The organism is Streptomyces cyaneochromogenes (genome assembly GCF_003963535.1).
Classification (GTDB): Bacteria; Actinomycetota; Actinomycetes; order Streptomycetales; family Streptomycetaceae; genus Streptomyces; species Streptomyces shaanxiensis.
On sequence record NZ_CP034539.1, the window covers coordinates 7,809,200 to 7,924,542 of the forward strand.

83 protein-coding genes, 1 tRNA gene and 5 pseudogenes (2 of these 89 running past the window's edge) are annotated in these 115,343 nt (G+C 70.2%); 43 read left to right on the forward strand and 46 right to left on the reverse strand.

The window, feature by feature from the left end:
• The 5 genes from EJ357_RS35450 to EJ357_RS35470 form a co-directional block, all read right to left on the reverse strand.
• On the reverse strand, positions 1-467 hold the 5' portion of the coding sequence (locus EJ357_RS35450; RefSeq protein WP_126395761.1) for a competence protein CoiA family protein. 1,753 nt of this gene lie to the left of the window's left edge; 467 of the gene's 2,220 nt are visible here — the first part of the coding sequence; the start codon lies at positions 465-467; its stop codon lies beyond the left edge, outside the window.
• A gap of 32 nt (positions 468-499) precedes the next feature.
• Positions 500-1,603 carry a PASTA domain-containing protein gene (locus EJ357_RS35455; protein WP_126395762.1) on the reverse strand — a complete coding sequence of 368 codons (1,104 nt, stop codon included), beginning with the start codon at positions 1,601-1,603 and terminating at the stop codon, positions 500-502.
• 78 nt (positions 1,604-1,681) lie between these two features.
• Positions 1,682-5,806: an Eco57I restriction-modification methylase domain-containing protein gene (locus EJ357_RS35460; RefSeq protein WP_126395763.1), complete on the reverse strand. Its 4,125-nt coding sequence runs from the start codon at positions 5,804-5,806 to the stop codon at positions 1,682-1,684.
• Positions 5,806-8,763 (reverse strand): DEAD/DEAH box helicase, encoded by a 2,958-nt coding sequence (locus EJ357_RS35465; RefSeq protein WP_126395764.1) that lies wholly within the window; start codon positions 8,761-8,763, stop codon positions 5,806-5,808. The genes EJ357_RS35460 and EJ357_RS35465 overlap by 1 nt, the downstream gene beginning before the upstream one ends.
• A 58-nt stretch (positions 8,764-8,821) precedes the next feature.
• The gene (locus EJ357_RS35470; RefSeq protein WP_175647633.1) at positions 8,822-15,172 is read right to left on the reverse strand and encodes a protein kinase domain-containing protein; all 6,351 of its coding nucleotides are present in this window, start codon (positions 15,170-15,172) and stop codon (positions 8,822-8,824) included.
• 207 nt (positions 15,173-15,379) lie between these two features.
• On the opposite strand from EJ357_RS35470, the gene EJ357_RS35475 reads away from it, so the two are divergent.
• A complete protein-coding gene (locus EJ357_RS35475) occupies positions 15,380-18,430 on the forward strand; it encodes an AAA domain-containing protein (RefSeq protein ID WP_188142312.1) in 3,051 nt (1,016 codons plus the stop codon).
• Between the two features lie 154 nt (positions 18,431-18,584).
• Entirely contained in the window at positions 18,585-19,625 is a 1,041-nt protein-coding gene (locus EJ357_RS35480) for a beta family protein (protein ID WP_126395766.1), read from the forward strand.
• A gap of 161 nt (positions 19,626-19,786) precedes the next feature.
• Here the strand turns inward: EJ357_RS35480 and EJ357_RS35485 are convergent, their stop codons facing one another.
• The 5 genes from EJ357_RS35485 to argG all read right to left on the reverse strand — a co-directional run bounded on the left by EJ357_RS35485 (position 19,787) and on the right by argG (position 23,771).
• Positions 19,787-21,316, reverse strand: coding sequence for a helix-turn-helix domain-containing protein (locus EJ357_RS35485; protein WP_126395767.1), 1,530 nt, complete (start codon positions 21,314-21,316; stop codon positions 19,787-19,789).
• A gap of 74 nt (positions 21,317-21,390) precedes the next feature.
• Positions 21,391-21,588, reverse strand: a complete 198-nt coding sequence (locus EJ357_RS35490) for a DUF4236 domain-containing protein (protein ID WP_126395768.1) — start codon at positions 21,586-21,588, stop codon at positions 21,391-21,393.
• A gap of 122 nt (positions 21,589-21,710) precedes the next feature.
• Positions 21,711-21,953, reverse strand: coding sequence for a DUF6985 domain-containing protein (locus EJ357_RS50805; protein WP_407698532.1), 243 nt, complete (start codon positions 21,951-21,953; stop codon positions 21,711-21,713).
• Positions 21,934-22,131, reverse strand: a complete 198-nt coding sequence (locus EJ357_RS35495) for a hypothetical protein (RefSeq protein WP_126395769.1) — start codon at positions 22,129-22,131, stop codon at positions 21,934-21,936. The genes EJ357_RS50805 and EJ357_RS35495 overlap by 20 nt, the downstream gene beginning before the upstream one ends.
• A gap of 185 nt (positions 22,132-22,316) precedes the next feature.
• A complete protein-coding gene (argG, locus tag EJ357_RS35500; protein ID WP_126395770.1) occupies positions 22,317-23,771 on the reverse strand; it encodes an argininosuccinate synthase in 1,455 nt (484 codons plus the stop codon).
• A gap of 248 nt (positions 23,772-24,019) precedes the next feature.
• On the opposite strand from argG, the gene acnA reads away from it, so the two are divergent.
• A complete protein-coding gene (gene acnA, locus EJ357_RS35505; RefSeq protein WP_126395771.1) occupies positions 24,020-26,737 on the forward strand; it encodes an aconitate hydratase AcnA in 2,718 nt (905 codons plus the stop codon).
• Between the two features lie 44 nt (positions 26,738-26,781).
• Here acnA and EJ357_RS35510 read toward each other — a convergent pair whose 3' ends face one another.
• The gene (locus EJ357_RS35510) at positions 26,782-28,077 is read right to left on the reverse strand and encodes an RNA-guided endonuclease InsQ/TnpB family protein (protein ID WP_126395772.1); all 1,296 of its coding nucleotides are present in this window, start codon (positions 28,075-28,077) and stop codon (positions 26,782-26,784) included.
• Positions 28,078-28,233: 156 nt separating this feature from the next.
• Here EJ357_RS35510 and EJ357_RS35515 point away from each other — a divergent pair, with 156 nt between their 5' ends.
• The 5 genes and pseudogenes from EJ357_RS35515 (at position 28,234) to EJ357_RS35535 (ending at position 32,674) form a co-directional block, all read left to right on the forward strand.
• Positions 28,234-28,599 carry a response regulator gene (locus tag EJ357_RS35515; protein ID WP_126395773.1) on the forward strand — a complete coding sequence of 122 codons (366 nt, stop codon included), beginning with the start codon at positions 28,234-28,236 and terminating at the stop codon, positions 28,597-28,599.
• A gap of 95 nt (positions 28,600-28,694) precedes the next feature.
• Positions 28,695-29,021, forward strand: a pseudogene (locus EJ357_RS50810) (sensor histidine kinase); the annotation flags it as partial.
• Positions 29,022-29,327: 306 nt separating this feature from the next.
• Positions 29,328-30,425, forward strand: a complete 1,098-nt coding sequence (locus EJ357_RS35525; protein WP_126395774.1) for a lytic polysaccharide monooxygenase auxiliary activity family 9 protein — start codon at positions 29,328-29,330, stop codon at positions 30,423-30,425.
• A gap of 135 nt (positions 30,426-30,560) precedes the next feature.
• Positions 30,561-31,826, forward strand: a complete 1,266-nt coding sequence (locus EJ357_RS35530) for a glycosyltransferase family 4 protein (RefSeq protein WP_126395775.1) — start codon at positions 30,561-30,563, stop codon at positions 31,824-31,826.
• A complete protein-coding gene (locus EJ357_RS35535) occupies positions 31,823-32,674 on the forward strand; it encodes a transferase (RefSeq protein ID WP_126395776.1) in 852 nt (283 codons plus the stop codon). The genes EJ357_RS35530 and EJ357_RS35535 overlap by 4 nt, the downstream gene beginning before the upstream one ends.
• A 284-nt stretch (positions 32,675-32,958) precedes the next feature.
• Here the strand turns inward: EJ357_RS35535 and EJ357_RS35540 are convergent, their stop codons facing one another.
• A complete protein-coding gene (locus tag EJ357_RS35540; RefSeq protein WP_126395777.1) occupies positions 32,959-33,963 on the reverse strand; it encodes an acetylxylan esterase in 1,005 nt (334 codons plus the stop codon).
• Between the two features lie 186 nt (positions 33,964-34,149).
• Between EJ357_RS35540 and EJ357_RS35545 the strand changes: the two genes are divergently transcribed.
• The 5 genes from EJ357_RS35545 to EJ357_RS35565 all read left to right on the forward strand — a co-directional run bounded on the left by EJ357_RS35545 (position 34,150) and on the right by EJ357_RS35565 (position 40,427).
• Complete coding sequence (locus EJ357_RS35545; protein ID WP_126395778.1) at positions 34,150-35,142, forward strand: ABC transporter permease; 993 nt, start codon at positions 34,150-34,152, stop codon at positions 35,140-35,142.
• Entirely contained in the window at positions 35,136-36,008 is an 873-nt protein-coding gene (locus EJ357_RS35550) for a carbohydrate ABC transporter permease (protein ID WP_126395779.1), read from the forward strand. The genes EJ357_RS35545 and EJ357_RS35550 overlap by 7 nt, the downstream gene beginning before the upstream one ends.
• Before the next feature lie 65 nt (positions 36,009-36,073).
• Positions 36,074-37,729: an ABC transporter substrate-binding protein gene (locus EJ357_RS35555; RefSeq protein WP_126395780.1), complete on the forward strand. Its 1,656-nt coding sequence runs from the start codon at positions 36,074-36,076 to the stop codon at positions 37,727-37,729.
• The gene (locus EJ357_RS35560) at positions 37,726-38,412 is read left to right on the forward strand and encodes a hypothetical protein (protein WP_126395781.1); all 687 of its coding nucleotides are present in this window, start codon (positions 37,726-37,728) and stop codon (positions 38,410-38,412) included. Before EJ357_RS35555 ends, EJ357_RS35560 begins: the two co-directional genes overlap by 4 nt.
• Positions 38,409-40,427: a beta-galactosidase gene (locus EJ357_RS35565; RefSeq protein ID WP_126395782.1), complete on the forward strand. Its 2,019-nt coding sequence runs from the start codon at positions 38,409-38,411 to the stop codon at positions 40,425-40,427. The genes EJ357_RS35560 and EJ357_RS35565 overlap by 4 nt, the downstream gene beginning before the upstream one ends.
• 10 nt (positions 40,428-40,437) lie before the next feature.
• On the opposite strand, the gene EJ357_RS35570 is transcribed toward EJ357_RS35565, so the two are convergent.
• On the reverse strand, positions 40,438-42,435 hold the full coding sequence (locus tag EJ357_RS35570; RefSeq protein WP_126395783.1) for an alpha-glucuronidase: 1,998 nt from the start codon (positions 42,433-42,435) through the stop codon (positions 40,438-40,440).
• Positions 42,436-42,455: 20 nt separating this feature from the next.
• The gene (locus EJ357_RS35575; protein WP_175647634.1) at positions 42,456-46,259 is read right to left on the reverse strand and encodes a GH92 family glycosyl hydrolase; all 3,804 of its coding nucleotides are present in this window, start codon (positions 46,257-46,259) and stop codon (positions 42,456-42,458) included.
• A gap of 354 nt (positions 46,260-46,613) precedes the next feature.
• Between EJ357_RS35575 and ngcE the strand changes: the two genes are divergently transcribed.
• Both ngcE and EJ357_RS35585 read left to right on the forward strand, forming a co-directional pair.
• On the forward strand, positions 46,614-48,077 hold the full coding sequence (ngcE, locus tag EJ357_RS35580) for an N-acetylglucosamine/diacetylchitobiose ABC transporter substrate-binding protein (protein WP_126395784.1): 1,464 nt from the start codon (positions 46,614-46,616) through the stop codon (positions 48,075-48,077).
• 58 nt (positions 48,078-48,135) lie between these two features.
• On the forward strand, positions 48,136-49,062 hold the full coding sequence (locus tag EJ357_RS35585) for a carbohydrate ABC transporter permease (RefSeq protein WP_126395785.1): 927 nt from the start codon (positions 48,136-48,138) through the stop codon (positions 49,060-49,062).
• Between the two features lie 37 nt (positions 49,063-49,099).
• On the opposite strand, the gene EJ357_RS35590 is transcribed toward EJ357_RS35585, so the two are convergent.
• A complete protein-coding gene (locus tag EJ357_RS35590) occupies positions 49,100-50,293 on the reverse strand; it encodes an RNA-guided endonuclease InsQ/TnpB family protein (RefSeq protein WP_126395786.1) in 1,194 nt (397 codons plus the stop codon).
• A 92-nt stretch (positions 50,294-50,385) separates the two neighbouring features.
• On the opposite strand from EJ357_RS35590, the gene EJ357_RS35595 reads away from it, so the two are divergent.
• From EJ357_RS35595 to EJ357_RS35630, 8 genes are all read left to right on the forward strand, one after another.
• The gene (locus EJ357_RS35595) at positions 50,386-51,309 is read left to right on the forward strand and encodes a carbohydrate ABC transporter permease (RefSeq protein ID WP_126395787.1); all 924 of its coding nucleotides are present in this window, start codon (positions 50,386-50,388) and stop codon (positions 51,307-51,309) included.
• A gap of 212 nt (positions 51,310-51,521) precedes the next feature.
• Positions 51,522-52,721 (forward strand): ROK family transcriptional regulator, encoded by a 1,200-nt coding sequence (locus tag EJ357_RS35600; protein WP_126395788.1) that lies wholly within the window; start codon positions 51,522-51,524, stop codon positions 52,719-52,721.
• 133 nt (positions 52,722-52,854) lie between these two features.
• On the forward strand, positions 52,855-53,955 hold the full coding sequence (locus EJ357_RS35605; RefSeq protein WP_175647866.1) for a sugar ABC transporter substrate-binding protein: 1,101 nt from the start codon (positions 52,855-52,857) through the stop codon (positions 53,953-53,955).
• 183 nt (positions 53,956-54,138) lie between these two features.
• Positions 54,139-54,930 (forward strand): ATP-binding cassette domain-containing protein, encoded by a 792-nt coding sequence (locus tag EJ357_RS35610; protein ID WP_175647635.1) that lies wholly within the window; start codon positions 54,139-54,141, stop codon positions 54,928-54,930.
• The gene (locus tag EJ357_RS35615) at positions 54,927-56,219 is read left to right on the forward strand and encodes a sugar ABC transporter permease (RefSeq protein WP_126395791.1); all 1,293 of its coding nucleotides are present in this window, start codon (positions 54,927-54,929) and stop codon (positions 56,217-56,219) included. The genes EJ357_RS35610 and EJ357_RS35615 overlap by 4 nt, the downstream gene beginning before the upstream one ends.
• Before the next feature lie 237 nt (positions 56,220-56,456).
• On the forward strand, positions 56,457-58,385 hold the full coding sequence (gene dxs / locus EJ357_RS35620; protein ID WP_126395792.1) for a 1-deoxy-D-xylulose-5-phosphate synthase: 1,929 nt from the start codon (positions 56,457-56,459) through the stop codon (positions 58,383-58,385).
• A gap of 205 nt (positions 58,386-58,590) precedes the next feature.
• Positions 58,591-60,114 carry an amino acid permease gene (locus tag EJ357_RS35625; RefSeq protein ID WP_126395793.1) on the forward strand — a complete coding sequence of 508 codons (1,524 nt, stop codon included), beginning with the start codon at positions 58,591-58,593 and terminating at the stop codon, positions 60,112-60,114.
• A 146-nt stretch (positions 60,115-60,260) separates the two neighbouring features.
• On the forward strand, positions 60,261-60,446 hold the full coding sequence (locus tag EJ357_RS35630) for a hypothetical protein (protein ID WP_175647636.1): 186 nt from the start codon (positions 60,261-60,263) through the stop codon (positions 60,444-60,446).
• A gap of 72 nt (positions 60,447-60,518) precedes the next feature.
• Here the strand turns inward: EJ357_RS35630 and EJ357_RS35635 are convergent, their stop codons facing one another.
• Together EJ357_RS35635 and EJ357_RS35640 are read right to left on the reverse strand one after the other, a co-directional pair.
• Entirely contained in the window at positions 60,519-60,890 is a 372-nt protein-coding gene (locus EJ357_RS35635; protein ID WP_126395794.1) for a PIN domain-containing protein, read from the reverse strand.
• Between the two features lie 90 nt (positions 60,891-60,980).
• Positions 60,981-61,871, reverse strand: a complete 891-nt coding sequence (locus tag EJ357_RS35640; RefSeq protein ID WP_126395795.1) for an NAD(P)-dependent oxidoreductase — start codon at positions 61,869-61,871, stop codon at positions 60,981-60,983.
• 98 nt (positions 61,872-61,969) lie between these two features.
• On the opposite strand from EJ357_RS35640, the gene EJ357_RS35645 reads away from it, so the two are divergent.
• Complete coding sequence (locus tag EJ357_RS35645; RefSeq protein ID WP_126395796.1) at positions 61,970-62,986, forward strand: hypothetical protein; 1,017 nt, start codon at positions 61,970-61,972, stop codon at positions 62,984-62,986.
• A 51-nt stretch (positions 62,987-63,037) separates the two neighbouring features.
• Positions 63,038-63,430, forward strand: a complete 393-nt coding sequence (locus tag EJ357_RS35650; RefSeq protein ID WP_126395797.1) for a hypothetical protein — start codon at positions 63,038-63,040, stop codon at positions 63,428-63,430.
• A 60-nt stretch (positions 63,431-63,490) separates the two neighbouring features.
• Here the strand turns inward: EJ357_RS35650 and EJ357_RS35655 are convergent, their stop codons facing one another.
• From EJ357_RS35655 to EJ357_RS49670, 3 genes and pseudogenes are all read right to left on the reverse strand, one after another.
• On the reverse strand, positions 63,491-65,617 hold the full coding sequence (locus EJ357_RS35655; RefSeq protein WP_126395798.1) for a 3-hydroxyacyl-CoA dehydrogenase NAD-binding domain-containing protein: 2,127 nt from the start codon (positions 65,615-65,617) through the stop codon (positions 63,491-63,493).
• A complete protein-coding gene (locus tag EJ357_RS35660) occupies positions 65,614-66,840 on the reverse strand; it encodes a thiolase family protein (RefSeq protein ID WP_126395799.1) in 1,227 nt (408 codons plus the stop codon). The genes EJ357_RS35655 and EJ357_RS35660 overlap by 4 nt, the downstream gene beginning before the upstream one ends.
• A gap of 186 nt (positions 66,841-67,026) precedes the next feature.
• Positions 67,027-67,209: pseudogene (locus EJ357_RS49670) on the reverse strand (LacI family transcriptional regulator); the annotation flags it as partial.
• Here EJ357_RS49670 and EJ357_RS35670 point away from each other — a divergent pair.
• Positions 67,198-67,425: pseudogene (locus EJ357_RS35670) on the forward strand (carbohydrate ABC transporter permease); the annotation flags it as partial. The pseudogenes EJ357_RS49670 and EJ357_RS35670 sit on opposite strands and share 12 nt — an antisense overlap.
• A gap of 13 nt (positions 67,426-67,438) precedes the next feature.
• Here EJ357_RS35670 and EJ357_RS35675 read toward each other — a convergent pair.
• The 3 genes from EJ357_RS35675 to EJ357_RS35685 all read right to left on the reverse strand — a co-directional run bounded on the left by EJ357_RS35675 (position 67,439) and on the right by EJ357_RS35685 (position 70,502).
• Positions 67,439-68,728: a ribonuclease D gene (locus tag EJ357_RS35675; RefSeq protein WP_126395800.1), complete on the reverse strand. Its 1,290-nt coding sequence runs from the start codon at positions 68,726-68,728 to the stop codon at positions 67,439-67,441.
• Positions 68,729-68,951: 223 nt separating this feature from the next.
• Positions 68,952-69,614, reverse strand: coding sequence for a response regulator transcription factor (locus tag EJ357_RS35680; protein WP_126395801.1), 663 nt, complete (start codon positions 69,612-69,614; stop codon positions 68,952-68,954).
• 210 nt (positions 69,615-69,824) lie between these two features.
• Complete coding sequence (locus tag EJ357_RS35685) at positions 69,825-70,502, reverse strand: DUF3000 domain-containing protein (RefSeq protein ID WP_126395802.1); 678 nt, start codon at positions 70,500-70,502, stop codon at positions 69,825-69,827.
• A 104-nt stretch (positions 70,503-70,606) separates the two neighbouring features.
• On the opposite strand from EJ357_RS35685, the gene hemE reads away from it, so the two are divergent.
• Entirely contained in the window at positions 70,607-71,662 is a 1,056-nt protein-coding gene (hemE, locus tag EJ357_RS35690) for a uroporphyrinogen decarboxylase (RefSeq protein ID WP_126395803.1), read from the forward strand.
• Between the two features lie 15 nt (positions 71,663-71,677).
• Here the strand turns inward: hemE and EJ357_RS35695 are convergent, their stop codons facing one another.
• Complete coding sequence (locus tag EJ357_RS35695) at positions 71,678-72,502, reverse strand: rhomboid family intramembrane serine protease (RefSeq protein WP_126395804.1); 825 nt, start codon at positions 72,500-72,502, stop codon at positions 71,678-71,680.
• A 125-nt stretch (positions 72,503-72,627) separates the two neighbouring features.
• On the opposite strand from EJ357_RS35695, the gene EJ357_RS35700 reads away from it, so the two are divergent.
• Positions 72,628-72,960 (forward strand): hypothetical protein, encoded by a 333-nt coding sequence (locus tag EJ357_RS35700; RefSeq protein WP_175647637.1) that lies wholly within the window; start codon positions 72,628-72,630, stop codon positions 72,958-72,960.
• Between the two features lie 92 nt (positions 72,961-73,052).
• Here EJ357_RS35700 and EJ357_RS35705 read toward each other — a convergent pair whose 3' ends face one another.
• Positions 73,053-74,465: an FAD-dependent oxidoreductase gene (locus EJ357_RS35705; protein WP_126395805.1), complete on the reverse strand. Its 1,413-nt coding sequence runs from the start codon at positions 74,463-74,465 to the stop codon at positions 73,053-73,055.
• Between the two features lie 27 nt (positions 74,466-74,492).
• A complete protein-coding gene (locus EJ357_RS35710; protein WP_126395806.1) occupies positions 74,493-75,494 on the reverse strand; it encodes a DUF4349 domain-containing protein in 1,002 nt (333 codons plus the stop codon).
• Between the two features lie 186 nt (positions 75,495-75,680).
• Between EJ357_RS35710 and hemG the strand changes: the two genes are divergently transcribed.
• Together hemG and hemQ are read left to right on the forward strand one after the other, a co-directional pair.
• A complete protein-coding gene (gene hemG, locus EJ357_RS35715) occupies positions 75,681-77,162 on the forward strand; it encodes a protoporphyrinogen oxidase (protein WP_126395807.1) in 1,482 nt (493 codons plus the stop codon).
• 5 nt (positions 77,163-77,167) lie between these two features.
• Complete coding sequence (hemQ, locus tag EJ357_RS35720) at positions 77,168-77,899, forward strand: hydrogen peroxide-dependent heme synthase (RefSeq protein WP_126395808.1); 732 nt, start codon at positions 77,168-77,170, stop codon at positions 77,897-77,899.
• Here the strand turns inward: hemQ and EJ357_RS35725 are convergent, their stop codons facing one another.
• From EJ357_RS35725 to EJ357_RS35745, 5 genes are all read right to left on the reverse strand, one after another.
• Positions 77,900-79,570, reverse strand: a complete 1,671-nt coding sequence (locus tag EJ357_RS35725; protein ID WP_126395809.1) for an alpha/beta hydrolase — start codon at positions 79,568-79,570, stop codon at positions 77,900-77,902.
• A 126-nt stretch (positions 79,571-79,696) separates the two neighbouring features.
• Positions 79,697-80,512, reverse strand: a complete 816-nt coding sequence (locus EJ357_RS35730) for a TIGR04222 domain-containing membrane protein (protein ID WP_126395810.1) — start codon at positions 80,510-80,512, stop codon at positions 79,697-79,699.
• A 95-nt stretch (positions 80,513-80,607) separates the two neighbouring features.
• Positions 80,608-81,396: a DUF4142 domain-containing protein gene (locus EJ357_RS35735; RefSeq protein ID WP_126395811.1), complete on the reverse strand. Its 789-nt coding sequence runs from the start codon at positions 81,394-81,396 to the stop codon at positions 80,608-80,610.
• Between the two features lie 284 nt (positions 81,397-81,680).
• Positions 81,681-83,060, reverse strand: coding sequence for a DUF692 domain-containing protein (locus EJ357_RS35740; RefSeq protein WP_126395812.1), 1,380 nt, complete (start codon positions 83,058-83,060; stop codon positions 81,681-81,683).
• Positions 83,061-83,723: 663 nt separating this feature from the next.
• Positions 83,724-84,479 (reverse strand): peptidyl-tRNA hydrolase, encoded by a 756-nt coding sequence (locus EJ357_RS35745; protein ID WP_175647638.1) that lies wholly within the window; start codon positions 84,477-84,479, stop codon positions 83,724-83,726.
• 44 nt (positions 84,480-84,523) lie between these two features.
• Here EJ357_RS35745 and EJ357_RS35750 point away from each other — a divergent pair, with 44 nt between their 5' ends.
• A complete protein-coding gene (locus EJ357_RS35750) occupies positions 84,524-85,447 on the forward strand; it encodes an ABC transporter ATP-binding protein (protein WP_126395814.1) in 924 nt (307 codons plus the stop codon).
• Positions 85,448-85,452: 5 nt separating this feature from the next.
• Positions 85,453-86,124, forward strand: coding sequence for an ABC transporter (locus EJ357_RS35755; RefSeq protein WP_126400456.1), 672 nt, complete (start codon positions 85,453-85,455; stop codon positions 86,122-86,124).
• An 8-nt stretch (positions 86,125-86,132) separates the two neighbouring features.
• Here the strand turns inward: EJ357_RS35755 and EJ357_RS49675 are convergent.
• The 9 genes and pseudogenes from EJ357_RS49675 to zapE form a co-directional block, all read right to left on the reverse strand.
• Positions 86,133-86,343: pseudogene (locus EJ357_RS49675) on the reverse strand (hypothetical protein).
• A gap of 18 nt (positions 86,344-86,361) precedes the next feature.
• The gene (locus EJ357_RS35765) at positions 86,362-87,225 is read right to left on the reverse strand and encodes a polysaccharide deacetylase family protein (protein ID WP_126395815.1); all 864 of its coding nucleotides are present in this window, start codon (positions 87,223-87,225) and stop codon (positions 86,362-86,364) included.
• A gap of 88 nt (positions 87,226-87,313) precedes the next feature.
• Positions 87,314-88,798: a serine/threonine-protein kinase gene (locus tag EJ357_RS35770; protein ID WP_126395816.1), complete on the reverse strand. Its 1,485-nt coding sequence runs from the start codon at positions 88,796-88,798 to the stop codon at positions 87,314-87,316.
• 73 nt (positions 88,799-88,871) lie between these two features.
• Positions 88,872-90,263 (reverse strand): PhoX family protein, encoded by a 1,392-nt coding sequence (locus EJ357_RS35775; RefSeq protein WP_126395817.1) that lies wholly within the window; start codon positions 90,261-90,263, stop codon positions 88,872-88,874.
• Between the two features lie 90 nt (positions 90,264-90,353).
• A complete protein-coding gene (locus tag EJ357_RS35780; RefSeq protein ID WP_228472718.1) occupies positions 90,354-91,307 on the reverse strand; it encodes a slipin family protein in 954 nt (317 codons plus the stop codon).
• A gap of 121 nt (positions 91,308-91,428) precedes the next feature.
• Positions 91,429-92,886, reverse strand: a complete 1,458-nt coding sequence (locus EJ357_RS35785; protein WP_126395818.1) for a SulP family inorganic anion transporter — start codon at positions 92,884-92,886, stop codon at positions 91,429-91,431.
• Positions 92,887-92,891: 5 nt separating this feature from the next.
• Positions 92,892-93,470: a carbonic anhydrase gene (locus EJ357_RS35790; RefSeq protein ID WP_126395819.1), complete on the reverse strand. Its 579-nt coding sequence runs from the start codon at positions 93,468-93,470 to the stop codon at positions 92,892-92,894.
• A gap of 81 nt (positions 93,471-93,551) precedes the next feature.
• The gene (locus EJ357_RS35795; protein WP_126395820.1) at positions 93,552-93,956 is read right to left on the reverse strand and encodes a hypothetical protein; all 405 of its coding nucleotides are present in this window, start codon (positions 93,954-93,956) and stop codon (positions 93,552-93,554) included.
• A 193-nt stretch (positions 93,957-94,149) separates the two neighbouring features.
• Positions 94,150-95,262 (reverse strand): cell division protein ZapE, encoded by a 1,113-nt coding sequence (zapE, locus tag EJ357_RS35800; protein ID WP_126395821.1) that lies wholly within the window; start codon positions 95,260-95,262, stop codon positions 94,150-94,152.
• 712 nt (positions 95,263-95,974) lie between these two features.
• On the opposite strand from zapE, the gene EJ357_RS35810 reads away from it, so the two are divergent.
• From EJ357_RS35810 to msrB, 4 genes are all read left to right on the forward strand, one after another.
• Positions 95,975-96,712 (forward strand): pyrimidine reductase family protein, encoded by a 738-nt coding sequence (locus EJ357_RS35810; RefSeq protein WP_228473222.1) that lies wholly within the window; start codon positions 95,975-95,977, stop codon positions 96,710-96,712.
• 145 nt (positions 96,713-96,857) lie between these two features.
• A complete protein-coding gene (locus EJ357_RS35815) occupies positions 96,858-97,331 on the forward strand; it encodes an indole-3-glycerol phosphate synthase (protein ID WP_175647639.1) in 474 nt (157 codons plus the stop codon).
• 107 nt (positions 97,332-97,438) lie between these two features.
• A complete protein-coding gene (gene murC / locus EJ357_RS35820) occupies positions 97,439-98,827 on the forward strand; it encodes a UDP-N-acetylmuramate--L-alanine ligase (RefSeq protein ID WP_126395822.1) in 1,389 nt (462 codons plus the stop codon).
• A 13-nt stretch (positions 98,828-98,840) separates the two neighbouring features.
• Entirely contained in the window at positions 98,841-99,248 is a 408-nt protein-coding gene (gene msrB / locus EJ357_RS35825; protein ID WP_126395823.1) for a peptide-methionine (R)-S-oxide reductase MsrB, read from the forward strand.
• A gap of 280 nt (positions 99,249-99,528) precedes the next feature.
• Here msrB and EJ357_RS35830 read toward each other — a convergent pair whose 3' ends face one another.
• Together EJ357_RS35830 and EJ357_RS35835 are read right to left on the reverse strand one after the other, a co-directional pair.
• On the reverse strand, positions 99,529-100,101 hold the full coding sequence (locus tag EJ357_RS35830) for a hypothetical protein (protein ID WP_126395824.1): 573 nt from the start codon (positions 100,099-100,101) through the stop codon (positions 99,529-99,531).
• Positions 100,102-100,170: 69 nt separating this feature from the next.
• The gene (locus EJ357_RS35835; RefSeq protein ID WP_126395825.1) at positions 100,171-102,069 is read right to left on the reverse strand and encodes a trypsin-like peptidase domain-containing protein; all 1,899 of its coding nucleotides are present in this window, start codon (positions 102,067-102,069) and stop codon (positions 100,171-100,173) included.
• A gap of 650 nt (positions 102,070-102,719) precedes the next feature.
• Here EJ357_RS35835 and EJ357_RS35840 point away from each other — a divergent pair.
• From EJ357_RS35840 to EJ357_RS35855, 4 genes and pseudogenes are all read left to right on the forward strand, one after another.
• A pseudogene (locus EJ357_RS35840) lies at positions 102,720-102,929 on the forward strand (peptide-methionine (R)-S-oxide reductase); the annotation flags it as partial.
• Between the two features lie 147 nt (positions 102,930-103,076).
• The gene (locus EJ357_RS35845) at positions 103,077-103,685 is read left to right on the forward strand and encodes a M12 family metallo-peptidase (RefSeq protein WP_126395826.1); all 609 of its coding nucleotides are present in this window, start codon (positions 103,077-103,079) and stop codon (positions 103,683-103,685) included.
• Positions 103,686-103,721: 36 nt separating this feature from the next.
• The gene (locus tag EJ357_RS35850; RefSeq protein WP_126395827.1) at positions 103,722-104,735 is read left to right on the forward strand and encodes a HEAT repeat domain-containing protein; all 1,014 of its coding nucleotides are present in this window, start codon (positions 103,722-103,724) and stop codon (positions 104,733-104,735) included.
• A gap of 198 nt (positions 104,736-104,933) precedes the next feature.
• Entirely contained in the window at positions 104,934-105,683 is a 750-nt protein-coding gene (locus EJ357_RS35855; RefSeq protein ID WP_126395828.1) for a PP2C family protein-serine/threonine phosphatase, read from the forward strand.
• A gap of 52 nt (positions 105,684-105,735) precedes the next feature.
• Here EJ357_RS35855 and EJ357_RS35860 read toward each other — a convergent pair whose 3' ends face one another.
• The 3 genes from EJ357_RS35860 to EJ357_RS35870 all read right to left on the reverse strand — a co-directional run bounded on the left by EJ357_RS35860 (position 105,736) and on the right by EJ357_RS35870 (position 109,364).
• Positions 105,736-106,773 carry a lysylphosphatidylglycerol synthase transmembrane domain-containing protein gene (locus EJ357_RS35860; RefSeq protein ID WP_126395829.1) on the reverse strand — a complete coding sequence of 346 codons (1,038 nt, stop codon included), beginning with the start codon at positions 106,771-106,773 and terminating at the stop codon, positions 105,736-105,738.
• Positions 106,774-106,961: 188 nt separating this feature from the next.
• On the reverse strand, positions 106,962-109,289 hold the full coding sequence (locus EJ357_RS35865) for a hypothetical protein (RefSeq protein WP_126395830.1): 2,328 nt from the start codon (positions 109,287-109,289) through the stop codon (positions 106,962-106,964).
• 3 nt (positions 109,290-109,292) lie between these two features.
• Positions 109,293-109,364: transfer RNA gene (locus tag EJ357_RS35870), tRNA-Ser, on the reverse strand.
• 434 nt (positions 109,365-109,798) lie between these two features.
• On the opposite strand from EJ357_RS35870, the gene EJ357_RS35880 reads away from it, so the two are divergent.
• A complete protein-coding gene (locus EJ357_RS35880) occupies positions 109,799-111,298 on the forward strand; it encodes a glycoside hydrolase family 3 N-terminal domain-containing protein (RefSeq protein ID WP_126395831.1) in 1,500 nt (499 codons plus the stop codon).
• 30 nt (positions 111,299-111,328) lie between these two features.
• Here the strand turns inward: EJ357_RS35880 and EJ357_RS35885 are convergent, their stop codons facing one another.
• Positions 111,329-112,651: a glycoside hydrolase 5 family protein gene (locus EJ357_RS35885; protein WP_126395832.1), complete on the reverse strand. Its 1,323-nt coding sequence runs from the start codon at positions 112,649-112,651 to the stop codon at positions 111,329-111,331.
• Positions 112,652-112,659: 8 nt separating this feature from the next.
• Here EJ357_RS35885 and EJ357_RS35890 point away from each other — a divergent pair, with 8 nt between their 5' ends.
• Both EJ357_RS35890 and EJ357_RS35895 read left to right on the forward strand, forming a co-directional pair.
• A complete protein-coding gene (locus EJ357_RS35890) occupies positions 112,660-113,682 on the forward strand; it encodes an N-acetylglucosamine kinase (RefSeq protein WP_126395833.1) in 1,023 nt (340 codons plus the stop codon).
• Positions 113,683-113,771: 89 nt separating this feature from the next.
• Positions 113,772-115,343, forward strand: partial view of a glycoside hydrolase family 3 N-terminal domain-containing protein gene (locus EJ357_RS35895; protein WP_126395834.1) — the 5' portion only. It continues 708 nt past the right edge of the window; only the first 1,572 of its 2,280 coding nucleotides appear in the window; its start codon is at positions 113,772-113,774; the stop codon falls past the right edge of the window.

Below are 115,343 nucleotides of genomic sequence, written 5' to 3' on the forward strand. Positions count from 1 at the left end.
AGCTCCGCGTCGGCCGCTTCCCACTCCCGCTTCGACCGCCGAGCGAGCTGGACGCGTACGAGCCGGCGTCCAGCCTCGTACGACACGTCGACGGCATCGCGGACCTGGTGCCCCTTGGGCTGGTAGACGGGCTGCACCGCCCGCTGCCCCTGCTGCTTCAGCCAGTCGGCGACAGCCCGCCCGATGTAGAGGTGATCGGCGCTGTCCTCACCGACCTCCGTGCGGTGGCAGTGCACGGGCGGCCGGTGCGCGAAGTGGCACTTCTTGTCCGTGTACCGCTTCGGGGACAGTTTCTTGCCGCAGCCGCCGAGCAGGACGCCGCAGTAGAAGTCGTCGCGCGTCCGACCTCGCATGAACCGGTCGAAGTCGTCATGGTCGTACGGCAGGAACACCGGCCGGTCCGACCCGGCCCGGCCGACGACTGCCGTCTGGACCTTACGTGTGTCTTCTTCCTCTGCGAACGGCAACGGGGCTCCTGGTGACGGGTAATGGCGGGCCGTCAGGCGCTGTGCCAGCGGTTACGGCCGTCGGAGCCGGGGCCGCAGACCATGGGGGTTCCGGCTGCCGTGACGCCGGTCGCTCCGGCCGGGGAGCAGAACGAGCCGGGGTGGACCGTGCCGACGCTGGTGCCGCCGCCGGAGGAGGACGAGGAGCCACCGCCGGTCGAACCGCCGCCTCCGGTGGTGCTGTTGTCGTCCTCGTTGTTGTAGTCGGGGTCGTTGGCGGGGATCTTGTAGGTTGTGTCCTTCGCCGACGGGCAGTGCTGGACGAGGTCGGCGTCGGTCCACCGGCCCAGGTCCAGGCGAACCCTGGTGACGGACTCGACCTCGGTTCCCTCGTCCGGGGACTGGAAGCACACCCGCCACTCGTCGCCGTCCTCCGCAGCCTCCTCGGCGGTCGGAGTGTCGACGTCGAGGTAGACGTCGTCGAGCGTGACACGGTCGAGGCCGATACCGGCCTTCTTCAGATCCTTTACGGCCTTGTTGTAGGTGGCGCCGACGACATCCGGCATCTTCGGCCACGGCAGCGGGCCGCCGTCCTTCGCAGGGCACGGCTCGGCGCTCTTGACGGCCGCGAAGTCGATGGTCTTCGCGGCCGTGTCCGCCTTCTGGAAGCACACGGTCCATCCGGACCGCAGGATGATCGCGCGATCCTCGTCGGCCGCGTCATGGTGGCCGGCGGTGTAGCCGGCGGACCTAGCCTGCTTCTCGGCCTCGTCCAGTCGCTTTCCGACGTAGTCAGCGGCCTTGGCGGGCTTCGATTTGGACGCGGTCGGGGATGCGGAGACGGCTTCGGCACTTGCCCCGCCCCCGCCTGCCGACTTGGCGTCGGACTTGCCCGTCCCGCTGTCGTCGAGCTGCCCACCCAGGCCCGCGCCCACCGTAAGGAGCACCAACGCTCCGAACGTCGCTCCGAGCCTGGCGAACCAGCGCCACGGCGGCAGCATCCATACGGCCACCATGGCGGCGATCATCACGAGGAAGCCCACCGCGAAGCTGAACGCGCCCAGCAGGGCCACCAGGGCGAGGACGCCGAGCGCGGCCGGTGTCGTCCTCCACCAGGGACGGGACGGGGCTGGGGCTGGCGTGTTGTACGGGTTCATGCGGCGTATAACTCCTCAAGTGCGGCCCCAGGCACGGTGGGTGGGCCCGCACCGGCCTTCGATCGGACAGGGTCGGGGTCAGGCGGGGTGCCTGGGGCCGTGGCCCGGGGGCGGGGTGAGGGTGGAGCGGTAGGTGCCGGACTCGCCCTCGGTGAGCGGGTTCTCCAGGGTGAGGCCGGCGGCGGCCATGCGGTCGTACTCGGCGAGGATCAGGTTCTTGGTGCGGTACTCGCCGTGCGCTTTGATGTCGTTGTCGCGGACGACATTGAAGGTGTCCAGGATGTACGCCGTGTCGTCGCGGGTGATGCCGTAGAGGTGGAAGAAGAGGGCGTCCAGTTCGGCGCGGATGACGGCTCGGCGGGAGGGGTCCCAGCGGAAGGGGGTACCGGTGTCGTCGAGGTCGCGGGCGAATGGGCTCATGTCGTGTGACGTGTAGGTGAGCTCTAGAATTCGAGGGGTCAAGGAGCTCGCGTGAAGAGCGATGACCTCCGGGGCTATGAAGGGCAGTTGCTCGAACTGAAAGAAGTTCAGGTTGGTGCCGCCGAGTTTCTGCCGCAGAACGTAGTCGAGTGCCATCGATACGCTGTTTCCATAGAACAGGGGGGATTGCTCGAAGTTCCGAGGAATCAGAATGTTTCCGGAATCTCCGAGACCCGCACGGGGGAAGGCGTAGGTAATTACGGTGCGTTCGTCTGATGCGCGGCAAATCTTGCGAAATCCAATCGTCCAACCCCGGTTCCACCCCTTGGAAATCAGGCGGCTGTGGACGCCAGACTCCATGATGGGCTTGCCATTCCTATCGACTTCGCCGGTCGGAACATCCTGTTCCGGCACCCAGTAGCGAGGTAGTGGGACGGCGGAGGCGTCTTGGTGTTGCTCCACACTGAAACGGGGCAGAGTGCGTTCGTTGAGTTGCTTCTCAGTGGCGTTCTCGTATGTGGAGAAGCGATGGTCGTAGTGGTGCATCATCTTCGACTCGTACAGCGGGAGCAGACGTTCCTTGCCGCGGACGAGAACGTTGCCGTCTAGGGTCCATCCTGCTTTGAGGAGGTCGTCGAATGTCTCGCCGTTCTGGGCGGCGGGGCGGAACAGGTGGGAGTCGTTCGACATGTGGAACATGGTCATGAACGAGATATCCCAGGGGTTCCCGCCCACTTCATTCGTCTCGTTGATCAGGACCGGTACTCGACGGTAAATGCCGAGCGTGATGTCTGCATCCCGACGGGACGAGAAGATGGGGCACGTCCCTGTGTTCGGGTTGACGCGGAGGATGTCGCGCGATGTCAGGGTGTACGCGCGGTCGGCGATCTGTGCAACCTGGCGGACCTTGGCAACCATGGAGATGGGGGCGTCAGGGGCGCCCTGGCTGCGCATGGTGAGGAGGACGAAGCGCACGTAGTCCTTGACTGCGGCGAAGAGCTTTTCTTCGTTTCCGAACTCGAACAAGCTGGCCAAGCACCCGCGCTCGACCAAGTCCTTGAAGAAGAACTGTGTCGTCGCATCCGTAGCGATTCCCGTCGGAACGATCACGCCCGTCCGGCCGCGCGGCCCTGTCAGCATGCGGTCTGATTCCGTGAACACGGCGTACGTGTTGATGTCACCGCGCCCCGTCAGCGGGAAACGGATGCTGGTGCGCAGGAAGTGACTCTCGCCTTCTGAGCGGCGCTTCGCAGCCTCGAACTCGGCGTACAGGCGCGCGCCGTCAGGGTCGTCACGCAGTTCGGCAATGAGCCTCTTCCGGGCCGCAGCGTTCTTGGCCTCAGCAATACGCGGATCCCGCTGAGCAAAGAACTCCTGCTCCTGAAGCTTCACCCGCTCCCACGGCGGATTCCCCACCACCGCATCGAATCCCCCAGCCCAGCCCGTACCCGGCTGAACCCCAATCCCCGACTCCGGGACGGAGAAGACCTCCGGAAACTCCAAGTGCCAGTGAAAGAAGCTGTACTGATCCCGCAGCCGCAGAATCTCCTCATGCGTGCCATCCGGCACCACAGACTGATCACGCCCAAGCAGCGCCCGAAACACCTGATCCGTCGGCGCCTCCGGCGCACCCTCATGCTTGGGCCACACAAACGCGGCACACCACGCATCGGCGGCATGCAGGTCCTGCACATACGCGGCCGACTCCACGTACGCCTGATACGCCGACTCCTGCGCCCGCACCTGCTTCAACGAGTTGGCCGGGGCAGCAGTGATCCGGGCCAGCTCTGCGGCGTAACGCTCGTTGCCAGGCAGCGTGTCCGTGTCAAACAGAAGCTCGTCCTGCCCACCCCGCTGGGCCTTGTTCCGCTTGACGAGCCCGGCCGCGTACTTCCGGTCGTCCCCCTCGATCGGCTTGAAGGCGTCATCCGGAACACCGTCCGCCAGCAGCTTCGGCGTCGCGCCGATCAAGCCGTTGCCGTGCTTCACGTGGGCGTCCAGGAACCCGAGCGGCTTACCCGGCTCCATGGCCTCGATCCACAGCGAGACCTTGGCCAACTCCACAGCCATCGGGTTGAGGTCGACACCGTAAATACACCGCGCGACAACCTCGTGCAACGCATGCCGCATCGCATCAACTGTCGGCTCAGGGTTGCGCTCCCGCACCGACGCCACCCGCTTGGCGATGCGACGGGCCGAAGCAACCAGGAAGTGCCCGGACCCACAAGCCGGGTCGCACACCGTAAGCGACAGCAACTCATCGACGATGTCGTCGGCCGGGTCGGGACGACCGGCCTCAACCGCCCGCTGCTCGCCACGCTTCACGGCGTCGTCTATGACCGGGTCGAGCGTCGTATCCAGCAGGCACTCGATCAGCGACGACGGCGTGTAGTAACTCCCCGTCGTCTTACGGCTGTTGCCCGCCACCTCGATCAACTCGAACGAGCGGTCCGTCGCCGAGTGCTTCGGCTCCAGCTCCAGCAGGGACTCGTACACCGAGCCCAGCTCCTCGGCGTCCAGGTGCCGGTAGTCGACCGCCCGCCAGCGCCGCGCGCCCGGGTCACGGACCTGCGCCAGGTGCCGTACGGCAGCAAGCAGCGACTCGTTGGACAGCTTCAACCCGTCCAGTGGCGCGTCGGCCTCCGTGTGCGAGAACAGACCACCGAGACCGGGCAGCCCAAGCTCTGGACGGCCACCCTCCGTCCCCAAAGCATCTAGAACGATCCGCAGAGCCTCGTACTGATCACCATGCGCCGTGCCCTGACGCCGCCGAGCCCGCTCACGCAACCGCGCCGAGGAGAAGTACCGCTCATACGCCTCTCGCTGCCGCTCGCCGGCCTCCGGGTCGAGCAGCGCATCGCGGTCCTCGGCGACGAAGACGAACAGCAGACGGTAGACGAGCCGCAGCAGAGCATCCCGCAGCGCCTTCGGATCGACGTCCTCCCGCAACCGGACATTCTCCGGATGCCGAAGGAACCCGGTCCCGAGCACCGTCAGCGCGTTCTGCACCCCCAGCCGCAGCTGATCCAACGCCCGCGCCCCCGAAGTGACGGCCTCCGCACGCCACTTCTCCAGCCAGCACCCCGCAGGCGCCGCCCCCTCCGCCACCGTGAACCGCGACGCGTGCAGCAAGCTGTACAGCAGCACGAACTCGCTGAACAGCTCACCGTCGAACAGGGCCTCCAGGTCGAACTCGACGTAGGCAGCCGTAGAGAAGGACGACGAGTCACGCAGCAGACGCAGGCGGCGGCCGTTGGTCAGGACCGCCCAGAGGTGGGCCTCAGTCCGGTTGAGGCAGTCCTGGAGCATGGACTGGGCCGGGACCTGGCCGGGCGCCGGGCGCTTGTCCAGCTCCTGGTTCCAGGGGATCAGGTGCACCAGCGCCGGGCCGTGGCGGTGGGAGACCGGGAACCGCTTCTCCGGGTCCGAGTCGGCCGGGATGCCCGCCGCCCCGACCTCCGTCAACGCGCCGAAGTCCAGCTTGCGGAAGAGCTGGGCGAGCCAGTCCGTCCCCGCCCGGCCGGTCGGGTCGGCGGCGGGCGCCCCCGTCTTCGGGTCCGAGGGCAGGGCCGTGCGCAGGTCGCGCCAGAGCGGTTTGAGGTACTCCCAGGCGCGCTCGGCCTCGTCGCGCACGGGCACCGAGGCGGGCAGGCCGTAGTCGGCGGACTTGGTACCCGGCAGGTTCCGCGCCTCGGCGATGCGCAGCAGCATGTCGGCGGGGAGCAGGCCGCCGACCGTGGTGACGGCGGTGAAGGCCAGGGCGGTGCGGGTGGCGGCGGACATCAGGCTTCGGCTCCCGACGAGATAGAAACGGGCTGCTGCGGCAGGTAGACGTACACGCCCAGGACGTCGGCCGGCTCCTGCGGGAGGACCTTCAGGCCGCGGACGATCTCCTCGTTGGCCTTGCGCACCCGGCGGTGCGAGGCGTCGAGTTCGGCGGCCAGGCGCGTGCCGTACTCGGTGAGGTGCGCGGACAGGTCCGACAGGCCGTCGAGGGCACGGGTGATCTGGTTGCGGGCGAGCTGCTCGTGGGTGTTGGCGGCGGCACGGGCCGTGAGGAGCGCGGTGGCCGCGTCGTCGTCCAGCCAGCGGGCGCGCGACGGCATTCCCTCGTACGCAAGCAGCCGGGCGTCCTCCGCGACCAGCTGCCGCTCGCCGGTACGGGACGGCAGGGTGAGGTGGAAGCGGTAGCGGACCAGGAGGAGCGTGGTGCGGATCGTCACCGCGTCCGTGGTCACCACACCGCAGCGGCGGGCCGGGCGGGGGCCCGGTGTGTTCGCGTCGAGCGCCGAGTCCAGGACGTACGAGGCGATGGCGCCGATCGCCGGGTCGGTGCGGACCAGTGCCGCCTCGCCGCGGGCGATCGCCGGTGTCGTACGGAACGGGATCTCCCGGTCCTCCTCGATCAGCCGTCCGCCGAGGGTGGCGGCGAGCGCGTCACGCAGGCCGGCCGGGGCGCCGCCGGCCTGAGCGGTGAAGTCGCCGGTGCCGTCGCGCGGTTCGCGGACCAGCGCGTCCAAGTCGCGCAGCGCCTCGAGGGCGAAATCGCGCACCTCGTCGGCGCCGCCGAGCGCGGCCCGTACGGCGGTGACCTCGCGGGCCACCTCCTCCGGGTGGATGGCACGTTGGGCGTACTTGGAGCGGGAGGTCTTCTCCCGCTCGGCGGCCGAGCTCCACTCGCGCTCGATACGGTCGAACGATTCCTGGTGGCCGTCCATTTCGAACAGGCTCTCCTGGCTGCCCTGCCGTCCGTGCAGCAGCAGCCACTCCACGACGGCGTCGGTGACACCGGAGGCGGTCTCGTCGGGGACGGAGACGGAGATGCCCAGGTCCTTCTTGATCTGCCGGTGCTTCTTGAACAGCACCTCCAGGACCTTGCCGTCGATGCCGTTGTCCTCGCCGTACATGGTGATGACACGGACCTGGTCGCGCTTCTGGCCGTAGCGGTCGACGCGGCCCTCCCGCTGGTCGTGGCGGGTCGGGTTCCAGGCGAGGTCGTAGTGGACCACGGCGTCGAAGTAGTGCTGGAGGTTGACGCCCTCGGAGAGACAGTCCGTGGCGATCAGCACGCGGCGGACGGCCGGGTCGCCGGCCTCCGAGCCCGATGCGTCGGACTCGGCGGCGAGCTGCTCGATGCGCTCCAGACGCTGCTGCGGGGAGAGGGTGCCGGTCACCGCGGCGATCTTCGTCTTCTTGCCGAGCTTGCCCTCCAGCTGTGTGGCGAGGTACTCGGCGGTGGGGATGTAGCGGCAGAAGACGATCGGGTGGTAGCCGTCGGCGATCAGGCCCTTCAGATGCCGGGTGAGTGCCTTCAGCTTCGCGTCCTCGGCCGGTCCCATCAACTGCGCTGCCCGCTGGGAGAGTTCGAGCAGCCGGGCACCCGCCTCCTCCGACTCGGCGGCGCCCGGCGCGACGTCCATGCCCTCCAGCCGGTCGTTCTCGGCGGAGTCGGCCGCCACCGGGGCGCCCAGCGCGTCCGCCTCCTGCGCGGTGCGGGCGGTGGCGGACTCGGAACGTGTCTTCAGGGTCTGTGCGGCGGCCGCCGGGGAGGACACCATCGAGCGCAGCAGAGCGATCACCGACCACCAGGCGATCCGGGCCTCCCGCTTGCCCTGCTCCCCGGCCGCCGTCACGCGGTCCCGTGCGTAGGCGATGGCGTCGTCGAGCAGCGCCCGGTAGGCGGGCGTCAGCTTGTACGGCTCGTCCTTGGTCCAGCGGTCGGACGGGAAGGCGGTCCGCTCGGCCAGGGAGTCGTCGGCGAGACCGTCCTCCTTGGTGAGGTAGTCGCGGACGTCGGCACGCTTGCGGGCCACAAAGTGCTCGGCGAGCTTCGCGCGCCCCGCGGGGGACTCCAGGTCCAGCGTGGCGAGTTCGGGACGCACGAGGCCGAGCAGGTTGCGGAACGCGGACTCCTTGCCGGAGTGCGGCGTCGCGGTCAGCAGGAGCAGGTGCCGGTCTTCCTTGGCGGAGATCCTGCGCAGCAGCTCGTACCGGAGCTGGTTGGCGGCGGACGACGTGCCGCCCTGCGCGCTGTCGTCGGCCGCCACGCAGGCATGGGCCTCGTCGACGATCACCAGGTCGGGGCAGTTCCGTACGAAGTCCTCGCGGTGGCGGGTCGACTTGATGAAGTCCGTCGAGATGATCGTGCAGGGGTGCTTGTCGAACAGGGACTGGCCCAGCTCCAAGCCGCGCTCCAGGCGTGTCACCGTGGAGGCCAGGACCAGTTCGGCGTCGATGGAGAACTTTTCCCGCAGCTCGCCCTGCCACTGCTCGGCCAGCGCAGGGGAGCAGAGCACCGCCAGCCGGGTCGCCTCGCCCTGCGCCAGCAGCTCCTTGGCGATCAGGCCCGCCTCGACCGTCTTGCCGATGCCCACGTCGTCCGAGATCAGCAGCCGTACCGTGCGCTGCCGTAGCGCCATCAGCAGCGGGACCAGCTGGTAGGCCCTGGGCTCCACCGCGATCGACGCCAGCGAGCGGAACGGGCCCGCACCCGAGCGGAACCCGATGCGCAGCGCCGTACGCAGCAGACCGGCGGCCCGCTGGTCGCCCAGATCGGCAGGGCTCGGCGCCGCGAACTCGGCCGGCCGCACCTCCTCGAAGGTGGGGAACACGGCCGCGATGTCGTCCTCGCTCCCGCCCAGGGGGCGCAGCACCAGCATGTCGGGGGCGCTCTCGGGCAGCACCACCCATTCCCGGCCACGGGCGGCGACCAGCGAGCCGGCTGTGTACGTGAGGCTCATGAGATGTCTCAGTTCCTAGAGGTCGAGAGGAGGTCGAGAGGGGGGCGGGGCGGAGCGGTCAACGGAGGTGGAAGTAGGCGGCATTGCGGTCCGCGATGGCGTCCCAGTCAGTGTCCGCCGCGAACCGCAGGACGTCCCAGCCGGCGTCCTCCAGCCGGTACCCGGCCTCGACGTCACGGGTGGAGTCGGCCGGGTGGCCGGGGACGTCGACGAACACGGCGAGGTTGGCGCCGTCGAGGCGGAAAACGAGGTCGGGGCAGGCCCCGGCCTCCGGGACGAGGACTTCCACCTCGTCCGGCAGCCGATAGCCCTTCGCCCTCAGCCAGCCGAGCAGATCACCCTGAGCGACCAGGTCCGCGAGGTCAGCCTCCACCGGGGTCGGCGAGGCCGCCGGGGCCAGCCTGCGGAAGCGCTCGCTGCGGGACTCGCCGCGGTCCTCCCGCTCGGTACGGGAGTTGGCCAGCCGCAGCAGCAGCGGCTGGGCGGCGTGCCGGCTCAGCTGGCGGTGGTGTGTCTGGTTGGCGTACGTCAGCAGACAGGCGTAGCAGCCGCGGGCGCACTTCTCGCCGTCCGCGGGTCCGCCCTCGTCCTCGCCGGTCTCCGGGTCGAAGTGGCAGATGTCCAGGGCGGTTTCGGCGGCCTTGGCGAGAGCGTCCTTGTCGTGCTGGATCCGGCGCAGCACACCGGCACCGCCCTCGGCTGCCTCCGTGAACAGCATGCGTCGGCGCGGGCCGTCGTCCGGCGGCAGCAGCTCCGCAGTCAGTTCGGAGTCCTCCAGCTCGAACGCCGCCTCGATGCCCCGCTCCAGCGCGTACAGGAACGACAGCGCAACCGGCTCGGGCAGCGGCTCCTCCAGAGTGACCACGAGGATGTTGCGGCGGTCCTCCACGAAGGGCAGGACGCGCTTCTTGCGGCGCTTCTCGTTTCCGTCCTCGTCGACCACCGGCATGCCGGTGCCCTCGATGGCGTCCGCGGCGGCCCGGTCGTTGAGCCAGCGGCCGTCGCCCAGGTCCAGCCAGTAGCCGTCCGGCTCGCCCTCCTTGTCGCGGACGCGGCCGAGGTTGGTGATGCGCACGGTCGCCGAGTCGCCGTAGTCCAGGTCGAGAACGGGCGCCCCGCCGGCGTCGGCGACGTGCGAGGTCAGGCGTCCCTTGCGGGCGCCGTGGTCCTGGAACGCGTACGACGTCTCCAGGCGGAAACCGGCCCGGCGGCGCTCCTCCTCGTCGGAGGAGATCCGCTCGCGCGGTGTGGTGTACACGGTGTGCAGGTGGAGCAGGCCCGTGCGCTTGCCGCGCAACTCCTCCCCGCACATGGTGCACTTGTCGGAGCCTGGCTTGACGGCGTAGTGGTAGCCGCAGCCGTCGCAGCGCCTGGCCTCCGCCGTCGCCAGCTCGCCCGACGCGTCCGGCGGCAGCTGCACGCGGGTGACCTGGTAGCGGGCGCCCTCGTGGTAGATGAGCGCGCCGGGGCCGAACTCGCGGATCGCGAGGAACCGGGGACGCTGCAGATAGTCGCCGTCGGCGTTGCGACGGTTGCCGGAGCGCGGGATGTACGCGGCCAGCGGCAGCCGCGGGAAGCTGTAGCCCGGCAGGAACCCCTCGGAGGCCAGATAGCGGTACGGGTTGAAGTCGCTCATCACGGACTTGCTGTCGGTGGAGCGGTTCAGCAGCAGGTTCGTCTGTGTCTCGGCCTCCCGGCGGCGGGAGCGCGCCCGGCTCTGCTCGCCCGGGGAGAGAGTGTGGTCGACGACCCGCTTGTTCTGCTCGTACTGATCGATGACCGCCGCCCGAAAGAGCTGGCGCCACCGGTCGAAAGCGGCGTCGAACTCCTGCGGAGCCCGCTCGATCCGGTCCTCGATCCACTCGTCGTACCACCACGTGGTCGCCTCGAAGTCCGCGATCAGCGGGGCGAGGACGGTACGGGCGGTGTCGGCCGCGCGTCTGCGGGCGTCCTCGTCGAGGGACCGGTTGAGGATCTCGGAACGCAGCGGCAGCGGCATCTGCGGATCGGGGCGGTCGTCGCCGTCCGGGTCGTAGGCGACGTCGACGACCTCCGGGATCGCGGTGCCGAGCTTCATCTCGGTCTCGGCCAGCCAGATGCCCTGGAGATGAGAGCGGACCAGGTCCTCGTTGGCCAGGTCCAGCCGCGGCGGGGCCACCTGGCCCGACACCATGTCCTGGGAGCGGCGGAAGTAGTACTGGTCGTGGCTGTTGCCCGTCGCGCAGTACGTGGTCACCAGCGCGGGCTGACCGGAACGGCCCGCCCGGCCCGAGCGCTGTGCGTAGTTCGCCGGGGTCGGCGGCACATTGCGCATCATCACGGCGTTGAGCGAGGAGATGTCCACGCCCAGTTCCATCGTCGGCGAGCAGTACAGCAGAGGCAGTCTGGCCTCCCGGAACTGCTCCTCGCGCTCCAGCCGGTCCTCCGGAAGCACCTGAGCGGTGTGCTCCCGCGCGAACAGACCGGCCAGCTCGGCGGCCGCCGTCCGGTACAGGTCCCGGAAGAACGGGTTGACGCGCGGGCCCTCCCCGCTGCTGTAGGTGCGCGCGAGCGGGTCGACCGCGCCGCGTTCACCGTTCCCGGCGCGCCAGATCAGGTGCGCGGCGGACACCCGGTAGCCGGTGCGCTTCTGCGCCGCACGGCGACGGTAGGCCGGACCGGAGGACTCGGGGGTCGCGTCCACCTCGCGCACCAGGTCGGCGTCGCGCAACACCTTCAGCAGGTCTTCGATGACGGACTGAACGTCGTCCAGGCTCACGGACGCCTCACGCAGCTCCGGCATGTTGCGCCGCAGGTACTTGCCGAACTTGCCGCGGGCCGACAGGAACAGCGCGGAGCGCTCCATACCCGGTCGTGAGCCATACGGATAGGCGGTTCCGACGACCGGCCGGTCGCTCTCGCTCAGCACCCACGCCCCGGTCAGCCGCTCCTCGCTCGCCCGCTGAAGGGTGTCGAAGTCGTCGCGGAAGTACTGCACGTCGATGGCGAGAGCCCGACGCATGAAGTCGAGCAGCGTACGGGCGACCTCCTCGCGCAGCGCCGGATCGGCGTCGCGCAGCACGGCGTGCGCGGACTGCCAGCGCTCGTCGTTGGCGGCGAGCCAGTCCAGATCCTCGTAGTCGATCCGCAGCAGTCCCGTCTGCTCCAGGTTCGGCATCGTGATGCGCCAGCCGCGCTCCAGGTCGCGGTAGAGGCGGTATCCGACGACGTCGCGGAAGGTCTTCACCGCCCGGCGCTCCATGGCAGGGGTCAGGTCCGCGCCGTCCGTGTACTCGCGGGGCGTCAGGCCCATTACCTCGGTGACGGCCTCGGCGAGGTCGTCGTGGTTCAGCCCTTCCTCACCGGCACGCACAGCTGCCTGGTAGAGGGCGCCACGCAACTGGGTCACCTGAGCGAAGTCGTTGAAGTGCCCGGCCTGGAGCGAGGCGTCCTGCCGGTTGTCGACGAACGTCAGGAGCTTGCGCGCCTCTTTGCTCAGGCTCTCCTCCGGTACAGCCCGCAGCGACTTCACGATCGACGCGGAGATCAGCGAGGTCGCCGAGGACCGTCCCTCCTGGTCCAGGGTGGCCAGCTTGGCGAAGTCCCGGCCGCGGGTCTGCTCGTAGGAGACCTGGCAGTGCACGCAGAACAGGAACGGCGCCGGGACGAACGCCGCCACCAGCCCTTCGCCCGCTTCGTTTCCGTGGGCGTCCACGACGACACGCTTGGGCAGACGCGGCTTGTAGGACTTCTTGACGACCGTCACGCCCTGCGCGTCCGGCTCCAGCCACGACTCCGGCAACCGTCTGTCGTCCACTGCCTTCTGCGGATCTGCCGGCCACTCGTAGTCCTGCCCGGGCATGCCCAGGTACAGGTAGCCCTCGCCCGCGCGGCCACCGGAGGCGGAGGTGTCCCGGCGCGGCTCGTAGCGGAACGCGCCGCCGTCCTCGGTGCGCCAGACCGTCAGGTATTCCTGGCCGCACTCACGGCAGAACGCCAGCGGGAACAGCGGCTTGCCGTCGCTGTCCGGCTGCTCCAGCTGGTAGGTGCGCGTCAGCGGCCGGGTGAGCGGATCCTCGAGCGTCGTGTAGACGGTGTCGCCCTTGGAGAGGAACTGGTGCAGCCGGAACGCGAACAGCGGCCGCTCCGTCACCGGGTGCTTTGCCTGCGCGCCCGCCTCCAGGGTCGTACGGATCGCCTCGCGCACGCTCTCCTCGGGCACCCCGGACTCTTCAGCCAGCTCGGCCGCCGCCTCCTCGACGGTGCCCGGAGGGCAGCGGCGCAACCGCCCCGTACCCTTTTCGTCCTCCAGGCCGAACCGGGACTCCACCCAGCGGGCCAGCGGATCCTTCGTCAACGCCTCGTACGAGCGGGGCGCCGCCGGCACCCGCAGCCGCTCGGCGGGCAGGGACTCGGGGGCCTCCCCGGTCGCCCGGACCAGGGTCTCCCCGATGACCCGCTTCGGCAGCACCGTCGTACCGAACAACCGGCCGGCGACCCTGGCCACCTCACGCTGCTGGTCCTCCCAGGAGCCTTCAGTGGACATGGTCGCCGAGGTGCCGATGCACTGCAGCGTCGTGGACGCGCGGCAGGCCTCACGCACCCGGCGGATCAGGAACGCCACGTCCGCGCCCTGCCGGCCCCGGTAGGTGTGCAGCTCGTCGAAGACGAGGAACTGGAGCCCCTCGGCCATGCGGATCAGGCTGGACCGGTCGTCCGGCCGGGTCAGCATCAGCTCCAGCATCACGTAGTTGGTCAGCAGAATGTCCGGAGGGTTCTTCCGCAGCTGCCGGCGGTCCTCGTCGGACTCCTGGCCGGTGTAGCGGGCGAACGTGACCGGCTCGCGCCCCTTCCCGAAACCGTGGCGCAGGTACTTCTCCAGCTCCCCCAGCTGCGAGTTGGCCAGCGCGTTCATCGGGTAGACGACGATCGCGCGCACCCGGCCGCCGGCGCCCGGCCCCGCCGCCTGACGCTCCTTCAGTACGTGGTCCACGATCGGGACGATGTACGACAGGGACTTGCCGGAACCGGTGCCGGTCGTGAGCACATAGGAGTCGCCTGCCTGCGCGGCCTCGATCGCCTGCCGCTGGTGGAGGTGGAACGTCAGCGGCCGGCCGTCCGGACGCTGCGAGGTCTCCTTCTTGTCGGCCTGGAAGATCTCCGCGCACTTCGGGTGCAGCACTCCGTCTCGTACGAGGTCGGTGACCTGCCCGCCGTCGGCGAAGAACGGGTTCAGCGACAGCCACGGGTCGGGCCACTGCGACTTCGCCGCCAGGTCTTCCTCGACGAAGTTGTCGATCCGGGCGTCCCGGATCACCGTCGCGCTCTTGGTGAAGTTCTTGTACTCGCTGATCAGGTCGGCATGGATGCCGAAGACGTCCATCGCCTCGGGAAGGCGCGGCTCCCTGCGCGGCACGGGTGCGGGGGCGGCCGGGGCAGGCTCGGGGAGCAGGGCACGCAGTCGTGCCACCGGGTCCATCACCTGCCAGTGCGGAGCCAGCAGGGCGGCCGTGTCGTCCGGTGCGAGCGCGAGCGGGACCAGCGTCTCACGGACCAGGGCGGCGTTCTCGGGCCGCAGGTCGGCATCCTTCTCCAGAAGCCGGTCCACCAGCCGGACCAGTTCGGCGGGCAGGTCCGGGCGCACCAGAGTGAGCCGCGGTGGCTTCTCGTGCTGGTGCTGTTCGGAGAGTTCGTACGGGGTTCTGGCGGAGAACGGCGGCCGCCCTATCAGCAGCTCGTACAGGATGCAGCCGAGCGCGTAGAGGTCGGCCGACGCGGAGACCCGTTCGGCGCGGAACTGTTCGGGGGCCATGTAGCGAGCCGTGCCGACGCTGACGCCTGTGCTGGTCAGACGGGTCTGGTCGGGATCGTCGACAACCGAACCCATGCCGAAGTCGAGGACCTTTACGGTGCCGTCGCGGGTCAGCATCGCATTGGCCGGCTTCAGATCACGGTGGACGACCCCGGCGGTGTGTGCGGCGGCGAGACCGGCGGCGAGCTGTGCCCCGATGGCGGCGACCCAGGAGACCGGCAGCTGAGGCTCCTCGTCGATGAGGTCCGCGAGCGGATGGCCGTCCAGCAACTCCATGGCCAGGTAGGGCAGGCCGCTGCCGCCCGGCGCCCGGTCCACGCCGCCGTCGATCAGCAGGGTGAGGTTCGGGTGGCCCTGGGAGAGCATGCGCATGATCCGCACTTCGCGGCGGAAGCGGTCGATCTCCTTGCCGGACCCCGAGGCATCGACGGCGACTCCGGTCCGGCTGCGCAACACGGTCTTGACGGCGACTTCCCGGTGCGGGGAGTCCGCGGCCGCCTGAAGGTCCTCGGCCCGGTGCACCTCGCCCATGTTCCCGCGGCCCAGGATCCCCACGATCCGGAACCGTCCGTCGACCGTCTCCAGGCGCACTTGCCCTCCCCGTCTCACCCGTCGCATACAAGGTGGGTACATTCCGTAGGGAGCGTATACCTTCACCTGTTGCGAGCATCACATCATCCTGTTGACGTTGTCAACGCGTCGTTCATGCGGGCCTTGGCTTGAAAGCCTCGCTCCTTTGTTCCCCGTGCTTACAGTCATCTTTTTCAGTGCAGGTCTCGAGGGAGGCCGGGGCTGGCCAGGGCTGTGGCGTGACAGGGGGCGGGGTTGAACAAGCCAGCAGGATTGCCGTATCCGGTCAAGGAACTGCTGACGGCCGCGCGATTGGAAGTCGCCGCGGAACTGCGCAGCGACGGCAAGGACGGCAGCAAGGTCTCGCTCTCGGCGGGGCGCCGGGTGTCCAGTGTCGACGGCAGTCACGAGTACCTGTTCGACTGCAAGAGATGGCTGGACGAACTCGACGGCAAGGCGGTGCTTGTGCGCGCGTCGAGATCGACGGGTGCGTGGACACCGGCGGAGGTGTCGCGCATGCCCGAGGGCAAGGTGCGCGTCGTGACAGAGGCGGACCTCGGACCAACCCCCTCCCATGCGCAGATCAGGGAAGACGACGCGGCTCCCTGGCGCGTTCTCGTAGAACGGCTGGAGACGGTGGGGCAGCCGAATCACCCGGTCCGGGCGGAACGCGCGGCCTGGACTCTGGGACAGGGGGACCCCCGGCCGGGGAGACGTGCAGGAGCCACCGCCCAATGGGTCGCGAACTGGGCGTCTCTCCAGCTCAACCCTCGTCAGCGCCAGGCGGTGGAACAAGCCCTCGACGGTGACGTGCTGTTCCTGTGGGGCCCGCCGGGGACGGGGAAGACCGATGTTGTCGGGCACATCGTCGAAGGGTGCTACCGCCAGGGGCACTCGGTGCTCTTCCTGGCTCCCACCAACGTCGCCGTGGACCAGGCTCTGGAACGCATATGTGAGCTGCTCTCGCAAGAGGAGGGGTTCGACGACGGGCTCGTGCAGCGCGCGGGGGCCATCGCCGGCGTCTCGCTGAGGGACAAGTACGGAGACCAAATTGACGCCGAACGGATCGCGGCGCGACTGAGCGCCCACCTCGATGAGTCCCTCACACACCTCGCCGCGGCCTTGCGGCATTCCCGAGCGGGCATCGCCGTCCACGACAGGGTGGATGGCCTTCGTACGGACCTCGCCGCTGCTCGGCGTGCTCAGACCGATGCGGGCATCAGACGGACGGGCCACGCTCAAGCCCAGAACACCGCTCGATCCGTGATCGCCGCCCAAGAGGAAGTGATCAGGAAGACAGGAGCCCCGACCGGCATCTTCGCCGGCCGTAAGCAGGCCCAGCTCGACAAGGCGCAGGCCGCTCTCCACCAGGCCCGCATCGACGTCCAGCAGGCGTCGACGGGGCTGGCGGCAGCGGACCGTGACCTGCGCCGGGCTGCGGGCGAGGCCGAGAGGCTGGACAAAGCGCTCACAGCCGAACAGCCGAAGCTCTCCGTGCTGCCCGCCCGCTCGACCCTGCTGTCCCAGGCCGAGCACATCCAGCAGCAGATCGGCGAACTGGAGGAACAGCGCCGGAAGATCAAGGAGACCGTGCGCTCGAAATGCCGGGTCCTCGGTGCGACGGTGACCATGGCCGTGCAGGTGCGCAAACTTCTCGACCGAGTGGACGTGGTCGTCGTCGACGAGGCCGGGATGGTCAATCTGCCGTCCGCCTGGTACGCCGCCGGACTGGCAGGGAAGCGGATCGTGTTCGCAGGGGACTTCCGTCAGCTGCCAGCGGTGACAAAAGGGGACAGCGACCGCAAGGCAACGGAGGCCGAGCAGGAGCACACTCGTCAGTGGACGGCCCGGGACGTGTTCTCCAGTGCGGGCCTGGTGAGCGTGGGCGGATCGGTGATGCCGGATGCCCGGCTCGTCGCACTCGACACCCAGTACCGCATGCGGAGCGCGATCTGCGACCTCGTCAACACCGTCGCGTACCCGGACGCACCACTGAGGACCGGCCGCGACGACGATTCGCGGATTCCGTTCAACGGACTGGTCGACGCGCCACTGATCCTCGTCGACACCTCGCACCGGCGCATCCGTGGTCGCGATCACCAGACCAACACCGTTCATGAGGCCGCCGTCCACGAACTCGTCCGCGGACTTCAGTACGAGGGCGTGCTGCCCGGCCGCAAGTGGGATGACGTGCCGGTTGGTGAGAGGGCAACCGGCCGTCTGGCCGTGATCGCCCCGTACAAAAAGCAGGTCCAGGCGCTCAAGGGCAGCCTCGGCTACCGTTTCGGGGAACAGTTCGAGGGCCTGGTCGACACCGTGCACCGCTTCCAGGGCAGCCAGCGCCCCATCGTCATCGTCGACACGACGGCAGGGGCCGGCAGTCAGCCCGGCTACTTCTTCCAGGGCACCGGACTGTCCTCGAACACCTGCCGGTTGCTCAACGTCGCGCTCAGCCGGGCCCAGGACCACCTCATCGTCATCGCGGACGTCGAGCATCTACGGCAGCACCTGTCCGCGACCAGCGAAGCACGACGGATGCTCGACCATCTCGAAGCGCACGCCCAGTGCATATCCGTCGACCAGCTCATCCCCGTCCGTGAGGCCGCACAACTCGCCTCGCTCTCCGAGGACGAACTCGCCCGGCCGGCCTTCTTTCCGGCCGACGAGGTGCCTCGCGCCGTGAGCTGGGACATTGACCGGGCCGCGCGCAGCATCGAGGTCTACTGTCCCTTCCTCGATCCACGACCCGTACGCACATGGGCTACGCAACTGGCCAAGCGAGTGGCGGACGGTGTCAGCGTGACCGTCCGCACCAGGCCGCCCGAGGAGCAGTCCTCGGACGCTGCTGTGGAGCGCGTCCGCGGACTCGTCCAGGAACTGCGGGCGGCCGGATGCCAGGTGGAGTTCCGTGAACGCATGCATGAGAAGGTGCTCATTCTCGATGCCGCTGTGCTCTGGCACGGTTCGCTCAACCTGCTGGCGAACTCGGGCCCGACGGATCTGATGATGCGCCTCACGGACCCCGCCGCATGCAAACGCGTAGGGCGCGTGATCGAGCGGGCACGCAAGGAGCGAGCCGCGTGGAATCCAAGGGCCTCTCGTCCGTCGGACGGCCCGACCGCGACGCGGGGTGGAAGTCGGCTCTACCTGAATGTTCCTTATGCCGAGAAGGACGAGGCGAAGCGTTTGCTCGGTGCGCGGTGGGACAGTGCGCGCCGCCAGTGGTATGTGGATGCGGACCACGTCAGCCGCGAGCAGGCGTCGAGATGGTTGCCGAACCGTCTTGACGGAGACGGCGATTCCTGAGGGCACGCCCCTTCTGCCGAGCCGGGCGAGATGCACGTAATGCAGGTGTGCAGGCAGGCGTTGGCTGATTGGCGCCCTTTTCGGGCCTCGTCGATGGTTTCACCCTGAAGGAACGTGAAGGAAGCCGTGCACGGGCAGCGCTGAGGGGGACGCCATGTCCGTACCGCTCTACGTTCCCGTGCTGCCGACTCGGCCACATGCTGTGTCCGCCTACCGCGCGTTGACGCCGGACATACAGCGCCGGATCGCTCCGTTGTGGACGCTGCCACCTCGTCCCGGTTTCCTGCCGGCCCCGCTGGCCCAACGGATCCGGAAGGAGTCCGGTGACGTCACCACTGCCCATCGTCATGGGGTCGGCTGGCTGGACGCGCCGTTTGCCGACGACATCGAAGCCGACGTCCTGTCCGACGCTCTCTCTCCTGGGTGGTGGGATCACCGCAATCTGTGGCCCGTCACCGGGCCGGGGCGCCCGGCCGCACAGCAATCGCTGGCCCTTGCCGTGGCACGACGACGCGAGGACGGGCTGGGATTGCGGGTGAGGCTTCCTGGGGCGTGGAACGACAGCACGACTTCGGAAGTCATTGACCTGCTGGAACGACTTCCGCCGAGGTACCCCGTCGACCTGCTCCTCGACCTCGGCACTGTCCTGCCCGACCGCCCAGATGCGGCAAAGGAGGGCTTGCGCGCCCTGGATGCCCTCGTCCCGCTCACCTCATGGCGCACGGTCACCGCTATGGCCGGTGGCTTCCCAGATCCGCCGTCCGACTTCCGTGAAGGTGTCCCGTACGAGGCGCCCCGCTCGGACTGGGAGACCTGGGAAGAGATTCAGCACAGCGAACGTAGCTACCTTTCCCGACTGATTTACGGCGACTACGGCATTCATCCCGCCACATATGTGGCACAGGTTCCACCCTCCCGCAACGGGGGTCCGCCGTGGGGTGTCCTTCGGTACACGACCGCCCGTTCCTACCACCTGTCCAAAGTGCCGCACGGTATTAAGTACGACGACACCAACCGGGAGGCCGCCGGATCTCTCACCCGCCTCGCGGACTTCCGGGGTCCCGGGGCGGGCGCAGGGGAGAGGTGGCTGCGAGACCGGACCCAGGGCATGACCAGCACGGGCAACCACACCGTCTGGAATCGGGTGGGGAACGTTCAGCACCTGACCTTTGTAGCTCGAAGTCTCGCAGGGTGATAGCGGATTGCTCCCGATGCGACGGCTACCCATCGCGGCCAACCGGGAGCACTCCCCATGAGGCCGCAAGTCCCTGAGAAGTCCCAGAGGCGCTGCCGCATCCACCCCGACCTGTGTTTGTACTGGTCGAAATGGGTGCAGCGGCGTTATCCGGAGCTGCGTCAGATGTCCCGGAAGATCTCGATCTGCGCCCCGATCGAGTTCAGGCGCTCCGCGAGGTCCTCGTACCCCCGGTTGATGACATACACGTTCCGCAGCACGGACGTGCCCTCCGCCGCCATCATCGCCAGCAGCACGACCACGGCGGGCCGCAGCGCGGGCGGGCACATCATCTCGGCGGCGCGCCAGCGGGTCGGGCCCTCGACCAGGACGCGGTGCGGGTCGAGCAACTGCAGGCGGCCGCCGAGGCGGTTGAGGTCGGTGAGGTAGATCGCGCGGTTGTCGTAGACCCAGTCGTGGATGAGGGTCTTGCCCGACGCGACGGCCGCGATGGCCGCGAAGAACGGGACGTTGTCGATGTTCAGACCCGGGAACGGCATCGGGTGGATCTTGTCGATCGGCGCCTCCAGCTTGGAGGGCCGGACCGTCAGGTCCACCAGGCGCGTACGGCCGTTGTCGGCGAAGTACTCCGGCGTACGGTCGTGGTCGAGGCCCATCTCCTCCAGGACCGCGAGCTCGATCTCCAGGAACTCGATGGGGACGCGACGCACCGTCAGTTCCGACTCCGTCACCACCGCCGCGGCCAGCAGGCTCATCGCCTCGACCGGGTCCTCCGACGGCGAGTAGTCCACGTCGGCGTCGATGTCCGGCACGCCGTGCACGGTGAGCGTGGTGGTGCCGATGCCCTCGACCCGGACGCCGAGCGCCTCCAGGAAGAAGCACAGGTCCTGGACCATGTAGTTGGAGGAGGCGTTGCGGATGACCGTGACGCCCTCGTACCGCGCGGCGGCCAGCAGCGCGTTCTCGGTCACCGTGTCGCCGCGCTCGGTCAGCACGATCGGACGGTCGGGGCGGACGGCCCGGTCGACCGTGGCGTGGTACTGCCCCTCGGTCGCCGCCACGTCCAGACCGAACCGGCGCAGCGCGATCATGTGCGGCTCGATGGTCCGGGTGCCGAGGTCGCAGCCGCCGGCGTACGGCAGCTTGAAGAGGTCCATACGGTGCAGCAGCGGGCCGAGGAACATGATGATGGACCGGGTCCGTACGGCCGCCTCGGCGTCGATCGCCGCCATGTTCAGCTCGGCCGGCGGCACGATCTCCAGGTCGACACCGTCGTTGATCCAACGGGTGCGCACGCCGATGGAGTTGAGCACCTCCAGGAGACGGTAGACCTCCTCGATGCGGGCGACGCGACGCAGCACCGTGCGGCCCCTGTTGAGCAGCGAGGCGCACAGCAGGGCCACGCAGGCGTTCTTGCTGGTCTTGACGTCGATGGAACCGGACAGCCGACGTCCGCCGACGACCCTCAGATGCATCGGCCCGGCGTACCCCAGGGACACGATCTCGCTGTCCAGGGCTTCACCGATTCGGGCGATCATCTCAAGGCTGATGTTCTGGTTGCCGCGCTCGATGCGATTGACGGCGCTCTGGGAGGTGCCGAGCGCCTCGGCGAGCTGCGTCTGTGTCCAGCCCCGGTGTTGCCGGGCGTCACGGATGAGCTTGCCGATGCGTACGAGGTAGTCGTCTGCCATGGGGTTGAGGTTATCTCAGATATGAGATGACACATCCCTGGGGGGTGCCATTCGGGTGACAGGGTGACAGACCGTCAACGTCGCCTGGCGGCGCGGCTGCGACGCCACCCGAAAGGTCCGGGCAAATCCACTGATGTCGTACGACGTCCGGTACTGCTGTGGGTATGTCGCGGGCCGTGCCCGCCGCCCGTCGTGATGGACCAGGAGTGCCGGTTGATGTTCAGCCGCACTCCCGGAAGGATCCGGAAACTCTTGCGGAATGTGAGGGGCATGGACGCCTCCCTCCGAGGCCGGCGTACTTTGTTCCTGTGGGGTCGTTGTACCTGTTCCTGTGGGGTCGTTGTACCTGTTCCTGTCGCTAATTCCTCTCTCTGTTCCTGTACGTATCCCTCGGTTACCCCGACTTGGCGAACTGATGGCAGAACTTAACCGACTCCTCGAAGGTGACCGATGTCACCGGTTCGGCCGAGCCGAGCGGTACGGCGGCGCCTCCCGAATCGACGACGCGGGTGCCGTACATGAGCACGCCCAGGCCGTGCTCCTCGTCCGACGGGCAGTCGAACTCGACGCCGACGTAGGGGATGCCGTCCCTGGTGATCGGGTGGCCGAAGAACCGCTCAGTGGGCGCGTACCGCAGGCCGCAGGGCGTGGAGGAGGGCGGGCGGGTTGTCGACGGCCCAGGTGGGGTGGCCTTCGCGGCCCTCGGGGGCGTAGCGCAGGGGGACGGCTGTCCGGCCGGCGGCCGGGATTCCCGGTGGCAGCGGCACCCGCGTCGTCCACGCGAAGTCGTCCCAGAAGAAGTCGGTCCGTCTCATGGTGCGGGGCACTCCGGCGTGATGGTCGGGGATCGGGATGTCTTGCCTCTCCATCCCCTTGTGGAGTGCCGGCAGTCACCCGACCGGGAGGAGTCTCACTGTGCGCGTCAGGGACGACGTACGAAGGCCGGCTCGGCACCCAGGGTGCCGAGCCGGCCTTTCCGTAGTCCAGGACCTCGTGGGCGTCAGTCCGTGCCGGACTCCATCGCGGCGCGGTCCAGCAGCGCGTCCTCCTCGGAGACCTCGCCCCGGGAGGCGATGGCCTCGGCGCCGCCCTCCGGCAGCTCCGGCATGGTGCCGATGAGGCCGGTCGCGGCGGCCTGGGAGGCGCCGACGGTGGGGCTGCCGGTGCCGATCAGGCCGAGGCCGACGTACTGCTCCAGCTTGGCGCGCGAGTCGGCGATGTCCAGGTTGCGCATGGTGAGCTGGCCGATCCGGTCGACCGGGCCGAAGGCCGAGTCCTCGGTGCGCTCCATGGAGAGCTTGTCCGGGTGGTAGCTGAACGCCGAGCCCTTGGTGTCGAGGATCGAGTAGTCCTCGCCGCGGCGCAGGCGCAGGGTGACCTCACCCGTGACCGCCGCGCCGACCCAGCGCTGCAGCGACTCGCGGATCATCAGCGCCTGCGGGTCCAGCCAGCGGCCCTCGTACATCAGGCGGCCGAGACGCCGGCCCTCGTTGTGGTACTGGGCGAGGGTGTCCTCGTTGTGGATCGCGTTCACGAGGCGCTCGTACGCCGCGTGCAGCAGGGCCATGCCGGGCGCCTCGTAGATGCCGCGGCTCTTGGCCTCGATGATCCGGTTCTCGATCTGGTCCGACATGCCGAGGCCGTGTCGGCCGCCGATGGCGTTGGCCTCCATCACCAGGTCGACGGGGGAGGCGAACTCCTTGCCGTTGATGGTGACAGGGCGGCCCTGCTCGAAGCCGATCGTCACGTCCTCGGCGGCGATCTCGATGGACGGGTCCCAGAACCGCACGCCCATGATCGGCTCGACGGTCTCGATCCCGGTGTCCAGGTGCTCCAGGGTCTTGGCCTCGTGGGTGGCGCCCCAGATGTTGGCGTCGGTGGAGTAGGCCTTCTCCGTGGCGTCCCGGTAGGGCAGGCCGTGGGCGACCAGCCACTCCGACATCTCCTTGCGGCCGCCGAGCTCGGTCACGAAGTTCGCGTCCAGCCAGGGCTTGTAGATCCGCAGGTGGGGGTTGGCGAGCAGGCCGTAGCGGTAGAACCGCTCGATGTCGTTGCCCTTGTACGTCGAGCCGTCGCCCCAGATCTGGACGTTGTCCTCGAGCATCGCCCGCACCAGCAGCGTGCCGGTGACGGCGCGGCCCAGCGGCGTGGTGTTGAAGTACGCCCGCCCGCCGGAACGGATGTGGAACGCGCCGCACGTCAGCGCGGCCAGACCCTCCTCGACCAGGGCGGCGCGGCAGTCGACCAGGCGCGCGATCTCGGCGCCGTAGGTCTTGGCGCGGCCGGGCACCGATGCGATGTCGGGCTCGTCGTACTGGCCGATGTCGGCGGTGTAGGTGCACGGGACGGCGCCCTTGTCGCGCATCCAGGCGACCGCGACGGAGGTGTCGAGACCGCCCGAGAAGGCGATGCCGACGCGCTCGCCGGTGGGCAGGGAGGTGAGGACCTTGGACATAGGAAGAGTATGCATCAAGACGCATGGTCATGCAAAGGGGGCATGTCGAAGCCCCGGGACATGACCATCCCGGCCCCATGTACTAGAGTTATCTCGACATCGAGATATCTGCCGAGGCGTACCGCAGCCGCACGCCGTCGCCAGTCTGGCAGTAAGGCATGCCTAACTTAGCCTTACCTTAGCGGATCGGCCAAGACGGCGTGGCGGCAGGATGCGGTGGTAAGCGCACAGAAATGAAGGAGACTGTCGTGTCGGCGAACAGCTTCGACGCCCGCAGCACGCTGCAGGTGGGCGACGAGTCGTACGAGATCTTCCGGCTGGACAAGGTCGAGGGCGCCGCGCGCCTTCCCTACAGCCTGAAGGTGCTGCTGGAGAACCTCCTCCGCACCGAGGACGGCGCGAACATCACCGCCGACCACATCCGCGCCCTCGGCAGCTGGGACTCCCAGGCCCAGCCGTCGCAGGAGATCCAGTTCACGCCGGCCCGCGTGATCATGCAGGACTTCACCGGCGTTCCCTGTGTCGTGGACCTCGCCACCATGCGTGAGGCCGTCAAGGCGCTCGGCGGCGACCCGGCGAAGGTCAACCCGCTCTCCCCGGCCGAGATGGTCATCGACCACTCCGTCATCGCCGACAAGTTCGGCACGAACGACGCCTTCAAGCAGAACGTCGACCTGGAGTACGGCCGCAACAAGGAGCGCTACCAGTTCCTGCGCTGGGGCCAGACCGCCTTCGACGACTTCAAGGTCGTCCCGCCCGGCACCGGCATCGTCCACCAGGTGAACATCGAGCACCTGGCGCGCACGGTCATGGTCCGTAACGGCCAGGCGTACCCCGACACCCTCGTCGGCACCGACTCGCACACCACCATGGTCAACGGCCTCGGCGTCCTCGGCTGGGGCGTCGGCGGCATCGAGGCCGAGGCCGCGATGCTCGGCCAGCCGGTCTCCATGCTCATCCCGCGTGTCGTCGGCTTCAAGCTGACCGGTGAGCTGCCCACCGGCACCACCGCCACCGACCTAGTGCTCACCATCACCGAGATGCTGCGCAAGCACGGCGTCGTCGGCAAGTTCGTCGAGTTCTACGGCGAGGGCGTCGCCGCCACCTCCCTGGCGAACCGCGCCACCATCGGCAACATGTCGCCGGAGTTCGGCTCCACCGCCGCGATCTTCCCGATCGACGGCGAGACCCTGAACTACCTCAAGCTCACCGGCCGCTCCGAGCAGCAGGTCGCGCTCGTCGAGGCGTACGCCAAGGAGCAGGGCCTCTGGCTGGACCCGAAGGCCGAGCCGGACTTCTCCGAGAAGCTGGAGCTGGACCTGTCGACGGTCGTCCCGTCGATCGCCGGCCCGAAGCGTCCGCAGGACCGTATCGTCCTCGCCAACGCCGCCCAGCAGTTCGCCCAGGACGTCCGCAACTACGTCGACGACGTCGACGAGGCGGGCAAGGAGTCCTTCCCGGCCTCCGACGCCCCGGCCGTCTCGCCCAACGGCGCCCCGTCCAACCCGGTCACCGTGACCGCCCCCGACGGCTCGACGTACGAGATCGACCACGGCGCGGTGACGGTCGCGGCCATCACCTCCTGCACCAACACCTCCAACCCGTACGTCATGGTCGCCGCCGCGCTCGTCGCGAAGAAGGCCGTGGAGAAGGGCCTGACCCGCAAGCCGTGGGTCAAGACCACCCTCGCCCCGGGTTCGAAGGTCGTCACCGACTACTTCGACAAGGCCGGTCTGACGCCGTACCTGGACAAGGTCGGCTTCAACCTCGTCGGCTACGGCTGCACCACCTGCATCGGCAACTCCGGCCCGCTGCCGGAGGAGGTCTCCAAGGCCGTCAACGACCACGACCTCGCGGTCACCTCGGTCCTCTCCGGCAACCGGAACTTCGAGGGCCGTATCAACCCCGACGTCAAGATGAACTACCTGGCCTCCCCGCCGCTGGTCGTCGCGTACGCCATCGCGGGCTCCATGAAGGTGGACATCACCAAGGACGCGCTCGGTGTCGACCAGGACGGCAACGCCGTCTACCTGAAGGACATCTGGCCCTCCGAGGCCGAGGTGAACGACGTCGTCGCCAACGCCATCGGCGAGGACATGTTCTCCAAGTCCTACCAGGACGTCTTCGCGGGCGACGCCCAGTGGCAGGCCCTCTCCATCCCCACCGGCGACACCTTCGAGTGGGACGCGGAGTCGACGTACGTCCGCAAGCCCCCGTACTTCGAGGGCATGACGATGGAGATCACGCCGGTCTCCGACATCTCCGGTGCCCGCGTCCTGGCCAAGCTCGGCGACTCGGTCACCACCGACCACATCTCGCCCGCCGGTGCCATCAAGGCCGACACCCCGGCCGGCCAGTACCTCACGGAGCACGGCGTCGAGCGCCGCGACTTCAACTCCTACGGCTCGCGCCGTGGTAACCACGAGGTCATGATCCGCGGCACGTTCGCCAACATCCGCCTGCGCAACCAGATCGCGCCGGGCACCGAGGGCGGCTACACCCGCGACTTCACCCAGGCCGACGCCCCGGTGAGCTTCATCTACGACGCCTCGCAGAACTACCAGGCCGCCGGCATCCCGCTGGTCATCCTGGGCGGCAAGGAGTACGGCTCCGGCTCGTCCCGTGACTGGGCGGCCAAGGGCACGGCCCTGCTCGGCGTCAAGGCCGTCATCACCGAGTCGTACGAGCGCATCCACCGCTCGAACCTCATCGGCATGGGCGTCCTGCCGCTGCAGTTCCCGGCCGGCCAGTCGGCCGACTCGCTCGGCCTGACCGGCGAGGAGACCTTCTCCATCACCGGCATCACCGAGCTCAACGAGGGCACCACCCCGAGCACGGTGAAGGTCACCACCGACACCGGTGTCGAGTTCGACGCGGTCGTCCGCATCGACACCCCCGGTGAGGCCGACTACTACCGCAACGGCGGCATCATGCAGTACGTGCTGCGCAGCCTGATCCGCAATTGATGTGCCCCTTGGCGTGAACGCCTAAGGATTCCGGCCGTCGCCCGTCATCGGGCGGCGGCCGGTGCTGCACGCAACCGAGCGCCAGTTGCCTGGCCCCTTGCCTCCGAGCGGAGACTGCGCGTGCCTTTGATATCCGTGTCGCCCATCCGGCGTGCACGGGCCTCGATTTCGATCGAGGCGACGCGATCTGCGTGCTCAGTGTGTCCGCAGTGAACACAAGAGAATTCTCGTCCACAACGGAGACGGTTCCTGGGATCGCGCTTGTTGCAAGAAGGGCATGTCTGGGACGTTCCCTGCGGGGGGACTGGCCGTAGATCGCTCCCGTACAGGGCACACTTGTACGCCAGTTGGCGACGGCGTTCGCCGGGAGCGTTATCCAAGATGCCTCTGTTGAGCCCCGCTTTTTGATTCCTGTTCTTTTTCCCTCCTGCGGCCTGAGACCGGCTGGCCGACGCCGCCATGTTCCTCACGCGCAAGTCTTCGATTCCGACGAATCCGTGGCTCTTGGACAGGTCGGTGGTCAACTTGTGGGTGAAGTCCAGTCTTCTTCTTGCTTGCCTCGCCCGGAGCGCTCCGATCGCGGCAATGGTGCGCATCAATCGATTTGACCGCGCACCGCCGTTGCGCTTCTCGGCATATGCGAGTTGGCGCTCCTTCCGTTGTTCCAGAGCTGTGAGGCGTCTCTCCTCACCAGGCGTCAGCGTGGGGCGCATGAACCGCCCCGCTGGCTCAGTGGACACCCATGCCGAGACGGAGACACCGAAGTCGACCCCGCAGCCGGGGCCTTCGTTGGGGGCAGTCGGCTTGGCGCCGGAGTGCACGCCAAGAGAGACATGCCATCCAAGTCCGTCGCGGGCGATCGTCGCGTTGCGAATGGTTCCGCCCAGCGCCCGGGAGAGCCGGATCCTCAGCCAACCCAGGACCGGGAAGCGGACCTCCGCCCAATGCCTGTTGAGCTTGCGAAACCGCACGGCCTGACCGGTGAAGGGAATACCGATCCGATCGCCACGACGCTTGAAAACAGGAGGGCCCGCCGGATGATCAGGATTGGCCATGTTGGCGAACGCTCGGTCGAGGCGGCGCAGGATCTGTTGCCCGGACTGGGCCGGGAGGTCACGGATCCAATTGACGGAGGGGTCGGGGTCGTTACGGATCTCGGTCAACAGGACGCATTGCTCTGTGGACCACACCCAACTCCCGTCATGCTTGCGGCCGACCATCAGACGGTGGTCCAGCGCGAGATTCCACAGCGCGCGGGCGTCGTGGTCCCAGTCGATCAGCATCTGTTCCTGATCTGCGCGCGGGTAGGCGCGGTACTTCCGTCCGGTGTCGGCCCTCATGGTCCCCCCCCGGTCGCCAAACGGGCTAACGCCAAGGTGGCGAATGGGTTACGGGATGTGTGCGATTCTCGATCGTTTGTCTGTGACTCTCGAACTCGTCGGCTGTGCACATGCGGTACACAGGGTTCCCTCAGCCGACAGGGACACGATCGGGACATGACTGGCACCGCTGGGTTCCGAAACGGCCGCGTCCGTGTGTTCATCGTCGATGACGAGCCCGCGCTCACCGACGTGCTCTCTGTGGCCGTCGAAGAGGCGGGCTGGCGCGCCTATCCGGCGATGGACGGCCAGAGCGCGCTGAAGGTCGCCCGCGGCTGCGCGCTGCACGTCGTCGTGCTCGACGGGATGCTGCCCGACCTGGACGGCCACCAGGCGCTGCGCCGCCTGCGGCAGGAGAACCCGAAGCTGCCCGTCCTCACCTCCTGGCCAACGCGCGGGTGCACACACCGGCGGGCACGACTGTCGTGGCCACGGTGGAGGCGGGGAACGGATCGGGTGGGAAGGGGAACCGTTCCGGTGTGACGGGGAACCGTTCCGGTGTGACGGGGAACCGCTCCGGTGTGACGGGGAACCGCTCCGGTGTGACGGGGAACCGTTCCGGTGTGGCGGGGGACCGCTCCGGCGTCGTGATCCGCATCCGCGACGACGGCCCGGGCATCCCGCCCGCCTTCCTCCCCACCGTCTTCGAACGCTTCACCCGCGCCGACACCTCCCGCGCCCGCAGCGGCCCGCACGACGGGGGATCCGGTCTGGGCCTCGCCATCGTGGCGGCGATCGTCTCCGCGCACGGCGGCCGCATCGACGTCGAGAGCGAGCCCGGTCGCACGGAGTTCACGATCGAACTGCCGCCCGTGGACGCCGAACCGCCGCCGCTGGACACCCTGTCGGGCCCGTCCGCTCCGGCACCGGCGCGATCCCCGCGGACGCTCGCCGTTAACCGCTGACGGGCGGCGGCCCGTCCCGCAGGCCTGTGGCGCCTCGTGCGTCAGCCGTTTACATCCGCGCCACTCGGCGCTACTTTCCGAACCAAGGGAAGGTGGGAGCGCTCCCATACGGTGGACCGGAACCCGCCTGTGCGCCGCTCCCACCTCACCCGGCCGCACCGCGTCCGCGTCCGCGCCGGCGCATCCGCACGGCTGTACCTGTGCGGCGGCACCCGCACGGCTGCGCCAGCGAAGCGGCACCCGCACCGCCGCACCCGTACACACGCATCCGCACAGCCCGTACCTGAAGGAACGGACCCTCCTGTCATGATCCTGACAAACACAACGGACGCGGGCGCCCGCCCGCCGCGCCGATCAACCCTCCCGACCCGAGCCAGAGCCCTCTTCCTCGTCCTGGTCTCCCTCCTCGCGACCATCCCCGCCGTGGCCCTCGTCATGAGCACCGGCGGCGAGGCCGAGGCTCACGGCACCCCCATGAAGCCCGGCAGCCGTACCTTCCTGTGCTGGCAGGACGGTCTGACCGACACCGGTGAGATCAAGCCGGTCAACCCCGCCTGTAAGGCGGCCCAACAGATCAGTGGCACAACGCCGTTCTACAACTGGTTCTCGGTGCTCCGCTCCGACGGCGCGGGCCGCACCCGCGGCTTCGTGCCCGACGGCGAGCTGTGCAGCGGCGGCAACACCAACTTCACCGGCTTCAACGTGCCGCGCGACGACTGGCCGCTCACCCATCTCACCTCGGGTGCGACGGTCGACTTCTCCTACAACGCCTGGGCCGCGCACCCGGGTTGGTTCTACGTGTACATCACCAAGGACGGCTTCGACCCGAAGCAGACCCTCACCTGGGACGACATGGAGGAGCGGCCCTTCCTCTCGGTCGACCATCCGCCGCTCAACGGCTCCCCGGGCACGGTCGAGGCCAACTACTCCTGGACCGGAAAGCTTCCTGACAACAAGTCGGGCCGCCACATCGTCTACATGGTCTGGCAGCGCTCCGACAGTCAGGAAACCTTCTACTCCTGCTCCGACATCGTCTTCGACGGCGGAAACGGCGAGGTGACCGGCATCAAGGAGCCCGGCAACCCGACCGACCCGGTGCCCGGCGAGTGCTCCGCCGCCCGCCGCACGACCGGCACCTGGTCCGGCGGCCACCAGTCCGAGGTGACCGTCACCAACACCGGCGACGTCCCGATGCTCGGCTGGATGGTCGACTGGACGCTGCCCGCCGGCCAGAAGGTGGAGAGCCTCTGGAGCGGCAACGCGACCTACAACGGCCAGGCCGTGATGGTCCACAACGCCGACTGGAACGGCTCCCTCGATCCGGGGGAGAGCACGACGTTCGGCTACGTCGTCTCCGGCTCCGGCGGCGACAGCACGGCGACCCTGCCCTGCCGGGTGGGCTGAACCGCGGTCCGCGGCGGACCCGGTGGGCGTCGGACGTCGCCCGCCGGGTCCGCAGTCTGTCGACAGAGTGATTGACAGGAGAACGAACTGGTAACGGCAGGCAACTGTAAGGGGGTTCGCCGTGGTCTAGCCCATATGAAGATCAGTTTCTTGCTGCACAACGCCTACGGGATCGGAGGCACGATCACCACCACGTTCAACCTGGCCCAGGCGCTGGCCGAGCGGCACGAGGTGGAGATCGTCTCCGTGCTGCGGCACCGGGAGCGCCCCAACTTCACCCTGGACCCGAAGGTTTCCTTAACGCCACTGGTGGACCTGCGCCACGAGAAGGAACATCCCCTGCATCTGAGACCGGCAAGAGTGTTTCCGGTCGCAGAGTACCGCCACCACCAGTACAGCGAGCTGACCGACCAGCGGATCGGCGAATGCCTGGCCGCGATCGACGCCGACGTCGTCATCGGCACCCGGCCGGGGCTCAACGTGCACCTGGCACTGCAGGCACCGGAGCACGTCGTCCGCATCGGGCAGGAGCACCTCACCCTCGGCAACCATCCGCCCCGGCTGCGCACCGTGCTGCGCCGGGCCTACCGCCGGCTCGACGTGCTCACCGCGGTCACGGAGGCGGACGCCGCCGCGTACCGGCGCAGGATGCGGCTGCCCGGGGTCCGGGTCGAGGCACTCCCGAACAGCGTCCCCGATCCGGTGCTGCCCGCCGCGGACGGCACCGCCAGGATCGTGGTCGCGGCGGGACGACTGGTCCCGGTGAAGCGGTACGACCTGCTCATCGAGGCGTTCGCCCTGGTCGCCGCCGAACACCCTGACTGGCAGCTGCGCATCTATGGCAAGGGGGAGGAGCAGGACCGCCTGCGGCAGCTCATCCACCGCCTCGGCCTGTACGAGAACGTCTTCCTCATGGGTGCCGCCGCCCCCATGGAGGCGGAGTGGGTCAAGGGCTCGATCGGCGCGGCCGCGTCGAACTTCGAGCCGTTCGGCATGACCATCGTCGAGGCGATGCGCTGCGGCCTGCCGGTCGTGAGCACCGACTGCCCGTACGGACCCGGCGAGATCATCGAGGACGGGGTCGACGGCCGGCTGGTGCCCGTCGGGGACCGCGACGCGCTCGGCGCCGCACTGCTGGACCTCGTCCGCGACGACGAGCGACGCCGGCGGATGGGCCGCACGGCCATGGCGAACGCGCGACGGTTCGCCCCCGTCCCGGTCGTGGAACATGCCGAACGCCTGATGGACGAGGCGATGTCGGCCCGCCGGACCGGGCGACGGACCGCGCCGGAACGCGGCCGAATACGCAACGCCCTGGTGAGCCAGGGCTTCGCCGCACGCGACACCGCGCACGCCGCGGCCGCCCGCGCGCTGCGCACGGTTCGGAGGGGACAGCGATGACGACGGAGCCCGGCGCGACGCGTGACGCGCACCTGCGTGCCGACTGCACGATCGACGCGGACGGCCGGATCGCCTTCACCTTCCGGTCGCCGGCGGCCGCTCCCGGCTCCCGGCCGCCCCAGTTGCTGCTGCGGCCGCGCCCCAAGAAGGGGCAGCCCGAGAAGGTCCCGCACGCCCTCGACCTGGAGCCCCTGGACGACGGCCGCCTGTGCGCCGTCCTGGAGCCGAGGCCCGCCCTCGCCGAGGGCCGGTGGGACGTGTACCTCCTTGCCGAACCCGGAGCGGCACGGCAGCGCGTCCGCCCCGGGCTGCGTGACCTGCGCGCCCTCGTCGACGGACAGGCCCGTGACTGGCCGTCGCCGGTCGCCGTACGGGTGCCGTACACCACCAAGGACGGCTACCTCGCGGTGCGGGCCTGGCTGCGCACCGCCCATGCGGAGGTCGAGGGCATCGAGGTCACGGACCGGACGATGACGGTCAGGGCCAGACTGCACGGCACCACGCTCGCCGACGGGGCCGCCGTACGACTGCGCCTGCGGGGCGGGGACGGCGTCGTACGGACCCTGGAACCGAGGGTCGCGAGTGACGGCCGGGCGTTCTCCTTCACCGTGGACTATGGGGAGTTGGCCGTCGGACAGGGGAAGGGAAGTCGTGTCTGGGACCTCTCCGTCCAGTCCCGACTCGACGCCACAGCCTCTCCCGTCCGACTCGGCCGGCTGTTCGACGACGTGGCGGATCGCAAGGAGATCTTCGTCCATCCGGCGGCCCAGATCGGCGCTGTCGCCGTACGTCCCTACTACACCGTCGACAACGACCTCTCCGTGGAGGTGACCGCCGCGACGGCGTGATGTGTGTCCTCGAGCGGACCCGGTGGGCGTTGAGCCGTCGTCCACCGGGTCCGCGAGCCGGACGGACCCGAGGGGGAGAGAGGACCGTCCGGTTGGGGAGTGGCTTGTGTCTGCGCGAAGCCGTGAGGTGCGACAACGTTGTCGTGCAGTCTCCACACGACTCTACCGCCTCAACGGAGAACACAGTCAAGCCAGTTGGGTATCCGGCCGCTCCGGTCCCGCCTGGGGAGCGTCCGAGGCGCCGCCGTCCTTCCGTGAGGGCGAGCGGCTCGGTGCACCCGGGGTCACACCGGCCGCGGGCTGAAGTCCAACACGTCGCACAGCCAGTCCAGTTGACGACGGACGTGCACGGCGTCGCCGCCCTCGTGGCCGTTGAACGGATAGGCGTGGATCTCCTTGCGGGGAGCGGCGCCCGACAGTTCCGCATAGCGGTTGGCGGCGCCGTACGCCCCGCTCGGCGGGCACACCGTGTCGCGCAGGCCGACCCCGAAGTGGGCCGGTGCGTGGGCGCGCCGGGCGAAGGCGATCCCCTCCAGGTAGGAGAGGGTGTCGTACGCGGCCCGCTCGGCGCCCCGGTGCACGGCGAGGTACGCGGCGATCTCGCCGTACGGCCCCGCGTCGGTGAGGTCGAGTGCGCGCCGGATGCCGCACAGGAACGGGGCGGTGGCGAGGAGTGCGGCGAGGTCCGGGACGAGACCGGCGACCGCGAGGGCGAGCCCGCCGCCCTGGCTGTTGCCGACGGCCGCGATGCGGGCGGCGTCCACCCCGGGCAGAGCCCGCACGGCCGTGACGGCTCGTACCGCGTCCGTGATCAGGCGGCGGTAGTGGTGGTCGTGGGGCGACAGCAGCCCGCGCACCGCCGGGCCCGGGCCGCCCGGTGCCGTGGCGTGCGGGTCCGGGGTGGCACCTCCGCTGCCGTACTGGTCGCCCTGGCCCCTGTTGTCCATCAGCAGATGCGCGTACCCGGCGTTGACCCAGGTCAGCCGCTCGTGGGGGAGACCTCGGCCACGGCCGTAACCGGCGTACTCGACCACGGCCGGCAGCGGATCGCGCACCCCGGCCGGTCTGCTGAACCAGGCCCGCACCGGGTCGCCGGCGAACCCGCGGAAAGTCACGTCCCAGGTCTCGGTCAGCCGTAGCCCGGTGCGCACAGGGTGCGCAGACACCAACACCTCCGGCTGGGCCGCCTCCTTGAGGGTGTCGTGCCAGAACTCGTCGAAGTCGGCGGGCTCCTGGGGGTCCGGACGGTAGCGCTCCAGCTCCGCCAAAGGCAGGTCGAACGCGGGCACCAGCGGCCTCCGATTGTTGCGCTTGAAAATCTGAATGTTTCGACGTCCCGGTCTTCTCCGTGTGCCAGGCTCCTCAACTCCCCTTCCCTGTCAGTCCCATTGACAGCCATTACACCCGCCCCTAACCTCGCCGCAAAGTTGCCGGTACGAATCCGAAACTTTCGGTGCCACCGGGAGGCCCACCGTATGAGCACCTCCACCACGTCGGCTCCACCGCCCGGCACACAGGAGCCGCCGCCGACGAAGAACCCACCCCGGCGGGGCCGGCCGCCGACGCGCACCGGCTGGCGGCGGGCGCTGCGCCGGGACTGGCGGTTGTACTCACTGGCGCTGCTGCCGCTGCTTTTCTTCCTGGTCTTCCGCTACCTGCCGATGATCGGCAACGTGATCGCCTTCCGGCGCTTCGAGCCGGGCGGGTCGATGTTCGGCGAGGACTGGGTGGGGCTGCGTTATGTCGAGATGTTCCTCAGCGACCCCACCTTCTGGCAGGTGTTCCGCAACACCCTGTGGCTCGGCGGACTGACGCTCGTCTTCTGCTTCCCGATCCCGATCGTGCTCGCCCTGCTGCTCAACGAGGTGCGACGCCGTGCGCTGAAACGATTCGTACAGTCGGTTTCGTATCTGCCGCACTTCCTGTCGATCGTGATCGTCGCGGGCATCACGATGCAGATGCTCGCCACCGACGGCCCGATCAACCACGTACTGGGCTGGCTCGGCCACGACCCGATCCGCTTCATCCAGGAACCCGAGTGGTTCCGCACCGTCTACGTCGGCTCGGAGATCTGGCAGACCGCCGGCTGGGGCACGATCCTCTACCTCGCCGCGCTCACCACCATCGACGAGGACCTGTACGAGGCCGCCCGCATCGACGGCGCGGGCCGCTGGCGGCAGATCTGGCACGTCACCCTGCCCGGCATCCGGCCCACCATGATCACGCTGCTGATCCTCAACGTCGGCACGTTCCTCGCCGTCGGCTTCGAGAAGGTCCTTCTGCTGTACAACCCGCTGACCTACCAGACCTCCGACGTGATCTCCACGTACGTCTACCGGACCGGTGTGGAGTCCAACAGCTTCAGCTACGCCGCCGCCATCGGCCTGTTCGAGGCGATCATCGGCCTGGTCCTGATCACGTCCGCCAACCAGCTCTCGCGCCGCACAGTGGGGACCAGCCTGTGGTGAAGCCGAGTCGTTCCCACCGTGTCTTCCAGGGCGTCAACGGGGTGATCCTCACCCTTGTCGTGGCCGTGACCCTGTACCCCTTCCTCAACATCGTCGCCCGGTCCTTCAGCGGGGAGCGTCAGATCCGCGCCGGTGAGGTGACCCTGTGGCCCAAGGGGTTCAACCTCACCACGTACAAGATCGTGTTCCAGGACTCCATGTTCTGGCGCAACTACGGCAACACCGTGCTCTACACGGTCGTGGCGACCGCCGTCGCCATGGTGCTGACGACCTGTTACGCCTACGTCCTGTCGAAGAAGCACCTCAAGGGCCGCACCGCACTCGTCGGCATCGCCGTGTTCACCATGTTCTTCACCGGCGGTCTGATCCCCAACTACGTCCTGATCACCAGCCTCGGTCTGAAGAACAGCGTGTGGGCGATCGCCCTGCCCAACGCGATCAGCGTGTTCAACCTGCTGGTGATGAAGGCCTTCTTCGAGAGCCTGCCGACCGAGCTGGAGGAGGCCGCGCAGATCGACGGGCTGAGTACGTACGGCATCCTGCTGCGGATCGTGCTGCCGCTGTCCAAGGCGGTCGTCGCCACGATGGTGCTCTTCTACTCGGTGTCGTTCTGGAACTCCTGGTTCAGCGCGTTCCTCTACATGGACCAGACCGACCTCATGCCGGTCACCGTCTATCTGCGCAACCTCATCCAGGGCGCCACCGCAGGCTCCAACGCCGGTGCCGGCGCGGAGCAGCTCAGCCAGGTCGGGGCGAACATCCAGGCGGTCACCATCGTGCTCACCGCGCTGCCGATCCTCTGCGTGTACCCGTTCGTCCAGCGCTACTTCGTCTCGGGCGTGATGCTCGGCGCGGTCAAGGGCTGACCGGCGGGGCGCCGACGGGGAGCCGGCGGGGAGCGTCAACCCACTTACGGAACAAAGGAGTATCCGTGAAGAACGCAGGACAACTGTCGCGGCGCCAGATCCTCGCCGCCGCCGGTTTCATCGGCCTCGCCACCCTCACCGGCTGCGGCAGCGGCGACGACGGCGGGGACTCCAAGGACCTGTCGAAGAAGCAGAACGGCGCGATGAAGGAGTACCGCACCGGACAGCAGTTCAAGGCCGCGAAGCCCCTCTCCTTCTCGCTGCTGCACAACAACAACCCCGTCTACCCGACGAAGAGCGGCTGGCTGTTCTGGCAGGAGGTCACCAAGCGCACCGGCATCACGCTCAAGCCCGTCGACGTCCCGCTGGCGGACTACGAGAAGAAGCGCAGCGTCCTCATCGGCGCGGGCGACGCCCCCTTCCTGATCCCCAAGACCTACCACCCCTCCGAGGTCGCCTTCGTGTCGTCCGGCGCGATCCTCGCCGTCAGTGACTACGTGCACCTGATGCCCAACTTCCAGGACAAGGTGAGGAGATGGAAGCTCGAGCCCGAGCTCGACTCCATACGCCAGTCCGACGGCAAGTACTACCTGCTGCCCGGCCTGCACGAGAAGGCCAAGTCCGGCTACTCACTGTCCTTGCGCACGGACGTCCTCGACAAGCACGGACTGGCCCTGCCCACCAGCTGGGACGAGGTGTACGACGTCCTCAAGGCACTCAAGGCCGAGTACCCGGACACATACCCCTGGACCGACCGCTGGAGCACCAACACCCCCTTCCCGTGCGGCGCGCTGTTCAGCTACCTCGGCCAGGCGTACGGGGTCAAGGCGGGGTGGACGTACGACAACATCTCCTTCGACTCCAAGGCGCAGAAGTTCGTCTTCACCGCCACGCAGGACGGCTACCGGCAGATGATCGAGTACCTGCGCAAGCTCGTCGCCGAGAAGCTCCTCGACCCGGAGAGCTTCACCCAGCAGGACGACCAGGCGGTGCAGAAGCTGCTGGCCGAGAAGTCCTATGTGATCAGTGCCAACCCGCAGGAGCTGGTGCAGAACTACCGCTACAACCTGCGGAAGCAGATCAAGGGCGCGAAGATCGAGATGGTGCCGGTGCCGCTCGGCCCGGCGGGCCCGGTGGTGCTCGGCGGGGCCCGGCTGGAGAACGGCATCATGATCTCCAGCAAGGCCCTCAAGAGCGACACCTTCGTCGCGATGATGCAGTTCGTGGACTGGCTCTGGTACTCCGACGAGGGCCAGAAGTTCTGCAAGTGGGGCGTCCCGGGCGTCACCTACACCGAGTCCGGCGACACCTACGAGCTCAAGCCCGGCATCTCCCTGATGGGCTCCGACCCGGACGCCCCGAAGGACCTCCAGAAGGACTACGGCTTCTTCAACGGCGTCTTCACCTACGGCGGCAGCTGGGCCCTGGTCTCCTCCAACTTCAGCCCGGACGAGAAGAAGTTCCAGGACGCCATGACCCAGCGCGAACAGCTCCCGATCGACCCGGCGCACCCGCTGCAGTCCATGGAGCAGGAACAGGCGACGCTCTGGGACACCCCGCTCAAGGACCACGCCATCCAGAACACCCTCAAGTTCGTCCTCGGCAAGCGCCCGCTGTCCGAATGGGACGACTACGTCGCCGAGTCGAAGGCCAAGAACATGGACCAACTCGTGGACCTGCACAACAAGGCGAAGGAACGCTTCGAGAAGGAGAACGGGTGAGCGGCGGCGTCCGTACGGCCGACTTCGGCGCCGGAGTCCTCTCCCGCGCCGCCGCCCTGATCCACACCCTGGTCACCGTCGAGGCCCTGCTGCTCCTGGCCGCCGCACCCGGACTCGCCGGCCTGCTCCTCCTCGGCCCCGACCCGGCCAACCTGCCCCTGGCCGCCGTATGCCTGCTGCCGCTGGGCCCCGCCCTGTCCGCCGCCGTCTACGCCCTGCACCACCGCACCGGTGACCTCACCGATCTGCACCCGGCCCGCGCCTACGTCCGAGGCTGGCGGCTCAACGCCCTCCCGGCGCTGCGGCTCTGGACACCACTGCTCGCCTGGCTGACCGTCATCGCCTTCACCCTGACCCACTTCTCGGCCACCGGTCTGCCCGGCTGGTGGGCGGTGCTGCTCGGCGTGATCGGCACCGGCTCCCTGCTGTGGGGCGCGCACGCGCTGGTCCTCACCTCGCTGTTCGCCTTCCGCGGCCGCGACACCGCCCGCCTCGCCGCGTACTTCCTCTTCCGGCACGGCCGCGCCACCCTCGGCGCCGCCTCCCTGCTCCTGCTGACGGCCGCGTCGACCGCCCTGCTGACCGAGGCCCTGCCCGCCCTGCTGGCGGCCCCACTGCTGCTCTCCCTGCTGCACAGCAGCCGCCCGGTGATCGCCGAGACCCAGGAGGACTTCACCGCATGACCGCGCCGCGCACCCCGAGGATCCCGTACGGCGGCGACTACAACCCCGAACAGTGGCCGCAGCAGGTCTGGGACGACGACCACCGCCTGTTCACCCAGGCCCGCATCGACACCCTCACCGTCGGCGTCTTCACCTGGTCCCTCACCCAACCCGCCCCGGACACCTACGACTTCACGCACCTCGACCGCATCCTCGACCGAGCCGCCGCCGAGAACCGCCGGGTCTGCCTGGCCACGGGCACCGCGGCCCTCCCGCCCTGGCTCGCGAAGCAGTACCCGGAAGTCAACCGCACCGACTTCGAGGGCCGCCGCCACCGCTACGGCCGGCGCCACAGCTTCTGCCCCAGCTCACCGGCGTACCGCGAGCACGCCACCGCGATCGCCGCCCGCCTCGCCGAACGCTACGCGGACCACCCGGCGCTGCTCGCCTGGCACATCAACAACGAGTACGGCGGGGCCTGTTACTGCGACCTGTGTGCCGCCGCCTTCCGGGAACGGCTCCGGGCCACGTACGGCACCCTCGATGCCCTCAACGACGCCTGGTGGACGACCTTCTGGTCCCACCGCTACACCGACTGGGACCAGATCGAGCCCCCCAACGCCCTCACCGAACACTGGCGCGGCCCCGACCACACCGCCTTCCAGGGCATCACCCTCGACTACTTCCGCTTCACCACCGACGCCCTCCTCGGCTGCTTCCTCGCCGAGAAGGAGGTGATCCGCGCCCAGGACCCGGACACGCCGGTCACCACCAACTTCATGGGCATGTTTCGCCCCCTCGACTACCACCGCTGGGCGCCCCACCTCGACTTCGCATCCTGGGACAGCTACCCGCCCCTCGACGCCCCGCCCACCTGGCCGGCCCTCGCCCACGACCTGATGCGCGGCCTCAAGGACGGCGCCCCGTTCTGGCTGATGGAGCAGACCCCGTCCACGACGGCCTGCCGTGACGTCAATCCGCTGCGCCGCCCGGGCGAGCTCCGCCTGGCCACCTTCCAGGCCATCGCCCACGGCGCAGACGCGGCCCTCTACTTCCAGATGCGCGCATCCCGCGGAGCCTGCGAGAAGTACCACGGCGCGGTCATCGGTCACGCGGGCCGGGACGACACGCGCGTGTTCCGTGAAGTGGCGGAACTGGGACGGGAGTTGGAGGCTCTTGGCGACGCGACCCTCGGTGCGCGCACCCCGGCCCGCACCGCCCTTCTCTTCGACTGGGACAGCTGGTGGGCCCTGGAGATCTCCGACGGTCCCTCTCGACTGGTCAAGTACCAGGAGGTGGTCCACGCCTACTACCGGGCCGCCCGCGAGGCGGGCGCGGACGTGGACGTCGTCCCGGTCACCGCCGACCTCACCACGTACGACGTGGTGCTGGCCCCCGTCCTGCACATGGTCAAGGGCGACCTCGCCGGCCGATTGGAGGCCGTCGCCGCGCGTGGCGGGACGGTCCTGACGACGTTCCTCTCGGGCCGCGTCGACGAACACGACCGAGCCTTTCTCACCGATGTTCCCGGCCCGTTCGGTCCGCTCATGGGGGTCCGCGTCGACGAGTGGGACTCCCGGCCGACGGACGTCGTGCGACCGGTCCGGCTGGGGGAGCTGACCTGCGAGGCACGCCTGGTCTTCGAGATCGTGCTGCCGCGCGGCGCCGAGGCGGTCGGCACGTACGGCGCCGACTTCTACGCCGGCACCCCGGCCGTGACCCGGCACGCCTGCGGACAGGGCGAGGGGTGGTACGTCGCCACCGCCCTCGACCAGCCCGGCGTCCACTGGGTGGTCCGCCGGATCCTGGCTCGCCACGACCTGCTCGGCCCGTACGCCGACCACCCCGAGCTGGAGACCGCGACCCGGGTTTCCCCGGACGGGACCAGCCTCCTCTTCCTCCTCAACCACACCCCTGAACCCGCCCACCTGACCGCGCACACCACCGCCACCGACCTGCTCACCGGCAAACGGGTCGAGGAGGGCGAACCCCTGACCCTCGACCCGCTCGGCACGGCGATCCTGCGGACGCGGTAGCCACAGCCCTTCAGTGGATGCGCCGCCCATGTGCGTCGGCCACACCCGACTTGCGCAAGAAGTAGCTGTTGATCTGATCGCGCCACTCGCGGGCGCTGCGGAGCTGCTCCTCGAACCGCTCCGCCACCCGCGCGTGGCGCGCCGGGTCCATGAGCCCGGCCAGCGAAGCCCACACCTCCCGGGCCTCCTCCACCTCTTGCACGCCTTCGAAGTGTGTGTCGTATATGTGCTGGATCACCGTCTTCCCACTTTGAAGCGTGTGCCCGTAGGACACGTGGTGGAAGAACAGCAGCAGCTCGTCCGGGCAGGTGTCCGGCGACTCGTACACCTCGGCCCACACCTTGGCGTACTGACCCGCATACCCGGTGCCGGTCGTCACGCTGCGGTCGACGCCGATGCCGTCGCGGTCGGCGAAGTGGTAGGTGCCCCAGGGGCTGTACTCGTAGCCGTCGACGCTCGGGCCGTAGTGGTGGCCGGGCTGCACCATCCAGCCCACCCCGAGCGGGGCGGTGTACTTCTCGTACGTCCGCCACGAGCCGTCCAGCACGGTCCGCAGCCCCGCGTGCAGGCGTGTGTCGGCGGGGCCGGGCGCGAAGGTGAGCCCGATCCACTCGTCGAGGATCCGGCCGGGATCCGCGTGCGGCTGCCAGGCCAGCCGCCCGAAGGTGTACAGGTTCGCCTGGGCCAGCGGGTGCCCGGTCCAGAACGGGTCGTCGCCGACGTTGGACACGGCGACGAGACCGCCGCGCGCCAGCTCCCCGACGGACGCACCGTCCGCCCCGCCGTGCGGCCGGAACCGCAGCACCTCGCTCCACATCGGCCCCAGCCAGCACACGTGCCGCTGCTGCCCGGTGTACTCCTGCGTGGCCTGCGTCTCCACCGCGAGCCGGGTGCCGGGCATCGCGCCGATCAGCGGCGAGACCGGCTCGCGCACCTGGAAGTCCATCGGCCCGTGCTTGACCTGGAGGACGGCGTTGTCGGCGAACTCCCCGTCCAACGGCGTGAAATGGTCGTACGCCGCCCGCGCCCGGTCCGTCGTCCGGTCCCGCCAGTCCTGGCGGTGGTCGTAGACGAACGCCCGCCAGTGCACCGTGCCGCCGTACGGCTCCAGCGCCGCGGCCAGCATGTTCGCGCCGTCCGCGTGGCTGCGGCCGTACGCGAACGGCCCCGGCCGGCCCTCGGAGTCGGCCTTCACCACGTACCCGCCGAAGTCGGGAATCGCCGCGTACGCCCGCGCGCTCGCCTCGGCCCACCACCCCCGCACGGCCTCGTCCAGCGGATCCGCGGTCGGCAGCCCACCGAGCACCATCGGGGCGGCGAAGGTGACCGACAGATGCGTGCGGATGCCGTACGGCCGCAACGCGCCCGCGATCTCGGCGACTTCACGGATCCGGTCCGTGAGGAGATGGGCCTCGGCCTCGTGCACGTTGACGTTGTTCACCGCCACGGCATTGATCCCGCAGGCCGCCAGCAGCCTGCCGTACGCCCGCACCCGCCCCAGCAGTTCCCCGCGCGCCCTGCCGTCCTGCCAGAACAGCGACCCGCCGGCGTACCCGCGCTCCACCTGGCCCATGACCGGGTGCACGGCCACGTTGTCCCAGTGGTCGAGCATGCGCACCGCCGACTCGGGCCGGTGCTCCTCACGTCCGTACGAGCCCTGGAACGCCGTGTCCCCGAGCCGGACGACGTGGAAGAGGCCGTACAGCAGCCCGGACCCGCCGGACGCGGTGACGGTCGCAGGGCCGTCACCGCGCTCGAAGGTGAACGCCTCACCGCCGCCGCCGTCTTCGGCGCCGGTCAGCTCCAGTACCAGGTCGTACCGTTCGTACGGTGCGCAGGACACGAGAGTCCCGTCGCGCGAGACGCTTCCCCCGAACCGTACGCAGGCCTCCGCCACTTCCGCGTGCACCGTGTCCACCAGCGGACCCGAGCCACGGATCAGCGTCCGCCGGGTGCCGATCGGCCGGAACGCCTCGTCCGGCAGCCAGGCCGGATCGACACCCTGCATGAGACCCCCAACGCGTCCGCTCAGGCGAGCAGTTCGACTTCCGACACCACCGCCTCGCCGTCGAGCACCAGGCGGTACTCCCCGTACGTACCCGGTGACCCCACCGTGAACGCCCGTGTCTGGCGGTCCCACGCGAAGGACTGCCCCGAGCGCTGGTCGAGGGTCTGCCACGTGGTCCCGTCGTCCGATCCCTGGAGCGTCCAGCCGGTCGGCGCCTTCGTCCGGTCCGACGGTGACGTCAGGGTGTACTGCACGGCCTCGGCGTCCTCGGACACCGGCAGCTCCACCGAGGTGACGCTCGCCTGGGTGGCCGAGGTGTTGTCGAAGAGCGCGCCCTCACCCTTCAGGACGTCCGCCCTCGGCACCGGCACCTCGTCGTCCTTGGTGATCGACACGGGCGCCGCGTTCTTGCCGGTGCCCCACGACGAGGGCCGCGGCCCCATGTCGAACTCCAGGACGCCACCCTTCGCGATCAGCGAGTGGGGCAGCGAAGTCGACCTCCACGGCACGCCGTTGACCTTCACGCCCTGTACGTACACGTTGCGCGCGCTGTTCCTCGGCGCCTTGACGACCAGCTCCCGGCCGTTCTCCAGATGGACCGTCGCCTTGGTGAACAAGGGCGACCCGATCGCGTACTCGCCGCTGCCCATCACCAGCGGATAGAAGCCCAGCGCCGAGAACAGGAACCAGGCCGACTGCTCGCCGTTGTCCTCGTCGCCGTGGTAGCCCTGCCCGATCTCGCTGCCGACGTAGAGCCGCGACAGCACCTCACGGACGTTCTTCTGTGTCTTCCAGGGCTGCCCGGCGGCGTTGTACATGTAGTTCGCGTGGTGGGCGACCTGGTTGGAGTGGCCGTACATGCCCATCCGGACGTCCCGCGCCTCCGTCATCTCGTGGATGACCCCGCCGTAGGAGCCGACGAAGTCGGGCGAGGCCGTCTCCGGGGTGGCGAAGTACTCGTCGAGCTTGTCGGCGAGGCCGCCGCGGCCGCCGTAGAGGTTGGCCAGGCCCCGGCTGTCCTGCGGGGCGGTGAAGGCGTAGCCCCAGCCGTTGGTCTCCGTGTAGTCGTAGCCCCACACGCGCGGGTCGTACTTCGAGGACTCGACGCGCCAGTCGCCCTTCGCGTCACGGCCCTGGAAGAAGCCGGCCTTCCCGTCGAAGAGGTGCACATAGTCCTGGGCGCGGTTCAGGAAGTACTCCGCCTCCTCCTTGTACCGCTTGTCGCCGGTCTTCTTGTACAGCGCCTGGCCCATCCGCGCGATGCCGTAGTCGTTGAGATAGCCCTCCAGCGCCCACGACAGGCCCTCGTGCGTCTCGGTGCTCGTGTAGCCGAGGAAGGGCGAGGTCTCCATGCCCTTGCGGCCCACGCCGGACGACGGGGGCACGACCGTCGCGTTCTTCACGGCCGCGTCGTAGGCCGACTTCGCGTCGAAGTCGACGCCCTTGACGTAGGCGTCCGCGAAGGCGACGTCGGACGAGGTGCCGGTCATGAGGTCCGCGTAGCCGGGGGAGGACCAGCGGGAGGTCCAGCCGCCGTCCTTGTACTGCTGCACGAACCCGTCGACCATCTCGCCCGCCTGGCCCGGCGTGAGGAGCGAGTACGCCGGCCAGGTGGTCCGGTACGTGTCCCAGAAGCCGTTGTTGACGTACACCTTGCCGTCGACGATCTTCGCGCCGGTGTGCGTCGGGGTGTCGGGGTTCGGCATCGGGGAGAACGGCGAGGCGTACTGGTACTTCGAACCGACCTTCTCGAAACCGGAGTTGGGGTACAGGTACAGCCGGTACAGGCTGGAGTACAGCGTGGTCAGCTGGTCCGGCGTCGCGCCCTCCACCTCGACCTTGCCGAGCAGGCGGTCCCACTGGCGCTGGGCGCGCGACTTCACGGTGTCGAAGGAGGTGCCGTCGGGGATCTCCTGGCGCAGGTTGTCCTTCGCCTGGTCGATGCTGATGAGGGAGGTGGCGAGACGGAGGGTGACGGTCCGGTCGTCGCCGGCGTCGAAGCGCAGGTGCCCCTTCACCCCACTGGAGGATCCCTCGGTCACCGGCTTGTCGAACGTGCCGTACACGAACAACCGGGTCGCACCCGTCGACAGCCCGGACTTCACGTCCGAGTAGCCGGTGACGATCCCGTTCTCCTTGTCGAGCGTGAGCCCCGCCTGGTCCGTCACGTTGTCGAAGAGGACGCTCGCGTCGTCACCCGGGTAGGTGAAGCGCAGCACCGCCGCGTGGTCGGTGGGCGCCATCTCCGCCTTGAGGCCGTTCTCGAACCGCACCCCGTAGTAGTACGGCCGTGCCGTCTCGTTCTCGTGCCGGAAGGCCAGCTCGCGCGCCTCACGTCCGGTGTCCGGGGTGCCGGCGGCGGCCGACGGCATCACCTGGAAGGTCTGCCGGTCACCCATCCAGGGGCTCGGCTCATGACTGGCGCTGAACGCCTGGATCGTCGGCAGGTTGTCGTCGTTGTTCGATCGGGCGTAGTCGTACAGCCAGCTCAGCGACCCCGCGTTCGTCACCGGCGTCCAGAAGTTGAAGCCGTGCGGCACGGCGGTCGCCGGGAAGTTGTTGCCGCGCGAGAAGCCGCCGCTGGAGAGGGTGCCGCGGGTGGTGAGCGCGTAGTCCGACTTGTGGGCCTTCGGCTTCTCGGGGGCGACCGTCCGCAGCGCGATGTCGTCCAGCCAGCCCCGGAACTTCGCCGGGCCCCTGGGGGAGTCGTAGGCCACGAGTATCCGGTCGACGGTCCTGCCGGCCGCGACCGACCCGATCCGCGAGGCGACGTTGTTCCACTGGTTGACGTACAGCACCTTGGCGGCGCCCTGCCCGCGCGGGGAGAGCGGGAAGCCGTGCTGGTCGGTGGCGCCGAGGTCGCTCAGATAGGTGCCGTCGGTGAAGGCGAGGTCGACGGAGACGTTCGTGGCGTCGTAGTCGAGGTCGCCGTCGGCCATCGACGGGAAGACGCGGTAGGACAGGCGGGTGTCGCGGCCGACGGCCACGTTCACGTCGTACACCTTGTTGTACGAGTACGCCTTCCCGTCCGCCGTGTGCCGGCCGGCGTAGCGCAGGGCCCGCTTTCCGGTGAAACCGGCGCCCGCCTTGGCGGTCGGGGAGCCGCTCGGGCCGCGGTCGACCAGGGAGAGCATGTCCTGCGGGACCGGGCCCTCGCTGCCGCCGGTGGAGAACTGGACGTCGGCGAGCTGCAGGATGCCGGAGGCGCCGTTGTTCTTGGCGACCTCCAGCCGGAAGTGCCGGTATTCGGCCGGTTCCGCGATGTCGTACGTCTTTGTCTGGAACCGTTCGGCGAACGTCTCACCGGAGCGGGTGTCGACGGTCTTCCAGTCCTTGCCGTCCGTGGACGCCTTCAGGGTCCAGTCCCGCGGGTCGCGCTCGGCGTAGTCATTGGCCGAAGTGAGCGCGTATTTCGCGATTCTCGCTGGTTTGTCCAGATCGAATTCCACCCATCCGGTGGCTTCGAAAACCAGCCACTTACTGCTCGGCTCCCCGTCGACGAGGTTCTCCTTCACCTCCCCGCCACCGGTGTTCTCGCCGTTCGCCCGCACGTCCGTCACATGGTCGGTCACATTGCCCGGGATGCCGCTGCTGTAGCCGCCGTCGACGCCCGAGGACCGCTTGGTGCCGTCCGGCGCGGTGTCGACGGTGCTGAGCCAGTCGGGTGCCGGGTCGCCGGCCTCGAACGAGGAGGCGAACTCCCGGTCGGCCGCCGAGGGCGCCTCCGGCAGGGCGACGGCCACCCCCTGCGAGCCCACGGTCAAAGCGAAGGCGGCCGCCGACACGACCGCCGTACCCCATCTGTGCCGAGCTCTCTGCTGCATAAGCCGGTACCCTCCCTGCGCACGGGACAACGTTGTCAACTTCGCTGCGCAAGGATCAGTTGTGGCTCAAGTGCCAAGTATTGTCAAGGGTGTTGGCTGTGGCATTCGGGGCTTATGCTGCGGATTTTTCGGGCAAGCGGCGCACAGGCCACTCATATTTCCGGGAGGTCTCAACTCGGAAAAGACCACCGGCCAACCTTGCATTCGATCTTGCTCCGCTGGCGGGAAGTGGACTATACCTGTCGGCACTTCACATGATTGCGCACTTCCTGCACGACCCCAGCTTGACCCGATCGCGGTGCCGGGGAGGATCCGGTTCACCGCCTGAGTCCTGGAGAAGGCGAGGACTTGAGCATGGGATCCACTTCTGCCCAGAATCCCGAGAACAACGGCTCCGCGGGTGTCGGACGCCGCGATCTGATCAAGCGGTCCGCCGCGCTCGGCCTGATCTCCGTACCGACGATGAGTTTCCTGTCCGCGTGTGCCAGTGGCGGGGGCGGCGGCAACGGTGACAAAGCCAAGGAGGGCACGAAGACCGCGAAGAACCCGCTCGGCGTCAATGACACCGCGCAGATGGAGTTCGTGCTCTTCGACGGCGGTTTCGGCAAGGAGTACGCCGAGGACGCCGTGAAGATCTACGAGCAGAACTTCCCCAAGGTGAGCGTGAAGTTCTCCGCCACCCAGAAGATCCAGTCCACGCTCCAGCCCCGCTTCAACCAGGGCACCCCGCCCGACCTCATCGACAACTCCGGTGCCGAACAGATGGACATGGGCGTCCTCGTCGGCAAGGACCAGCTCACGGACCTCACGCCGCTGCTGGACGCCCCGTCGTACGACGACCCGAACAAGAAGGTCCGCGACACGCTGCGCCCCGGCATCGTGGAGATGGGCCAGTTCGACGGCGACCCGGTCTGGATCATGTACTACGCCTACACGGTGTACGGCGTCTGGTACTCGCAGAAGGCCCTGGACTCGCTCGACGCCACGTATCCCGAGACCTGGGACGAGATGCTCGCGGTCTGCGAGAAGGCCAAGAAGAAGGGCATGGCGGGCTGGACGTACGCGGGCAAGTACCCGTACTACCTCCCCTTCTCGCTCTACCCGATGATCGGCAAGGTCGGCGGCGTGGAGGTCCTCGACGCCATCGACAACCTGGAGCCGAACGCCTGGAAGCACCCGGCGGTCAAGGCGTGCTTCGAGGCGTACTACGAGCTCTACAAGAAGGGCTACGTCCTCAAGGGCACCCCAGGTCTGGACCACATCCAGTCGCAGACCGCGTGGGCCGAGGGCAAGGCGCTGTTCATCCCGAACGGCTCCTGGGTGGAGAACGAGTCGGCGAAGGTCATCCCGGCGGACTTCGGCCTGGCCGTCTCCGCGCCGACCGGTATCGACAGCTCCGACAAGCTGCCCTTCGGCACGATCTGGGCCTCCGGCGGTGAGCCGTTCATCGTCCCGGCCAAGGCGAGGAACGCCGCCGGCGGTATGGAGCAGCTGCGCGTCATGCTGAGCGAGGCGAGCTCCAAGAACTTCACCAGCAAGGTCAAGTCGCTGACCGCCTACAACGGCGGCACGGACGGCATCACCCTGACCCCGGGTCTGAAGTCCGGTGTCGCGGCGCTGGACAAGGCCGGCCAGAACGTGGTGAACCCGCGGCTGCAGGACTGGTACGTGCAGCTGCAGAAGGAGAAGATCGGTGTGTCCGGTCTCGGCGAGATGATGGCCGGGCGCCTCACCCCGGCCGAGGCCATCAAGAAGATCCAGGGCTTCGCCGACGAGGCCGCCAAGGACACGTCGATCAAGCACTACAAGCACCAGTAGATCCGGTGAGGATCCGTCACCAGCGGCTGCACGCGCGCGCAGATCGGGGTCGATAGCAATGCAGCACGGCAAGTACCGGTTCATCGTGGGGTTCCTCGCGGTGCCCCTGGGGCTGTACGCGCTCTTCGTCGTCTGGCCGTTCATCCAGTCCATCTACTACTCGTTCACGGACTGGACCGGTCTGAGCCCCGAATTCAAGATGGTCGGCTTCGACAACTACGAGCGGATGCTCGACGACGACATCTTCTGGAAGTCGTTGCAGCACAGTCTGTTCTTCGCGTTGTTGCTGCCGCTGGTGACGCTGAGTTTCGCGCTTTTCCTCGCTTTCATGATCAATGTGGGTGGACGGCGCAGAAAAGGCGGCCCGGCGATCACCGGAGTCCGCGGCTCGTCGTTCTACAAGATCGTCTATTTCTTCCCGCAGGTGCTGTCGATCGCCATCGTCGCGCTGCTGTTCGCCTTCGCGTACAACCCGGACAGCGGCGCGATCAACTCGATCCTGCGCGGGATCGGCCTCGACAGCGTCCAGCCGCTCTGGCTGGGCGACCCGAATCTCGCGCTGTGGGCCGTGATGGGCGTGATCGTCTGGTCCACGGTCGGCTTCTTCGTGGTCCTGTTCTCCGCCGGTATGGCGTCCATCCCGGCGGATCTGTACGAGGCCGCGCTGCTCGACGGAGCCGGCCGCGCCAGCACCTTCTTCCGGATCACCCTGCCGCTGCTGTGGGACACCGTGCAGTCCGGCTGGGTCTACATGGGCATCCTCGCCCTCGGCGCCGAGTCGTTCGCGGTCGTGCACATCATGACGACCGGACCCGGTGGCCCGGACTACTCGACCACGGTCATGGTCCTGTACGTGTACCAGAAAGCGTTCCGTGACGGGCAGGCCGCCTACGCCACCACGATCGGTGTGGCCCTGCTCATCGTCACGCTGGCCTTCGCCGCGGTCGTGATGCGGCTGGGACGGCGCGAGCGGCTGGAGTTCTGACAGTTGACTTCCTCCCCCTCGTGAACGAGGGGGATCCCTACGGCTCGCGCCGTGGGGATTCCTGCTTCGTCGCCGACTGCCCGCCCGGAGTTCTCCGTTGAGGTCTTACACCAGCTCCACAGGCTGTAACGGCCAGCCCGGCCGCCAGCAGATTCTTCGCCGCGTTCACGTCCCGGTCATGGGTCGTGCCGCAGCCGCATGTCCAGGTGCGGACATGCAGCGGCATCCTGTCCTGCAAGGTGCCGCAGGTCGAGCACAGCTTGGAGGAGGGGAACCACCGGTCGACCGCGATCAATTCGCGGCCGTACCAGGCGGCCTTGTACTCCAGCATGCCGCGGAACTCGCTCCACGCGGCATCGCTGATGGCGCGGGCGAGCTTCCGATTCTTGACCATGTTGCGCACGGTCAGTTCCTCGATCACGAGCGTTTGGTTTTCACGCACGAGTTTCGAGGTGAGCTTGTGCAGGTGGTCACGCCTGCGATCAGCGATGCGGGCGTAGACCTTGGCGACCTTGCGCCGGGCCTTGGCCCGGTTCGCCGAACCCTTCTGCTTGCGGGCAAGGTTGCGCTGGGCCACGGCGAGCCGGGCACGGTCCTTTCGTTCGCACCTCGGGTTGGCGATCTTCTCCCCGGTAGAGAGAGTCAGCAGGTGGTCCAGGCCCACATCGATACCGATCGCGCCATCAGCGGCGGCCAGCGGCCTCACGCCCGGGTCCTCGCACAGCATCGATACGAACCAGCGTCCGGCGGCGTCCTGCGACACGGTCACCGTGGACGGCTTCGCCCCCTCGGGCAGGGGTCGGGACCACACGATATCCAGCGGTTCGGACATCTTTGCCAGCGTCAGCTTCCCGTCACGGAAACGGAACCCGCTGGTGGTGTACTCGGCGGACTTCCGGGACTTCTTCCGGGACTTGAAGCGCGGGTACTTGGCCCGTTTGCCGAAGAAGTTGGTGAACGCCACCTGGAGGTGGCGCAGCGTCTGCTGGAGCGGGACCGAGGACACCTCGTTGAGGAATGCCAGTTCCCTGGTCTTCTTCCACGCTGTCAGCATGGCCGAGGTCTGGTTGTAGTTGACCCGTTCCTGCCGCGCCCACGCCTCCGTACGGGCGGCGAGGGCAAGGTTGTAGACCTTCCGCACACAGCCGAACGTGCGCGACAGCTCGGCAGTCTGCGCATCGGTCGGATAGAAGCGGTACTTGAACGCCCGCTTCACGCACGTCGTGGCCACACTCACAAACTAGCGGGGCTACAGGTAAAGATCAAACCGGGGCAGAGCACTCCGATCCGCCCTGAAGGGTGCAGTATCCATGGAGGAACCCGATGAAGACGACCGAGGCCACCGCTCCCGTACCGGCCGAGTCCGGTATGCCCGTCACCAAGATCGACGTACCGGCCAAAAAGGCGGCCAAGGAGAAGAAAGAGGGCACCGTCCTCAACGTCTTCTCGCACGGGGTTCTCGTCATCTGGGCGTTCATGGTCGTCATGCCGCTGCTCTGGGCGGTGATGACGTCCTTCAAGGACGACAGGTCCATCTTCAGCTCGCCCTGGTCGCTGCCGGACGAACTGCACTTCTCGAACTGGTCGCGGGCGTGGACCCAGGCCAACATGAGCGACTACTTCCTCAACACCATCCTGGTGGTGGGGGGTTCGCTGATCGGCACCCTGGTGCTCGGCTCGATGGCGGCGTACGTCCTCGCCCGGTTCGACTTCCCGGGCAACCGCTTCATCTACTTCCTCTTCATCGGCGGCATGAGCTTCCCGATCATGCTCGCCCTGGTCCCGCTGTTCTACGTCGTGAACAACATGGGCCTGCTGAACACCATCCACGGCCTGATCCTGGTCTACATCGCGTACTCGCTGCCGTTCACGGTGTTCTTCCTGACGGCGTTCTTCCGCACACTGCCGACCTCGGTGGCCGAGGCGGCCTTCGTCGACGGCGCCTCCCACTCCCGCACGTTCTTCCAGATCATGCTGCCGATGGCCAAACCGGGTCTGATCAGCGTCGGCATCTTCAACTTCCTGGGGCAGTGGAACCAGTACATGCTGCCGACGGTGCTCAACACCGACCCGGACAAACGGGTCCTCACCCAGGGCCTGGTGCAGCTCGCGGTCAGCCAGGGGTACAAGGGCGACTGGTCCGGCCTCTTCGCCGGTCTGGTGATGGCGATGCTGCCGGTGCTGGCCGCCTACATCGTCTTCCAGCGCCAGGTGGTGGCGGGGCTGACGGCGGGGGCGCTGAAATAGAACTCAGGCGCCGGCCGAGCCGGAGGTAGCGCTCCGAAACCGCGCGTACGCACGCCGTTCCCGGTCCCGGGAACGGCGTGTACACGTATGTGCACGTACCCGGATCCGGTTCAACCTCTTGACGGGAGGCAACCCGAACGGCTCAGCTTAGAGTTCACTAGTTGGACACTGACGGGGCCTCATCGAAGCGGTCCCGCGCGCAGGAGGTCGTCGTGGAGACTCCGGGGTCGCAGTCGTCGCTGCACCGAGCCAATCTGGAGCGGGTCGTGCGGGCCGTACGGCTGGCCGGATCTCTCACCCAGGCGGAGATCGCGAGGACGACGGGTCTGTCCGCGGCGACGGTCTCCAATATCGTCCGTGAGCTCAAGGACGGCGGAACGGTCGAGGTCACGCCCACCTCGGCGGGTGGCCGCCGGGCCCGCAGCGTCTCGCTGAGCGGCGACGCGGGCATCGTCATAGGGGTCGACTTCGGCCACACCCATTTGCGCGTCGCGGTCGGGAACCTCGCCCACCAGGTGCTGGCCGAGGAGTCCGAGCCGCTGGACGTCGACGCCTCCTCGACGCAAGGGTTCGACCGGGCCGAAGAGCTGGTCAACCGGCTGATCGCGGCGACCGGCGTCGACCGCTCCAAGATCGCCGGGGTCGGCCTCGGCGTGCCCGGCCCGATCGACGTGGAGTCCGGCACCCTCGGCTCGACCGCCATCCTGCCCGGCTGGACCGGCACCAAGCCCGCCGAGGAGCTGCGCGGCCGGCTCGGGGTGCCCGTGCACGTGGACAACGACGCCAACCTGGGCGCCCTGGGCGAGCTGGTCTGGGGCAGCGGGCGGGGCGTGCGGGACCTGGCGTACATCAAGGTCGCCAGCGGTGTCGGCGCCGGTCTGGTGATCAGTGGAAAGATCTACCGGGGGCCGGGCGGCACAGCGGGAGAAATCGGTCATATTACCCTTGATGAATCCGGCCCGGTCTGCCGCTGCGGAAACCGGGGCTGCCTGGAGACCTTCGCGGCCGCGCGCTATGTGCTCCCGCTCCTCCAGTCCAGTCACGGCACCGATCTGACCATGGAGGGCGTCGTACGGCTGGCCAGGGACGGAGATCCGGGCTGCCGTCGGGTGATCGCCGACGTCGGCCGCCACATCGGCAGTGGAGTCGCCAATCTCTGCAATCTCCTGAACCCGAGCCGCGTGGTCCTGGGCGGTGATCTCGCCGAGGCCGGTGAGCTGGTGCTCGGGCCGATCCGGGAGTCCGTCGGCCGCTACGCCATTCCCAGTGCGGCGCGCCAACTGTCCGTTCTTCCCGGGGCACTTGGCGGTCGCGCCGAGGTGCTCGGAGCGCTCGCGCTGGCGCTCAGCGAGATGGGTGATTCAACCCTTTTGGACGGCACCCTCCACGCGGCTGCGCCTGCCTTCACTTAGAGAACGGATGGCACCGTTGCCAACCCGTTAAGGATTTACTTCTTGACGTCGCACGTGTGGCCGAGTTGACTTCCAGCCACCTCGGCCGCAATGTCGCGGCCTCGTCAGGGAGGTTTCTGAAGTGAACACGCGTATGCGTCGCGCCGCCGTTGCCATTGCCGCTGGTGCGATGGCCGTCTCGCTGGCTGCCTGTGGCAGCGCCGAGGAAGCCGGTGGCGACAACGACTCCACCGCCTCCGCCGCCAAGGGCGACAACATCAAGGTCGGTCTCCTGCTCCCGGAGAACCAGACCGCGCGTTACGAGAAGTTCGACCGGCCCCTGATCGAGGAGAAGATCAAGGAGCTGACGAACGGCAAGGCCACCGTCGACTACAACAACGCCAAGCAGGACGCCAACCTGCAGGCGCAGCAGGTCGACACCATGATCACCAACAAGGTCGACGTGCTCATCCTGGACGCCGTCGACGCCAAGGCGATCAAGAACTCCGTCCAGAAGGCCGTCGACGCCGGCATCAAGGTCGTCGCCTACGACCGCCTGGCCGAGGGCCCGATCAGCGCCTACACCTCGTTCGACAACGTGGCTGTCGGCAAGACCCAGGGCGAGGCCCTGCTGAAGGCCCTGGGCGACAAGGCCAAGGACGGCCAGATCGTCATGATGAACGGCTCCGTCACCGACCCGAACGCCGCCCAGTTCAAGGAGGGCGCGCACTCCGCCCTCGACGGCAAGGTGAACGTCGGCAAGGAGTACGACACCAAGGAGTGGAAGCCGGAGAACGCCAACTCCAACATGGAGGCGGCGATCTCGGCGATCGGCAAGGACAAGATCATCGGCGTCTACTCCGCCAACGACGGCATGGCGGGCGGCATCATCACCGCCCTGAAGGCGGCCGGCCTCAGCGACATCCCGGTCACCGGCCAGGACGCCGAACTCGCCGCGGTGCAGCGGATCATCACCGGCGAGCAGTACATGAGCGTCTACAAGCCGTACGCCCCCGAGGCCTCCGCCGCCGCGGAGATGGCCGTCGCGCTCGCCCAGGGCAAGTCGCTCGACTCCATCGCCAAGGACAAGGTCTCCAGCGGCAGCGCCAACGACGTTCCGTCGGTCCTCGTCCCGGTCACCTCGCTGACCAAGGACAACGTCAACGACACCGTCATCAAGGACGGCGTCTACACGGCCGCCGAGATCTGCACCGGCAAGTACAAGGCCGCCTGCGACAAGCTCGGCATCAAGTAAGCGGCATCAGGTCCCTTTCCAGGTGCGGGAATTCGTCCTTGAATTCCCGCACGGGGCATGACTGCTCCAGACTCCTCCGGCGCCCCGCGCATACGTCAGCCCCGCAAGCTCGGCGCGGGGCGCCGGACGGAACCCCCCAACTCTCTCTGTACAACCCTTCCGCCGGGTCAGGCGGCGAAGGAGATGGTTCACGTGTCCGCTACGCCCGTGCTGGCGTTGCGCGGGGTCTCCAAGCGGTTCGGTGCCGTTCAGGCGCTCACCGACGTAGAGCTTGAGGTCCACGCCGGTGAAGTGGTCGCCCTGGTGGGCGACAACGGCGCCGGAAAGTCCACGCTGGTCAAGACGATCGCCGGCGTGCACCCCATCGATGAGGGCGCCATCGAGTGGGACGGCAAGGCCGTCTCGATCAACCGGCCGCACGACGCCCAGGCCCTGGGCATCGCGACGGTCTACCAGGACCTCGCGCTGTGCGACAACATCGACGTCGTCGGCAACCTCTTCCTGGGCCGCGAGCTGAAGAAGCGCGGTGTCCTCGACGAGGTCGAGATGGAGCGCCGCTCGCGCGAGCTGCTCCAGACGCTGTCGATCCGCATCCCCAGCGTGCGTATCCCGATCGCCTCGCTCTCCGGCGGTCAGCGCCAGACCGTGGCCATCGCCCGTTCCATGCTCGGCGAGCCCAAGCTGGTCATCCTCGACGAGCCCACCGCCGCCCTCGGCGTCGAGCAGACCGCACAGGTCCTCGACCTGGTCGAGCGGCTGCGTGAGCGTGGCCACGCCGTGATCCTCATCAGCCACAACATGGCCGACGTGAAGGCCGTCGCGGACAAGGTCGCCGTGCTGCGCCTCGGCCGCAACAACGGCGTCTTCGAGGTCAAGACGACCTCGCAGGAGGAGATCATCTCCGCCATCACCGGCGCCACCGAAAACGCCGTGACCCGCCGTGCGGCGCGCACGAACGGGGAGGTTTCCAAGTGAGCATCGACAAGACCTCCACGACGCCGGACGAGCACGAGGTCCTCAACACCGAGGCCGCCGCGGCCGCGGTGACCGCCGTCGACCCCCGCCTGCTGGTGCAGGAGCAGGGCCTGGCCGGCTACCTCACCGAGTTCCGGCGCAAGCTGAAGGCCGGTGAGCTGGGCTCCCTGCCGGTCATCCTCGGCCTGGTCGCCATCTGCGTCATCTTCCAGAGCCTGAACTCCGCCTTCCTGTCCGCGCAGAACATCAGCGACATCACCGTCACGATGGTCGGCACGGGCATGATCTCCGTCGGCATCGTCTTCGTGCTGCTGCTCGGCGAGATCGACCTGTCCGTCGGCTCGGTCAGCGGCGCCTCCAGCGCCATCGCGGCCGTCCTCGCGGTGAACCAGGGCTGGCCCGAGTGGGCGGCCGTGCTCATCGCCGTCGGCGCGGGTGCCGTCATCGGCGCGGCGCACGGCTTCTTCTTCGCGGTGCTGGGCGCTCCCGCGTTCGCCGTCACGCTGGCCGGTCTGCTGTTCTGGCTCGGCTTCATGCTCCAGACGCTGGGCGAGAACGGCACGATCAACCTCGACAGCGACGGTCTGATCGGCAAGCTCACGACGTACTTCTTCACGGACGTGGCGGCCGCGTACGGCCTGGCGGCCGTGGTGACCGCGGTGTTCTTCATCACCTCGTTCCTGGGCAACCGCCGCCGCGAGGCCGCGGGCATCCCGTTCCGCCCGCTGAGCGACACCATCCTGCGGACGGCGCTGCTGGGCATCGTCTCCTTCGCCGCGGCGATCATGTACAACCAGTACAAGGGCCTGCCGCTGGCCACGGTGATCTTCCTCGTGTTCCTGGTCGCCACGGACTTCGTGCTGCGGCGCACCTCGTACGGCCGCAAGATCTTCGCGCTCGGTGGCAGCGTCGAGGCGTCCCGCCGTGCGGGCATCAACGTGACCGCGGTGCGGATCTCCGTGTTCGCCATCTCCGGTGGCTTCGCGGCGATCGGCGGTCTGTTCCTGGCCTCGAAGATCGCGTCCGCCAACCAGAGCGCCGGTACCGGTGACCTGCTGATGAACGCCATCGCGGCGGCCGTCATCGGTGGTACGTCGCTGTTCGGTGGGCGTGGGCGTACGTGGAACGCGCTGCTCGGTGTGCTGGTGATCGTGTCGATCCAGTACGGGCTGCAGCTGGAGTCCATCGCCGAGCCGGTGAAGTACATGATCACCGCAGGTGTGCTGTTGACCACGGTTGTGATCGACTCGATCACCCGTAAGACACAGAAGACCGCGGGGCGCGCGTAGCGCGCAGCGGGAACCCCGTAGCGCCGTAGGGGCGTGGGTGAGCTGGCGGGTACCGGTCCGTGTGGGCTGGTCGCGCAGTTCCCCGCGCCCCTTCTCGGCGTTGTAGTACCGGGTGTCACTGGGTAGAGCCGATTGCGTGATGTACGACGGGTGGGCCGGGAACCTTCCGCCGAGCCGGAACATTAGACTCGACGAGCCCGGCAACAGCTCGAACAGCTCTACTGCAAGGAGGCACGGGTGCCGCTGCTGACCCGCATCACGGGACCGCGCGATCTGGACCGGCTCAGCCCGGAGCAGCTGGACCAGCTGGCGGAGGAGATCCGGACCTTCCTGGTCGACGCGGTTTCCAAGACCGGCGGCCACCTCGGCCCCAACCTCGGTGTGGTGGAGCTGACCATCGCCCTGCACCGGGTCTTCGACTCACCGAAGGACAAGGTGCTCTGGGACACGGGCCACCAGTCCTACGTCCACAAGCTCCTCACCGGCCGCCAGGACTTCAGCAAGCTGAAGATGAAGGGCGGCCTGTCCGGCTATCCCTCGCAGGCCGAGTCCGAGCACGACGTCATCGAGAACTCGCACGCCTCGACCGTCCTCGGCTGGGCCGACGGCCTCGCCAAAGCCAACCAGCTGCGCAAACGCGACGACCACGTCGTGGCCGTCATCGGCGACGGCGCGCTGACCGGAGGTATGGCCTGGGAGGCGCTGAACAACATCGCCGAGGCCAAGGACCGCCCGCTCGTCATCGTCGTCAACGACAACGAGCGGTCGTACGCGCCGACCATCGGCGGTCTCGCCAACCACCTCGCCACGCTGCGGACGACCGACGGGTACGAGCGCTTCCTCGCCCGGACCAAGGACATCCTCGACCGCACGCCCGTCGTCGGCAGGCCGCTCTACGAGACCCTGCACGGCGCCAAGAAGGGCCTCAAGGACTTCATCGCGCCGCAGGGCATGTTCGAGGACCTCGGCCTGAAGTACGTCGGGCCGATCGACGGACACGACATCGAGGCGCTGGAGTCGGCGCTGGCCCGGGCCAAGCGGTTCGGCGGGCCGGTCATCGTGCACTGCCTCACCGAGAAGGGCCGCGGCTACCAGCCCGCCCTCCAGGACGAGGCCGACCGCTTCCACGGCATCGGCCCCATCCACCCCGACACCGGCCTGCCGATCAAGGCCTCGGGTGCCGACTGGACGTCCGTCTTCGGCGACGAGATGGTCAAGCTCGGCAAGGAGCGCGAGGACATCGTGGCGATCACCGCGGCGATGCTGCAGCCGGTCGGCCTGAAGAAGTTCGCGGACACCTTCCCGGACCGGATCTACGACGTCGGCATCGCCGAGCAGCACGGCGCCGTGTCCGCCGCCGGCCTGGCGACGGGCGGGGTGCATCCCGTCTTCGCCGTCTACGCCACCTTCCTGAACCGTGCCTTCGACCAGGTCCTCATGGACGTGGCCCTGCACAAGTGCGGTGTCACCTTCGTGCTCGACCGGGCCGGCGTCACCGGCACCGACGGCGCCTCCCACAACGGCATGTGGGACATGTCGATCCTCCAGGTCGTGCCCGGCCTCAGGCTCGCCGCCCCGCGCGACGCCGACCAGGTGCGGGCGCAGCTGCGCGAGGCCGTCGAGGTCGAGGACGCGCCGACCGTCGTGCGCTTCTCCAAGGGCGCCGTCGGCCCCGCCGTACCCGCGGTGGGCCGGGTGGGCGGCATGGACGTGCTGCGTGAGCCGGGGACGGACACGCCCGACGTCCTGCTCGTCTCCGTCGGCGCGCTGGCCCCCATGTGCCTGGACATCGCCTCGCTCCTCGACAAGCAGGGCATCACCACCACCGTCGTCGACCCGCGCTGGGTCAAGCCGGTGGACGAGGCCATGGCCCCGCTGGCCGAGCGGCACCGCGTGGTCGTCACCGTCGAGGACAACAGCCGCGTCGGCGGTGTCGGCTCGGCGGTCGCACAGGCCCTGCGCGACGCGGGCGTGGACGTCCCGCTGCGTGACTTCGGCATCCCGCCGCGCTTCCTCGACCACGCCTCGCGCGCCGAGGTGATGGCCGAGATCGGCCTCACCGCCCCCGACATCGCCCGCCAGGTCACCGGACTGGTCGCCAAGCTGGACGGCCGCTTCGACCGTACGGCGGCCGAGGTCGACTCGGTGGAGCCGGCCAGGGACTGAGTCAGCCAGGGACGGAGCTCCCGGGACGGAGCTCCCGGGACCGAGTCCGCCGGGGACTGACAACACCGGTACGGCCGGATGGGCCGGTTGGCCACTCATGATGGTGGCGAAACCGGCCCATCTGTGTGAATCCGCCCGTGCCGGGGCATGCGTACCACGCCCCCTCTCGATCATGTCGAGGACGACAAGCGTGGGAGGTATGACCGTGAGCAGCACACTCTTCCGGACGAAGAGAGTCGAGCAGTCCATCCTCGATACCGAGGAGCCAGAGCACGCGCTCAAGAAGTCCCTGTCCGCCCTGGACCTGACCGTCTTCGGCGTCGGCGTGATCATCGGCACCGGCATCTTCGTGCTCACCGGCACCGTCGCGAAGAACAACGCCGGTCCCGCGGTGGCCCTGGCGTTCGTCGCGGCCGGCGTCGCCTGCGCGCTGGCCGCACTCTGTTACGCCGAGTTCGCGTCCACGGTCCCGGTCGCCGGGTCCGCGTACACGTTCTCCTACGCCTCCCTGGGCGAACTGCCCGCCTGGATCATCGGCTGGGACCTGGTCCTGGAGTTCGCGCTCGGTACGGCGGTGGTGGCCGTCGGCTGGTCGGGCTATGTCCAGTCGCTCATGGACAACGCGGGCTGGGAGATGCCCGCGGCCCTGGGCAGCAGAGAGGGGGCCGACGCCTTCGGCTTCGACATCCTCGCCGCCGCGCTGGTCCTCGTCCTCACCTTCATCCTCGTACTGGGCATGAAGCTGTCCGCGCGGATCACGTCCCTGGTCGTGGCCATCAAGGTGACCGTCGTCCTGACCGTGATCATCGCCGGCGCGTTCCTGATCGACGGTGACAACTACGACCCGTTCATCCCGAAGACCCAGACGGTGGACGCCGGCAGCAATCTCGACGCCCCGCTGATCCAGCTCATGTTCGGCTGGGCGCCCTCCAACTTCGGCGTGATGGGCATCTTCACCGCCGCCTCGGTCGTGTTCTTCGCCTTCATCGGCTTCGACGTCGTGGCGACGGCCGCCGAGGAGACCAAGAACCCGCAGCGCGACATGCCGCGCGGCATCATCGGCTCCCTGCTCATCTGCACCACGCTGTACGTCGCCGTGTCGATCGTGGTCACGGGCATGCAGCACTACAGCAGGCTGTCCGTGGACGCCCCGCTCGCCGACGCCTTCAAAGCCACTGGGCATCCCTGGTTCGCGGGCTTCATCAGCTTCGGCGCCGCCGTCGGCCTGACGACGGTCTGCATGATCCTGCTCCTCGGCCAGACCCGCGTCTTCTTCGCGATGAGCCGCGACGGACTGCTGCCGCGCTTCTTCTCCCGCGTCCACCCGCGGTTCAAGACCCCGCACCGGCCGACCATCCTGCTCGGCGTGATCATCGCGGTCCTCGCCGGCTTCACCCCGTTGACCGAACTCGCCGCCCTGGTGAACATCGGCACCCTGTTCGCCTTCGTCGTCGTGGCCATCGGCGTGATCATCCTCCGCAAGACCCGCCCCGACCTGGAGCGGTCGTTCCGCACCCCGTGGGTGCCGGTCCTGCCGATCCTGTCGGTGCTCGCCTCGCTGTGGCTGATGATCAACCTGCCGGCCGAGACCTGGGTGCGGTTCGCCATCTGGATGGCCGTCGGCTTCGTCGTGTACTTCATCTACGGCCGCTCCCACAGCCGCCTCGGCCGACACGAGGAGACCACCGTCGACGAGGTCATGAAGCCGCCGAAGGGAGACATTCCGTAGCCGGAACCGGCGTTCGACGGATTGCCGCCACCCGACTCTCCGGCCCCGCATGCCCTGCTTGAACAGGGCCGCGGGGCCGGACGGCGTTCACCCCGAGCCCCTGCTTCGCCCGGCCGCTGCGGAGCCTCGACGGGGGCTGTCCCGCCGTGCAGGCCGTACAGGCGCGGCTGCCGACGCAGGGCGAGGGCGGAGCGCCGTACGAGACGGTCGCCGACCGCAAGCCGCCGCCGGTGCCGCGGCTGTACGAGGCCGTTCTCGCGGTAGCGGGTCCGGATCGCTGGCGTCGGTGCGGGTCCTGGCGGCCGGTGCCCAGCCGCCGGCCGCCGCGCTGACGGGGCCGGGAGACCGGCGCGGCTGGGCGCGGCCGTACCGAGTCGGTGTGCGGCAGCGGCGTACAGAAGTCGCTAGGGCCGCACTGTACGCGGCCCAGCCACCTCCGCCCCCAAATCCGTCACCCTCCGGCGCAGTTCCCGGTCCGCGGTCACCACCAGGCAGGGCCGTCCGTCGGCCCGGGCGACGAGCTCGACCATGTGATCGTCCCCGCTTCCGGCGGCGGCCTCCACGCGGACGCCCGGCACGGACTCCACGCCCCGGGCGGCCCCCTCCACCACGAGTACGAGCTCCACGGGTCCCGCCCGACCGGGCACACCGTCCACCGCCAGCCGGTCCCGCAAGCGCTCCGCGGCCCCGCGCCGGTCCCGCCACCACCCGTCGGGCACCGACCCGACGACATTCGCGGCGTCGACGATCACGAGCAGGGGGACGTCATCGTTCATGGGGCAAGGGTCGCACGGCGGTCATGGGGGCACTGGCCCTACGGCGACCGCCCGCTACCGGCCCTTGCCGCCCTGCCGAAGCCGGCGGGCTCAGGCGTCCCCGTCCTCCTCGAAGCTCGCGAAGTACGCCGCCGCCATGTCCTCCTCCCCGTGCCCCCGTGCAGCCGCCCGCTCGAAGCGCTGCGCGCTCGCCTCGGCCACGTCCAGGCGTACTCCGTGCCGTTCGCCCGCCTCCACGATGAGCCGTGCGTCCTTCGCCGCCGTGCTCACCGCGAACTGGGCCGGGGTCAGCCCGCCGTTCAGCACCAGGCCGGTCTTGGCCCGCAGGTAGCCCATGTCGAGCGGGCCGCCGTCGATCACCTCGAAGAAGCGCTGGGCGTCGACGTCGAGGGCCTTGGCGAGGGCCAGCACCTCTCCGGCCGCGTTGGTCACCGCGAGCACCCAGCTGTTGGCGACCAGCTTCAGCCGCGTGGCGGTGGCCGCCCCGCCGTCCTCGCCGGTCCACACGGTACGGGCGCCGACGGCGTCGAACACCGGCGTCACCGTCTCCCGCCCGGCGACCGGCCCCGCCGCCAGCACCGTGAGCTGGCCGGCCTCGGCGGGCTGGCGGGTGCCGAGCACCGGGGCGTCGTAGAAGACGAGGCCGTGCTGCCGGGCGAAGGCGGCCAGGTCGGGGATCGCCTCGATGCCGGCGGTCGTCGACTGGACCCAGGCGGCACCGGAGCGCAGCTCGGACGCGGCCTCGCGCATGACGTCCAGCGTCGCGGGGCCGTCGTACAGCATGGTCAGGACGACGTCGGCGCCCTGGACCGCCTCGGCGGGCGTGTCGGCGACGAACGCGCCGTCGGCGGCCAGGGGCTCGGCCTTGGCGCGGGTGCGGTTCCAGGCGCGGACCGTGTGTCCGGCCCTGGCGAGGTTGCGGGCCATCGCGGCGCCCATGATGCCGGTGCCCAGGACGCTCACGGTGAGCTTGTCGGTCATGACGTCGACTTCCTGTTCTCGTACGGACGTTGCTGCTGTGATCCAGCTTGCCCGGGGCCGGGCCGTGGCGGCGCGCCGACCCCGAATAGAGTGAACCGGTGAACGGCGACTGGCTCATCCGCGGCCGCGACGGCCGCCTCAGCGTCTATCTGCCGACCGACGACGCGGTCCTGTGCCGGGCGGAACTCGGACCCGGCGGCCCCTGGGAACCCCCGCGCAAGGTCGGCGGCGAGCAGAAACTGCGGCCCGGCCCCGCGGTCGGCCAGGGCGCCGACGACTACGCCCATCTGGCCGCCTGGCGTCCCACCAAGGCGGGCGAGGCGGGCCTCGTGCACTCCACGCACTTCCGGCCGCGCCTGGCCGCCCTGGACTGGATCTCCATCGGCCACCCGGACAGCGCCGGAGACCGCACCGGCACACCGGCCGTCACGGTCGACGCGCAGGGGCGGGCCCATGTCTTCGTCCGCAACAAGGCGGGCGGCGTGAGCATGCGCGGCCAGAAGGAGGTCGGCGGCTGGGGCCCGTGGCGTGACCTCAAGGGCCGTGAGGTCGACGACCGCCTCGCCGCCGTGACGGGGGAGTGCGGGCTCGTCGAGCTGTACGCGGCCGTCCCCGGTGCCGTCCTGCACTGGCGCCAGGAGAAGCCGGGCAGCGTGCCGGTCCTGGAGGAGGCGATGCAGACCCCGGTCCGCCCGGGCACCCTGCACGCCCTGGCCACCTCCGCCGAGCGCACCACCCTCTTCTACGCCGACGACTCCGGCGACCTGTGCGCCTGGCGCCCGGGCACCAAGCCGGTGACCCTGCTGGCCTCCGCCGGACCCGGCCCGGTGTCCGCGATCCGCTGTGAACTCGACGGCCACGACTGCACGTTGCTCGCCCAGCGCTCGGCGAGCGGTCGCGTCGCCTTCGCCGCGTACCCGACGGAGCAGGAGTCGGCGGGCGCGTGGTGGACCGAGTCCGGGCCGCAGTTGCCGGCGGACGCGGTGGTGGCGCTGGCGCTGGACGAGGACGAGCGGGTGGTGGCGGCGACGCTGTCGCCGTCGACGGGGCAACTGCTCGTCACCCGGCGCAAGGACGAAGCGGGGCTGGCGCTGGAGGCATGGCGGGCGGTCTAGCGGACGCAATTCGCAGGACTGTTCGGCCGCGCCTGCGTCAGGATGACCCTCATGGACGCGGAAAGCACGGAAAGCCTGGTCGAGGTCTGGCGGCGGATCCTGGCGCCCTCCGGGACCTCTTGGGTGCTCTTCGAGCACGGCACCTGCGTGGTGCTGAAGGAGCCGGGGGACGACCTCGCGGGACAGGCCTCAGGGATTCTCGGCGAGTTCGGCCCGGTGAACGTGGGCTCCCCGGCCGGTGACTTCAACGTGCTCACCCTCAAGGACGACCTGGGCTGGCTGGTCACCAGCCATCACCCGGACGTCGTCACCCACGTCGCCCCCGACGAACCCGTCGATCCGTCGCACCTGGCCGTTGGCATCCACGGCCGCACCAAGCGCCACCGGGACGGCACGGAACTGCGGGTCGTCCATGTGGAGGACCGGCGCGCGACCGGCGACTGAGAACGCCGGTGCCCCGCACACCCGGAGGCGTGCGGGGCACCGGCGGTCACAGCGGAGCGCTTACGCGGGGACGCTCGCCACGCCCGGCGCCAGGAACTTCTTGCCGTTCACGCGCTCGGAGACACCCTCGCGGTCCAGGTACGGCGTGATGCCGCCCAGGTGGAAGGGCCAGCCGGCGCCCGTGATCAGGCAGAGGTCGATGTCCTGGGCCTCGGCGACGACGCCCTCGTCGAGCATGAGGCCGATCTCCTGGGCCACCGCGTCCAGGACGCGGTCGCGGACCTGCTCCTCGGTGAGGACGGAGTCGCCCTGCTTCAGGAGCGCGGCGACCTCGGGGTCCAGCTCCGGCTTGCCGGAGTCGTAGACGTAGAAGCCGCGCTTGCCCGCCTTGACGACGGCCGCGAGGTTCGGGGAGACCGTGAAGCGGTCCGGGAAGGCCCGGTTGAGGGTCTCCGAGACGTGCAGACCGATCGCCGGACCGACCAGCTCCAGGAGCACCAGCGGGGACATCGGCAGACCGAGCGGCTCCACGGCCTTCTCGGCGACCTCGACCGGCGTGCCCTCGTCGATGACGTTCTGGATCTCGCCCATGAAGCGGGTGAGGATGCGGTTCACGACGAACGCCGGGGCGTCCTTGGTGAGGACCGCGGTCTTCTTCAGCTTCTTGGCGACGGCGAACGCCGTGGCCAGCGAGGCGTCGTCCGTCTTCTCGCCGCGGACGATCTCCAGCAGCGGCAGGACCGCGACCGGGTTGAAGAAGTGGAAGCCGACGACCCGCTCGGGGTTCTTCAGCTTCGACGCCATCTCCGAGACGGAGAGGGAGGAGGTGTTCGTCGCGAAGATGGCGTGCGCCGGGGCGACCGCCTCGACCTCCGCGAACACCTGCTGCTTGACGCCGATCTCCTCGAAGACGGCCTCGATGACGAAGTCGGCGTCGGAGAAGCCCTCGGCCTTGTCCAGGACACCGGAGACCAGCGCCTTGAGGCGGTTGGCCTTGTCCTGGTTGATACGGCCCTTGCCGAGCAGCTTCTCGATCTCGGCGTGGACGTAGCCCACACCCTTGTCGACGCGCTCCTGGTCGATGTCGGTCAGCACGACCGGCACCTCCAGGCGGCGCAGGAAGAGCAGCGCGAGCTGGGAGGCCATCAGACCGGCGCCGACGACACCGACCTTGGTGACCGGGCGGGCCAGGTTCTTGTCCGGCGCGCCGGCCGGGCGCTTGCCGCGCTTCTGCACCAGGTTGAAGGCGTAGATGCCGGCACGCAGTTCGCCACCCATGATCAGGTCGGCGAGCGCCTTGTCCTCGGCGTCGTAGCCCTGCTGCAGGTCGCCGTTCTTGGCGGCGGCGATGATGTCGAGGGCGCGGTAGGCGGCCGGAGCGGCGCCGTGCACCTTGGAGTCCGCGATGAAGCGGCCCTTGGCGACGGCCTGGTCCCAGGCCTCACCGCGGTCGATCACCGGACGCTCGACCTCGATGTCGCCCTTGAGGACGTTCGCCGTCCAGATCAGCGACTGCTCCAGGAAGTCGGCGCCCTCGAAGATGGCGTCGGCGATGCCCAGGTCGAAGACCTGCTGGCCCTTGAGCTGCTTGTTCTGGTTGAGGCTGTTCTCGATGATCACCGAGACGGCCTTGTCGGCGCCGATCAGGTTCGGCAGGATCGTGCAGCCGCCCCAGCCGGGCACCAGGCCGAGGAAGACCTCGGGGAGCGAGAACGCCGGGAGCGCCTTGGAGACGGTGCGGTACTTGCAGTGCAGACCGACCTCGACGCCACCGCCCATCGCGGCACCGTTGTAGTACGCGAAGGTCGGCACGGCCAGGCCCGACAGGCGCTTGAAGACCTCGTGGCCGCCCTTGCCGATGGCCAGCGCGTCCTTGTGCTCCTTCAGCAGCTCGACGCCCTTGAGGTCGGCGCCGACCGCGAAGATGAACGGCTTGCCGGTGATGCCGACGCCGACGATGTCACCGGCCGCGGCCTCCGCCTCGACCTGGTCGATGGCGGTGTTGAGGTTCGCCAGCGACTGGGGGCCGAAGGTGGTCGGCTTGGTGTGGTCGAAGCCGTTGTCCAGCGTGATGAGCGCGAAGCGCCCGGCGCCGAACGGCAGGTCGAGGTGGCGTACGTGCGCGGACGTCACGACCTCGTCGGGGAAGAGCTCGGCGGCGCCCTTCAGGAGTTCGGTGGTGCTCACTTGTCGCCTCCGGCGTCCTTGTGGTGCGGGTTCTCCCAGATGACCGTGGCGCCCATGCCGAAGCCGACGCACATGGTGGTGAGGCCGTAGCGGACCTCCGGCTGCTCCTCGAACTGGCGGGCCAGCTGCGTCATCAGGCGGACGCCGGAGGAGGCGAGCGGGTGGCCGTAGGCGATGGCGCCGCCGTACTGGTTGACGCGGGCGTCGTCGTCGGCGATGCCGTAGTGCTCCAGGAAGGCGAGCACCTGGACCGCGAAGGCCTCGTTGATCTCGAAGAGGTTGATGTCCTCGATGGACAGGCCCGCCTTGGCGAGGGCCTTCTCGGTGGCCGGGATCGGGCCGTAGCCCATGACCTCGGGCTCGACGCCCGCGAAGGCGTAGGAGACGAGGCGCATCTTGACCGGCAGGTTGTGCTCGCGGGCGAAGTCCTCGCTCGCGATGATCGACGCGGTGGCACCGTCGTTCAGACCGGCCGCGTTACCGGCGGTGACCCGGCCGTGGACGCGGAACGGGGTCTTCAGGCCGGTCAGGTTCTCCAGCGTGGTGCCCGGGCGCATCGGCTCGTCGGCGGTGACCAGGCCCCAGCCCGTCTCACCGGCCTCGGCGTTGGTGCGGCGCACCGAGATCGGCACCAGGTCCTGCTGGATCTTGCCATTGGCGTACGCCTTGGCGGCCTTCTCCTGCGAGCGCACCGCGTACTCGTCGGCGCGCAGCTTGGTGATCGTCGGGTAGCGGTCGTGCAGGTTCTCGGCGGTCATGCCCATGAACAGCGCCGACTCGTCGACCAGCTTCTCGCTGACGAACCGCGGGTTCGGGTCCACACCCTCACCCATCGGGTGGCGGCCCATGTGCTCGACACCACCGGCGATGACGGCGTCGTAGGCGCCGAAGGCGATCGAACCGGCGACGGACGTCACGGCGGTCAGGGCGCCGGCGCACATGCGGTCGATGGAGTAGCCGGGGACCGACTGGGGGAGACCGGCGAGGATGCCGGCCGTGCGGCCGAGGGTCAGGCCCTGGTCACCGATCTGCGTGGTCGCGGCGATGGCGACCTCGTCGATCTTCTTGGGGTCGAGACCGGGGTTGCGGCGCAGCAGCTCCCGGATCGCCTTCACGACGAGGTCGTCGGCGCGGGTCTCGTGGTAGATGCCCTTCGGGCCCGCCTTGCCGAACGGGGTGCGGACGCCGTCTACGAAGACGACGTCCCTGACGGTACGAGGCACGATGGCTCTCCTCCAGGGTGCGGGATGGCACTACTGCTGCGCGGCACGCTGAGCGCGCGCTCAGGTGCCCATGCTACTTACGGGTAACGTAGCTGCACAGTCCTGGGGGCGGGAGCGGCGAAGGTCACACCCCGAGGTTCGCCTCGGGGGTCGTTCCGGGGTTCCCCGCGCGGTTCGCCTCGGCGTTCACCTCGGGGGCGCCGTCGACTCCCGCGGAGTCAGCACGGGAGTGGGTACGGGATGCGATCCCGGCCCGTCCCCCGTGATCACCCCGAACAGGGTCCGCGCCACGTCCGCCCCGAATCCGTGCACGTCATGGCTCATCGCCGACAGCGTCGGATGCGTCAGCCGGCACAGCTGCGAGGCATCACCACCTACAACGACTCCTGCATCCCGTTCCTCTACATGCCGTCGGAAGACCTTGGCGTGATCTCGACGTCCCTGTTCCGCTTCAAGGGCCCGTTCGGCGCCCACTGGGAAACGATCTCGGCAGGAGCGGTGCTGGTGATCCTGCCGACCCTGATCGTCTTCCTGCTGCTGCAGCGGTTCATCTACGACGGCTTCATGAGAGGTGCGACCCGGTGAGGTGCCGCGGGTGCTACGTCGGCTCGGCGGACAGGGCAGCCACCAGAACCGGCGTGACCTGCTCGACCTGCCAGGCCCGAGCCCCGTAACCGGCCAACGCCTCGGCGACCGAGTCGGCGTCGACCACCTTCGGCGGCTCCCAGCAGACCCGCCGCACGGTGTCCGGAGTGATCAGGTTCTCCTGGGGCATGTTGAGCTGCTCGGCGAGCGCGGAGACAGCGGCCCGGGCCGCGGACAGCCGAGCCGCGGCAACCGGATCCTTGTCGGCCCACGCCCGCGGCGGCGGAGGCCCCGTCACCGGCTGGCCCGGCGCCGGCAGCTGCGACTCCGGCAACGCCTTCGCGCGGTCCACCGCGGCCTGCCACTGCTCCAGCTGTCGCCGCCCCATCCGATGCCCGAAACCGTTCAGCGCGGCAAGGGCATGCACATTGGCCGGCAAGGAGAGCGAGGCCTCCACAATGGCCGCGTCACTGAGCACCTTGCCCGGCGAGACATCCCGCTTCTGAGCGATCCGGTCCCGCGTCTGCCACAGCTCCCGCACCACGCCCAGCTGCCGACGCCGCCGCACCTTGTGCATCCCGGACGTCCGCCGCCAGGGATCCTTGCGGGGCTCGGCGGGCGGCGCGGCCGCGATCGCCTCGAACTCCTGTCGCGCCCACTCCAGCTTCCCCTGCCGGTCCAGCTCCTTCTCCAGCGCGTCGCGCAGGTCCACGAGCAGCTCGACGTCCAGCGCCGCATACCGCAGCCACGGCTCGGGCAGCGGCCGGGTCGACCAGTCGACGGCCGAGTGGCCCTTCTCCAGGACGAACCCGAGCACGCCCTCGACCATCGCGCCGAGGCCCACTCTGGGGAACCCGGCGAGCCGCCCGGCCAGCTCGGTGTCGAACAGCAGGCTCGGCACCATGCCTATCTCGCGCAGACAGGGCAGATCCTGGGTGGCCGCGTGCAGCACCCACTCCACGCCCGACAGCGCCTCGCCGAGTCCCGACAGATCGGGGCAGGCCACGGGGTCGATCAACGCGGACCCCGCGCCCGCGCGGCGCAGCTGCACCAGATAGGCGCGCTGACCGTAGCGGTAGCCGGACGCGCGTTCGGCGTCGACGGCGACCGGGCCCGAGCCCGCGGAGAAGGCGGCGATCACCTCGGTGAGGGCGGCCTCGTCGGCGATCACGGGCGGAATGCCCTCGCGGGGCTCCAGCAAAGGGATCGGCGCCTCCGTAACAGAAGATCCGCCGTCGTCCGGAGGGGCGCCTCCGGTGGTTCGCAGTGAACTGTCTGCTGCGGTCTCTTGGGCGTCGGTCACATGTCAAGGGTATCTGTGTATGGACAGCGCCCGCCGACGGAACGTTCCGTCGGCGGGCGCCTGAGGGTCGTAAACCAGTCAGGTAAGCGAAAGGTCCGGTTCACGACAGGTGAGGACGCGGGAAGGGATCAGCGGCCCGGCAGGCGGCCGATCCCGTTCACGTCAGTGAATGATCAAGCGTTCACATAGGTGGGATGCGGCTCATGCGGTTTCGGTCGGACCTTCAGTGGATGATCCCGGTGCGCAGGGCCACGGCGACCATGCCGGCGCGGTCGCCGGTGCCCAGCTTGCGGGCGATCCGGGCGAGGTGGCTCTTGACGGTCAGCGCGGACAGGCCCATCGAGACGCCGATCGCCTTGTTCGACTGGCCCTCCGCCACCAGTCGCAGCACCTCGACCTCACGACCGGAGAGCTCGCGGTAGCCGCCCGGGTGGCTCGGGGCACCCGGGTGGCGACGGTGCATACGGGCGGCGGCGGAGCCGATGGGGGCGGCACCGGGCCGGGTGGGGAGCCCGACGTTGGTGCGCGTGCCGGTGACGACGTAGCCCTTCACACCGCCGGCGAGGGCGTTGCGGACGGCGCCGATGTCGTCGGCGGCGGAGAGGGCGAGGCCGTTGGGCCAGCCCGCGGCGCGGGTCTCCGACAGGAGGGTGAGGCCGGAGCCGTCGGGCAGGTGGACGTCGGCGACACAGATGTCGCGGGGGTTGCCGATGCGGGGACGAGCCTCCGCGATGGACGAGGCCTCGATGACATCGCGCACACCGAGCGCCCACAGGTGGCGGGTCACGGTGGAGCGGACGCGGGGATCGGCCACGACCACCATGGCGGTCGGCTTGTTCGGGCGGTAGGCGACCAGGCTTGCAGGCTGCTCGAGGAGAACGGACACCAGGCCTCCTGGGTGCGGGGACGACTTCAAGGTCACAGTCGTCTTCGGCACTAAACCCATGGCCCTTTAGGGAAAGATCACGATTTAGTTAGTAACAATCGGGCAATTCAGACACGTGGTCGATCGTTCAGTGAGCATGAAGCTTCGATCGAAGGCTGTTCCTGACCGAAAGTGGCCGTATCGACAAAGTGACGGTCAAGCCGGTGGCGGTCAGCGGGACTGTGGATCACGGCGCTGCGGCAGCGTCACCACCGACGCGTCGCCCGGCCCCGCCGGCGGCAGCCCCGCGACCTGGGCGAGCAGGTCGCACCAGGACGCCAGATGGGCCGCGGTGTCCGGAACGCCGCCCAGGCCCTCACGCGGCGTCCAGGAGGCGCGGATCTCGATCTGCGAGGCCGCCGGGCGCTCGGACAGGCCGCCGAAGTAGTGGGAACTGGCGCGCGTGACGGTGCCGCTCGGTTCGCCGTACGCCAGCCCGCGCGCCTGGAGCGCGCCGGTCAGCCAGGACCAGCAGACGTCCGGCAGCAGCGGGTCGGCGGCCATCTCCGGCTCCAGTTCCGCGCGCACCAGGGTCACCAGCCGGAAGGCACCCCGCCAGGCGTCGTGCCCCGCCGGGTCGTGCAGCAGCACCAGCCGGCCGTCGGCCAGATCCTGGTCGCCGTCGACGACAGCGGCCTCCAGCGCGTACGCGTACGGGGCCAGGCGCTGGGGCGCCTTGGTCTGCTCGACCTCGATCTGCGGGCGCAGACGCGCGGCGCGCAGAGCCTCGACAGCGGCCCGGAAAGCCGGTGGAGCCGTATTGTGCGAATGCCGGTCCCCCTCCCCGGCCTCCTTCGCGTCATCCATTCCGCCAGTGCCGTCCGACAGTCTTCCCTGAGCCGCAGCCATGCCGGGAAGATTAAAGGGAACGGGGGCTTCGTGCAGGGAGGGACACCCGGACAACACGGCGACCCCCGAGCCGGGCCCGGTGAGGCCGTGCGAGACTTGCCCCCGTGAGTGCCAACCAGACGCCGCCGTCAGCCACGTACGAGTCCGCCTTCCTCAAGGCGTGCAGGCGCGAACCCGTGCCGCACACGCCCGTGTGGTTCATGCGGCAGGCCGGGCGCTCCCTGCCGGAGTACCGCAAGGTGCGCGAGGGCATCCCGATGCTCGAGTCGTGCATGCGGCCCGAACTGGTCACCGAGATCACCCTGCAGCCCGTGCGCCGGCACAACGTGGACGCGGCGATCTACTTCAGCGACATCGTCGTGCCGCTCAAGGCCATCGGTATCGACCTCGACATCAGGCCGGGCGTCGGACCGGTCGTCGAGAAGCCGATCCGCACCCGCGCCGACCTGGCCCAACTGCGCGACCTGACCCCCGAGGACGTCTCGTACGTCACCGAGGCGATCGGCCTGCTCACCGCCGAGCTCGGCTCGACCCCGCTCATCGGTTTCGCCGGCGCGCCTTTCACCCTTGCGAGCTACCTCGTCGAGGGCGGCCCGTCCCGCACGTACGAGAACGCCAAGGCGATGATGTACGGCGACCCCGAGCTCTGGGCCGACCTGCTCGACCGCCTCGCGGAGATCACGGCCGCCTTCCTGAAGGTGCAGATCGAGGCGGGCGCGAGCGCGGTCCAGCTGTTCGACTCGTGGGCCGGCGCGCTCTCCCCGGCCGACTACACGAACTCGGTGATGCCGCACTCCGCCAAGGTCTTCGCCGCGGTCGCCGGATACGGCGTCCCCCGCATCCACTTCGGCGTCGGCACCGGTGAACTGCTGAAGCTGCTGGGCGAGGCCGGCGCGGACGTCGTCGGCGTCGACTGGCGCGTCCCGCTCGACGAGGCCGCCCGCCGGGTCGGCCCCGGCAAGGCGCTCCAGGGCAACCTCGACCCGACCGTCCTGTTCGCCGGCACGGAGGCCGTCGAGGCGAAGACCCGGGAGGTCCTCGACACCGCCGCGAAGCTCGAGGGCCATGTCTTCAACCTCGGCCACGGCGTCATGCCGTCCACCGACCCGGACGCGCTGACCCGGCTCGTGGAGTACGTCCACACGCAGACCGCCCGCTAGGCCGTTCTCCGGGGCTCACCAGGTGTGCCGGGGCCGGGCTTTCCTGCCGAACAGCAGACCGCGCGGTTCCGGCGGCGGGGGCGTGCCCGCCTTGAGCGGCCAGGCGAGCAGCATGCCCGCGAGGAAGCCCACGATGTGCGCCGCGTACGCCACGGTGCCCGCGTCCGTGAGGCCCTCACCGGACGAGTACGCCGCCTGCAGCCCGAACCAGAACCCGAGCACCAGCCAGGCCGGCAACCGCAGCGGCAGGAAGATCAGGAACGGGACCAGGACCCAGACCCTGGCCTTCGGATACAGCACGAGATAGGCGCCCAGCACCCCCGCGATCGCCCCGGACGCGCCGATCAGCGGGTCGGCGGAGTCGTCGTTGAGGAACGCGAAGCCGTACGACGCCGCGTAGCCGCAGACGACGTAGAAGAGCAAGTACCGCACATGGCCCATGCGGTCCTCGATGTTGTTGCCGAAGATCAGCAGGAAGAGCATGTTGCCGAGCAGGTGCAGCCAACTGCCGTGCAGGAACAGCGCGGTGAAGACCGACAGCACCGGGGACTTGGCGTAGTCCGGCGCACCGATCACACAGCCGGGGCCCTGCGCGCCGACGGCCACCTCGCCCGTGGGGACCGACCCGGGCAACTGGTCGTGGATCAACTCCCTCGGCACCGCCGCGTAGTGGTCCAGGAACGCGTGCAGACGGCACAGCTGGGCCAGGCTGCTCTCACCGGCCACGGAGCCGGCTATGCCGGGCATGGACAGGAAGACGAGGACGTTCGCGGCGATCAGCGCGTAAGTCACCCAAGGGGTGCGGCGGACCGGGTTCACGTCATGGACGGGGATGACCACGACAGGTATCTGCCCGGGATGCGTGCGGCAAATCGGTGAACGTGGCCGCGGCCGCGTGCGTATGTGTCGGCAACCGCCCGCGGCACGGGGAAGGCGGGTCGCGGGGACTACGTGAGGAACAGGCGATGAACGACCGAGTTAATCCTCCGATTCACGCGTTGCCCGACGGGGAGGCCGAGATCGCCCTGGTGGTGCGGCTGCCCTGGGAGGACGTCGCGCGGCTGGGCCAGGAGGCGGGGCGGCTCGCGACGCAGATGCAGCGGCCGGTGACGTTGGACGAGGCCGTCAGCCATCGGTTGCGGTCGGCTCGGCCGGCCGCGGCGCATGCGAAGCCGGCGGGTGAGCAGCCCGCTGCCGCCATGCCGCCGAGTGTGAGTGCCTCCGTGTCCTCGTTGCCTTCGCGGCCGCCGGCCGAGCAGGCTCGGCAGGCGATCGAGAGGATCAACGGCAGCGCGTAATCGCCGTAGGGGGGCGGTTGTTCGAGCGGCCGCGGGTCCGTTGTGGCTGGTCGCGCAGTTCCCCGCGCCCCTTGAGGCGTTGCCCGCGCCGTCTACTGGGAAGTGCCGGCATGTACCGCCTTTGCGGCCTTCCTGGCTGCCACCAGAACCGGGTCCCACACCGGTGAGAACGGGGGTGCGTAACCCAGGTCCAGGGACACCATCTGTTCCACCGTCATCCCGGCCGTCAACGCCACCGCCGCGATGTCGACCCGCTTGCCCGCGCCCTCCCGGCCGACGATCTGGACGCCCAGCAGTCGGCCTGTGCGGCGTTCCGCGAGCATCTTGACCGTCATCAGAGCCGAGTCGGGGTAGTAGCCGGCGCGGCTCGTGGACTCGATCGTCGCCGTCACGTACTGCAGGCCCGCCCTGCGCGCGTCCTTCTCGCGCAGGCCGGTGCGGGCGATCTCCAGGTCGCAGACCTTGCTGACGGCCGTGCCGACCACGCCGGGGAACGTGGCGTAGCCGCCTGCCGCGTTCGTGCCGATGACCTGGCCGTGTTTGTTGGCGTGGGTGCCGAGCGCGATGTGGCGTTCGCGGCCGGAGACCAGGTCGAGGACCTCCACGCAGTCGCCGCCGGCCCAGATGTTCTCGTGGCCGCGTACGCGCATGGCCAGGTCGGTCAGCAGGCCGTCGTGGTCGCCGATGGGGAGGCCGGCCTGCCTGGCCAGGGTGGTTTCCGGGCGGACTCCGATGCCGAGGACGACCACGTCGGCCGGGTACTCGGCGTCCTGCGTGGCCACCGCGCGGACCCTGCCGTCGTCACCCGTGAGGATCTTGGTGACCTCGGCGTCGTTGACCATCGTGATGCCCAGGCCCTCCATGGCCTCGTGCACCAGCCGGCCCATGTCCGCGTCGAGCGTGGACATGGGCTCGCTGCCACGGTTGACGACCGTCACCTCGTAGCCGCGGTTGATGAGCGCCTCGGCCATCTCGACGCCGATGTACCCGGCGCCGACCACCACCGCGCGCCGCCCACGCGTGCGTGTCAGCGTGTCGATGAGGGCCTGGCCGTCGTCCAGGGTCTGCACACCGTGGACACCGGGGGCGTCGGCGCCCGGCATGTCGGGGCGGATCGGGCGGGCGCCGGTCGCGATCACGAGTTTGTCGTACGACGTCCAGTACTCGGCACCGGAGTCGATGTCACGCGCGCGTACCCGGCCGCCGGCCACGTCGATCCGAATGACCTCCGTCCGCATGCGCAGGTCGATGTCCCGCGCGCGGTGCTCCTCGGCCGTACGGGCGATCAGCCGGTCGCGGTCGGGGACGTCGCCGCCCACCCAGTACGGGATGCCGCAGGCCGAGAAGGAGGTGAAGTGGCCGCGTTCGAACGCCACGATCTCCAGCTCCTCGGGGCTTTTCAGCCGCCGTGCCTGCGACGCCGCGGACATTCCCGCGGCGTCGCCGCCGATCACGACCAGTCGCTCTCGCGTACCCGACACATCCCTCGCAGCGCTCATGCTCATGCGAACACGCTACGAGCGCCGGGCATTTCAGTCCTGCCCGCCGCCCTGCTCGCGGCCGCCCTCGTCCCCCGCGCGCGTGGGCCGGGGTGCCGGGTGCGCGGTCGGCAGCGGGCCCATCGCGGTCGTCGCGGGCGCGGTGGCCGGGCGACCGGGCAGGCGGGGCCGCAGGACCTTCAGCCACAGCAGCACGATCAGCGCCGCCACCGCCGCGAAGGGCAGCACCGCGCCGAACGCCACCGCGATCCAGCGCAGCATCGTCACGAACGCGCCCCAGCCGCCCGCGAGCGCGTCCAGGAAGCCGGGGTCGTCGTCCTTCGCGACCTTCTTCACCGGCGTCTCCGACAGGGTCAGGGTGATCGTCGCCAGGCTGGTGCGGTCCTTCAGGGACGCCTGCTGGGCGAGCAACGACTCCAGGTCGGCCTGACGGGTGCTCAGCTCGCCCTCCAGCGTGACCACGTCGCTGAGCCTGGTCGCCTGGTCCATCAGCTCGCGAATCCGGGCGACGCTGGCGCGCTGCGACTTGATACGGCTCTCCACGTCGACGACCTGGTCGGTGACGTCCTGCGCCTTGGCGCTGCGCTCGACCAGCTTGCCCGCGCCCTCCAGTTCGGTGAGCACGTCGGCGTACCTGTCGACGGGCACGCGCAGGACGACGCGGGTGCGCTCGTGGCCCTCCTCGTCGCGTGTGGTGGTCTCGTTGCCGACGTAGCCACCCGCGTCCTCGGTGGTGGCACGGGCCTCGTCCAGGGCCTTCGGCACGTCCTTGACCTGCACGGTCAGCGAGGCCGTACGGATGATGTGGCTCGCGGCGACCTTGGCCGGCGCGGCCTTCCCGCCGCCGAAGCCGCTGCCCGGGGCACCCTGCCCCGCACTCGCCTGCGGCTCCGCCGCCTGGGCGGCCTCGTCCGCGGCGGCCTTGTTGGAGCCGGCCGAGTCGCTCGCGCCGCTGCATCCGGTGAGCGCGAGCGCGGCGGCCAGCGCCAGGCCGGCCAGGGCCCGGACGGGTCGTACGGAACGTCGTGTGCGCATGTGGTGTACCCCCGAGGGTCGTCGTCGCGACTGATGCTCCTTCGACGCCGGGGGCGGTCCGAACGTTGGAGGGAAACGGTCCCGATGAGGTCACGGTCGGGACTCGGAGCGGGCACACGGGGTGGTGCGCGCCGTGAACGGTACGGCCCCGGCGGCGCTGTCAGCGGCGTTTGAGAGAGTGGGATCATGCGCGAGCACAGCGAGGACACACGCACCGCGGACGGCCCTGCGGGGCACGGCCATGCCGTCGTCATCGGCGGCGGGATCGCCGGGCTGGCGGCCGCCCACCGGCTGCTGGCCGACGGCAGACGTGTGACCGTCCTGGAGGCCTCGGAGCGGGTCGGCGGCAAGCTGCTGCCCGGGGAGATCGCGGGCGCGCGCGTGGACTTCGGCGCCGAGTCGATGCTGGCCCGCCGCCCCGAGGCGGTCGCCCTCGCCCGCGAGGTGGGCCTCGACGAGCGCCTCCAGCCGCCCGCCACCGCGACCGCCTCGATCTGGACCCGCGGCGCCCTGCGCCCCATGCCCAAGGGGCACGTCATGGGCGTCCCCGGCACCGCGGCCGCCCTGCGCGGCGTCCTGTCCGACGAGGGCCTGGCCCGCATCGAGCGCGACGCCGACCTGCCCCGCACGGAGGTCGGCGACGACATGGCGGTGGGCGAGTACGTCGCGGCGCGCCTCGGCCGCGAGGTCGTCGACCGCCTGGTCGAGCCCCTGCTGGGCGGCGTCTACGCGGGCGACGCGTACCGCATCTCGATGCGCTCGGCGGTCCCGCAGCTCTTCCAGGCCGCGCAGACCCACGACTCGATCACCGAGGCAGTCCGCGAGATCCAGGCCAGGGCCGCTGCCAATCAGCAGACCGGGCCGGTGTTCATGGGCATCGAGGGCGGGGTGGGCTCTCTCCCGCTCGCCGTCGCGGAGTCGGTCCGCGCGCGGGGCGGCGAGATCGTCACCGGCGCCCCGGTGACGGAGCTGCGTCGCGAGGCTTCGGTCGGGTGGCGCGTCGTCACCGGCGACCGGGTGCTGCACGCCGACGCGGTCGTCGTCGCCGTGCCCGCCTCGGCCGCCGCCGGGCTGCTGCGCGCCGAGGCCCCCGAGGCCGCCACCGAACTGGACGGCATCGAGTACGCCTCGATGGCCCTGGTCACCCTCGCCTACCGGCGCGCCGGCACCGACCTTCCCGCGGGCAGCGGCTTCCTGGTGCCGCCGGTCGACGGGCGCACCATCAAGGCGTCGACGTTCGCCTCCCAGAAGTGGGGCTGGATCGCCGACGAGAACCCGGACGTCGTCGTCCTGCGCACCTCCGTGGGGCGCTACGGCGAGACGGAGATCCTGGAACGGGACGACGCCCGGCTGGTGGACGTCTCCCGGCACGACCTCAGGGCCGCGACCGGCCTCGACGCCACGCCCGTCGAAACCCGCGTCACCCGCTGGACCGACGGCCTGCCCCAGTACCCCGTCGGCCACCACGCGCGCGTGGCCCGCATCCGCGAGCACGTCGCCAAGCTGCCCGGCCTCGCGGTGTGCGGGGCGCAGTACGACGGCGTGGGCATCCCGGCGTGCATCGCGAGCGCGTACGCCGCGGTGGACCAGATCCACGGTGACCTGAGCGCTGTGCAGGAGCTCACCGCCAACCCGGTGCAGAGTCTGCACGGCGGAGCGGGAGAATAGGGGACATGAGTGACGACGCCTCCACCACCGAGTCCGGCAGGATCCCGAACAAGGGCAAGCTGGCCAAGGACCTCAACGAGGTCATCCGCTACACCCTCTGGTCCGTCTTCAAGCTGAAGGACGTCCTCCCCGAGGACCGCGCGGGCTACGCCGACGAGGTCCAGGAGCTGTTCGACCAGCTCGCCGCCAAGGATGTGACGGTCCGCGGCACGTACGACGTGTCCGGGCTGCGCGCCGACGCCGATCTCATGATCTGGTGGCACGCCGAGACCAGCGACCAGCTGCAGGAGGCGTACAACCTCTTCCGCCGCACCAAGCTGGGCCGCGCCCTGGAGCCGGTCTGGTCGAACATGGCGCTGCACCGCCCCGCCGAGTTCAACCGCTCGCACATCCCGGCGTTCCTCGCCGACGAGACGCCGCGCAACTACGTCAGCGTGTACCCCTTCGTGCGCTCCTACGACTGGTACCTGCTGCCCGACGAGGACCGCCGCCGCATGCTCGCCGACCACGGCAAGATGGCCCGCGGCTACCCCGACGTCCGCGCCAACACGGTCGCCTCGTTCTCGCTGGGCGACTACGAGTGGCTGCTGGCCTTCGAGGCCGACGAGCTCTACCGCATCGTCGACCTCATGCGCCACCTGCGGGCCTCCGAGGCCCGGATGCACGTCCGCGAAGAGGTGCCGTTCTACACCGGGCGCCGCAAGACGGTCGCCGAGCTGGTCGCCGGGCTCGCCTGATCAGTGCGGGAGCCGGGCGGCGGTGTCCTGGGGACGGCCGCCCGGCTTCGTCTCGGTCTGCTTGCTCAGCTTCTTCGCCCTGCGGTCCTGCGGGCGCTCCGGCTTGGGCTCCGGGTGCCCCTCGCACGCCGCCCGCCGCTCCGGGAGACGCCCCGACAGCAGATACGCGTCGATGTATCCGTTGACGCAGGCGTTCGGGCCGTACGCGATGCCGTGCGTGCCCGAGTCCCGTTCGGTGACCAGGACCGAGCCCGACAGCCGCCGCTGCATCTCCAGCGCCCCCTCGTACGGCGTGGCGGCATCCCGCTCGGCTGCCAGGATCAGCACCGGCGGCACCTCACCCGGCCCGGTCCGCACGTCGAGGGGCTGCTGCCGGGGCATCTGCCAGTAGGCGCACGGCAGGTTCATCCACGCGTTGTCCCAGGTCTCGAACGGCGCCACGCGCGCGAGCCGGGTGTTGTCCCGGTCCCAGACCGCCCAGTCCGTCGGCCAGGGCGCGTCGTTGCACTCCACGGCGGTGTAGACCGCGTTCGTGTTCTCCTCCTCGGCCGCGGACTCCGTCGCCGGCGCGGCCAGCTCGATCAGCGGCTTCGGGTCGCCCTTCAGGTACGCCGACAGCGCCTGCGCCCGCGCGGGCCAGTAGTCGTCGTAGTACCCGACCTGCAGGTACGCCTCCTGCAACTGCCCGGTCCCGACCTTTCCGCCGGCCGGCTCCACGGCCAGCCGCGCCCGTACCTTCTCGTAGGCGCGCAGTACCTGGTCGGGGGTGGCCCCGAGGCCGTAGACGGCGTGGTGCTTGGCGACCCACTGCCGGAAGTCCGCCCACCGCCCCTCGAACGCGGCCGACTGCAGGAGGTTGCTGCGGTACCAGATCTGCCTCGGGTCCGGGTTCACCGCCGAGTCGAACACCATCCGCCGCACGTGTGAGGGGAACAGGGTCGCGTACAGCGCGCCGAAGTAGGTGCCGTACGACGCGCCCATGAACGTCAGTTTGTTCTCGCCCAGCGCGGCGCGCAGGACGTCCAGGTCACGGGCGTTGTTGAGGGAATTGTAGTGCTGCAGCGCGCTGCCGGTGCGCTCGGCGCAGCCGCGCGCGTATGCCTTCGCCCGTGCGATGCGCTCCCGCTTGTAGGGCTCGGAGGGGTATGTCGGCAGGTGCGTGGCGCCCTTGAAGAACTGCTTGGGGTTCTCGCAGGAGATCGGCGCGGACGGCCCCACCCCGCGCGGGGCGTAGCCGACCAGGTCGTACGCTCCCGCCAGTCGCTTCCACGCGGGCAGGACACCGATCAGCGGGAAGTGCAGGCTGGACGCGCCCGGCCCGCCCGGGTTGTAGACCAGGGCGCCCTGCCGCGGGACCCGGCGCTTGCTGTTGTGCGGGTCCTTGTGCGTGGCCTGCATCCGGCTGACGGTGAGTCGGATCTGCTTGCCGTGGGGATCCGCGTAGTCGAGCGGGACGGACACCGTGCCGCACTTCACGTCGTCCGGCAACTCCAGCTTCTTGGGACAGGCGCCGAAGGTGATGCCGGACGCCGCGGCGCGCGCGGCGGCCACCGCCGTGCCGTCCCGCACGTCCGCCCGCGGGGCCGCGGCCGTGGTGCTGCCGGCCGGGGCGGTGGAGAGGGCGGTCAGGAGCAGGGCTCCGGCAACCGAGTAGAGGGCTGGAGCTCTCATCGCGTATCCCTTCAGTGCACGGCAGCAACAAAAGGGATATTTCGTTCGTCTGTTGATGAAGGCAAGCACCGCCTGCCGGTGTCGGCGTCAATGCCCCCGATGCGTCATCGACTGCCCTTGCCGTCGTCAGTGACCGCCGGTGCCGTCAGCCGCGTCGGTGGAGCGCTCATGGTGCGGCTCGCGGTGCGCGAAGGCGGCGCGCAGGTCCGGCTCGTCGATCGCCCGTACGCCCCGCACCGCGACGGAGGTGAGATACGTACGGTCGTCCCCGCCCCCCGAGCGCCGGACCAGGGTGCTGAGCAGCCGCTGTCCGGCCGGGGAGGCCCACCGCGCGTACGGGTGGATCTCCATCCGGGCGATGGCGAGGCAGCTCAGCGTGACCACGAAGGGGAGCGCGAACCAGAGGGCGACCAGATGCGCCGGCATGTCCGACTGGGCCGGCGCCAGCAGGGCGAGGGCCCCCAGCGCCAGGACGAACAGCGCGGCGAGCCGCACCTGCCGGATCGCCGACGCGACGCCGCCGCGCGCCCCGTCGGGCACGGCGAGCCCCGCGCTGACCAGCCGGTCGCCCAGGCTGCCCACCGCGTCGGCGGCGGCCGCCGCGTCCCGCACCGGCTCGATCCGGGACTGGCCCTCCGGCCCGATGGCCCCTATCACCGAGCGCTCCATCTCGTCCCGGCCGCGCGGATCGACCACCGTCGCCCAGCCGGTGTGCGCGAGCAGCAGCCGCCGCTGCCGCGCCATGGAGACGAGCGTCAGGTCCGCGACCCGCCGGGGGCCGCCCGAGAGGAACGCGGCCTCGTACAGCGTCAGATCGCGTCCTTGGCCTGCCGTCACTTCGTTCGCGTCCATGGCCGCGGCATGTACGGCGGCCAGGCACAGCCGCGTACACGCCGTGCCCGCGACGGCCCACGCCAGCAGCAGAAGAACCACCCAGAACATGCCCCCATTTTGCGGCTGAACCGCCGCCGCTCTCGCGGACTTGGTTGCTCGGCGTAGGGGTTCCTCAAATACTGGTTGCGGTTTCGGGGCGCTTTTCAGGATTTGCCGGAACTCTCCGGTGGGCGGCTGGTCGCCGCCGGGGGCAGTGTGTACGTCGGCGACGGGGACGGGGTCACCGGGACGGCCGGAGCGGGGTCGAGGGTCGGACCGGGCGGGGCCGGGGCGGGGGTGAGCGGAGGGGTGCTGCCCGCGACCATGTCCTGGGCCAGGGCGTCGAAGTCGACGTAGCCGGTGGCCTCCAGGACCGTGATGTGGTCCAGCACGGTCGAGTTGGCGTCATCGGCGAGCTCGCGGACGAGGGAGTTGCGCGTACTGGCCCGCACCTGGGCGACGACGGAGAACACCTTGCCGTGCGCCAGCCGCAGGATGTTGGCGAACTGCCGGTCGTACTCGACGCCTTGGGCCGAGTCCAGGGTCGCCAGCCACTCCTGCTGCTGTTCGGTGGGCTCGTTGGGCAGTTCGAGGCTGAGCCTGGAGGCGACGTCGCGCACCCGCTCGTCCAGGAACGTGTGCCCTTCGATGAGGTGCTCGCCGGCCGTCCGTACGGCCGGCGTCGTGCCCTTCAGCCCGGCCTGCTGACCGGCGGGCAACTCCCACAGCCCGGCCAGCCGGACCTTCGTGATGAAGTCGCGGTCGAGGGCGGACAGCGGCCCGTAGCCGGTCGAGACGGTCTCGGCGTTCAGCACGTCGAAACCGGTCCCGGACCGGTCGGCGTACGACCAGATCGGGAAGATCATCGCCAGCAGCGTCGCCGTCAGGCCCGTGATGATGAGCCCGGTGCCGCTGAAGATGCCTCGGCCTTTGATGGGTGGTCGCGGTCGCATGGTGCCTCCTGTTGCGGCACCGCACGTTAGTGCGCTTCGAGGGTTGGGTTGGCATATTACTTCGGGGTACTGCGGGTGCTACGCCAACTGCCGTACAGGGGTGAATGGTTGTAAACGGGGGTCGAAACGGGCGAATAGGGGAGTGGGTGTGGGGGGCGTCTCGGGGTAAATCCGGGCGAAGCGGTCGCTTCGACGGTGCTGTGCGGCCAGGCTGTTAATCCACGCACACTCGCAGGGCGACGGCGTCCGGTCGAGGAGGGGCGGAAGGCGTACGCGCAGTGCGCTCAGCGCCGCAGCAGCACCCGGCGCGTGGCCCGCGCCAGCCGTACCCCCGGTCGCCGCGACCGCGGCCTCGGCCCCGACCGCTCCAGCCACCACTCCCGCAACTCCGCCCGCACCCGCGCGTCTTCGAGCCGTCCCTCGGTCAGCAGATACCCGGCGAAGTCCAGCGCGTCGCGCCGATAGCCGTCGGTCATCGGGTGCCCGTGCGTGTAGGCGAGGAAGGCCCGCCGGTACCCGCTCCCCAGGATCACCGGCAACTCCGGCGCGACCTTCGCCACGACGTCCGCCCGCTTCCCGGCGAGCGCCCGCGCCTGCACCCCCAGCCGCACCCGGTCGAACCCCTCGGGCACCGGCGTCCCGGCGACGAGGGCGGACAGCAGGGCGGCCTGGGCGAGGGCCAGTCGCTGCCGGGCGGGGTCGGTGACGGCGCCGGTCTGCGCGGCGCCTTCCTCGCGCGCTGCCTCTTCCTCGCGCGGTGCCTCCGGTTCCTTGAGCGCTGCCTGCGGTGAGGTGCCCTGGGCGGAGGTCCTGTCGGCCGCACAGGCGACCCGTTCCCCGGCCCCCTTCTCCAACGCCTCCCGAATCGCCCCCAACTCCCGTTCCAGTTCGGTCGGTTCGGGGAAGTTCTCGTCGCGCTCCAGCAGGACGCCCGGCGGGGACACCCGGGACGCGAGGTCGGTCAGGACGTCGAGGACCGGCTGGGCGACCGGGTGTGCGTGGCTGTCGTGCCAGACGCCGTCGCGTTCGAAGCCGCCCGCGACATGGACGTACGCGATGGCCTCCAGCGGCAGCTCCGCGAGCGCCTTGGCCGGGTCCTCGCCCCGGTTGACGTGGTTGGTGTGCAGGTTGGCGACGTCGATGAGCAGCCGTACGCCCGTACGGTCGGCGAGTTCGTACAGGAACTGCCCCTCGGTCATCTCCTCGCCCGGCCACGAGATGAGCGCGGCGATGTTCTCCACGGCGAGCGGCACGGGCAGCGCGTCCTGGGCGATGCGGATGTTCTCGCACAGCACGTCGAGGGCGTCCCGCGTGCGCGGCACCGGCAGCAGGTGTCCCGCCTCCAGCCGCGGGGACGCGGTCAGCGGACCGCCGGCCCGTACGAACGCGATGTGCTCGGTGACCAGCGGCGACCCCAGCGCCTGAACGCGCTCGGCGAGCGCGGCCAGCCGCCCGGCGTCCGGCCGCTCCGCGCCGCCCAGGCCGAGCGAGACGCCGTGCGGGATCACGGTCACCCCACGCTCCCGCAGCCGTACCAGCGACTCGGGAAGATGCCCCGGACAGACGTTCTCGGCGACGGTCTCGACCCAGTCGATGCCCGGCATGCGCTCCACCGCGTCCGCGATCTCCGGACGCCACCCGATCCCCGTGCCCAGTCGCTCCATCGTCCCCTCCTCGGCCTCTTCCGTACCCGCTGTCCCGTCTCTCGGACGTGCCGGACGTGACGGGGGTATGGCCCCGCAGGCTCGGCCCGAACCCCGGGGCGGACACCTTCAGAGCAACATTTGAGGTTCGCAGGGTCGTACGCGCGGCACACCGGGGATGTTCAAGCGGCACACGGGAGATGTTCAAACCGAGCACCACCGCTGTGGTCCATGCAGTGCGCTCCAGGCGAGCGAGCCGGGCGAATCCCGCAGGCCGCGCCCACCGAACCGGCGGAGGTCCTGGGCGTCGGCCGCGCGTCGGTGCACCGCATCCGATGGTCAGACCCTGGGCAGCGGCGCCGCTGAGCCGGGCGCCCGGCGGGTCTCCCGGCCCTCGGCGCCTGATACCGGAAGCGCTCTGATCCGGGCGCTTCCGCGACGCCACGATGGCTGAACGGTGCCGGACCGTCAGGCTTCCCGCGGACCGCGTGCACCGGGCGCGATCGCCGTCGCCCCAGAGGCCCTCGCAACAGCTCCGCCCCGGTCGGCGCGCTCACCCTCGGCGCGGGAGACCCGCCGGGGAACTCCCCGGCCGCGCACGCTCCCCGAAGACTCCTCCTCCGGCCCGAGCGTCGGCGTCCGCGGCGAACCGCGTCCCCGCGCCGGGCGATCGAGGCCCGTCGCTCAGCGAAAGGCCAGCGGCCGTCGTACCCGCGGCGGCAGCGAGCCCACGCGGTGATGTCCTTCGGCCACCAGCGTCGGCCCGGGTGCGATCTCCGTGAACCCGGCGTCGCGCACCAACGGCAGCCCGGAGGTCGTCAGTTCACGCCAGTGCCCCGGTCGCGCGGTGCGCACGGCCAGCGGGAAGCCCGCCTCGCGCCAGGCGTCCCGCTCCTCGTCCGACAGCTCCCACCAGGCGAGCTGCGCCGCGTGCCCCGCCTGCGCCATCGTCTTGCCGGCCGACATGTCGAGTTCGGGATTCACCCAGAGCACCGGCGCCGACGGATCGGCGGCCGGGGGCGGCTCGGGATCATCGAGGTCGGTGCCGGACACCTGCAGTTTCGCCAGTTCCTTGGGCCAGCCGTCCAACGGCACCGGAGGAAACACCCGCACCTCGGCCGACCCGCCGGTGACCGTGATCCCCGGCAGGCCTTCCGCCCGCCGCCACTCGGCCCCGCGGGCCCGCCGCACGACCTTCCGGATCCGCGCGTCCTGCCAGTCCCGCACGGCCTGCGCCCACTCGCCGTCGCCGACGGACCGCTCGTCGCTCAGCATGATCAGTACAGCGCGGGCGGCGGTCTCCAGCGCGTCCGTCCGGGCGGGAGGATCCGCCCGCTCGATGCGCACGACGAGGGGCAGCACGAACTGCGGTGCCTGTTCGCGGTCGCCGGATTCGGACCGGAACGGGCTGTCCTGGGCGGTGGGGCTGTCGGAACTCACGGGGTCCAGTCTGCCAGGACGAAGATCTGGGCGAAGATGTGCTCATGCAACGTGATCTTCGTCTGGACAACGTGGGCCGCCGCTACGGCCTGCGCGGCCCATGGGTCTTACGAGGCGTCCACCTCACCGTGCCCCCCGGCACCCTCATCCGAATAGAAGGCCACAACGGCACCGGCAAGTCCACCCTCCTGCGCCTCCTGGCCCGCATAGACGCCCCCTCGGAAGGCCGCATCAGCGGAGCGCCCCGCACCGCGTACGTCCCCGAACGCTTCCCCACCGCCCTGCCCTTCACCGCCCTCGGCTACCTGACCCACCTCGGCACGGTCCACGGCCTCTCCCGGCCGGCGGCCACCCGTGCCGCCCTGGAGTGGCTCGACCGCTTCGGCGCGGCCGCGTACGCCCGAACGCCGATGGCCCAGCTGTCGAAGGGCAGCAGCCAGAAGGTCGCCGTGGTCCAGGCCCTGCTCGCCGAACCGGAACTGCTCGTCCTGGACGAGGCATGGACGGGGCTCGACTCGGCCGCCCGCGCGGAGTTGGAGCGAGCCGTCGCCGAACGGACCGCCGACGGCACCGCGGTGGTCTTCGTCGACCACGACCCGCGCCGCCTCGCCGGGGCGCCCGACGCGACGTACACCGTGCACGACGGGGCCCTGAACGTCCGTACCGGCCAAGGGACTTCCTCACCCGCCGGCCCGCACGCGACCGTCGTCGTCCAGGGCCCGAGCGGTTCGAGCCTCCCCGCCGAGGCGACCCGCACAGCCACCGTCGTGGACGAGCCGGTCCCCGGCACCCACCGCCTCACCGTCCCCGCGTCCCATTCGGACGTCGTCCTGCGCGCCCTGCTGGCCGCCCACCCGCCGTGGCACGTGGTCAGCGTGAGCCAGGAGACGACCACTCCTCCCGACCCCTCCGCCCCTTCCGATCCCTCCGCCCCTTCCGACCGTTCCGAAGCCGAGAGTCGCCGATGACGTCGATGAGAGCCCTCCTCCGCTACCAGGCCGCCCTGCTGGCCCGCTCGCAGCGCTGGCTGCCGCCGTTCATCCTGTACGCCGTCTTCCTCGCCGTCGGCGTGCAGGGCGGCCAGCCCATCCTCGACTCGCTCGGCTACGCGGCCGCGGCGCTGCTGCCCGTCGCCGCCTGGCTGGTGCGGATCTGCGTCACCAACGAGCCGCCCGCCGCCCGCAGCTGCGTCGCCGCGGCGGCCGGACCGGGGCGGGCGCACCTCGCCGCGCTGCTGGTGGCGCTGGCCGGCGCGGCGGCGCTCGGTACGGCGGCGATCGTCGTCCTCACCCTGATCAGCGACCCGGCCAGCGCCGACCACCAGATCCGGGTGCCCCGGCTGCCCGCGGGCGCCGCCGGCCTGCTCGCCGCGCTGGCCTGCGCCCTGCTCGGCACCGCGGTCGGTGCCCTCACCACCTGGCCGGTGCTGCGCTCGACCGGCCGTGCGGTGCCCGCGATGCTGCTCGCGGCCCTGCTGTCCGTGGTGGTGACGGGCTCCCCGGCCCAGGCGGCGGTCAACGGCCTGGTCACCGGCTCCCGCTCGGGCACGGTCCCCACGCCCCTTTTGCCCCTGGTGGCGGCGGCCGTGTTCACCGCGGTGGCGATCGCCGTGGCCTGCGCCCTGACCTCCCGCAGATCACCCTGAACGCCGGATCACCCGGAACAGGCCGTGCGCTGCGCCTCCTGCCACTCACACACCGGGCAGAGCGTGATCCCCTTGTACGACTCCGGGTACTCCGTGGGCTCCCGGCACAGCACGCTCCCCCAAAGGGGGGACCCCCACCGCGTACGGCGGCCCGTCAGCCTTGGGCGGCCTCGTCGCGTCGATCAGGCAGTAGTCGGTCGTGGGCTGCTCCTCACTCATACGTCCAGCGTACGAGCCTCAGCCCCGCCCGCCCGCGGCCCCGATCAGCTCGGACACCTTCACGAACCGGAAGCCTCTCTCCCGCAGCTCGGGCACGATGCGCCGGACCGCCCGCTCGGTCGTCGGAGCGGCACTGAGCGTGCAGTGCATGACGACCACGGACCCCGCGCGCACCCCGTCCAGCACCTCCTGGGCGACCGCATCGGCATCCGTGGCGAAGGCGTCCCCGCTCACCACGTCCCACTGCACGGCCGTGACGCCGACCGCGGCCAGCGCCTTCAGGGCACGCCGGTCGGAGCAGCCGCCGGGAAACCGGAAGTACGGCATCGCGTCCCGCACCCCCACCTCGCGGAACACGTCGTACGCCCGCTCCACGTCGGCCCGCATCCGTTCCTCGTCGATGGTCGGCAGCCCGTAGCAGTCGTCGGTGAAGGCGTAGTGGCTGTACGAGTGGTTGGCGACCTCGAACAACGGGTCCCGCCCGATGGCCCGGGCCTGCCCCGGATACTCCTGCGCCCACCGTCCCGTCATGAACACGGTCGCCGGCACCTTCAACTCCCGGAGCGCCGCCACCAGCCCCGGATTGTCGAACCGCTCCCCACGATCCGCCCGCGGCCCCTGATCGGCGGTCATGTCGGCGTCGAAGGTGAGCGCGACGGTCCTGTCCCGGGTCCTCGGACCGTGCTCGAAGACCGGGGCCTGACCGGCCGGGCCGGGAGCGAGGGTCGGTGGCCTGGACAACGGGGCGGCGGGAGACACGGCGGAGGCGCTGGGCGCGGGACGGGGAGCGCGGGACTCGTCGGCCGGCGCACACGCGGCGAGGACGGCGAGTACCGCGCCCAGGGCGCAGCCGGTGGTGACGCGTCGCACAAGAGTGATCACCGCAGGAAGATATGAGGATCAAAGGGACAATCCGATGTTCCGACGGGTGTGCCGGGGCGGTGTCACCCGCCCGGCGGGGCCGGCCCGCTCAGTCCTTGCGCGTGCAGCGGCCCGTCGGAGCCGTGGCCGGTGGGCGGCACTGGAAGGCGACGTCGGACGCGTTCGTGCTCAGGTAGCGGCCGATGCAGGTGTTCGGGGTGGTGCGGCCGTGCTCGGCGCAGAAGGCCAGGGCGGCGCGGCCGTCGGTGAAGGGGCCGGGGGCGTAGAACACCCAGTAGCCGGGGCGCAGGGAGGCGTAGTCGCCGCTGCGTACGACGGCCGCGTCCGGCACCGTTTCGCGGATCGTGGCGAGCCTCTGGTCCCGCACGGCGGTGCCCGTGGCGATGGGTTCGGAGTGGAGCTGGGCGATCCAGCGGCCGTCCGTGGCGGGGGAGGGAGCCGCGCCGGTGGGGGTGGGGCTCGGTGGGGGAGTGGTCGGCTGCTGTCTCGTCGGGGCGGGAGCGGACGTCGAGGCCTTCGGGCTTGGTGTGGCGGCGACCTTGTCGTCGTCGGCGGTGCCGTCGGGGAGCAACGCGAACACCAGGGCCGTGGCGGCGCCGATCGCCAGCGCCGCGGTCGCGGCCACCACGAGAGGTGTACGGCGTCGTCGGCCGGACGCCTGCTGCGGCACCGTGGGGCGCGGGGTGTCCAGTTGGGTGGGGGTCGGTGACGGCGCCGGCGTCGGGTGCGGGGCGACGGCCGTCAGCGTCGGCCGGGTCCAGTGCGGTGCCGTCCCCGTCTCGACCTGCGCCAGCATCGCGTCCAGCCGTGCGGCGTCGGGGCGGGCCGCCGGATCCCGTACCAAAAGGGCCTCGAGCACCGGCGCCAGCGGGCCCGAGCGGGCCGGTGGCGGGAGCGGGTCGTCGATCACGGCGGCCAGGGTGGCCAGCGTGGTGGGGCGGCGCAGGGGGCTGACGCCCTCCACGCACACGTACAGGACCACGCCCAGCGACCAGAGGTCGGCCGCGGGGTCGTCCTCGTGACCGCGGATCCGCTCGGGCGCCATGTACTCGGGCGAACCGACGAGTTCGCCCGTGGCCGTGAGGCCGGTCGTGCCCTGCAGGGCGGCGATGCCGAAGTCGGTGAGGACGGCGTCGCCGTCGGGGCGCAGCAGGATGTTGGCGGGTTTGACGTCCCGGTGGTGGATCCCCGCCGCGTGCGCGGCCCGCAGCGCGGCGAGCACCTGGCGGCCGACGCGGGCGGCCTCCGCCGGAGACAAGGGCGCCTCGCTCAGCCGCTGCTGCAGCGAGGCGCCCGGCACCAGCTCCATCACGATCCACGGATGCGGGTCGGCGTCCACGATCTGATGGACCGTCACCACATGCGGATGGCTGAGCCGGGCCAGCGCCCGCGCCTCCCGCATCACCCGCTCGCGCACCACTCCGACGGTGTCCGCGTCGGACCGCACCGCCTTGAGCGCGACCTCGCGGTGGAGCACCGTGTCGCGGGCGCGCCACACGGTGCCCATTCCTCCGCTGCCGAGCCGCTCCACCAGCTCGAAACGGCCGTCGACGAGGTCCCCCGGTGCGTTCATGCCGCACAGGTTAGAGGACGCGCCGCAAGGGCCGGAGAGGAGGCTTCCGCTCGGCGGCCCCGAGGCGGAACGCCTACCTTCTCCAGGGTCCCGTCACCGCGAACGTCGTCCCCGGCGTGTAGCAGTTGACATACATCGTCCCGCCGTCGGGCGAGAAGGTGACGCCGGCGAACTCGCCCCACTCCGGCTGCTCGGGAGTCCCGATGTTCTGGGCGTTGCGCGCCATCGCGTACACCTCGCCGCGTCGCGTCACGCCGTAGACGTGCTGGGCTCCGTTGCCGTCCTCGCACACCATCAGGCCGCCGCTGGGCGCGAGGCAGATGTTGTCGGGGGACTCGCCGGGCAGCTGGATGTCCGTGTCCGGGCCGAAGACGATCACCAGGGTCAGGCGGCGCGCTGCGGGGTCGTAGCGCCAGATCTGGCCGTAGTGGTCCGCCGCCGAGCCGTCCGCGCTGCGGGCGAAGGAGGACACGAAGTAGACGCTGCGGCCGCCCCAGTAGCAGCCCTCCAGCTTCTGCGCGTGCGTGATGCCCTTCGGGCCGAAGTCCTGGAAGCGGATCGGGGTCCGGGCGGCGAGGGGGTCCGGTACGTCGACCCACTCGATGCTCTCGAAGCTCGCGCCGGTCTGCTGGATCGAGGAGAGGTCGGGTACGCCCGGCACGCGCATCGCCTGGAGGCGGCCGCCCGCACGCAGCGAGCCCAGACCGCCGTGCGGCGCGTGGGGCAGGAAGCGGTAGAAGAGGCCGAAGGGCCTCTCGAAGGCGTCCTCGGTCTCGTAGACGATGCCGCTGCGCGGGTCCACCGCGATCGCCTCGTGCTGGAAGCGGCCCATCGCGGTCAGCGGGGCCGCGCCGGAGCGGTAGGGGTTCGCCGGGTCGACCTCGAAGATGAAGCCGTGGTCCTTGGTGTAGCCGTTGGTGCCGGCCTTGTCCTCGGTCTCCTCGCAGGTCAGCCAGGTGCCCCAAGGTGTGGGGCCACCCGCGCAGTTGACGGCCGTACCGGCGATGGCGACGCGCTCGGACAGGACGTGGTTACGGGAGTCCAGCGTCAGCGCCGTACAGCCGCCCTTGCCCGCCGGGTCGTAGGTGAGGCCCGCGACGGTCGGGACGGGGATCTTCGCGGTGTTGCGGTTCTCGTGGTTGCGCACCAGGTGGACGCGGCGGCCGTGGCCGCCGGCCGAGTACCCGGCGAGGGCGGTCATGCCGTCGTGGTTGGAGGGGACCGGGCCCTCCCCGGAACGGAGCCGGTCGCCCTCGCGGGAGAGGACGCGATAGCGGAAACCTTTTGGCAGATCGAGCAGGCCGTCCGGGTCGGGGATCAGCGGGCCGTACCCGGTGTGGCCCAGGTTCTGCGCGGCGGCGGTGCCCGCGAAGAGTTCGGAGAGGTTTCCGGCGAAGGCGATCGAGACGCCCAACGCGCCGGTACGGGCGAGCAGCTGACGACGCGTCGACGCTGTTTGGGACATGGGGCAACCTTCCTGCTGGCGGACAGGAACTGTGACCCCGCCGTGTCTATCACCTGGTGCGGGTCCCGTGAACCACGCGCGTAGCGTGTGTCACTTCCGCTCGGGCCGCCCGTCGGTGTCCGCGGTGGACTCCTCGACGGCGACATGCTCGGAGAAGGGGTCGACGGCGGCCTGCTCGGTGGCCGGTCGGACGGCGGTCTGCTGGACGGCCGCCTGCTCGACGGCGGTCTGTCGGCCGGCGGTCTGCTCGCCGGCCTGCTCGGCCGCGGGATCCTGCGGCGGCTGGGCGGCCCCCCGCTCCAGGAACCGCAGCAGCTCCACCGGGATCGGCAGCACCAACGTGGAGTTCTTCTCCGCCGCCACCGCCATCACCGTCTGCAGCAGGCGCAGCTGGAGGGCGGAGGGCGCGTCGGCCATCTGGTGCGCGGCCTCGGCCAGCTTCTTGGAGGCCTGGAGTTCGGCGTCGGCGTTGATGACCCGGGCCCGCCGCTCGCGGTCGGCCTCCGCCTGCCGGGCCATGGAGCGCTTCATCGACTCCGGCAGCGACACGTCCTTGATCTCGACACGGTCGATCTGCACGCCCCAGCCCATGGCCGGACTGTCGATCATCAGCTCGAGGCCCTCGTTGAGCTTCTCGCGGTTGGACAGCAGATCGTCCAGATCGCTCTTGCCGATGATCGAGCGCAGCGACGTCTGTGCCATCTGGGAGACCGCGAAGCGGTAGTCCTCGACGTTGATGATCGCGGCCGCGGCGTCCACGACCTTGAAGTACACGACCGCGTCGACCCGTACGGTCACGTTGTCGCGGGTGATGCCCTCCTGGGCGGGCACGGGCATCGTCACGATCTGCATGTTGACCTTGTGCAGCCGGTCCACGGCGGGGACGATCAGCGTGAATCCCGGCGGGCGTACCGTGCCGCGCAGCCGTCCGAGCCGCAGGATCACCCCACGCTCGTACTGCTTGACGACCCGCGCGGCGGCCGCGAGATACACCAGCCCCGCCGCACCGGCCGCCACGGCCGCTCCCAGCAGCTCCTCGACCATGACGACCTCCTGACCGAGAGGCCCGTTCCCTGTGCACCTGTAACGATATGCCCGGTGTCTGGTCCGGGGCCATGGACGGCCCCGGACCAGGGGTCATACCTCAGCGGGAGTCATACGCCGGTCAGGGCGCCGTGACCCGCACCGGGTCCGTGCCCGCCGCGCTGTGCCGCTCGGCCCAGTTCTCCAGGGCCGTCCGGCAGGCGTGGTCGAGGTGGTGCAGGCCGGACAGGTCCAGCTCCACCGGGCGGTCCTGCGGGAGGGCCTCCAGGCTGTCGAGGATCTTCGGCAGCCTGAGGAAGGTCGCGTTGCCCGACAGGTACGTCTGGATGGGGCCCGCGCCCTTGTCTATGATCTCCAGCTTTATGTGCGAGGCCTCCCAGGCGGTCTTGGCGATGGACAGGGCCAGACCGATGAGCACGCCCTCGAACATGTTCACCGCGACGATGGAGACGGCGGTGGCGACGAGGATCAGGGCCTCGCCCCGGTGGCCCCGCCACAGGGAGACGATTCCGCGGAAGGGGATCAGCTTCCAGCCCGAGTGGACCAGGATGCCGGCCAGCGCGGGTATCGGGATGAGTGCCAGCGTGGCCGGGAGCAGCGCCGCGAACAGCAGCAGCCACACGCCGTGCATGACCCGGGACGCCTTGGTCTTGGCTCCTGCCTGGACGTTGGCGGAGCTGCGCACGATGACCGCGGTCATCGGCAGCGCGCCGAGGGCGCCGCAGACGGCGTTGCCCGCGCCCTGTGCCATCAGCTCCTTGTCGTACTCGGTGCGCGGCCCGTCGTGCAGCCGGTCCACGGCCGCGGCGCTGAACAGCGACTCGGCCGACGCGATGAGCGTGAAGGCGATGATCGTGCCGATCACACCGACGTCGGCGAGCTCGCCGAAGGCGCTCAGGGACGGCGGCTGGATGGAGCCCAGCAGGCCCTTGACCTCGACGGTTGCGACGGGCAGCGAGAACACCGCGGCGGTGGCCGTCGCCAGCCCGACCGCGGCGAGCGGACCGGGGATCGTGCGCACCTTGCCCGGCATCCGCTTCCACAGCACGAGCACGGCGACGGTGCCGGCGCCGAGTCCGATCGAGGCCAGCGCGTCGGTGCTCCCGACGGCCTGGACGAGTGCGCTCGGCAGCCCGGCTATTTTCTCCAGACCGGAGGCGGGCGCCTTGGCGTCCGCGACCGCGTAGAGCTGTCCGGCGATGAGCACCAGGCCGATACCGGCCAGCATGCCCTCGACGACCGAGACCGAGATGGCCCGGAAGTAGCGCCCCAGCTTCAGGGCGCCCATGAGCAGCTGGAGCAGGCCGGTGGCGAGCACGAGCACACCGAGGACCGGCAGCCCGAACTCCTGCACGGCCTCGAAGACCAGCACGGTCAGACCGGCGGCGGGCCCGGAGACCTGAAGGCTGCTGCCACGCATCAGCCCGGTGACGATGCCGCCCACGATGCCGGTGACGAGCCCGAGCTCGGCCGGTACACCGGAGGCTACGGCCACGCCCACGCACAGCGGCAGCGCGACCAGGAAGACGACCAACGAGGCGGCGAAGTCCTGCCGCAGGTGAGGGTATTTGGTCATCATGCCGATCACAGCGCCTCGAACGCGTCGGTCTCGGCGCTGTGGGCGCGCACGGCGCCCTTGTGCACCTCGTAGTACCAGCCGTGCAGGGTCAGTTGACGTTCCTTCAGCTTCTTCTCGATGAACGGGTACGAGCGCAGCCGCAGCAGCTGCGTCAGCACATGGGCCTGGACGCCCTCGGCGACCTCCGGGTCCTCTGCGGCACCGGTCGGGCGCGGGGTGGCGTGCGAGAGCCAGTCGCGCACGGCCGGTACGGCGTCCAGGTCGTCGCCACGCACCAGCGCGCCGACGGCCCCGCAGTGGGAGTGGCCGCAGACCACGATGTCGCTGACGCCGAGGACCTCCACGGCGTACTCGATGGTGGCCGCCTCGCTGGTGGGGTGCTCGGAGGCGTACGGCGGGACGATGTTGCCCGCGGTGCGCAGCTCGAAGAGCTCGCCGGGACGGGCGCCCGTGATCAGGGCCGGAACGACCCGGGAATCGGAGCAGGTGATGAACAGGACCTGGGGGGACTGACCGGCGGCCAGCTGGGCGAACTCCTCAGGGCGCTGTCCGAACGAACGGGCGTTGTCGATGAGGGGCTGCATATGTGGTGACTCCTCCTGGCGCGCCGCAGTGGCGCGTCGGGGCTTACATGACAGAGGTGGGGGGTGTGACTGCTCTGCTTCTCAGCAGCGGAAGACCTGAAGTGCGGCCGGAGTGTGGGACACCGAGGGTCTCGACGTGCGCTGGTGCGCGGCGCCGGTTCTGGCCGGCTCGTGCGTGGCCGCGGGGTCCCGGGTGAGCAGGGGCCGACAGGGCGCCTCGGGCCCGGAATCGGCGATACGCAGACGGTCGCGGGTGCGCAACGGACCGGTCGGGTCCCCATCGCCCGACGGTATGCAGTGGCGGGACGTGAGGGTTTCGTCGCGCAGCGCCTTCCCGGACAGCTTGATTCCGGGCTGGGCTTTGGCCTCTGCCTGACTGACTGTGTGCGCGTCTGCGAAGTACGCGGCAGGTGCGAAGAACTGGAGGGCGAGCAGGACGGCGGCGAGGAGCGAAACCACGGTCCGGGCCGTCGTACCTCGGAACATGCGCCCCCCTCCAGTGAGTCCACACCTCTTGCGCGAGCCAACACTTGGTCAACCGTTGGTCAAGAAACACATTAGCCCGGCAAAGTTGTTTGCAGGGTTAACTTAACGTTTCAAGCTGAAGAGAGCCTGAAACGCGTGGGTGGGATGGCCGGAACTCCCCCTTGACCAGGGGGAGTTGGCGGGTTAGGGGGCGTCAGGCGCCGACGACACCCTTCGCGTCGCGCGCGAGGGCGGTGAGGCGCGAGATGGCGCGGAAGTACTTCTTGCGGTAGCCGCCCTTCAGCATCTCCTCGCTGAAGAGCTTGTCGAAGGGCAGTCCCGAGGCCAGGACGGGCACTTCGCGGTCGTAGAGCCGGTCGGCGAGGACGACGAGACGCAGGGCCGTCGACTGGTCGGGAATCGGCTGTACGTCGGTCAGGCAGACCGCCTTGAGCCCGTCGGTCAGCGCGCCGTAGCGGCTGGGGTGGACACGGGCCAGGTGGTCCAGCAGGTGCGGGAAGTGGTCGAGCGAGGCGCCCTCGGTGGCGTACGCCGCCTTCGTCACCTGTTCGTCGGAGTACGGCGCCGGCGCCTCGGGCAGGCCGCGGTGGCGGTAGTCCTCGCCGTCGATGCGCAGCGTGCGGAAGCGGGCCGACAGGCCCTGGATCTCGCGCAGGAAGTCGGCAGCCGCGAAGCGGCCCTCGCCGAGCTTGCCGGGCAGGGTGTTGGAGGTGGCGGCGAGCGCGACGCCCGCGTCGACCAGCTTGCCCAGCAGGCTGGAGACGAGGACGGTGTCGCCCGGGTCGTCCAGTTCGAACTCGTCGATGCACAGGAGGCGGTGACCGGAGAGGGTCTGCACCGTCTGCTGGAAGCCGAGGGCGCCGACGAGGTTGGTCAGCTCCACGAAGGTGCCGAACGCCTTGAGGGACGGCTCGGCCGGGGTGGCGTGCCAGAGGGAGGCGAGCAGGTGGGTCTTGCCGACGCCGTAGCCGCCGTCGAGGTAGACGCCACGGGGCCCGGCCGGGGTCTTCGGCGCCTTGGACCGGCCGAACCCGAGGAAGCCGCGCTTGCCGGCCTTCCCGGCACCGCTGGCGTGCGCACCGCCGAGTCCGCCCGCGAAGGTCTCCAGCACACCGACCGCCTCGGTCTGGCTGGGCTGGTTCGGGTCCGGGATGTACGTGCTGAAGCGGACCGAGTCGAAGCGCGGCGGCGGCACCATCTCGGCGACAAGCCGGTCCGCGGGGACGTGCGGCTCGCGGGCGCACAGGGACAGCGGGCTCGCTTCGGCTATCGGGTGCGTACCGGAGGCGGCGGAGGAGGACGACACGGTTCACCATGCTAAGCGCCGTGCCACACTCCATGACATGCGACGCCTGTTCCCTGTGACCGACGAAACAGCAGCGAGGGCCTCCGGCGGTTCGGCCGTGGACGACGGGGCCGGAGTGGTCGAAGGGGGGCCTGTGGCCGGTGCCCCCGGTGGGGGCGGTGTGCGCGGGGATTCCGGCGATGCCGCGGGTCCCGGCGCGGCCGGCGGAGCTCGTGATGAGCGAGGGTCGGGGATCCCTGGGGCGCGTCCCGACTCTGCGGGCCCCGGAGGGGCGGGACGGACCGATGGCCGTCGGGAGGAGGCCGGGGGTGCCGGGGTGGGCCCTGAGGGCGGTCGCCCGGGCGGCGAGGTCGGGGGCGGTGCATCCGGTGGCGCATCCGGGGGCGGTGGCCCTGCGGGCGGGTCGGACGAGAGCAGAGGCCCGGTGGATGGCGTGGCCGGGGTTGGTGGGCGGGCAGGTGGGGCGGCCGGGGTCGGTGGTCCCGCGAGTGGTGTGGCCGAGCGTGGTGGCCCGGCTGCCGGGGCGGACGAGGGCGGTGGCCCGGCGGTTGGGGTGGCCGGGGACGGTGGGCCCGCCGGTGGAGTGGCCGAGGGTGGTGGCGCGGCGGTCGGGTTGGTCGGGGGCGGTGGCCCGGCTGGCGTCGGCGGCGATGGGGTCGAGCGCGGGGCTCGTCGTGACGCCGTTGGCGGAGCCGGCTTCCCCGGCGCCGATCTGGCCGACCGGGAGTGGAGCCTCGCCGAGCTCGCCGCCGCCTATGCCTACCCACGCCCGGCGCCTGGCGGCCGGCAGCCGTGGTTGCGGGCCAACATGGTGTCCACGCTGGACGGCGCCGCCCAGCACGACGGACGTTCGCAGCCCATCTCCTGCGCGGCCGACATGCGGATCTTCGGCACCCTGCGGGCGCTGGCGGATGTCGTGATCGTGGGTGCCGAAACGGTACGTCAGGAGGGGTACCGTCCGGCACGCGCGCGTGCCGAGTTCGCGCAGGCGCGCGAGGCGGCCGGGCAGGGGCCCGCACCGGCCATCGCGGTGGTCAGCGCGAGCCTGGACCTGGACTACACCCTGCCGCTCTTCACCTCGCCGTCGGTGCCGACCCTGATCCTCACGGGCGCCGCGGCGGCCCCGGACCGGATCGCGGCGGCGGAGAAGGCGGGCGCGCGGGTGGTGATCGCCGGTGACGGCGTCGGCGTGGACCCCGTCCGGGCCGTCCAGGCTCTCGCCGAGCTCGGCCACACCCGGCTGCTGACCGAGGGAGGGCCGCGGCTGCTCGGCCAGCTGGTGGCCGCCGGTGTGCTCGACGAGCTCTGTCTGACGATCTCCCCGATGCTGACCGCAGGTGACGCCCAGCGCATCGCCGGCGGGCCCTCGGTGGCGGTCCCCGAACGGTTCGAGCTGGCGTCCTTGCTGGAGGAGGACGGCTTCCTGTTCGGCCGGTACCGGCGGAGGTGAGGTTGGTCCGGACATGGGTCCTCTGGACGCCGTGATCCTGAAAACGGCGGAATCCACCGTTCCGTTTAGCTTCCGCCGGGCACACTAAAAATCGCAGTCCCCGTGCGAGCACGGGGCAGGATGGTTTCCGCAGAAGGGGCGCCCGGTGTTCACAAGCGTTTTGATGATCGAGAAGGCCCTGACGTCCGCCGACGTGGAGTTCGTCACCACCTTGCACGGGGACGAGGAGGTCTCCTTCCATGTGCTGCTCCAGCCGCGGGGCGAACAGGCCGACCGGCTGTTGCGCGCCATCGACGACATCGCGCTCGGCGAGCTGGACGAGGCCGTACGGGAAGGGAAGACACCCGAGGGCGAGGAGGCGATGAGTACCGGTGAGCGGGCGCTGGAGGTGTCGCTCACGGCCCTGCGCGGGGCCGGGGCGGAGGCCGAGGGGCGGCTGCTGGAGGATCATCCGCTCGACGCGCTGAGGGCCGTGGTGGACGAGGTCGGCGCGGATGAGGTCATCGTGTTGACCGACCCCCACTACGTGGAGGAGTTCTTCCATCGGGACTGGGCGTCGAGGGCTCGGCACAAGGTGGGAGTGCCGGTGCTGAAGCTGTTCTCGCACAGCAAGGCGTAGCGCCGTAGGGGCCGAGGAGGGCACAGCCCCGCGCCCCTGGGCGTTGCGGCCACCGCCAGCTAATAGGCTGAGGGCTCATCGTCGTACCGCATCTGGGGAGAACACACATGGCACCCGGCATTCCCTCCGCCATGGACCGACCGCACTTCATCGGCATCGGCGGGGCCGGGATGTCGGGGATCGCGAAGATTCTCGCGCAGCGCGGGGCCGCGGTGGCCGGCAGCGACGCCAAGGAGTCCGGGACCGCCGCGGCGCTGCGGGCGCTGGGTGCGACCGTGCACATCGGGCATGCGGCGGAGCACCTCGCCGACGACGCGAGCTGTGTCGTGGTGTCGTCGGCGATCCGGCAGGACAACCCCGAGCTGGCCCGCGCCGCGGAGCTGGGCATCCCGGTCGTGCACCGGGCCGACGCGCTGGCCGCGCTGATGGACGGGCTGCGTCCGATCGCGGTCGCCGGAACGCACGGCAAGACGACCACGACGTCGATGCTGGCGGTCTCCCTGACCGAGCTGGGCCTGAAGCCGTCGTACGCCATCGGCGGCGACCTGGACGCCCCCGGCTCGAACGCCCTGCACGGCGACGGGGACATCTTCGTCGCCGAGGCGGACGAATCGGACCGCAGCTTCCACAAGTACGCGCCCGAGGTCGCGATCGTCCTGAACGTCGAGCTGGACCACCACGCCAACTACGCGTCGATGGACGAGATCTACGAGTCCTTCGTGACGTTCGCCGACCGGATCGTCGACGGCGGCACCCTGGTGATCTCGGCCGACCAGGACGGGGCGCGGGAGTTGGCCCGGCGGGTGTCCGGGACCGTGCGGACGGTGACGTACGGCGAGGCTGAGGACGCCGACGTCCGGGTGCTGTCCGTGCTGGCGCAGGGGCTGAAGAGCCAGGTCACCGTCCTGCTGGACGGCCAGGAGCTCACCTTCGGGGTCTCGGTGCCCGGCCGCCACTACGCCCTCAACGCGGTGGCCGCCCTCGCGGCGGGCGCGGCCCTGGGCATCCCCGCCGCCGAGCTGGCCCCGGCGCTGGCCGCCTACACGGGTGTGAAGCGGCGGCTCCAGCTGAAGGGCGAGGCCGCGGGCGTCCAGGTCATCGACTCCTACGCCCACCACCCGACCGAGATGACGGCCGACCTGGAGGCCATGCGCGCGGCCGCCGGGGACGCCCGGATCCTGGTCGCCTACCAGCCCCACCTCTTCTCCCGCACCCAGGAACTGGGCAAGGAGATGGGCGATGCCCTCGCCCTCGCCGACTCCTCGCTGGTCCTGGACATCTACCCGGCCCGCGAGGACCCGATCCCCGGCGTCACCAGCGACCTGATCATCCAGGCGGCCCGGGTGGCCGGCGCCGAGGTGACGGCCGTGCACGACAAGTCCGAGGTTCCCGCGCTCGTCGCGGGAATGGCGAAGCCCGGTGATCTCGTTCTCACCATGGGCGCGGGCGATGTCACCGACCTCGGCCCGCTCATCCTGGACCGCCTGTCGAAGTGAGGGACGAGGACCCATGTCGTACGACGTCGAAAAGCCGGACGAGCAGTGGCGCGCGGAGCTGACCCCGGCCGAGTACGCCGTGCTCCGCCAGGCCGGCACGGAGCCCGCCTTCACCGGTGAGTACACCAACACCAAGACGACGGGCGTCTACTCCTGCCGCGCCTGCGGCGCCGAGCTCTTCACCTCCACCACCAAGTTCGAGTCCCACTGCGGCTGGCCGTCCTTCTACGACCCGAAGGACACCGAAGCGGTGGAGCTCATCGAGGACCGCTCGCACGGCATGGTGCGGACCGAGGTGCGGTGCGCCCGGTGCGGGTCGCACCTCGGGCACGTCTTCGAGGGCGAGGGGTACCCGACGCCGACCGATCAGCGGTACTGCATCAACAGCATCTCGCTGCGGTTGACGGCGGACGAGGGCTGAGGAAGGTTCCTCGGAGGGTCAGCATTCCACCCCGGCAAGAGCCAAGTGGCGTGCCAGCTGGGCGCAGGTGTCGCCGCACCGCAGCGGCTGGTCAGGTAGCGCAGGGAACGGCTGGACAGGTCGATCGACGACGGGTGCACGAGCACACGGGGAGCTCCTGGCAGTACGGGCGATCTTGGTCGAGAACCCGTCTACCAGGAGCTTGCGCCACACCGGTGCGGATCGTGGCCGCCCAGAACACAGACGGCTCTGACACCGTTGCTCGAAGAACGCCCACCGCTCAGCCGTCACAACCGTCGAGGTCGTCGTCACACCCCTCCACCGCGTCCCGGTCGATGGTGTCCAGGCGCCACAGGATCAAGCCGGTGCCGTCCTTGACCGGGTCGACCCGTGCGGTGAACGGCTTACCCGCGGGGATGTTGAACTGGTCGGCTTCCCGATCCCCGCACTCGATCCCGTACGCCTGCTCCTGATCGCCTCGCGACAGGGTGAGGGTGAGTTCCCCGATCCCGTCCGTGTCACAGGTGATGCTGAGGAGGTACGGCCGGTCGCCGGGCGTCTTGTGCTTCTTGTCCATGCCGCTCGCGATGAACGCGCTCGCGGTGTCGACGAGTTCCGGACGCGCGTCGCTGTCGGAGGCCGATTTCAGGGCCCGCTCCGCCCGCTGCATCGCGTCGTCCGGCTCCCAGGACCGGCCGCCGTCACCCGGCGGCTTGCTCTGCTGACCCGCAGATGCCGAGGGCCGGGGGGACGACCGGTCCGCTGCACCGTTCGGCTCGTCCTTCGCTTCGGCACAGCCGGCGAGCAGAGCGATCGTTGCGACGTAGACCGGCAGGAATTGACGTGTACGCATGTATCCACCGTAGGTACGGGGCCGGTGGCGGGGCCGTCGCCCCGCCACCGGCTCAACGCGGGTTTTTGCTCACTTGTCCGTGGTGATCCGCCGCAGCAGACCGGGGCCGCACACCGAGTCGCAGGACTCTTCGGCGGCTGTCTCCCCTCCGGCGGGCCGACCACTGTGCTGCCCGCGAAGGAGCGCGCTGCCCCTGGCGGGCGGGGGCACGAGCTGGTACTCCCGGCCCAGCGCGTCGGCCTGGGTGTTTCCGTAGACCGTCACCTCTCCGTCGGACCAGCGGACAAAGAGGTCGTCCTCCCACAGATTGCCGCCGAACTCGCCGGGCACAAGGACACGGGAGTGGGTCCACAACCGGTTCGCGGGCTTGAGCTGCCGCTCCCTCTTCAGACCGTTGGCGCCGAGGTCCTCGTACACGGTGAGTTCACCGTCGGACCAGCGGACGAGGAGGTCGAAGTCGGAGTTGGTGGTGCCGTCGAAGTCGCCGCCCGCGATGATCGTGGCGTGGTTCTTCCACAGGTCATTCGGGGCCTGGAGCTTCTGCTCGGCGTGGAAGCCCGTGCCGTCGACGTTGGTGTACTTCGTCACCTCGCCGTCGACCCAGCGCACGACCACGTCGTCGGGCCACTTGTTGCCGCCGAACTTGCCGGTCGCCAGACCCTTGGCGTACTTCCATGTCGAGCCGGCAGCGGCGATCTTGATCTCGTTCGCCGGGTGCTGATCGCCGGCGGTCGGCAGTTTCGTCGTCTCGTCGATGTCCTTGTAGATCGTGACTTCGCCGTCGCTCCACTTGACCATCAGGTCGAAGGCGTTGGAACCGGTGTAGTCGCCCGCGGTGATGACCTCGGCGTGGTCCGCCCACAGCTTGTTGGGCTTCGCCAGCCGGGTCTCGCAGGGCTGGCCGGCGGCGCAGCCGGTGTAGAAGCCCTGTGACTGGTCGCCCGGGTACAGGGTGACCTCTCCATCGGACCACTTGACGATCAGGTCACCGTCCTGCGTCTTCTGCGAAGACGTGTGGAACTGGCCGGTGGCGGCGGCTTCGGCATGGGTCCACAGGTTGGCGTCGCCCATGCCCTCGATCCCGGTCGGCTGATCCGGCGCCGAGTCGTTGACCGCCTGGTTGTACAGGCGCACCACGTCGGCGTCGAACTGGGAAGAGTAGGAGACGTTGTCGAACTTCCCGCCGGTCTTGTATCCGCCGATGACACCGATGACATCTCCCCGCTTGCCATCGAAGTTCCGCAGGAACGGGCCGCCGGACACACCGGGGGCAAATCCGTCGCAGGCAATCTCCAGGAAGCGGCCCTCGAACTCCTTCGTGGTGGTCGAGGGGCAGACGAGCGGCGACTTGGCTCCGCCCGGAAAACCGATCAGGGTAACGTTCTTCTGGTTCAGGTTCCCGGAGGCGGGCAGCGTGGTCAGTTGGTTGCCCATCCCCGTGGCGTTCTCCAGGAACTGGCCCTTGGAGTTCGGGCCAGTCTTCAGGAAGGCGAAGTCGAGGTCATCTGCCTTCACCGTGCCCTGGGACAGATAGCGCCCGTCGATCCAGATCTTGCCCTTCTTGATCGGGAAGATTCCGTACGGTGCGATGCCCTTGGCCCTGTTGTTCGGGTCCACCTTCCACCCCGGGGCGAAGGCGAGATTACGGAACCGGTCGTTGTCGTTGAGGCAGTGCGCGGCACTGAGCACCAGTGACTTGGTGGGTGAGGCCACCGAGGACGCGGAACAGAACTGGTCGCGCTTGCCCGGATCCGACTGCGGGTCGTCGTCCTGGCTGATCAGGAAGACACCGGCGGTGGCCACACCGTTGTTGTCGACGTGCGAGGGAGACCTCATCAGGTCGCGCAGCGTCGGCGAGTCCTCAACACCCTTGTCCGGATTGGCGGGCACCGCATCCGCGATGCGCTCCGGCGTCCAGTACGCCTCCGCCCTCTTCGCCTCCGCGATTTCTTCGGGTGTCGCCTTCAACCCGTCATCCGGCGTTGCGGATTCCTTGGGATCCGCGGAGCCCTCCGGCGTCGCCTTCGCGGGGGCCTCCGGCTTCGCGGGGCCCGCCTCAGAACTGGGAGCAGGGGATGCCGGAGCAGTGGTTTCCTGCTTCGCCTCATCCGTCGGCCCGGACGTGGACGGGGTGCCTGACGGCGCGGGGGAGGCATCGTCCAGGGTGACCGGAACCCCGGAGGAGCCGGACGGCGTCGCAGTCGGTACGGCAGGACTGGACGTGGCTGATGCCACGCCGGGCGAGGCCAGCAGGATCGCCGTGGCCGCGCCGAACGCAGCAAGACGGACGGCTGTTTGTATTCGGTGGCGCATCAAGTTCTTTCTGGGCATGCGGCATTTGCGGTCCGCACGGGTCACCCCCATGGCCCGCAGCGCGGTCGGCGAGGCAGGCCGTTGGGGCTGCGGTGAGTCAGGACTCCTGGGATGTTGTCCGGAATGTCTCTTCGTGATCTCCGTTCGCTGGTGGCACACCAGGCCATCCGCTGGTGTTGCACCAGGTCAGAGGGAGGTTTCCGCTCGATGGTTGCTCGTGGGCTGCGGGCGGAAAGGTGAGCAGCGTGACCAGGCCGTGATCGGCGGCAAGTGCTGCGGCGAGAGCCTCGATCGTGGCCAGGGGCGGCTGGCCGTCCTTCTGTGACCCGAAGGACACCGAAGCGGTGGAGCTCATCGAGGACCGCTCGCACGGCATGGTGCGGACCGAGGTGCGGTGCGCCCGGTGCGGGTCGCACCTCGGGCACGTCTTCGAGGGCGAGGGGTACCCGACGCCGACCGATCAGCGGTACTGCATCAACAGCATCTCGCTGCGGTTGACGGCGGACGAGGGCTGAGGTCCGTCCAGGGGCCCAAGTGCCCCTGGACGCGCCCCGTTCGGCAGACGGAACGGCTCCTTTGATTTGGTGCCGGACAGGTGGAGTGTTTCCTTACGGCACAGTTGGTGTCCGCAGGGTTTTCAAAAACTGTGTACGCCCTGGACGTTGGCACTGGTTGGCGCTACTTTCAGGATCCTCGACGGATACCCATCGGGACGTCGAATCAATGTGATCCCGCAGAATGCGAGGCCAGGAATGCCGAGCATCAGCATCAATGTGATCCGTGTGGGGTCGGAAAACTTCACGTCTTCCGACCTCTCCGAGATTCTGAAAGCCGTCAATTTCACTCGCTCCACGTACGCCTCGGTCGGCGTGACGCTGGCCCGTGTGGAGCACTACATCATCCCGTTGGCGCGCGCGGGCGGCCGGGATGTGATCGACAGCAACGACGAGGCGGTCGCCCTCACGGACGAGTGGACGGTGCAGAACAACGCCGTCGACGTCTTCTTCGTGAAGACCTATGTCGGCTCCGTGGCCGGGCTCTCGCCGGTCGGAGGCCCCTGCAACAAGGACGCCAAGGGGATGGACGGCGCTGTCGTCGAACTGATCCCCGGCATCACCGGCCACATTCTGGCCCATGAGATCGGCCACTACCTCGGGCTGCCTCATCTCAACAACGACTCCACCAACCTCATGTTCCCCAGTGTCCCGAACGGTGGGAATCTCTCCACGAGTCAGGGGAACACCATGAAGGGACACTGCTTCATCGAGTAGTCGTCCACCGGCAACAGATCGGCAAGGTGACCAAAAATGGTCCGGGTTGAAATACCCGAGCGTGACAGGCAGAAAAGCCTTCTGTCGGAGGCTGCCACCGGTGGAGTGGAACGCATCCCTCCTTCTCTGGCAGTCGATCTGCTGGCCGAGCTGGAGATATCCGAACAGGAACGGAGCGAGGCTCTTCAGGCCGTCCTCCGTAATTCGCGGACCGAATCTCCGGTCAAGGCTCTTGTGATCCATTCTCTGGCGCGGCTCAGGGGGAGCGAGGCCGTACCGGACATCCTCGATGCTCTCCGCGAAGCTCCCGAGCAGGACTCCGCGGTGGCCGTCGCCGTGGCCACCGCCCTGGGACGTGTGGGCGGCGCCGAGCAGGTGGGCACGGTCCGTGGGCTGGTCGATTCCACCTCCCATGAGCGGGTCCGTCAGGTCGCGCGGTTCGCGACCAATCTCCTGGCCCACCGCCATGGTCTCGCCGACCAGGTGGTGGAGTTCCCCGAGGCAGGCCTTCAGCCGCGACCCGAGGCCACCGGCGCCTCGGTGTTCCGGTCCACGGCGGCGGGGCAGTTCCGCAGGCGCGAGTCCCTCAACGCGGCGCGCCACGACCTGCCCTGGTTGAGCGAGGATCAGGACTCCTACGAGATCCAGTGCGGCCGCCAACTGCTGACGGTGCTGGTACCGCGTGGCATCACCGGCAAGGACGGCATCGCGCAGCTCACCGCGCGGCCGCTCGTCGCCGCGGTGATCACCGCGCGGAAGGAGTCGTCGGGCGAGTCCTTCGCCTCGCTGCTGGTGCTGACCCATCCGGGCAAGGGCGGCGTCGAGGCGATGGTGAGCCGGCTGAAGGGCGAGCCCTTCCTCCTGGGCAAGGGCACCGTCGAGCGTGACGAAGCGGTCTTCGAGCTGGTCTCCGTGCAGGCTCCCGGACTGCCCGCGGTGTCCGTGCGGATCAGGCTAGACCGCGGACAGCTGGAGATCTCCGGCGTCTCCTCCCAGCGGAAGGTCGCCGGGACAGCGCCTGAGCAGGTGGCCGAGGACGAGGGCCTGTAGCGAGGGCCCACCGCGCACGACGCACACCACGCACACCGGCACCGAGGGATGCCAGGGCAGCCTGTCCTGGCATCCCGTGCGCGAGGGTGCTCAGCAGTGGACTCCGGTCGCGCTGGCACGGTTGACGCGGGTGTTCCTAGACTCGAAGGAGGTGTCCGGACCCGGCGGTCAGGGGCTGCGGGAAGGCGGTGTCGCTGCGTGCCGTACGTCGCTGTGAGTGCGATCAGCCACCCGGGGCTGCTGCGTGAGCGGAACGAGGACAGCCTCGTCGTCGGGCCGTGGACGCTGTGCTCCACCGTGACCGAGAATCCACAGACGCTGATCTTCCCGCTCGGCACGCCCCTCGTCGTCGCCGTGGCCGACGGGCTCGGCGGACATCCCGGTGGGGACGTGGCCAGCGCTCTCGTCGTCCGGCAGATCGCGTCCCTGGGGCCCGCGCTGAGCAGCGAGGTCGCCGTCCGGGAGGCACTGAACGTCTGCAACCGGGCCGTGTTCCAGGCCGCCGGCGCCGAGCAGGGAGCCGACCTCGTCGGCATGGGGACGACAGTCGCCGGGGTCGTCGTGCAGTCCGGCTCGCTGTGCGTGTTCAACGTGGGCGACAGCCGGGTCTTCGCGGCCTCCCCCGACGGGCTGCGGCAGCTGAGCGTCGACGACAGCCCGCCGCACCCGGCCGGGCAGACCACGGCCCTCGTCACCCAGTGCCTGGGCGGCTCGCCCACCTTCCGCGCCGTCCACCCCCATGTGACCTCCGAGACCCTGACGCCGGGCGAGCGCTACCTCATCTGCTCGGACGGCCTGACCGACCCGCTCCCCACGGACGTACTGGACGAGATCCTGCGCAAGCACGACGACGGTCGCGCGGCCTTCGAGCTGTGGAAGGCCGCCATCGAGGCGGGCGGGCCCGACAACATCACGGTGGCGGTGGTGCGGGTCGAGGTGGAGGAGTAGCGGGCGGGCACTCGCGGCGGTTGGCGCACGAGGCGCGAGTGGCGCCGCCGGCTCAGAGGATCTTGCGCTGGACCATGATCGACAGCACCAGCGCGCCCGGCAGCAGGGGCACCCAGACCGTCAGGACGCGGTAGCCGATGACGGTGGCCGCGGCGAGGCCCACCGGCGCGCCGAAGGTGACCATCATGAACACCAGCGCCGCGTCCACGGGGCCGATGCCGCCCGGTGCGGGCACGGCGCCCACGGCGGTGCTGGCCAGGAGGAGGGCTAGGGTCACCTGCGTCCAGGACAGCGGCAGGCCGAGCGCGAAGCCGACCGAGGCGATCACGCTCGCCTGCAGCAGCGGGGTGGCGGCCGCCCCGCCCCAGAGGGCGAGGACGCGGCTGGGCCGGGTGTGCAGGATCCGGGCGTCGGTCAGGGCGGTGCGTACGAAGCAGACGAGGGGCCGGCGCAGCGGACGTACGGCCGCCGCGAGGATGCCCGCCGTGCCGACGGCGGCTGTCACGCCGACGGCCACCAGCAGCAACGTCCGCCTGTCCGGGACGAGTTCGCCCAGGTGCAGCAGGTCGGGGAAGGCCACGAGGAAGCCGAGCAGGACGGCCGTCTTCGCGATCGGCTTGACCAGCGAGTACAGGGCGAGCGAGGCGGTGCCCCGGGCCAGGGGTATGCCCTGGTTCTGCAGGAAGCGCAGGGTGACGGCGTGGGCGCCGATGCTCGCCGGCAGCACGTGGTTGGCGGCGCCGGCCGCGAACTGCGACGCGAGCAGCGGGCCCGGTGGCAGCCGTTCCGGCAGGGCGCCCTGGCGGACCACCGCGGCGACCACCCAGCCCGTGCAGGTGAAGAAGAGGCCGCAGAGCAGCCACCACGGGTCGGCGGAGGCGAGCCGGGCCGCCCCGTCGCGGAAGGTGTGCCAGTCGGCCGCCGCCCAGGTACCGATCAGCAGGAGCGGGAGCAGGGTCAGCGCGTGGCGGGTGAGGCGCGCCGGGGAGAAGCGGGTGGGGCGGGCGGGGGAGAAGGGGGAGCGGGCCGGAGCGGGGGCGGCCGGGGCGGGCAGCGGTCCGGGGAGATCGCTGAGCGGGAGCGAGGACACAGCGCGGTCGTCCTTCCGCGTCCTACCCGCGCGGGCGCGGGGCGGACGGCTAGAGGGCGAGGCAGGAGGGGACGTCGGAAACGTGCCCGTTCGACGTGACGCCGTGGTGTCCGGGAGCGGAAGCGGTGTCGGCGGGTGGGCGACGTGGTCCTGCTACGGATGTTGCCCGCGCGCACCCGCCTTCACTCTCACCGCATCCAGTGCCCGTCGGTGCTCCACCCGGTCAGGCGCCGGGCACGGCCCCCGTCCGCCGTCCCGTCCGCGCCGAAGCTTCCGCCCTCCGCGACCAGCACCAGACCCGCCAGCGCGGGCGCCAGCCGGGTCGTGACGTGGGCGGGGTGGCGGGCCGTCTGCTCGTCCAGGCCCGCGATGACCCGCAGCTGTTCGTCGGGCGGGCAGAGGGACAGGTGGAACAGGGTCTGGCGCCAGGCGTAGGCCGCGTCCTTGATGGTGGCCAGGGGGCGCGGGTTGTGGTGGACGCGGGCGGTCAGGCGGCACACGGTGTCGAAGCTGCGGCGCGCCAGGTCGGCCCAGCCCGGCTGCGGGGCGATGCCCACCCGGTGGACCAGCGTGGCGAGGTTGTGCGTGGTGAGGATCTGCGCCTGCTCGATCACCGTGCCGTTCGCCGCCACGGACCAGGACCCGGCCCCGGCCCCGGACGCCGCCCTGGCCCGCTCGGCGCACAGCCGCGCGAAACCGGGGGACGTACGGGCACCGCGGGAGTGGCTGAGCGCGACACCGGTCTCGGTGATCGCCAGGTTGCGGATCGCGGCGTAGTCGATGCCGTAGTAGCGCTCGTACAGCGTGCCGCGGAGCAACTCGCCCGCGATCCGCGCCGCCTTGAGGAACTTCGGGCTGAACGTGTCCATGAAGATGTCGGCGGCCAGCTCCTCCACGAACGGGGCGCCCAGGTCGGCCTGGCGCTCGAGCACGCCGAGTTCGCGGACGAGCGGGTTGGGCAGGATCGTGCCGGGGAAGGCCTGCACGGCCAGCTCGCCGAGCTGCCGCAGTACGCCGAGCGCACCCTCGCCGTCCGGCTTGCCCGGCACCGCGGCGCGCTGTCCGGACACCGCCCGTACCCAGGGCAGTTCCTCGACGCGCACCTGGTGTTCCAGGTTGAGCAGGAGCAGGGAGCGGCGGCCCCGGAACGCCCGGTAGTTCGCGGCCATCAGCGTCCGCAGGGACTCGTCGCGGTATGCCTGCGCGGTGGTGGCGGCGACCAGCTGCGGTACCAGCTCGGCCAGCACCTCGGCGGACGGGACGACGCCCCGCTCCACGAGCGTGCCGAGCGGCGCGCTGAGCGCGGCCTCGACCACCTGGCGGACGGCGGGCGGTACCGCCGCCCCGGCGGGCAGGCCGGTCTCCTGGCTCTCCTCCGGCGTGACCGCGGCGACGACGGGGGCGACATCCGGGATGCCCGTCTCCTGGGGCAGCCCGGCGAGCCGGCCCAGCACCAGTTGGGCCAGGGCGTGGTGGGAGGGGAGCGCCGCCTGCTCGGCCTGGTTCCGGCGCAGGGCGGTGTGCGGTGCGGAGCCCGGCAGGCCGCGCCGCCGCACCATGGACTCCACGGCGTGCCGCAGCAGGCCGAGCCGGCGCGCGTCGAGCGGCCGGCCGGCGACGGTCTCCTCCAGCGCGCCGCGCAGAATGCCGAGGTTCTGCTTCGGGCTGCGGTGCTTGGTGCAGCGGGTGTGTTCAGTGGCCAGCAGCCGGTAGCGCTCCAGCAGAGCGGCCGCGTGTGCCAACCAGTGGGCGTCCGGGGTGAGTTCGAGCACCCGCCCGTCCCGCGCGGTCCGCAGCCAGTGGGCGAGCAGTTCGTCGCCGAACGGCTGCCATACGGCGAGTGCCTCGCGCTGGGTCTCGATGGCCGCGTTGGGCCGCCGGCGTGCCAGCGTGCCGACGGCGTCGGAGACGGTGAGCCGGTGGACGGCCGCGGCGGCGTCCGCCGTACCGGCCTTCGGCGCGGGGCCGTCCGCCGGGCGGGGCAGGAAGCGGAGCCGGTCCGCGAACGGCTCCAGTTCCGCCGCGAGGTCCAGCGCCGCGTCCGTCTCGCCGTGCCGCACCAGCCAGGCCATCGTGAGCAGCGCGGCCTCCTCGGGCACGCCGGTCTCGTAGTGGCCGCTGTCCAACAGGGCCCACAGCCAGGCGAGTCCGCCCTCGGTCAGGCAGTGCGCGAAGAGCGCGCGCCGCTCGGCCGGTACCCCGAAACTCCGCGCGGCCTCGGTCTCGTACGGCTGGAGCGGGCCGCCCGCGCCCGCGGCGCCCGTGGCGAAGCCGCCCCGCACCACTTCGGGGGTCACCCAGGCCGGAAGCCCGGCCACGGGGGTGCGTGAACCGACCGTCAGCCGGCCCGCCGCCATCCCCGCGAGGACCGCACGCCAGCGCTGCCCGCGCACCTCGGCGCGGCGCCGGGTGTCGGCGTCCTCGTGGGTCAGCGCGGTCGTGAAGGCCTTGGCGAGCTGGGCCGCCGCATAGGACGGGGCCGCGGTGAGGGGCTGCTGGTCAGCGTTGTCGTTCATAAGCCGGCGTGGCAGGTTCCGCCCCTGCGCCCTCCGGGTCTCAAGCCCGGTGCTCTGCTGCTGAGCTACACGCCGATGAAGGTCGACGGTAGACGTCGGGATGATCACCGTACAACCGGATTTCCGTCGGGTCTGCTGCCGCGTGGGGGGACCTTGGCCCGGGCGAGGCGGGTGGTGGGACCGGCGGCGGGCGCTGGTCCATCAAGGACGAACGCGGGCGTACGGTCACGCTCGACAAGACACCGGAAACCCTCGTCGCCTTCGTCAGCACCGCCGCCGCGCTGCATGCGCCGCGAAGGCGACCTGGCGGCAGCTGCCCGCCGTCAAGGCCGGCCAGGCCGTGCCCTGGGCCATGGAGGAGCGCTACAGCTACGCCGGGTACGCGCCCGTCCTCGAACGGCTCGCCCACGCCGTGCGGAAGGCGAAGAAGCTGTCCGCATGACGAGCTGCTGAATCGGGCAACCATCGGACGGTTGACTTTCGGCTGACCGAGCCAGAGCATTGCCGGGGTGAGCCACTTCGAGCACGTCCCCCTCGGGTCGACCACCTCACTCCCCGTCGATCTGGACGAAGCCGCCCACCGCTGTCTCGTCGCCGGGTTCGACGGGGCCACCAGCGTGCCGGACATCCTCAAGGAGCTCATCGACCGCGGCCTCGGCGGGGTCATCCTGTTCACCCGCAACGTCCGCGACGCGGAGCAGGTGCGGCGCCTCACGGACGAGCTGCGGGCCATCCGCCCCGACCTTCTCGTCGCCATCGACAACGAGGGCGGCGGCATCGGCCACCTGGTCGCCGCCGGCGCCCCCGAGGTCCCCGGCTCCTACGCCCTCGGCGTCGTCGACGACCCGAACCTCACCGCCCGCTGCGCCGACGCGCTGGCCGGGCACCTGGCCGGCCTCGGCATCACCGCCTCCTACGCCCCCGTGGCCGACCTCCAGCACCGGCCGGACAACCCGATCGTGCGGACCCGCTCCTTCGGCGCCGACCCCGACCTCGCCGCCCGCCATCTGCGCGCCTGGATCACCGCCACCGAGGCCCGCGGCATAGCCTCCTGCGCCAAGCACTTCCCCGGCCATGGCGGCACCGTCACCGACAGCCACCACGGCATGGCCGTCGACCCGCGGTCGTACGACGAACTGCGCGCCGACCTCGAACCGTTCCGCGCTGCCGTCGCCGTGGGCGTGCCGATGCTGATGAGCGCCCACGTCGTGTTCCCGGCGCTCGACCCCAACCGCCCCGCCACCCTCAGCCGCCGCGTCCTGGGCGACCTGCTCCGCCACGACCTCGGCTTCGACGGCGTCCTCGTCACCGACGCGCTGGAGATGAGGGCCATAGCCGACCAGTACGGCGAGGCGGCCGGCGCGCGCATCGCCCTCGCCGCCGGCGCCGACCAGGTCGTCGTCGCCGTGGGGGACCTGGACGTCACGCTGGCCTGCCGGGACGCGGTGCTCGACGCGCTGCGCACCGGCGTGCTGGCTCAGGAGCGGATCGAGGAGGCCGCGGGCCGGGTGCGGCGGCTCGCCGCGCGCTACGCCACCCCGCCCGCCGACGTCGCCGGCTGGGACACGCGGGCCGGTCTCACGGCCGCCCGTCGCGCCGTACGCGGCCGCGGCGTACCGCCCGCCGCGCGCGGCGCCCACGTCGTCGACCTGTTCCCGCCGCCGCACCCCGCGCTCAACTGGGGCGGCGAGGACCTGCTGACCGAGGTCCGCGCGCTCGACCCCACGGCGACGGGGACGGCCGTGACCGGGGAGTGCGGCGCGGACCCGGACGCCCTGGTCGAGGGAATCCTGCGCCGCTGCGGCACCGCACCGCTGGTCGTCGCCACCTGCGACGCCGGGCTGCACCCCTGGCAACTGCGGCTGCGGGAGGCCCTGTTGGCCCGCAGGCCCGACGCCGTACGAGTGGACACGGGACTGCCGGAGGGCGGGGCGCTGTGCTCGTACGGGCGGGGCCGGGTGAACCTGCGGGCGGTCGCCGAGGTCGTGGCGGGCGTCGCCCACGGCTGAGGCGCGCCAACCGGGTCACGGCGACGGCGCTCAGGACGGCCGTACGACCTCCTTGATCCCCCGCGCTGCCAAATACTCCGCGTCGTCCGCCCGCCCGGCCAGGACCACAGCGGGCCGACCGCCGTCCGCCCGCGCCCGCATCCACGCCTCGAAGTACGCCCCGCCCGGACCGGACACCGACCGCGTGCCCGGCGTGCAGTCCAGGACCAGGGCGGTGTCGCGGGTCTCGGGTGCGGGGGGTGCGGCGCGCAGGTCGGCGACGGTCTCGGCGAGGGCCTCGGCGATCGGCTTGGGGCGGCCCGTGGAGTCGAACAGGCCCAGGGTGTACTCCAGTTCCGGGAAGTCGGCCAGCGACCGGTCAACGTCGTGCGAGCACCACCAGGTCACGCCCCACAGCCCCGCGCACCCGGCCGCGTTCCGTACGGTGGCGCGCGCGAAGTCGGGGGCGTCGGCGGCCGGGATGTGCGGTTCGGGAGCGCCCGTCTCCTGGACCCAGACGGGGCGGGCGGGGTCGGTGGCGTACGCCTTGGCCAGTTCGGTGCCGTACTCCGCGAGGTGCCCGACCTGCGGGGAGCGCGGGCCGTAGCGGCGGGCGCAGTCGCCGGAGAACACCCAGGGGTGGACGGTGGTCAGGTCGCCCTTGCGGGCGGAGGCCTGCGGGGTGAAGGGGTGGTCGTCGCCGTACCAGGCGGCGTCGTACGCGGAGTGCGTGACCAGGCCGCCGCTCTCGCCGAGTCCGTCCCGGGCGGCGGCCAGCAGGGTGTCGAGGTAGTGGTCGACCTCGTCCGGCGTCACCGGGTTGTGCTCGACCAGGTTGTTGAGCTCGTTGCCGAGTTGGAGGCCGAGGAGGTGGGGGCGGCCCGCGAGGGCGCGGCCGAGCGTGCGCAGGAGGGCGGCCTGGGCGTCGATGGCCTCGGGGTCCGTGAACACGTTGCGGTGGTGCCCGCTGCGGGTCCACTCCGGGTAGAAGTCGAAGCTCGACAGATGGCCCTGCACACCGTCCACCATGACGTCGAGACCGGCCTCGCCGGCCAGGTCGACGAGGTGCGCCAGCTGGTCGACGGCGGCGGTGCGGACGAGGGTGCGGTTCGGCTGGAGCAGCGGCCAGAGGTGGAAGACGCGGACGTGGTCGAGGCCGAGCCCGGCTATCGCGTCCAGGTCCGCACGCGCGCGTGCCGGGTCGAAGTCGTGCCAGGAGTGGAACCAGCCGTGGCGGGGCGTGTAGTTGACGCCGAAGCGGAGCGGGTGGATGGGATCCTCCTCGGGCCGGGCCTGCTCTGGGCTTGGCTGGGCTGCCGTCTGTCCCTCGGCCGCCGTCTGTCTCTTGTCTGCCGCGAATGTATCAACCACCATGGGCAACGATGAATAGTGATTTGAACCAAACCTCGGCGTACGTCGTCGGCCTGGACGCCGGAGGCACCCGTACCCGTGCCGTCCTGGCGCCCGTGCGCGACGGCGGCCCCGAGGGCGAGGGCGTCGGCGGTCCGGGCAACGCCCTGACGGTGCCGGGTGCGCAGCTCACCGAGCATCTCCTCGAGGCACTCGCGGGCGCCGTGCCGGAAGGGCTGCGCGGCCGGGTCGTGGCGGTGGCGGGCGGGTTCGCCGGAGCCTCCCGGACCGCTCCGGACGAGCCCGGCCGGGTCAGGGCGCACGCCGCGCTCACCGTCGCGCTGCGGCGGCTGGGCATCGGCACCGACTCGGTCGAGATCCACAGCGACATCGAGGCCGCGTTCGCCTCCGCGCCCGGCCACCCCGCCGACGGCCTCGCCCTGGTGGCCGGCACCGGCGCGGTCGCGGCGCGCGTCACCTCGCGTGCGTGCACCACGACCGCCGGCGGCGACGGCTGGCTGCTCGGCGACGACGGCGGCGGCTTCTGGATCGGACGCGAGGCGGTGCGGCTGGCGCTGCGCATGGCCGATGGGCGGGGCGGACCGACGGCGCTGGCCGCGTCGGTCGGGCGGGCGCTGGGCGTACCGGAGGACGTCCTGCCCGGCGAGGCTCCGGGGCCGTACGACGAGCCGTACGACGCGGGATCCTGGACGCGGGCCCGGCGCGAGGCCTACCGCATGCACCTGCTCCCCGCCGTCATGGCGCGCTCGCCGGTCGCGCTCGCCGAGTTCGCACCGCTGGTCGCCGAGGCCGCCCGGCACGAGGACGCCGTCGCCGCGAGGATCCTCGACACGGCCGCCGACCACCTCACCGGCTATGTCCGCGCCCTCGAACCCCGGCCCGGCGAGCGGGTCGTCGCCACGGGGGGCCTGCTCGGCCCCGACGGCCCGCTCACGGAGCCGCTCACCGTCCGGCTGCGGCCGCTCGGACTCACCCTCGACTGGGTGGCGGACGGCTCCTGGGGAGCGGTGGCACTCGCGCGGCTCGCCGTCTGAACGCACCAACCGCCCGCACCAGCTGCCCGTCCACGAAGCACTCACACGCACCGCCCGCACGAACCGAACGCAAGAAAGGGACCGGCCGCATGCCGACTCCGGATCACGCGGCCGTGCCCCCCGCGGCCGACCGCCCTCGCTACCTCGACCCCACCGCGCCGGTCGAGGCCCGCGTCCGCGACCTGCTCTCCCGGATGACCCTGCGCGAGAAGGCCGGCCAGCTCAACCAGCGCATGTACGGCTGGAACGCCTACCGCCGCACCCCCGACGGCGGCTTCGAACTCACCGACGCCCTGTACGCCGAGACCGACCGCTTCGAAGGACTCGGCGCCCTGTACGGACTCCAGCGCGCCGACGCCTGGTCCGGCGTCGACCACGGCAACGGCCCCGGCGCCGGGGACGCCGCGGCCCTCGCCGACCTGGTGCAGCGGCATGTCGTCGAGCGCAGCCGGCTGGGCATCCCGGCGCTGTTCGTCGAGGAGGTGCCGCACGGGCTCATGGCCCTCGACGGCACGGTGCTCCCGGTCAACCTGGCCGTCGGCGCCACCTGGAACCCCGAGCTGTACGAGCGTGCCGCCGCGCACGCCGCCGCCGAACTGCGCGCCCGGGGCGGGCATGTCGCCCTGGTCTCGGCGCTCGACATCGCCCGCGACCCGCGCTGGGGACGTACGGAGGAGTGCTTCGGCGAGGACCCGTACCTGGCGGCCCGGCTGACGGAGGCCGTGGTGCGCGGCATGCAGGGCGAGCCCGACGGCGCCCCCGCGGGCCGCTTCGCCGCCGACAAGGCTCCCGTCGTCCTCAAGCACTTCGCCGGTCAGGGCGCCACGGTCGGCGGCCGCAACTCCGCCGAGTCCGAGCTGGGCCCGAGAGAACTGCACGAGATCCACCTCCCCGCAGCCCGCGCCGGGATCCGCGCCGGGGCCGCCGCCGTCATGGCCGCGTACAACGAGGCCGACGGGATGCCCTGCTCCGGCAACCGCGCACTGCTCACCGAACTCCTCAGGGAGAGCTGGGGGTTCGAGGGGCTGGTCATGGCGGACGGGCTGGCCGTCGACCGGCTGGCGCGCATCACGGGCGACAAGGTCTCCGCAGGGGCGCTCGCGCTCAACTCCGGTGTGGATCTGAGCCTTTGGGACGAGGGCTTCACGCATCTGGCGGAGGCGGTCGTAAGGGGGCTGGTGGCCGAGGAGGTCCTCGACGCCGCCGTCGCCCGCGTCCTGCGGCTGAAGTTCCGGCTGGGACTGTTCGACCGGCAGGGCGCACCGGCGCCGCCCCTCCCGGCCCGGGGCAGGGAGCTCAGCACCGCCCTCGCCCGGGCCGCGGTCACCCTCCTGCGCAACGACGGCACCCTGCCCATACCGGCGGCCGTCTCCCGTATCGCCGTTCTCGGACCCCAGTCCGCCACCGTCGCCCACCAGTCGGGCGACTACACAGCGCCGCGACACCCCGGCACGGGCACCAGCGTCCTCGACGCCCTGCGCACCCTCGCCCCGCCCGGCGTCGACATCCGCCATGCCCCCGGCTGCGCGCTCACCGGCGGCGACCTCTCCGGCGTCCCCGAGGCCGTCGCCGCGGCCGCCGCCTCCGACCTGGCCGTGCTCGTGCTGGGCGGCAGCAGCGCCCGTACGCCCGACACGGAGTTCGACGCCAACGGGGCCGCG

Bases quoted from the DNA above. Each gene is read 5' to 3' on its own strand.
- EJ357_RS35455 (WP_126395762.1), bottom strand. From the start codon at position 1,603: ATGAACCCGTACAACACGCCAGCCCCAGCCCCGTCCCGTCCCTGGTGG.
- EJ357_RS35460 (WP_126395763.1), bottom strand. From the start codon at position 5,806: ATGTCCGCCGCCACCCGCACCGCCCTGGCCTTCACCGCCGTCACCACG.
- EJ357_RS35465 (WP_126395764.1), bottom strand. From the start codon at position 8,763: ATGAGCCTCACGTACACAGCCGGCTCGCTGGTCGCCGCCCGTGGCCGG.
- EJ357_RS35470 (WP_175647633.1), bottom strand. From the start codon at position 15,172: ATGCGACGGGTGAGACGGGGAGGGCAAGTGCGCCTGGAGACGGTCGAC.
- EJ357_RS35480 (WP_126395766.1), top strand. From the start codon at position 18,585: ATGTCCGTACCGCTCTACGTTCCCGTGCTGCCGACTCGGCCACATGCT.
- EJ357_RS35485 (WP_126395767.1), bottom strand. From the start codon at position 21,316: ATGGCAGACGACTACCTCGTACGCATCGGCAAGCTCATCCGTGACGCC.
- EJ357_RS35490 (WP_126395768.1), bottom strand. From the start codon at position 21,588: ATGCCCCTCACATTCCGCAAGAGTTTCCGGATCCTTCCGGGAGTGCGG.
- EJ357_RS35495 (WP_126395769.1), bottom strand. From the start codon at position 22,131: ATGAGACGGACCGACTTCTTCTGGGACGACTTCGCGTGGACGACGCGG.
- argG (WP_126395770.1), bottom strand. From the start codon at position 23,771: ATGTCCAAGGTCCTCACCTCCCTGCCCACCGGCGAGCGCGTCGGCATC.
- EJ357_RS35510 (WP_126395772.1), bottom strand. From the start codon at position 28,077: ATGAGGGCCGACACCGGACGGAAGTACCGCGCCTACCCGCGCGCAGAT.
- EJ357_RS35515 (WP_126395773.1), top strand. From the start codon at position 28,234: ATGACTGGCACCGCTGGGTTCCGAAACGGCCGCGTCCGTGTGTTCATC.
- EJ357_RS35525 (WP_126395774.1), top strand. From the start codon at position 29,328: ATGATCCTGACAAACACAACGGACGCGGGCGCCCGCCCGCCGCGCCGA.
- EJ357_RS35530 (WP_126395775.1), top strand. From the start codon at position 30,561: ATGAAGATCAGTTTCTTGCTGCACAACGCCTACGGGATCGGAGGCACG.
- EJ357_RS35535 (WP_126395776.1), top strand. From the start codon at position 31,823: ATGACGACGGAGCCCGGCGCGACGCGTGACGCGCACCTGCGTGCCGAC.
- EJ357_RS35545 (WP_126395778.1), top strand. From the start codon at position 34,150: ATGAGCACCTCCACCACGTCGGCTCCACCGCCCGGCACACAGGAGCCG.
- EJ357_RS35565 (WP_126395782.1), top strand. From the start codon at position 38,409: ATGACCGCGCCGCGCACCCCGAGGATCCCGTACGGCGGCGACTACAAC.
- EJ357_RS35570 (WP_126395783.1), bottom strand. From the start codon at position 42,435: ATGCAGGGTGTCGATCCGGCCTGGCTGCCGGACGAGGCGTTCCGGCCG.
- EJ357_RS35575 (WP_175647634.1), bottom strand. From the start codon at position 46,259: ATGCAGCAGAGAGCTCGGCACAGATGGGGTACGGCGGTCGTGTCGGCG.
- ngcE (WP_126395784.1), top strand. From the start codon at position 46,614: ATGGGATCCACTTCTGCCCAGAATCCCGAGAACAACGGCTCCGCGGGT.
- EJ357_RS35585 (WP_126395785.1), top strand. From the start codon at position 48,136: ATGCAGCACGGCAAGTACCGGTTCATCGTGGGGTTCCTCGCGGTGCCC.
- EJ357_RS35595 (WP_126395787.1), top strand. From the start codon at position 50,386: ATGAAGACGACCGAGGCCACCGCTCCCGTACCGGCCGAGTCCGGTATG.
- EJ357_RS35605 (WP_175647866.1), top strand. From the start codon at position 52,855: ATGCGTCGCGCCGCCGTTGCCATTGCCGCTGGTGCGATGGCCGTCTCG.
- EJ357_RS35610 (WP_175647635.1), top strand. From the start codon at position 54,139: ATGGTTCACGTGTCCGCTACGCCCGTGCTGGCGTTGCGCGGGGTCTCC.
- EJ357_RS35635 (WP_126395794.1), bottom strand. From the start codon at position 60,890: ATGAACGATGACGTCCCCCTGCTCGTGATCGTCGACGCCGCGAATGTC.
- EJ357_RS35640 (WP_126395795.1), bottom strand. From the start codon at position 61,871: ATGACCGACAAGCTCACCGTGAGCGTCCTGGGCACCGGCATCATGGGC.
- EJ357_RS35650 (WP_126395797.1), top strand. From the start codon at position 63,038: ATGGACGCGGAAAGCACGGAAAGCCTGGTCGAGGTCTGGCGGCGGATC.
- EJ357_RS35685 (WP_126395802.1), bottom strand. From the start codon at position 70,502: ATGGCTGCGGCTCAGGGAAGACTGTCGGACGGCACTGGCGGAATGGAT.
- EJ357_RS35700 (WP_175647637.1), top strand. From the start codon at position 72,628: ATGAACGACCGAGTTAATCCTCCGATTCACGCGTTGCCCGACGGGGAG.
- EJ357_RS35705 (WP_126395805.1), bottom strand. From the start codon at position 74,465: ATGAGCATGAGCGCTGCGAGGGATGTGTCGGGTACGCGAGAGCGACTG.
- EJ357_RS35710 (WP_126395806.1), bottom strand. From the start codon at position 75,494: ATGCGCACACGACGTTCCGTACGACCCGTCCGGGCCCTGGCCGGCCTG.
- hemG (WP_126395807.1), top strand. From the start codon at position 75,681: ATGCGCGAGCACAGCGAGGACACACGCACCGCGGACGGCCCTGCGGGG.
- hemQ (WP_126395808.1), top strand. From the start codon at position 77,168: ATGAGTGACGACGCCTCCACCACCGAGTCCGGCAGGATCCCGAACAAG.
- EJ357_RS35725 (WP_126395809.1), bottom strand. From the start codon at position 79,570: ATGAGAGCTCCAGCCCTCTACTCGGTTGCCGGAGCCCTGCTCCTGACC.
- EJ357_RS35730 (WP_126395810.1), bottom strand. From the start codon at position 80,512: ATGTTCTGGGTGGTTCTTCTGCTGCTGGCGTGGGCCGTCGCGGGCACG.
- EJ357_RS35735 (WP_126395811.1), bottom strand. From the start codon at position 81,396: ATGCGACCGCGACCACCCATCAAAGGCCGAGGCATCTTCAGCGGCACC.
- EJ357_RS35740 (WP_126395812.1), bottom strand. From the start codon at position 83,060: ATGGAGCGACTGGGCACGGGGATCGGGTGGCGTCCGGAGATCGCGGAC.
- EJ357_RS35750 (WP_126395814.1), top strand. From the start codon at position 84,524: ATGCAACGTGATCTTCGTCTGGACAACGTGGGCCGCCGCTACGGCCTG.
- EJ357_RS35755 (WP_126400456.1), top strand. From the start codon at position 85,453: ATGAGAGCCCTCCTCCGCTACCAGGCCGCCCTGCTGGCCCGCTCGCAG.
- EJ357_RS35770 (WP_126395816.1), bottom strand. From the start codon at position 88,798: ATGAACGCACCGGGGGACCTCGTCGACGGCCGTTTCGAGCTGGTGGAG.
- EJ357_RS35775 (WP_126395817.1), bottom strand. From the start codon at position 90,263: ATGTCCCAAACAGCGTCGACGCGTCGTCAGCTGCTCGCCCGTACCGGC.
- EJ357_RS35780 (WP_228472718.1), bottom strand. From the start codon at position 91,307: ATGGTCGAGGAGCTGCTGGGAGCGGCCGTGGCGGCCGGTGCGGCGGGG.
- EJ357_RS35785 (WP_126395818.1), bottom strand. From the start codon at position 92,886: ATGATGACCAAATACCCTCACCTGCGGCAGGACTTCGCCGCCTCGTTG.
- EJ357_RS35790 (WP_126395819.1), bottom strand. From the start codon at position 93,470: ATGCAGCCCCTCATCGACAACGCCCGTTCGTTCGGACAGCGCCCTGAG.
- EJ357_RS35795 (WP_126395820.1), bottom strand. From the start codon at position 93,956: ATGTTCCGAGGTACGACGGCCCGGACCGTGGTTTCGCTCCTCGCCGCC.
- murC (WP_126395822.1), top strand. From the start codon at position 97,439: ATGGCACCCGGCATTCCCTCCGCCATGGACCGACCGCACTTCATCGGC.
- msrB (WP_126395823.1), top strand. From the start codon at position 98,841: ATGTCGTACGACGTCGAAAAGCCGGACGAGCAGTGGCGCGCGGAGCTG.
- EJ357_RS35830 (WP_126395824.1), bottom strand. From the start codon at position 100,101: ATGCGTACACGTCAATTCCTGCCGGTCTACGTCGCAACGATCGCTCTG.
- EJ357_RS35850 (WP_126395827.1), top strand. From the start codon at position 103,722: ATGGTCCGGGTTGAAATACCCGAGCGTGACAGGCAGAAAAGCCTTCTG.
- EJ357_RS35865 (WP_126395830.1), bottom strand. From the start codon at position 109,289: ATGAACGACAACGCTGACCAGCAGCCCCTCACCGCGGCCCCGTCCTAT.
- EJ357_RS35885 (WP_126395832.1), bottom strand. From the start codon at position 112,651: ATGGTGGTTGATACATTCGCGGCAGACAAGAGACAGACGGCGGCCGAG.
- EJ357_RS35890 (WP_126395833.1), top strand. From the start codon at position 112,660: ATGAATAGTGATTTGAACCAAACCTCGGCGTACGTCGTCGGCCTGGAC.